Consider the following 115,343-nt stretch of genomic DNA (forward strand, 5'->3'; position numbering starts at 1 on the left):
GGCGTGGGGCGTGGGGCGTGGAGCGTGCGGCCTGTAGCGCGCAGCCATGCATGGTTCCAGATTCGAGCCGTTCCGTGGAGCTAACAATGGCGGCGCAATTTTCTTAAGCTGACGGTTTGATCGCCGACATAAACAAGGAGCCTCTGCATGTCCGACACAGTTCACATCCGCCCCGTGAAGCACGCCGATTTCGACGCATGGCTGCCGCTCTGGGACGGCTACAACGCGTTCTATGGCCGCTCGGGCGAAACCGCCTTGCCGCGGGAGATCACGCAGCTCACGTGGAGCCGCTTTTTCGACGTGTATGAGCCAATGCACGCAATGGTTGCCGAACGCGCCGGCCAGTTGCTGGGCCTCGTCCATTTCCTGTATCACCGCCACACGACGCTCGCGGGGCCGATCTGCTATCTGCAGGACCTGTACACGCTTCAAACCGAGCGCGGCAAAGGCGTGGGCCGCGCGTTGATCGAAGCGGTGTATGCGCGCGCGAAAGCAGATGGCTCGCAGCGAGTCTATTGGCAGACGCATGAGACGAACCAGACGGCGATGAAACTGTACGACACGGTGGCAGACAAGTCGGGGTTCGTGGTCTACAGGAAGCAGCTTTGAGCTGAAGTCTCAAAACGCGAGGCGGGAGGTGGCAGCGGCGTTTCTTATGCAGTTCGCAACGCCACGATCCGGTAGAGCGGAAAGCGTTTGCCGGAGCGCGTTGCCTCGCCACAGTATTTTGCAATTCATCAATTTGGGACCAACGCGATAACGCTTCGCGGTGCTATGCTTTGATCCGGTCCGCTGCGCGAGGCCTCGCTGCCACGCCTTCGTTCCGATCAAGCGTCCGGAGGCCACGCTCATGTCCAATGCCGTGCAGATTCAGGTTGCCGCTTCGCATCTCTACCCCGGTTGCGCCGTGCATATCGCGCACTTGCCGGAACCGGCGCGGGCAGCGGACGCCACCGTCGAATTCGCCGACGGATCCGGCGCCCACGCCACCTGCCATCTGCGGGCGCACGACGAACTCGAACTGACCGTAGACGGTTACGCAACGCAACAGCGTCACCCGGTCAACGCCCGACACTGGCTGCTGCTTGCCGTCGATGCAACGCACAACAGTTGGCGCGTCAAGCGCCGCTTGCCCTAGCTGCGCAAGCGCCGCATTGCATCGCAACAGCAGGCCGGTGCATTCTTGCGCCGGCAGTCCCAACAGAATCCCGTAACTTCAGCCGGCGTCTCGTGCGCCGCCCGAGCCGCATGTCACGCTCGCCACGCCTACTCGGAACCAACCGATGACAGACCACGACTCCTCCCTGCCGCCCGGCGCCGACCGCGCCGATCAAGCCGCCAGTGCTGCGGGCGATCCCCACAATCCCGAGCGCCGCCGTGTGCTCACGGGCCTGGCAGCGGTCGGCCTGGGACTCGCGCTGAGCGGTTGCAAGACCGACGAACTCGCAGGCGGCGGCGCACCGCGCAGCGCGGCGGATCTGCGGCTCGACGCCGCGCTGCGCGATCAGGTCAAGCAGATCGTGGTGATCTACGCGGAAAACCGCAGTTTTACGAACCTGTTCGGCAATTTTCCGGGGCTTCAATATCCGCTGGATTCGGTCAGCGCAGAGCGCTATCTGCAACTCGACCGCGACGGCAAGACGCCGCTGCCGCGCTTGCCGGCAATCTGGGGGGGCCTCGTGCCGCAAGCGCAGGAAGTGGATGGCAAGCGCTACATGATCGGCCAGAAGGACCTCGGCAATCTGCGTAACGGGCCTTTTCATCTCACCGACGCGCACGGCGCGCCGCTGCCCACCGGCGTCATCACACGCGACCTCGTGCATCGCTTCTATCAGAACCAGATGCAGATCAACGCGGGGCGCAACAACCAGTTTGCCGCGTGGGGCGATTCGGGCGGCCTCGTCATGGGCCATTACCGCAATTCCGCCGACACGCTCAAGCTCTGGAGCCTCGCGCAGCAATACACGCTGTGCGACAACTTCTTCATGTCCGCGTTCGGCGGCTCGTGGCTGAACCACATCTTTCTGATTTCGGCGCAGGCGCCGTTCTATCCCGACATTCACAACAGCCCGGCGAGAAAGCTGGTGTCGGTGGTGGAAGGCGACGATCCGACGGGCGCCCGGCTGAAGCTCGCAGCAGACTCGCCGGCCTCGGCACTCGACGGCCCGCCGAAGTTCGTCAACGACGGCGCCTTCACTGCCGACGGCTACGCGGTGAACACCATGGCGGCGCCGTATCAGCCGAGCAACGTGCGCCCGGTCGAAGGCGGCAACCCTGCATTCGCGGATGCGTCGAATCCGCGCGTGTTGCCGCCGCAAACCTACGCGACCATCGGCGACCGTCTCTCGGACAAAGGTGTGGACTGGGCCTGGTACAGCGGCGGGTGGCAATACGCACTGGAGCATCAGGACACGGGCGCGGTGCCCGACTTCCAGTATCACCACCAGCCGTTCAACTACTTCGCCAACTACGCGCCCGGCACTGCTGCGCGGCGCAAATATCTGCGCGACGCCGGGCTTGGCGAAGACGCTTCGACCAACCATCTGCTTGCCGACATCGACGCGGGGCGCCTGCCCGCCGTCACCTTCTACAAGCCACAGGGCAACCTGAACATGCACGCCGGCTATGCGGACGTCGAATCGGGCGACCGGCATATCGCACGCGTAATCGAGCATATTCAGCGCGGCCCGCAGTGGGCCAATACGGTGGTGATTGTCACCGTGGACGAAAACGGCGGCTGGTGGGATCCGGTCGCGCCGCCGCTTGGCGACCGTTGGGGTCCGGGCTCGCGCATTCCCGCGCTGGTCATTTCGCCGCTCGCCAAAAAGGGCTTCGTGGATCACACCGTGTACGACACCAATTCGATTCTTCGCCTGATCAGCCGTGTGCACGGGCTTGCGCCGCTTCCCGGCGTGGTGGCGCGCGACCGCGCGTTCGCCCGCAACGGTCTGGCGCCGCTCGGTGATTTGACTGCGCCGTTGGACCTCGCGTGAAGCTATTCGAAGAGCGCGACGAACAATGGTCGGGAGAACGTGCCGGCCAGCGGTGCGCTCGCAACAAAAGCCCGCGGCTTCGCGTGGACTATTGCAGCGCGAAAACTCATACCTTGGTCTTGATTAACCGGTGCTGCGACATAGACTGATAAGGCAATTCTTCGCACTTCGCACGGAACTGATATGCGCCTGACTATCCTTATTAACGGTTCCGATCCCACCGTCAGTCATGACTACGCTGTGCTGTGGCTCGACACCGACGAACATCGGTGGTCGAGAGAAGCGCACCAGGGGATCGATCTGCCTCCTTGGGGCGAACTACGCGACGACAATGGCGTGACGACGTTGTGCGGGCCCAGTAACGAAGCGCCGTTGTGCACGCTGCGCGGCCTGCATGTGGATCGCAAACAGCGCGTAAGCGCGGCACAGGGTGACGCTGCCTGGACCACGCTGCGCACTCATGCGCCCACCAGCGGTTTCTGGCGTTTGCAAGCGGTCGATCGTCAAAAAGTGCACGCGGAAAACAGCGTGTTCGGCAATTAATTCCAATTAGTTCCCGCCTTTGTCCCAGTCGGTCGGAAATTCTCACGCGCGGTGATCGGTCCGCGCGTGGGCGTCCTTTTGTCGGGCGAGTGCTTGCGGGTGTCATACCTGCGAGCGCCGACCGTTCCACTTTCGTCGTCTCACTTCCTTCGCGCGCGCTTTAAGCCGGTCTTAAGTTTGCGTGCGTACAGTAGGACTTCCACGCATTCGGGTCGCTGCAAGGCGGCCCATTTTTTTGCCCGCAAGATTCCGCACCGGTCGCCTCGTCGTCATGCCGGGTCGTGCCTGGTCATGGCAAGCAAGCTTTCCCGCGTCCGCGAATCGCCACTTTTTGTCGAGCATCGACGCTATACTTTGCGCCCTTTTCCAGCCCTCACGTCCGACACATGAAGAAGTGGCTTTTCTGCCTGCTCGCTGCGTTTGCTGCCACCGCCAGCGCGGCGCCTTCCTGCACCCAGTTCACGCCCAATGCGCAATGGCCGGTTCTGACCAACCAGAAGATGACGCCGAAAACGCGCATGCTCTGCTACAGCGATTTCGCCGTCCTGCACTCCGGCATCACGCACGGTCCGTTGTGGTCTGCCGAGCATCTGACCCGCGACCATATCGAAGCAGCAAAGGACATGGTGCGCACCAACAAGTTTTTCGAAGACGCGCGTCTGCCTGAGGGCGAAGGCGCGACGCTCGCCGACTACAAGCGCAGCGGCTTCGACCGCGGGCACATGAGTCCCGCCGGCAATCGCTGGAATGCCCAGGCGATGGCACAATCGTTTTCGCTTGCCAATGTCGTGCCGCAGAATCGCGAGAACAATCAGCGCTTGTGGTCGCGCATTGAAACGTCGGTGCGCAAAATCGCCATGACGTACGACGATACGTATGTCGTCACCGGCCCGATGTTCAGCGGACAGCAACTGCAGACAATCGGAGCGACGCGCGTGTTCGTGCCGACACAACTGTTCAAGGCGGTTTATGTGCCTGCGCGGCAACTGGCGTTCGCAGTGATAGTCGACAACGTATCGACGAACCGCTATGAAATCCGGACGATTCACGAACTCGAGGCAGCCTCGGGCATCCGCTTTCCGGGCATTCCGGAAAACCTCAAAGATCAGCGACCAGGAGGACTCAAAGGTGTTTAAACCTTACTCGAACGACGACGACGTGCTGAACATCCAGGGCGACGCTATGACCGTGAGCAACGGCACGACGCGCGTGGTCCTGAACGGCACGCTGGAAATCACCCAGGACCAGCGCGGGCTGAAGGCCGCACTCGCATTGAAGGAAGCCTTGGACGCCGTGGTGGCGGCATTGCAGGCGCACCCGGCACTGCCCGCAAAAGCGAAGGACGAGCCGGATGAAAAGCCAGGCGTCGTGCAAAATCCGTTTCAGTGATGCACAACGATCGTTAGACGGTTGCGCGCCAGGACGGCGCGCGTATTCAGCACCCTGATATGTTTCTGCGGCTGCGCTGTAGTTACGTTTTGTCACCAGAGCATCGTCAACTGCTGTCTTCCAGGCCGCGTTAAACCGGCAGCGCTGAACGATTCGGCGCTCACGAATCCACTCATACGGATTCAACGGTTAAACAAGGAGTCAAACCATGAAGACGCTTTTCGCCGCTCTCGCTTCCGCACTGCTCGTGTCGACCGCTTTCGCACAAACGGCGGCACCGGCACCGTCGCAATCCTCGCAATCCGCACAAGCGCAGCCCGCCGGCCAGGCGAATCTGAAGGCAAGCACCGACGTGCAAACCGGCGCATCGGACCAAAGCGCGGCTACGGCCAAAGCGCCGGCCAAAACAACGGACAAAGCGACTGCCAAACCGCATGTGAAAACGTCTTCGAAGCACGTCGCAAAGAAGCATAAAGCCGTGAAGAAAACGTCGACCGATTCCAGCGCGGCAAAAGCGAAAACGGACGACGCGCAAGAGACCAGCAATGCGCCAATGAACCCCGACGGCGCGAAGACCGGCACCACCAAAACGCAATAACACGTGCACGGTTGCGGCGCGCACCGGCCACGCGGGCATTAAAACTCACAACGCAGATAATCGGAGCCGGGCCAAGCCGTTCAGGGAGGGGGCGAGTCGCATGACTCGCCTTTTTTACGTGGACATGAGCGCGAAAAAATGCAAGGCAGCATCTGCACCGACAGCGCTGCACATTCTGTCAATCTCGAGCCGTGTGCAACTGCGCGAACTCTGCAAGCCTGCGCGCATCGACGATCTCGATCTCCGCGTAACCAAGCTTTAATGCACCCTGCGTTTCCAGCTGCTTCAGCACCTGGTTGATGGTTTGCCGCGACAGCGCCAGCATCATCGCAAGATCTTCCTGTGGCACGTTGATGACGCGGCGCAGGGCCCCCGCCTCACCATAGCCGCCCGCCATCAGCAGCAACCTGCGCGCGATGCGTTGCGCGGCCGGCAGCAACGCGGCTTCTTCTATCGCCTCGAAGGCGAGACGCAGCTTGTGCGTGAGCAACAAGCCGAAGCTGTGCCAATACGCCGGCGTGCGTTCGAGCAGCGCAGCGAGTGTCGCGCGCGGCACATGAAACAGTTCGGTGTCGCGTTCCGCATAAGCGTCGTGGGTTCGCGGGCGATTATCAAACAGCGCGATTTCGCCGAACCAGTTCACCGGTTCGATGACGGCCAGCAGCGCCTCCTTGCCGCTTACACTCGCCGCGCCGATGCGCATCAGGCCGCCAAGCACGCAATAGAGACCGTCGTCGGCGTCGCCGCGCGAGAAGAGACGCTCGCCAGCAGCAAGACGCGTTATTCGTCCCGCCTCGGTCAGTTGTGCCTGCAACGCCGCCGGCGCCGCGCGGAACCACACGCTGCCTGCAAGCCGCGCGGCAAGCTCTGTCGACGGAATACTTGCGGTCATGGAGTCGCGCCTGTGCCGATTGTCGGCTACCCGATGGTTTGAAATTGCGATCGCCGCGATTATGCTGACTTTAACCGAGGAGCGGCATCCATGAGAACGCTGACACAGCAGCTTGCGCAGTATGCGGCTTACCATCGCGACCGGCGCAACATCGCCACGCATTTCGTCGGCATTCCGCTCATCGTGCTGGCGTTGGCGGTTCTGCTGAGTCGTCCGTCTTTCGCGCTCGTTGCGCCTTCATTGACGTTGTCGCCGGCGTGTCTGCTGTTCGTTGCCGCCACGCTCTACTACCTTGTGCTCGACGTGGCGCTCGGTTCGATAATGGCGGTCGTCTCTGCGCTGTGCGTCGCATTCGGCCAGTGGACAGCAGCGCTGTCCACCCCGCTGTGGCTGGCCACGGGCCTTGCGCTCTTCGTGACGGGCTGGGTTTTTCAGTTCATCGGCCACGTTGCATACGAGCATCGCAAACCGGCTTTTGTCGACGATGTGATCGGCCTGCTGATCGGCCCGCTTTTCGTCCTGGCCGAAGCGTTGTTCGGCATAGGCTGGCGACCCGCATTGCACGACGCGATAGAGCGCGAGGCGGGGCCCACGCGCGTGAACGAGCGCAATGCCGCCGCGCACAGACAATAGCGACACTAGATTCGGCCCCCAAGGGCGTGCCGCCCCAGCGGCCGATCGCGCTCCACCGAACTGCGCAGCTCCTGCCGCGTCACCCGAAGCGCACGAACCTCATGCTATGCAGCGCCGTGAGTGCGACCGCGATCCAGATGGGAACATAGGTCGCCAATAGCGCGGCGCTCAGCGTCTCGCCAAGCAGCGTGACCGACACCAGCACCAGCAAAACCGGCTCGACGTAGCCGAGAATGCCAAACAATGCGACCGGCAACAGGCGGCTCGCAGTCAGGTAGGAAGCGAGCGCGAGCGTGCTCAATGCGCCAAGACCCGGCAACAGCAGCAGCCACATGTCGAGGCGCCCGGCAATGAGCGGAAGCGATCCGCCGCTCAAAACGAACGCGACGGCTGCGGGCAGCAACAGAATCATTTCGACGGTGAAGACCGCGAGCGAATCGAACTGTATTTTGCGCCGCAACACGAAGTAAGGCGGATAACCGAGCGCAACCAGCAGCGTGGGCCAGGAGAATGCGCCGGTCGACCACAATTCATGCGCGACGCCCACCGCCGCGCACAGCACCGCGGCCCACTGCAACGGTTCGAGGCGCTCACGATAGTAAAAGCGCCCCACCAGCACCATGACGAGCGGCAGCAGGAAATAGCCAAGCGACACTTCGAGCATGCGCCCGTGCAGCGGCGCCCAAAGAAAGACCCACAATTGCGCGCCGAGCAACGCGGCGGCCGTGACTGTCGCAACGCCTAGCAGGGGCTGCGTCACCATTCGGTAAACAAGCTGCCGCAAAATCGGCATGCGTTTGCGCAACGCGACAAGCAGCAGCGCGCCTGGCACGGTCCAGATAATGCGCCAGGCGAAGATGTCGAGGCCGCTAAGCGGTGCGAGCAGCGTCGCGTAGGCTGAGAGCAGCGCAAACATCGCACACGCACTAACCGATAACGCAATGCCGCGCCGCGGCGAATACTGGTTCATTGTGCGGTCTGCTGCGCTGTGTTGTGACGCATCGCGAGAGCTGTGGTCATTGAGAGGTGCAGGTAGTGAGCCGCGCTTACGCGCCGCTGTCCGTCGTTTCATCTGACGATGCAAGCCGCGCATTCTAGCCGGTTTGAGCATGCGGCAGACGCGTGCAACGTTTTTCCATGAGGCGCAAGGGCAGCACTGCAACTGCACTTCAGCGGCGATGCAAACGTGGCAACGGCACGACAACGGCACGGCAAAGGAAGGCAGCGGCCCTGAAACGACGGCGAATTAATTCGTGCACATCTCGCGTCGATGAACTAGAACGTAACTTCACGCGCGCGACACGAGCCGCGCGCCTTCATCGCCACACGGCACTCCGTAGTCAAGCGCGAATCTTGCTTCGGAATCTGCCGCAGCGTTTGCAATATCAACGAGCCGGGCCGGACTGCCGGACCCGCTTTCCTTGCGGCACGCAACGATCTTTACGTGCGCCGCGCCCCGACACCACCCCGCTCACCGAAGTGACTACTGGAGACAGCATGACCCAGCCAGCCCTCTCGCACGACGCATCACCCGACTTACGCTCGGCTTTCGCCGCCGACGTCCGCGCCGGCCTCACGCACGCGCCGCAGAAAGAGCTGCCGTCCAAGTACCTGTACGACGAAGTCGGTTCGGCGTTGTTCGAAGTAATCACGGTGCTGCCCGAGTACGGCGTGACGCGCGCTGAAGAGCGGCTGCTCGCAAAGCACGCTGTCGACATAGTCGAGCACCTGCCGCACGATGTGACGGTCGCCGAACTCGGCAGCGGCAGTGGGCGGAAAACCCGCCGCATTCTCGAAGCACTGTGTAAAAAGCGCCCCACTTCTTACTGCCCGATTGAAATTTCGCGCACCGCGTTGCAGTTGTGCAGGCGCGAGCTGGGCGACATCGAGCGCATTTCGATTGTGGGTTACGAGCGCGACTATCTGGCCGGTCTCGCCGAGGTCAGCAAGAAACGCGCTGCGGGCGAGCGCCTGCTCGTGCTGTTCCTCGGCAGTACGATCGGCAATTTCGGCAGACTGGCGGCCACGCGCTTTCTACGCGACATCCGCAACATGCTCGCGCCCGGCGACGCGCTGCTGCTCGGCACCGATCTCATCAAGCCGACGCCGGTCCTGATCGCCGCTTACGACGACGCCGTGGGCGTGACGGCATCGTTCAACCTGAACCTGCTTGCGCGCATCAATCGCGAACTGGGCGGGGACTTCCCGCTCGACGCATTCGAGCATGTCGCACGCTTCAATCCGGATGCCCGCAGCATCGAGATGCATTTGCGCGCGAAGCGCGACGTCACCGCGCATGTGGCAGCCGCGAAACTGACCGTAACGCTGAAGGCCGGCGAGACGATCTGGACCGAGAGCAGCCATAAATACCGCGCGGACGAAATGCCGGCCATTGCCGACGACGCTGGGTTCGCGTGCAGCCATCAGTGGGTGGAAAACGAGTGGGGATTTGCTGAAAGCCTGTTGGTGGCGCGCTAGGCGGCGGAGCGGAGGCTTGCGCACAGCGCGACGACTTTCGAAGTAGCGGTTTGCAGGTAGCGGAGCAAGGGGCGTCTGCGGCGTCGAGCGGCGCGCTCGCGCCCACGCTTTGCGCCGCTCCTTGCGTCAGATCGACCGCCGTTGTCGGATCGGCCAGGCTCAACGCAGTCTCGTCGGGCAACTGGCGCGGAGCCGCCGATTCACCGCCCTCGCGCACCGCTCAATGCTGCTCGAAACGCTCGTAGCGCTTTTCGGTCGCCCGCTCTTCGCCGCTCACCTCGGTCACGCGCGCAGCGGGCGGGCCATGACGCAGCCACGACAACATGCGGTCAACCTGATTGGCCGCGCCTTGCAACACCGCTTCGACAGAGCCGTCGTCCAGATTCGCCACCCATCCCTTGATGCCGAGCGCGTGCGCCTGGCGCACGGTCGCGTGACGAAAACCGACGCCCTGCACTGTGCCGCGCACGCGCACGTAATACGTTTCGATCCGTTCGTCCAGATCCGGGGACATGCCGTTTTCTCCTCACAATCTTTCAAGCCGGAATTCTAGTCGGGTCGCGGCGAGCCTGCATGGCAGGGTTGGGCGTTAGCGTTTTTGCGGCGCCTGACGGAGCGCGGCGTCGGCCACGCCGGCCGGTGCTGTTGGCGGGAACCGCGAGATGCACGACATCGGCCCCGCGTGCCACGTACAATCCCCCGACTGTCACGCAGGAAACGGAAACAGAATGACCGAACAGAATCGCGATCTCGTGCTCGTGACCGGCGCATCCGGCTTCGTCGGCTCGTCGGTCGCGCGCATCGCGCAACAGAAGGGCTTCAAGGTGCGGGTGCTGGTGCGCGCCACCAGTCCACGGCAGAACGTCGAGTCGCTCGACGCCGAAATCGTGATCGGCGACATGCGCGACGAAGCGTCGATGCGCAACGCGCTGCGCGGCGTGCGCTATCTGCTGCACGTCGCCGCCGACTACCGGCTGTGGGCGCCCGACCCAGGCGAGATAGAGCGCTCGAACCTCGAAGGCACCGAGGCGACCATGCGCGCCGCGTTGAAGGAAGGCGTCGAGCGGATCGTGTACACCAGCAGCGTGGCCACGCTCAAGGTCACGAGCTCCGGCAACTCGGCCGACGAGACATCGCCGCTGAAGGCCGATCAGGCCATCGGCGTATACAAGCGCAGCAAGGTGCTGGCCGAGCGCGCGGTGGAACGCATGATCGCGCAGGACGGCCTGCCGGCGGTGATCGTCAATCCGTCCACGCCGATCGGTCCGCGCGACGTCAAGCCGACGCCGACCGGGCGCATCATCGTCGAGGCGGCGCTCGGCAAGATTCCCGCCTTCGTCGACACGGGGCTGAACCTCGTGCATGTAGACGACGTCGCCGCCGGGCATTTTCTCGCGCTCGAGCGCGGCAAGATCGGCGAACGCTATATTCTCGGCGGCGAAAACCTGCCGCTGCAGCAAATGCTCGCGGATATCGCCGCGCTCACCGGCCGCAAGGCGCCGACCATCAGCCTGCCGCGCTGGCCGCTATACCCGCTCGCCATGGGCGCGGAAGCGCTCGCCAAGTTCACGAAGCGCGAACCGTTCGTAACCGTGGACGGTCTGAAGATGTCGAAGAACAAGATGTACTTCAGTTCGGCCAAAGCCGAGCGCGAGTTGGGCTACCGCGCGCGTCCGTATCGCGAGGGTTTGAGCGATGCGCTCGAATGGTTCCGGCAGGCAGGCTATCTGAAGCCTTAGCGCACGCATTTTGTTACAACGTGGCTGTGATTGCGAAAGGTAAAAGCCTACGCGCAGCAGTTAAAATCGTGGGTCTTACCAGAGAAACCTCGCATGAATCTTCACGAACAGCTCGGCGCGCTGGAAGTGGGCGTCGATCAGCTCATTCAGGCTGTCGTGGCCCCGCAGGCCCAGAACATCCCCGAGACACGCAACGCAAACACCGCGCAAGGCGCGTCGGCGCCAGCCGCTGCGGGCGCGGAAGAAAAAGCGCAAGCGACCGTTGGAGCCGCCACGCAAACGCAAGGCGCAGCCGTCGAAGCGCAAGCCGAAACCGCGCAGAACCAGGCCGCGGCAGAGCCGGACGAACCGGCGGCGAAGCCTGTTGAAGCCGCAGCCCTGCCCACGCTCGAAATCAATCGTCCGGCGCAGAACGAAATCACCATGACGATCGGCGGTCAGACCGTCGCGCTGCGGCCGGAGCAGATTAGCCAACTGATCGAAGAACTGTCCAACGCGCGCGCCTCCATGACGCCGGAGCCGCCGCCGGGCATCCCGCCGGGCTGGCGTTTCGTGTCGACGAAGAACCCCGTCATGGCCGTGCAGAAGCAGTCGAACGGCGACCGTCTGCTGGTCATGCGGCATACGGGCCACGGCTGGGTGCCGTTCACCTTTTCGCCGGATATGGTCATTCAGCTTTACATGATGCTCACGCAGCGCTAAACGAAAAAGCGGCGCACATGCGCCGCTTTTTCTTTAACGTTCCTGCACAGGCGCCTGGACCCGCGCCTTCCACTGCCCGCCCTTGCCGCGCCAGTAACGCAGCGCCGAAGCGAACGTCGCGCCGACATAAAACAGCGCGACGAGCGGCAGAAACGGCGCCCACAGCGGCGAGCGGCGGTAATAGCTGAGCATCGGCGCATACGCACAGCACATGGCCGCCCACGCAAGCCACGCCGGCCAGCCCGTCGGTCCGAGCACCAGCGCGGCCACCGGCGGCACGAGGTAGATGATGGCCATGCCGGCGAGCGTACCCGCGAGCAGCATCGGCGAATAATGCAGTTGCGTGAAGGCCGTGCGCGCAATCATGTTCCAGATGTCGCGCCAGCTGTCGTAAGGGCGCAGCGAGACGCTGCGCGCGGCCACGTCAAGCCGGATTGCATGCCGGCCAGTGCCGCGATGCTTGATGCGCGCCGCAAGACTGCAGTCGTCGATCAGTTCCGCGCGGATCGATTCGATCCCACCCGCTTCCTCCAGCGCGCTGCGGCGCACCAGCATGCAGCCGCCGGCCGCAGCCGCCGTGCGGTTGCGCGGGTTGTTGACCCACGCGAACGGGTACAGCTTCGCAAAAAAGAACACGAACGCCGGGATCAGCGCCTTTTCCCAGAACGAGTCGCAGCGCAGGCGCACCATTAGAGAGACGAGATCGCGTTTTTCGGCGTCGGCGCGAACGACCAGCTGCGTGACGGCGTCCGGCGGATGGCCGATGTCGGCGTCCGTCAGCAACAGAAAGTCAGCTGGCAAACCGAGCGTGCGCACGGCCTCGATGCCCTGCGACTGCGCCCACACCTTGCCGGACCATCCGGGCGGCAGCGGCTTCGCGCTCAGCACGGTGAGCCGGTCGGGACATTGCAGCTGCAAGGCGGCTGCGCGAGCAGCGTCGGCGGTGCCGTCCGTGCTGTGATCGTCTACCACGATCACGTGAAACTCGCCGCGATAGTGCTGCTCGAGCAGCGTCGTGACGGCTTGGGCGATTACATCCACTTCATTGCGGGCCGGCACGACCGCGGCTACCGCCGGCCACGCGGCGCGCGGCGCGAGCGCCAGTGGCTCGGCCGGGCGGGCGCGCCAGAAACCGCCGCGCGCGAACAGCAGCACGGCCCAGATCAGCAGAGATAAACAGGAAAGAAAAAACAGAATTACCGACGCCAAGCCCATTAATCGTCACCCTTCATTTCCGGCTAGCGCCGGAATTATTTTCGACGTGGGGCGAAGCGCTCCACGGGACGCCGTAGTTTAAGGGTTCCGCCAAAGCGGTGCAGCGTGCAATTATTGCCGCCCGAATTGCCGGGGCGCCTGCGGCGAGTGCCGCGTGCGCCCAACACTGTATTGGCGCGCCAAAGCAAAGCTGGCCCGATAGCGTTAGAATGCGCGTTTGGTTTTCCTTACCGGCACGCCGCCGGAGCTCAAGACGTTAATTAATTAGATCGTCGCGGCGATAAAGTCAGAATTTCCGGCTTCCTCGAAACCCGCGTCAGTCGGAGTCCGCCAACTTATGCGAGTCATCCTTGCCCAACCCCGCGGCTTTTGTGCGGGTGTTGTCCGTGCAATCGAGATTGTTGATCGGGCGCTGCAGCAGCACGGCGCGCCCGTGTATGTGCGCCACGAAATTGTCCACAATCGCCACGTGGTCGACAATCTGCGCCAGAAAGGCGCGCGTTTCGTCGAGGAACTCGATGAAGTGCCGCAAGGCGCCGTGGCGATTTTCAGCGCGCATGGCGTCGCTCAAAAGGTCGAGCGCGATGCGCAGGCGCGCGGGCTCGACGTGCTCGACGCAACCTGCCCGCTCGTCACGAAAGTGCACGTGCAGGGGCGCCAGTATGTGGCAGCCGGGCGCACGCTGATTCTGATCGGCCACGCCGGCCACCCGGAAGTGGAAGGCACGATCGGCCAGATTCCGGGCAAAGTGCTGCTGGTGCAAAGCGAAGCCGAAGTCGAGCATCTGGATCTGCCGGTCGACACGCCGCTCGCCTATGTCACGCAAACAACCCTTTCCGTCGACGACACGCGCGGCATCATCGACGCGCTGCTGCGCCGCTTCACCGACATCGTCGGGCCGGATACGCGCGACATCTGCTATGCGACGCAAAACCGTCAGGCCGCGGTGCGCGAGTTGAGCAAGCAGGTCGACGTGCTGCTCGTGGTCGGCGCAACCAATAGCTCGAACTCCAACCGGCTGCGCGAAATAGGCAGCGAAAGCGGCGTGGCGAGCTATCTCGTCGCCGATGGTTCGGAAGTGAGGCCGGAGTGGTTCGCCAATGCGCAAACCATCGGTATCACAGCGGGTGCTTCGGCTCCCGAAGAAATGGTCAAAAACGTAATTGATGCGCTGAGCGCAATGGGACCCGTCGACGTCACGACGATGGCGGGCCGTGAAGAGAAAGTCGAATTCAAGTTGCCATCGAAGCTGATGCAACCACTCGCCGCACGCGAAGTTTAAGGAGGACGTCTTGTCTATTCCGCTGCTACAGAAAGTCCGGGTCGGCGCATACATCATGCGTCAGCACCTGTCCGGCAACAAACGCTACCCGCTCGCCCTGATGCTGGAGCCGCTGTTTCGCTGCAATCTCGCCTGCAATGGCTGCGGCAAGATCGACTATCCGGACCCCATCCTGAATCAGCGCCTGTCGCTGGAAGAATGCCTCGGCGCTGTCGACGAATGCGGCGCACCGGTGGTCTCGATTGCAGGCGGCGAGCCGCTGCTGCATAAGGAAATGCCGCAAATCGTCAAAGGCATCATCGCGCGCAAGAAGTTCGTGTACCTGTGCACGAATGCGCTGCTGATGGAAAAGAAAATGGACGACTACGAGCCGAATCCGTACTTTGTCTGGTCTGTTCACCTGGACGGCGACCAGCAGATGCACGACCACTCGGTCTCGCAAGACGGCGTGTACGACAAGGCGGTCGCAGCCATCAAGGAAGCGAAGCGCCGCGGGTTCCGCGTGAACATCAACTGCACGCTGTTCAACGACGCTGTGCCGGAGCGCGTGGCCGCGTTCTTCGACACGGTCGGGCCGATGGGCGTTGACGGCATCACCGTCTCGCCGGGCTATGCGTATGAGCGTGCGCCGGATCAGCAGCACTTCCTGAACCGCGAGAAGACCAAGCACCTGTTTCGCGAGATTTTCAAGCGCGGCAACAATGGCAAGAAATGGTCGTTCAGCCAGTCGGCCATGTTCCTCGACTTCCTCGCCGGCAACCAGACCTACGAATGCACGCCGTGGGGCAACCCGGCGCGCACGGTGTTCGGCTGGCAAAAGCCGTGCTATCTGGTCGGCGAAGGTTACGTGAAGACCTTCAAGGAACTGATGGAAACCACCGACTGGGACAAGTACGGAACCGGTAACTACGAAAAATGCGCGGACTGCATGGTCCATTGCGGCTTTGAAGCAACGGCCGTGATGGATACGGTTGCGCATCCGCTGAAGGCCCTGAAGGTGAGCATGCGCGGCCCGAAGACCACGGGTGCTTTCGCCAAAGACATTCCGCTGGACAAGCAGCGCCCGGCTGAGTATGTGTTCTCGCGCCACGTCGAGATCAAGCTGGAAGAGATCAAGATGAGCGGAAAGGGCAAGAAGGTGCAAACGGCTACGGCCGCGCACTGAGCATCCAGCCGGCGCGGTCAGCGTGTATGCATGACCGCCGCTCGCAGGCTCGCATTGCAAGATCGACAAAAAAGCGCGGTGGCCTCACGGGCCACCGCGCTTTTTTTGCGCTTCGGTCTGGCAGCGCGGGAGGCCGACGCACGAGCCTCCCGCCTTGGATCAGCCCGCGCTGCGTGCGTTATGCGCGGTGAGGAACTTGATCAGACCGTCGACCCCGCCCTTGGAAAGCTGATCGGCAAATTGCGTTTGATAGACCTGGATCAGCCACGCGCCCATCATGTTGATGTCGTAGATCTTCCAGCCGGACGGTCCCTTGGTGAGCCGGTAGTCGATGGCGTCGTCGCCGCCATTGCTGATGACGTGCGACTGCACCACGACGTCTTTCGCGCCGCCAGGCACGTTGGCCGGCAGAAACTTGAACTTCACGTCCTGATCGCGCAGTTGCGAAAGCGACGAGGCATAAGTACGCACGAGCAGCAGCGTGAACTGGTCGTACAGCTGCTTCTGCTGTTCGGGAGTGGCGGTGCTCCATGCCTTGCCCACCGCGATGCGGGTGGTGCGCTGAAAGTCCGTTGCCGGAACGAAGCGCGTCTCGACCAGTTGCGTGATCTTCGACATATCGCCGCCCCGCGCTTGCGGATCGGCCTTCATGGCCGAGACCGTACCTTCCACGGCAGTTTTTACGACCGCGTCGGGCGCGCTTTGCGCAAACGCAGCCGTTGAGACAAAAGCCGCGGCCAGAAAAGCAGACAGATAACGTTTCATACGCTCAGGTAACCTGAAAAAAGTGTGCACCACCGGCCAACGATCATAAGGCAGCAGCAAAGCTCGCGCCGCTGCCGGGAAACAAGCCAGGCAAGCCGGCGGCCAAAGCTGGATAGACCAGTATACCGGCATTGCGTTCCCGCTCCACCGCACCGTGCCGGGCAACCGCCTGTCCGGGAGCCGGATTTGCTAGGGGCTTGGTCGGCCCTGCCTCGTCAGTCCGCAAAAGTGTCCGCAAAAGTAAGTGCGCGCGGGCTGCGCGGATTGCCGTCGAATGCAGTCCGGTTTGCTCCGGCTCTGTATACTTGTGCACTTTCGTCAAAATGCCACCCGTGATAAGGCCAGTTCCGCCTACATGCTGAAGTCATCTATTGTTCGCCTCGTCGCCTATTCGGTGCGCCATCCATTACGGATCATCGCACTGTCTATCGTGCTCGCCGTTCTGAGCGTGATCTATGTCGCGCACCACTTCAAGATCAACACGGACATCAGCCGTCTCATCGAAACCGACAAGGAGTGGTCCACACTCCAGCATGCGATGGACCAGGCCTTTCCCGACCGCGGCGACACGGTGCTGGTGGTCGTCGAGGCACGCGCGCCGGAATTCGCCGACGCCGCCGCAAGTGCGCTGACGGCCGCGCTCAAGGCCGAGCCCAAGGAGTTCGTTGCGGTCTCGCAGCCAGCCGGCGGACCGTTCTTCGAACACAACGGCCTGCTGTTCCCGTCGACAGAAGAAGTCATGTCCACCACCTCGCAGCTCGTGCAGTCGCGGCCGCTGGTGAACACGCTCGCGCACGACCCGAGCCTCACCGGACTTGCGGGCACGCTCACCACGAGCCTGTTGCTGCCGCTGCAGATCGGTCAGGTGAAGCTCTCGGACATGAGCCGCCTGTTGTCGCAAAGCGCGAACACGCTCGATCTGGTGCTGGCCGGCAAGCCCGCGGCTTTCTCGTGGCGCGCGTTCGTCGACAAGAGCGCGTCCACGAATCCGGCGCGCGCGTTCGTGGTAGTGCAGCCCGTGGTGAACTACGACGCGCTCGAGCCGGGCGCGGCGGCATCGCAGCGCATCCGCGACACGGCCGCTTCGCTGCATCTGGACTCGCGCTATGGCGCAACGGTCCGCCTGACCGGCGAACAGCCGCTTGCCGACGAAGAATTCGCGTCGGTCAAGGACGGCGCGGTGCTCAACGGCATCGGCACGTTTATCGTCGTGCTGGTGATCCTGTGGCTCGCGCTGCGCTCCGGGCGCATGATCGCCGCGGTGTTCATCACGCTGTTCGTGGGACTGGCGATTACCGCGGCGCTCGGCCTGATGATGGTGGGCGCACTGAACATGATCTCGGTCGCGTTCATGGTGCTGTTCGTCGGGCTCGGCGTCGATTTCGGCGTGCAGTTCGGCGTGAAGTATCGCGAGGAACGCAATCGCGACGACCGTCTGTCCGCCGCGCTCGCCCATACCGCGCATAGCATCGGCGTGCCGTTGACCCTTGCCGCGGTCGCCGTTGCGCTGAGCTTCTTCTCGTTCTTGCCGACCGCGTATCGCGGCGTGTCCGAGTTGGGCGAGATCGCCGGCGTCGGCATGTTCGTCGCGTATCTGACCAACATGACGCTGCTGCCGGCCTTGCTGAAGATCTTCAACCCGCCGGGCGAACCCGCTTCGCCGGGCTTCAGGCAGCTTGCCCCGGTCGACGATTTCCTCGCCCGCAACCGTAAGCCGGTGCTCATCGGGACGTTGATCGTCGTGATCGGCGCCACGCCTCTGCTCACGCGTTTGCACTTCGACTTCAACCCGCTGCATCTGAAAGATCCGCATACCGAGTCGATGGCCACGCTGCTCTCGCTGAAGGACTCGCCCGAGGCCGCGGTGAACAACGTGCATGCGCTCGCGCCCTCGCTGGCGGACGCCGACCGCATGGCCGAACGCCTGCGCGCGTTGCCCGAAGTGGGCCGCGTCACCACCCTCGACACCTTTGTCCCGCAACAGCAGCAACAGAAAATGATGCTGATCGCGAGTGCCGCGCAGCAACTGCTGCCCGCGCTGCAACAGCAGCCCGCGCCGCAGGCCACGGACGCGGTGCGCGTCGCGGCGCTCAAGCGCGCGTCGAACCAGCTCTCGCTCGCCGCCGACGACCACCCAGGCCCAGGCGCGGCCGAAGCAAAGCACCTCTCCGCCACGCTGCAAAAGCTGGCGGCCGCGGACGCCGCCACGCGCGACCGCGCGGAAACGGCGATGTCGGAGCCGCTGCGCATCGCGCTCAAACAACTGGAAAACCTGCTGCAGCCCACCGAAATCACGCGCGACAACCTGCCGAAGGAAATCTCCAAAGACTGGATCTCGAAAGACGGCCGCGCGCTCGTCGACATCTCGCCGAAAATCAAGCCCGGTGCCGATCCGAACGACGACGTCGCGCTCGCACGCTTCGCGCACGCCGTGAAGAAGGCCGAGCCGGGCGCGATCGGCGGACCCATTTCGATCCTTCATTCTGCGCAGACCATCATCAAGGCGTTCCTGCAGGCGGCCTGCTGGTCGCTGCTGTCCATCGCGATCCTGTTGTGGGTCGCGCTGCGGCGCCTCGGCGACATGCTGCGCACGCTGGTTCCGCTGCTGGTGTCGGCGCTCGTCACGCTGGAGCTATGCGTGGTTTTCGGCATGCCGCTGAACTTCGCGAATATCATCGCGTTGCCGCTGATGCTGGGCGTCGGGGTGGCCTTCAAGATCTACTTCGTGATGGCGTGGCGCAATGGACAGACCGGTCTGTTGCAGTCGAGCCTGACGCACGCTGTGCTGTTCAGCGCGGCCACCACCGCGACGGCATTCGGCAGCCTCTGGCTATCGCATCATCCGGGGACGTCCAGCATGGGCCGTCTGCTGGCGCTATCGCTCTTTTGCACGCTCATCGGCGCAGTGGTTTTCCAACCCGTGTTGATGGGCAAGCCGCGCCCACGTCGCGCGAAGTACAAGGGAATATAAGCATGAAACTGCGTACCACTGTGCTGGCGGTTGCCGCCGCCGGCCTGATAACCGGCTGCGCGACCGGTCCAGACCGCAAGCCCGGCGACCCATTCGAGCCGATGAACCGGGCGGTCTTCACGTTCAACGACGGCCTCGACCGCTACGTCGCCGTACCGGTTGCGAAGGGCTACCAGAAGGTCACGCCGCAGCCGCTGCGCACGGCCGTGAGCAACTTCTTCTCGAATCTCGGCGACCTGAGCAATGCCGCGAACGCGCTGCTGCAACTGAAGATCACCGACGCCACCGAGGACATTGTCCGCTTCGCGCTGAACTCGACATTTGGGCTCGGCGGCCTGCTCGATTGGGCAACGCCCGCCGGCCTGCCCAAGCACCATCAGGATTTCGGGCTGACGCTCGGGCACTGGGGCATTCCGTCGGGGCCATACCTCGTGCTGCCGCTGTTCGGCCCGAGCACCGTGCGCGACAGCATGGGGCTCGTGGTGGACGTCAAGTTCAATCCGTTGAACTACGTGGAGCCCGCCGTGCGCAATCCGCTGTACGTGCTGCAGTTCGTGAGCGTGCGCTCCGATCTGCTTGGCGCGACGGACCTCTTGCAACAGGCGGCGTTGGACAAATACTCGTTCGTGCGCGATGCCTATACGCAGCAACGGCGCGCCCGTCTGCGCGGCACGGGCGACAACGCCGCGCCGCTGCCGGAATACGACGATCAGGGCGATTCCGGTGCTGTACCGTCGCCGGCCAAGGGCAGCGCCGCAGGCGCGCCCGCAGCGTTGCCGAATTATGCCGACCCGGGCGATACGGCCGAGACGCCTGAGACGGCTTCCGGAGCGGCCGCCGGCGCGCCGGCTGGCGTGCCCAATTACACCGACCCCGGCGACGTGCCGGCGAGCGGGGCGGCGGGTTCGGCGCCGGGCGGGTCGACGGCAGCGCCGGCTGCACCGGCTTCATCGGCTGCACCGGCTTCGTCAGTTGCCCCGGCTGACGCCCCGGCCTCAGGCCCGGCGACCACGTCAGCTCCTCGGCCCGCGCCCGCCGGGACCGCGCAGACCGCCTCAGCGCCGGCAGCGCAATAACGCTCGCGGGGATTCAGACCAGGAAAGGCGTGCGCCGAGAAGGATGACCAGCCAGGCCGACCTCCGCTGGGCTACGCCGCGAGCAGGCGGCTGCCGCTCGGCCTTGCAGGCGTCAGGCAACGCCCATATTCAGCGCTCGCGCGGCGCCCAATGCCTGGCGCGCCTGCACCAGCGAAAGACGCGCCGCACGGGCGTCGAGGGCCACCTGAATCAGCGCGCCGATCTGCGACGGCTGCCGCAGCAACTCACGCAGAATGGGCGCAAGCGCGGTGCTGCCGTCGTCGCGTAATCCGGCGGTCGCGGCGGACGGCAGCGTGCGCCACGCCGGGTCCACAATCGCGCGGCACACGGCGAACGGCAAGCCGCGCGCCGCCGCCATCGCGCCCGCCAGATGCGACTCCATATCCACCGCCAGCGCACCCGTCGAACGATGCAGCGCGCGCTTCTCATCCGCGGACATGAGCGGGGCGGCGACCGCGGCCACTGGCCCGCGTTGCAGGCGCGATGCGAGCGGCCCTTCGGAGAGCGCGGCGGCGAGCCGGTCGGCCCAGCCCGCATCGGTCGGAATGAGACCGAATGGACCGGCAACCGCATCCGCCACGATCAGCGCGCCTGGCTGCAGATCCGGCGCGAGGCCGCCCGCCGTCCCAAAGCTGACAATGCCCGAGCAACCGCGCGCGACCGCCGCGCTCAACGCGCGTTCGAGCAAATCGGCCCGTGCCGCATAGACCACCTCGACGCCCTCGCCGCGCGCGATGCGCGCTTCGAAGGCCATGCCCGTCACGACGATCACCGGCGGGTTGCCGGAGCCGGCAGCAACGTACGGGTCGTTTGAACGCGACATCCGTTACATCCCGACCGCGACGCGCGTCAGCCCATTGCGCTTCAAATGACGGAAGCGTGCCAACGCCCACAGCGGGAAGAACTTGCGATAGCCGTGGTAACGCAGATAGAACACGCGCGGAAAGCCGGTGGCCGTAAAGCGCGTTTCGTCCCACAAGCCGTGCTCGCGTTGTTCACGCTGCAAATAGCCGATGCCGCGCGCGACCGCCTCGTTATCGACTTCGCCGGCCGCCATCAGGCCCAGCAGCGCCCATGCGGTTTGCGAGGCGGTGCTCGGGGCACGCTCGTAGCCGTGATAGTCCAGCTTGTAGCTTTCGCCGCCCTCGCCCCAGCCGCCGTCTTCGTTCTGAATCGACAGAAGCCATTGGGCGGCGCGCCGGATACGCGGATCGTCATGCGGCATGCCGGCGGCGTTCAGCGAACAGAGCGCGGTCCACGTGCCGTAGATGTAGTTCAGGCCCCACCGGCCGTACCAGCTGCCGTCCGGTTCCTGCTCCTTGAGCATGTAGTCGAGCGCGCGTTGCGCCGGTTCGCTGTTCTGCGGCAGTTCCCCGAGTTGCGCGAGCATCGACAGGCAACGGCCCGACACGTCCGCGGTAGGCGGATCGAGCAACGCGCCGTGGTCCGAGAACGGAATGTTGTTCAGGTAGTACTGCGTGTTTTCCGGTTCGAACGCGCCCCAGCCGCCATCGCTGCTCTGCATGCCGACAACCCATTCGCGCGCCCGCGCGATCGCGTCGCGATCCACGTCCGACTGCGTGAGCGCCCCCGAGCGATGCATCGCCATTGCGACCACCGCCGTATCGTCGACATCGGGGTAAAACGCGTTGTTGTACTGGAAGGCCCAGCCGCCCGGACGCACGTTCGGCCGGCGCGAAATCCAGTCGCCGCGCACGTCGAGAATCTGCAGCGGACGCAGCCACGCAAGACCGCGTTCCGCCGCCTGCTCCGCACGCGGCTCGCCGGTTTCGAGCAGCGCATGCGCGGCAAGCGACGTGTCCCACACCGGCGACAGACACGGCTGGCAATACGCTTCGTCGTCCTTGATGACGAGCAGCTTTTCAATCGACCGGCGCGCGATCGCCCGGTTCGGATGATCGGCTGGATAGCCGAGCACGTCGTACATCATGACCGAGTTGGCCATAGCGGGGAAGATCGCACCGAGGCCGTCTTCGCCGTTCAGCCGTTCGTCGACGAACGCCACCGCCTGCCGCACGGCGCGCTCGCGCGTGGCCTTCGGGAAAAGGCCGTCGACCGCGCGCAGCACCGTGTCGACCACACGGAAAAAGCGGAACCAGCCGACGTGCTGATGCGGCGCACGCGCCGGCATGCCGGTGTTCACCGGCGCGCCGCGGAACAGTTCGTCGATGCGCACGCGGCGCGGATTGCGCGCGAGCGGGCGCTTCGCGTTGAGCACGAGCAGCGGCACGATCACGGTGCGCGCCCAGTACGACACCTTCGACAGATGGAACGGGAACCACATGGGCAGCAATGTGATTTCAACCGGCATCATCGGCACCGCGCGCCACGACACCACGCCGAAAAGCGCAAGCAGAATGCGCGTGAAAACATTCACGGCCTCCGCGCCGCCGTGCGCGAGTATCGCCTCGCGCGCGCGGACCATGTGCTCGGCGTCCGCCGAGTCGCCGATCATCTTCAGCGCGAAGTACGCCTTCACGCTTGCGCTGACGTCGAGCGCGCCGTCGGTGAAAAGCGGCCAGCCGCCGTCCGGCAACTGGATGCGGCGCAGGTAGTGCGCGATCTTCTGCTCCAGTTCGAGGTTCGGCGTCTCGCCGAGGTAATGCACCAGCAGCACGTATTCGGCGGGAATCGTTGCGTCCGCTTCGAGTTCGTAGACCCAGTGGCCGTCCGCATTCTGCGCAGCAAGAATCGCATCGGTCGCGCGCGCGATGGCGGCGTCGAGCGCAGGCGCAGACCCGGCGGAGGCGGCGGTCGCCGTTGCGGTTGCGGAGGCAGGCGCGGTTGCCGTTGCAGTGCTCGCCGTAGCCGGCGCAGTCCCGGTTTCGCCGGCGTTTTCGGGCCCGGCGGCGGCCAGCACATGAGCTTGAGATAGGTCGTTCATCAGCGTTCCATCGGTTGATTCAGCAGCGTATCCGCGGCCTTCTGGCCGGAGCGGATCGCGCCTTCAATCGTCGCGGGCAGGCCGGTAGCCGTCCAGTCGCCCGCGAGCATCAGATTGTTCCAGCGAGTCCGCGTGCCGGGACGCAGCGTTTCCTGGTCCGGCAGCGCGGCGAATGTCGCGTTTCGGTCGATCACGACCTGGTAGGCCGGCATTCCCGCGGCGGGCAGATTGGCCGCCTGAGCGACCTCGGCCCATACGCGTGCGGCGAGATCTTCGGCCGGCGTGTCGATCAGTTCCTGGGCGCCGTAGACCGTCGCCGCAAGGCGCCCGTCGAACGCAAACAGCCATTGCGCCGTACCGTTGACGAGTCCCGTGACCGGCGCGAGCTTGAACGGCGGCTCGATGCCGAAATGCACGCTGACGGTCGCGGCATAGCGGGTCGGCGCACGCAGGCCTGGAACGAGCGTCTGCGCGACGTCCGGCGAAACCGCGAGGATCACGGCATGGTTCCTGTCGAGCGCAATGCTGCCTGCCGCGAAATTCAGCGCCTCGACGCGGCTGGACATTGCGCGGGTATTGGCTTGCTGACGAGCGGCAAACACTAGTTGCTCCAGCCGCGAACCCAGTTCGATAGTCGCGCCGCCGTGCTGCAGCAGCCGCAACGCCGGGTCGACGAACGCGCTGCTCAGGCCGTGGCGGGCGACCAGCGCCCTCGTGGCGAGACCGCCCGAGATCAGCGTCTCGCGCACCGCCGCCGCAGTCAGTTCCGCCGACGCCTCGCGCGGCTCCACATTGAGCAGGGCGCGAAACAGCGGCGCGAGCAGGCGGTCCCACAGCGGGCCGTTGCTGCGCATGGTCTGCGCGACACTGCGGCCTGGCTTCGCGAAAAGCAGCGGCGCCACGCTCAGATAATCGCTCGGACCGGTGTTCGGCACGCGCATGTTCGGATCGAAGATCCACCACGGCAGGCGGCCAGGCGACATGCGCACGGTCCAGCGCGCGCGGCTGGCCAGATCGACGAAAGGGAATTCCGGCAGCGCCGGTCCGGTCAATTCGTCCGCGGAGCCAATCGCCCGCAGATAGTTCAGCGTGGCGGCATTGCCCGACATGATCAGGTGATTGCCGCTGTCGATGGTCGCGCCGAGCTTCGCGTCGTAGAACGATCGGCAACGGCCGCCGGCCTGCGCGGCCGCCTCGTGCAACACGACTCGCGCGCCGCGCCGCTGCAATTGCACCGCGGCGGCGAGGCCGGCGAGGCCCGCGCCGACCACATGTACGAGCCTCGACATGAGCTCAGAAAAGCGCGTAGCGCGCGACGATCCACAGCAAGCGCAGCTTCGGCTTGCTGACCTTCGTGCGCGGAATGTCGAAGCCGCGCTCGAGCGTGCGCTCGAGCAGCACACGGTAGACGCCCGACATGATGCGCGGCGCGCGCACCTGGCTGCGCGGCTCGCGGTCCATGATCGCGTCGGACGCGGCAAAGTGTTCCTGCGCGCGCGCGGCGAGCGTCGCGCACACGCGCGGCAACGACGGGTCGTCGGCGATCTGTGCCGGGTTCGTGATTGCGATGCCTTCGCGCGCCAGCAGCTCGCGCGGCAGATAGCACCGGTTGATGCCGGCGTCTTCGTCGATATCGCGCAGAATGTTCGTGAGCTGCAGCGCGCGGCCCAGGTGGTGCGCGAGCAACCGGCCCGGCTCCTCCTGCATCCCGAATATTCTCACCGAGAGGCGGCCCGCCGCGCTCGCGACGCGGTCGCAGTACAGGTCGAGCGTGGCTTCGTCGGGCGCGCAAATGTCGGCGGCGGCGTCCATTGCCATGCCGTCGATCATTGCGTGGAAATCTTCGCGCTGCAGATGGAACGTGTGAATGTGCCGCGTCAACGCGCGCAACGAAGCGCGCGGCGCGCCGGCATAGCACGCGTCGATGTCGGCGCGCCAGCGCTCCAGCGCGGCGGCGCGGTCGGCGCGCGGCAAGTCGCTGTCGGCAATGTCGTCGACAGCGCGGCAGAAAGCGTAGACCTGATACATCGCATCGCGTTGCGCGGCCGGCAGGATGCGCATTGCGAGATAAAACGAGCTGCCGGACGTGGCGGCAGCGGCGTCAATTTCAGTATCGTCCACGACAGGATTGGAAACAGCCAAGACGATCTCCGCAGGAGGGCGCCCGCTGAAAGGCGTTCAGTAATTGTTATGCCTCGCCCCAGGGCGGGCGGCCCGCGCGCGCGGACACGCGCGAAACAGACGGCTGGGATGCCGGAAACGGCGAAAAGTATATCAACGTTTGTGAGACGACGCAGTTTTGCCAGCCGAAACGTGGGCAAAGCGGTGGACAAAGCAGCAGGTACAGCGGCGGGCACGGCGTGTCAGATCGCGCCGCCGCGCGTCTCATGTCAGTGCGACGCAGCGGTTGCGACCCTGGCGCTTGGCGCTGTAGAGCGCCGCGTCAGCCTCGTTGATCAACACATCGTAGGCGGGCAAACCGGCCCGCGCCGCCGCGCCGCCCACACTGGCGGTCACCGGCACGCTGGTGCCCTGCACTTCCACCGGCGTGTCCGCGATCGTGCGGCGGATTTTTTCGGCGACGCGCATTGCGTCCTCGAGCGGCGTGCATGGCAGCAGCAGCGCGAATTCCTCGCCGCCGAAGCGGCCGAAGGTGTCCTGTGCCCGCACGACGCCGGCCACGCGCTGCGCCATCACGCGCAGCACCGTGTCGCCGACGCCATGGCCAAACTGGTCGTTGATCTTCTTGAAGTGGTCGAGATCGAACAGCAGCACCGACATATCGCCGCCATAGCGCTGCCAGCGCGTGTATTCGTCGAGCAGCCGCGCCTCGAAATAGCGGCGGTTGGCAATGCCTGTCAGCCCGTCGCGGTCCGCGTATTCCTGCAGCTTGGCCACAGCCTCTTCGCGCTCGCGCTGCACGATGCTCACATGCGTGACATCCGAGATCGTCACGCAAACAGCCACCACTTCCCGATCGCGCGTGAGCGGCATGAAGGTGCAGTCCTGCTGCATGTAGTCCACGCCGCCGGTGATTGGCCGGTCGTGATCGAACTTGAACAGATACGGGCGCTGCTCCCATGAGCTGAATGCAAAACTGCCGAGTTGAAACACGCTTTCTATCTTGCGTGACAACCACACGCGCGGCAGTTCCGGGAAATGCGCGAACAGCGATTTGCCGACCACCTGCTCCGCCGACAACCCGCTGTGGTCCTGCATGAAGCGATTCCACATCAGCACGTTCATGTCGCGGTCGAGCACGAAGATGCCGAAGCCGACCCGCTCCACCACCATATCGCTCAACGACTGCACGGGCGAATTCATAGGCTGGACAGCAGCGCGTCGAGCGCGTCGTTCATGTGGCGGATAGACTCTTCCGCCATCAGCATCACGAGGTGCGCGCGGAAGCTTTGATCTTCCAGCGTGAAGTTGACTTCGACGAGCAGCGCGACTTCCCATTGCAGCACGCCGGGCTGGAACACTTCGTCGAGCGTGAGCGCGTCGCCGAGCAGGCCCGGCGCGGAGAACACCGGGGTGCGGCCGAGTTGGTCCAGGATGCACGACACGCACGCGCCGGTCAGCACGTTTGCGACGTCGAACATCAGTTCCTTCTGACTCACCGATTCATATGCCGAGCGCGAGTAAGGATCGCTTACCAGCGCGCACAGGTCGTCCACGCTGTCGCTGCGGCAGATCACCAGCGCCTCGCCCTTGATGTCCGAGCGAAAGCCCTGGCGCACGGCGCTCACCGGGTCCTGGATGCCGGTCATCTCCCTCAGCGTCTGCGCAGCCTCTGTTACCGCCACCACCCTGACGCGCGGCACGGATAATTCGATGAACGAATCGAGCAGCCGCGCGAGACGCGTCGCGGCTTGACCCATCGCCAGATTGGCGACCTCTTGCAGCGCGTCGCGCTGATCTTCGTTGAGGACTGGCTCAGACATACAACCCGTACTCCTTGAGGATGGGCAGTACCGCCTCCGGCGTCACGGGCTTGGCGACGAACGCCGCGGCGCCGAGCGCGCGCACGCGCGCCTGCGCCATCGGCTGGATATCGGCTGAGACGACGATGACGAACGTGTTCAGGTCCTCATGCTGCAACGCCTCGAGCACCTGATAGCCGTTCATGTCCGGCATGGTCAGGTCGAGGAACATCACCGAGGCTTTCCCTTGACGATATAAAGCGAGCGCTTCACGTCCGTTCGACGCGTACGACACGTCGACGTCCCAATCCGGCGGCAATGCCTTGGTGAGCACCTTGCGGGCAAGCAACGAATCATCGGCGATCACGATAGGCAAAGACATGGCGTTCTACAGACGGAATAAGCTCGTGCGTGTTAACGGCTAATAGCCCGAACTCTTTAGGGTGACGTTCGACGGCGCGCGTCGCGATGCGCGTGTGCCTGCTGGGAGGCGGCGTGCGGACAGGCGGGGATGAGGCGCGGCAAGGCGCGCCTAGCGCAGGCTTTGCTCGCGCGAGAACGCGCGTACGTGCGGCGGACGACGGTTATGACCGACATGTTGAGCCTACCCCGTATAGAATCGGCGCGGCTCGCTGGAACCTGGCTGATCCCCGTGCCGCGCGCGCGTGGTTTCCGCGAACGCCGGCACTCACGCGCGTACGCATGATCCGGTGCCCTCGCGGCGCGTGCGTTCGAACATGGCGGACGCACTTTTTGTCGTGGGATCGATTCTCAAAGCAATACCGCCGAAAAGCAATACGCGGTATTTTTCACCGGCTAACAATATCTTCCTCGGTTAGCCCATTTTTGAAAACATACGTGCCGCATAATTACACGTTTTATACCGTTTATACTTTTGTGTACGTTTGCGCTTGTCAGTTTGTCACTGTTTTAAAAGGCTGATGAATTGCGCCCAAAAATTCCCAGCACCGGCCATTACGGTAACTTCTACCGCCATTCAGCGACTATGCTTCACGTATCATTCCCGTGTCTTTACGTTTTTGAAAGCCCGAGCGTTTAACAATGACAGCTGACCGGTTCGATCCGCACCGAGCGAGCCGCCTTTCCGCGGATGGGCAGGGCGACGCGGTGTTTCCCAGCGTGCCGGAGCAGAACTTTCACGTGCGGCGCATGACGTTGATCGCGCTGCTGGTCGCCGCCGTCGTGCTGCCGTGTCTTTACGTTGCGGCCATGGCCTTCAACGACATGCGCAGCCGCGAAGCCGACGCCACCGACATGACGCTGCGCACCGTGCGCATCGCCGAGGAACACGCGCTCAAAGTGTTCGACATGAACGAAACGCTCGACACGCGCATCGTCGATCTGACGGAGGGGCTTGACGACGCGGGCATACGCGCACGCGAGGCCGCCATTCACCACAAAGTCCGCACGATGGGCGGCGGCTATCCGCAGGTCGCCGCGGTGTCCATTTTCGGCCGCGACGGCACGTTGCTTGTGAGCAGCCGGTTCTATCCGGCGCCGCCGGTGTCGATCGGCGACCGCGAAGACTTCGTCGGCCTGCGCGAAGGCCGCGACCTCGAACATGTGTCGAAAGTCATGTCGGGGCACGTGGCCGGCGAGCAGGTGTTCAATTCGGGCATCGAACGGCGCGCGCCGGACGGCACGTTTGCCGGCGTGGTGTCGGTCGCCCTGCGTCCGAGCTATTTCGACGCGTTCTACCGCGAGCTGCTGGGTGGCAACGACGGCGTGCCCATGAGCATGAGCCTCGTGCGCGCCGACGGCGCAGTCCTCGCTCACTACCCGCGCCGCCCGGGCGAACCGACCGCCGTCGCTGCGGACTCGCCGTTCGCCGAAGCCATGAAAGAGGGACGGCGCGCCGGCGTGACGCGCATGCGCTCCAATATCGACGGCGACAACATGATCGTCGCGTTCCGGCATGTCGGCTCGTATCCCGTGTATGTAATGTGCGGCTATCGCGCGTCGGCCATGTGGGCCGCGTGGTATCGGCACCTTGCGGTGCTGATTCTGTCGATATTCACGCCGTCCGTCGCCCTGTGGTGCGTGATCTGGCTTTCGCTGCGGCGGCTCGGCGCCGAGGAAGAAGCGTGGGAGCGTTGGCAGGCGGAAGCCTCCATGCGCCGGTCCATCGAATCGGCGTACCGGCAGTCGCGCAAAATGGAAGCGCTCGGCACGCTGGTGGGCAGCGTCGCGCACGACTTCAACAATCTGTTGATGATCCTTTCGGCGAACGTGCAGATTGCGCGCCGGCGCGGCGCAAGCGGACTCGACCGCGAGCTGTCCGCCATGGAGCGGGCGCTCAAGAGCGGGCAATCGCTCACGCGGCAGTTGCTGGGTGTGGCACGCAAGCAGCCGCTGCGTAACGAAACCGTCGCGCTCGACCGCTGGCTGCCTGCGTGCCGCGACCTGTTGCGCGCGTCGCTTGGGGCCAAGGTTTCGCTGGTTATCGATATCGGAGTCGGCATCTGGCCAATGCGGGTGGACGTTGCGGAGCTGGAGCTCGCGCTCATCAATATCGCCGTGAACGCGCGCGACGCCATGCCCAACGGCGGACGCTTCACGGTGCGCGCGACCAACATCACGTTCCGTCACGAGGACGGCTTTCCGCTGACCGGCGACTTCGTCCAGGTGTCGCTGGAGGACACCGGTGTCGGCATGGCGCCCGAGGTGCTCGCGCGCGCCTTCGAACCGCTTTTCACGACCAAGGCAAAGGGCATGGGCACGGGGCTCGGTCTGCCGCAGGTGTTTGCCTTCTGCGAGCGCTCGGGCGGGCTGGCCGCGATCGACAGCGCCGTCGGCGCGGGTACCTCGGTGCGGCTCTATCTGCCGCGCGCGACGGAAGAGCCCATCGCGGACGGGCCGGCCGAAACAGGCACGGAAGACCCTGGCGCATCGCACGGACTGCGCGTGCTGCTCGTCGAGGACAACGAAGAAGTGGCCGCGGGCACCGAAGCGCTGCTGCAGATGATGGGCCACCACGTCACGTGCGTGCTGAATGCGGACATGGCTCTGAGTCTCCTGGAGCAAGCGCGTGCGCAGCACACCCGCAGCGGCGAGCCGTTGCCGTTCGACGTGGTGCTGTCGGACATCCATATGCCGGGCGCGCTGAACGGCATCGACCTGGCGGAGGCCATCCGGGCGTTCGATATCAAGCTGCCGGTGATTCTCGTGACCGGCTACGCGGAAGAGCTCGACCGCGCGCGGCAAGTCAATGTGCGGGTGCTCTCCAAGCCCTTCGACATCGCTCTGCTGGAAAGCCTGTTGCAGGGCATTCAGCGCGAACTCGCGCACGGCGGGCTGGATCCCGCGACGCATCAGGCGCTGTAGCGGGGCGTCTGCGGACCGATTTGCCGTTTCCTTCGCCATTACGCCAGATTGTAAAAATGCGCGACCTCCGGGCCGTCATACGCGCCGGGCCGGCGCTTTTTAGCGCAAGCCCACGGCGGCGGGCGCCGCGCGCGCCGCCTGTCCGGCATGAAGGTTGCGGCGTTCCTTGGGAATGAGGACGGCGCGCCACGCGCTGTCCTACCCCAAAGGGAGACAGCCATGCGACATACCGTGATTGGTCTATTCAACACTTATGTAGATGCCGAATCCGCGCGCGAGACCCTCGTGCAAACCGGTTTCGCTCGCGACACCATCGATTTGCAGGCGAACGCGGAGCCGTCGGTCGGCTCGGCGACTGAAGAAGTGGCCGGTTCCGGCGTGCTTGCCAACATCGAACGCTTTCTCGCAAGTTTGTTTGCTAGTGGCCCGCGCGCGCCGGAGACCGCCCGTTATACGGAAGCGGTGCGCCGCGGCGCGGTGCTCGTGGTGATAGACGCCGCCAGCGAATCGCACGCAGAACTCGCGCGCAACACGCTGACGCGGCTTGGCGCAACGGACATCGGCGAACGCCCGGCCGATTGGAACACGCACACGGCCAGCGAAAGCGCGCGCGAGCATTCGTTGCTGGACGAGCTCGGAATCGGCACCGTCACCACAGCCGCGCCGCGCAGCGCAGAGAGCGGATTCACCGGCGCTGAAGGCCGCGACACGACGACGTCGGCGGGAACGGGAATGGGCGCGACCATGGGTACCGGCGGGCCAGGCACCGCGACCTGGACGTCGCCTCCGGGGGCGGCTGGGACGCCAATGGGAACGGGTGCGAGTACGGGTGCGAGTACTTCTACGTCCGCCGGCACCAGCGCGGCGGCAATGACAAGCGGGACGCCGTCAGCGCCTGCCAGCGGCGTCAGCCCGCCTGCCGCTCCCGGCTCCGGCGCGGCCACGCACGCGGCCGCTGCGGCTGACCCGCTGTACACGGCGCCCCCGCGCAGCACCGACGCCGAACCGTTCGTGCCGCCGCCCATCAGCGAGCGTCCGGCCACCGATCCGCTGAACGAACCCATGCCCGACCCACTAGCCGACGACGCCGGGCGCAGCGCCATTGCCGCAGGTTCGGTGCCGGGATCGGGCGCGGTCATGCAGCCGTCGGAAGTGGTCTCTAGCGCCGCGCAGCCTACGTCCGGCTTGAGCGGGCAGATTCCGAACGAATATCTCGAGTACGAGGAAGACTTCCGCACGCATTACGACGAGCAGTATTCGGCTGACGACTCGCGCTACGAGGACTATGTGCCGGCTTACCGCTACGGTGCCGAGATCGGCCAGGACGTGCGCTACCGCGACAGGGCGTGGGACGACGTTGAACCGGAGGCGCGGCGTCATTGGGAATCGACGGCGGCGGACAGCAGCACGTGGGAGCGCTTCAAGCTCGCCGTGCGCCACGGCTGGGAACGCGTGACGGGACATCATCACGTGTAGAAGCTGGAACAGCCAAGCAGAGCGGCGGCGCGCCGCGACACTTCGCGCCGCGCCGCCGTATTCAACACACCGGTCGGGTGGCGACCGCCGCTGCGGGCAACGGTTAGCCACCGCGCTACCGAGCTGCCGGCCAACCTTCAGGCCGCGGTATGCCGCTTGACCCACGCGACGTAGCGGTCGACGAAACCTTGCAGGAACTTGCGCGTGCCGTCGTTGAGAATTTCGCCCTTCTCGTTGATGACCGCCGGATCGTGCTTGATGAATACCTCGGGCTGGCCTAGCGTCGCGACGTCCAGATAGGCCAGCACATTGCGCAGATGCTGCTGCGCGAGCGCCGAGCCCGTCGCACCGACCGAGGTGCCGATCACCGCGCCCGGCTTGTTGCCCCACGAATTCGCGCCCCACGGACGCGAGCCCCAGTCGAGCGCGTTCTTCAGCACGCCAGGTATCGAGCGGTTGTATTCGGGCGTGACGAACAGCAGACCGTCGGCGGCTTCCACGCGCTGTTTCAGTTGTCTCGCCGGCTCAGGGAAATCGGCGTCGTACTCCTGGCTGTAGAGGGGCAATGAGCCGATATCGATGAACTCGAACGTGAGATCAGGCGGCGCGAGCGATATGACGGCTTGGGCCAATTGACGGTTGAACGACTCGCGGCGCAGGCTGCCGACGACGACTGCGATATGTAGGGCCATGATTCGCTTCCTCGGTGTTAGGCGCTCTAGGCGCGAAGGGTACGAACTGCCCATCATAAGCAAAAGCGCGGCTCCGGTGCTTACCCAGGCGCATCCCTTCGCGCAGAAGTCGATCGCACCGCGGTTCCCACCCGACGCGGTGGATAAATCTCGTCACCGCAAAATTATCCACAGAATTACTGAATAACCTTGTGGATAAGTTGTACTTTTGCCTTGTCAATCAAGCCTGCCGCCGGGCTGTCCCGATTGGAGGCAGCCGGGATTTTGTCTGCGGCTGCCGCCCACCTGGTTTGACGCAAAAATATCGTCCAGATGTGGCAAGGGCGCCGCTGTGGGCGCCCTTGCTGGCTGGCTAACGGCAACGATGGCCAGTTAGTTGCCGAAGAACACGTTGCAGTACGACGCCGGCCCATTGCACTCCGAAGGCGCTGCGGCGTGGGCGGCGCCCGAAGCGGCGGCGAACAGGGCGACGGAAGCGATCAGGACAGAGAGAATGCGTTTCATGGTGCTACTCCTATTCATTGTGGCTGGCGATCGGTTGATCGATGGCCGAAGAATAGCGATTCAGCGTTCCCCTAAAAACAGCCGAGACCGGAAGACTTCTTTTCAGTTTCTGAAATGATGGGGAGGTAGTCGGTGGCGACCAAACGCCTGCGCCGCTGCTGGCGTGCCTTTGCGGGCCGGTGGTTGGCCCGACGCAGCGAGCCACGGTGCGTTTTCAAAGTGCGCAATAATCCATTTCTGTCGGCATGACCTGCTGTCGCTGGGACACGTGCCAAATAGAGCCGGATCTGCCTGAGCCGGGCACGGACAACGGCACCCTTTCTTCTTGAAGAAAAGGTGCCGTACTGTGCGTGGAGCGGAAGCCGTGCCTGCGGAGTTGCGGGCACTGAGGGCGAGGAAGTGTCCGGGCGGACAACTAGCTTAACGCCTGAGGAATGCGCAGCCGCTCTGCAAAGAGCGGCGCTGGGATGTTTGGTGGGCCTCCCGTGAGTCGAACACGGCACCAACGGATTATGCTAACCAGCTACGGCTTTCGCCGCCCCTTTCGGGTTTGTGGTCTGGACTGTCTCTTGTCTTTACGACCTGCCCGTTCAGTCTCTACACGTTCTCTCAAAGAGAGCTTCGCTCGGGATTGCCACGCTGCAAGAACAGCAGAGGTTTCCCCGAATTTGAGCAGTTCTACCAGGGGGCAGAGCTAACTTACCCCAAGGCAACCCATTCACGACTCACCATGCCGAACCGCAAGGTTTAGGTGAGTCTTTGCTAAGTCCGCTGCTCTAACCAAGCATGAGCTAGAGGCCCCGAGAACTCGAAATTCTACCGTATCGACGACGAACAACGAAAGGACCTTTGCAGTCCGCGCCTGTCCGCCGATTGGCCGCCATACTACACGAAAAAGGGGCCTCCGCAATCGCTTCACTGGGGGTGAAACGACCGGGAGGCCCCTTTGGATCGGCTACTGGCAGACGCTAGCTCTCGCAGCGCTGCGAACCGCAACGGGAAACGCGCCGATCAGTTGCCTTCAAGGAAAGACTTCAGCTTGTCCGAACGGCTCGGGTGACGCAGCTTGCGCAACGCCTTCGCCTCGATCTGACGGATCCGCTCGCGCGTCACGTCGAACTGCTTGCCGACTTCCTCGAGTGTGTGATCGGTGCTCATCTCGATACCGAAGCGCATGCGCAAGACCTTCGCCTCACGCGGCGTCAGCGAATCCAGCACGTCCTTCACGACATCGCGCATGCTCGCGTGCAGCGCGGCGTCCGCCGGCGCGACCGTATTCGTGTCTTCGATGAAGTCGCCGAGATGCGAATCGTCGTCGTCGCCGATCGGCGTTTCCATGGAAATCGGCTCTTTCGCGATTTTCATGATCTTGCGGATCTTGTCTTCCGGCATTTCCATCTTCTCGGCCAGCGTTGCCGGATCCGGCTCGAGTCCGGTTTCCTGCAGAATCTGACGCGAGATGCGGTTCATCTTGTTGATCGTCTCGATCATGTGAACCGGAATACGGATCGTGCGCGCCTGGTCCGCGATCGAACGTGTAATGGCCTGGCGAATCCACCACGTGGCGTACGTGGAGAACTTGTAGCCCCGGCGATATTCGAACTTGTCCACCGCCTTCATCAGGCCAATGTTGCCTTCCTGAATCAGGTCGAGGAACTGCAGACCCCGGTTCGTGTACTTCTTCGCGATCGAGATCACAAGACGCAAGTTCGCCTCGGTCATTTCGCGCTTGGCCTGCCGCGCCTTCAGTTCGCCGGCCGCCATCTGACGGTTGGTTTCCTTCAGGTCTTTCAGCGGCAGCACCACACGCGCCTGCAAGTCCAGCAGACGCTGTTGCTGCTCGCGAATGGCCGGAATGTTGCGCGTGAGAATCGCGCTATACGAATGACCTTCGCTGACGATCTTGTCGGCCCATTCGAGGTCGGTTTCGCTGCCCGGGAAACGCGCGATGAATTCCGCACGCGGCATGCCGCACTTGTCGACCACCGTATGCAGAATCTGACGCTCGACCTGGCGCACCTCGTCGACCTGCGCGCGCAACGTGTCGCACAGCCGCTCGACGGTACGCGCGGTGAAGCGAATGGTCATCAGCTCGTTCTGAATGGTTTCCTGCGCCTTCAGGTAGGACTTGGACTTGTAGCCTTCCTTCTCGAACGCGCGGCGCATCTTGTCGAACCACTCGCTGATGAGGGCGAACTTCTCGAGCGACGCACGCTTGAGCGCTTCCATTTGCGCTGCGTTGGCCGTGGCCTGCGCCGTGCCGTCGTCTTCTTCCTCGTCGCCTTCTTCCTCTTCCTCTTCTTCCTCGTCTTCGCTCTCGATGGCTTCCGCCTCCTGCACCGAGAAGCCGTCCGCGTCTTCCGCGTCGGCGTCGATCAGGCCGTCGACCAGTTCGTCGATGCGGACTTCCTCGTTGGCGACGCGCTCGGCCATGGCCAGAATGTCGGCGATCGTGGTCGGACACGCCGAGATGGCCATCACCATGTGCTTCAGACCGTCTTCGATCCGCTTGGCGATTTCGATTTCGCCTTCGCGCGTGAGCAGCTCGACCGTGCCCATTTCACGCATGTACATGCGCACCGGGTCGGTCGTGCGACCGAATTCGGAGTCGACCGTGGACAGCGCGACTTCGGCTTCCTCTTCCACTTCGTCGTCGGACGAAGCGGCGGGCGCGTTGTCGTTCAGCAGCAGCGTTTCCGCGTCGGGCGCCTGCTCGTACACAGCCACGCCCATGTCGTTGAACGTGCTGATAATGCCTTCGATCGCCTCGGTCTCGGTGAAATTGTCCGGCAGGTGATCGTTGATTTCAGCGTACGTGAGGAAGCCGCGCTCCTTGCCGAGCTTGATGAGCGCGCGCAGTTTCGAGCGGCGCTCTTCGAGTTCCTCGACCGTGCCGGGCTGCGACGACGAAAACGCGTCTTTCAGCAGCGCCTTTTCCTTGGCGCGACGGTCGCGAGCCCTGGCCTTTTCCACTTTGCCGGAAGCGGCCACAGGGGTTTCTTCGCTCTGGGTTGCGTCGTCATCGACGGGTACTTCATTCAGCTTTTTCGTCATGGAGTTCGCCGTACCGGCTGTAGTCTCGACTCGCGGCTGGTGGACAACAGCCGGTTGAACCGTGGATACTGGAGTCTCGCGCACTGCCGCATCGTCCTGCGCGACAGCCGCTTCCCTTGCGCTTCTGACACCCGGCCGCCTCTCAGCCGGAGGTGGCACGGCTTGCGCCGACTTCGCCACCGCCTTTGCCACTCCTGTTGACTCCGCTCGCGCGGCCGAAGTGGTCGAGGACTTTCTCCCGGCTGCGGGTGTAACGCTGGCAGAAGACGCTTTTCTGGTGGAAGAAACTAGCTTGGCCGAAGTGACCTTGGCGGTCTGCTCCGTAGAGCGTGGGCCAGTTCTGCTCTTTCCACCTGTCGTCTTTGCCATCGCATCGCCTTTCGCCTTTGCTAGGAAAACCCTTGAAAAACAAACTGCTGGAAACCTTTTATTATACCACCCAGGTTTCCGCCCTTCCGCCTACAAGCCCAGCTGACGCTTCATGTCAGCCCGCTTCCGGTTGAGCTCGGCAAGTTCAGCGAACTCCTCCGGCGTGTGCCGGGATTGCCGCGAAAGCTGCTCGAGACGCTCGCAATAAGCGTCATAACGCATCTTAAGAATTGCCGCTTTCAGTTCCTCTCCGACAATTCGTTCCTGCTCGCGCCGCTCTTCGATAACGGTCGCATCTTCCGGGTCCTTCAGCAACAAATCCCGGACATTTTCATCATAGTCCAGAATTTTGCGAAAGATTTCCTCGAAAGTTGGGGCGTTTGCCCCGTTTCGCAATAGGTCGGAGAGCAACTGGAACTCTGCCGAATCCCCGAGCGCGCGCGCGTGGGTCGTCACTTCCTCGAACAGTTCGCCGTGCCGCGTCACAGTGAGAAGCGCCTGCTCGGCTTCCTCGTCGAGCACCGCGACGGTGCGCGGATACATCACAAGATTGCGCAACGTCTTTTCTTCGATGCCTGTCACGCTGCGCCGGTCCTTGCGCGCGGGCGCCGAGCGCGCGGCCGCCGCGATGCGCGAGTCGACCTCGCAGAGCGCGGCTACCTCGTCGAACGGCACGTCGAGCCGGTCGGCGAACATATGCATGATCTGCGCGCGCAGCGCGTTGGCGGGCAGCGCCTGCAACAGCGGCTTTGCGTCGAAGAGCGCGCGCGCCTTGCCTTCCGGCTGGTCGAGTTCCTTGCCGGCAAGCACTTCGTTCAGCATGAACTGTGACAGCGGCATGGCCCGTTCGACCTGCTCGGCGAACGCCGCGGTGCCGAACTCGCGCACGTAGCTGTCCGGGTCGTGCTCCGCGGGCAGGAACAGGAAGCGGATGGTCCGGTTGTCCGCCGCGTGCGGCAAACAGGCGTCCAGCGCGCGGCGCGCCGCGCGCCGGCCTGCTGAGTCGCCGTCGAAACTGAAGATGACCGTGTCGGTCTGGCGCATCAGTTTCTGCACATGCACCGGCGTGCAGGCCGTGCCGAGCGTGGCGACAGCGTTCTGAAAGCCCAACTGGGCCAGTGCGACCACATCCATATAGCCTTCGACGACCAGCACGTAATGCTGTTCCCGAATCGCGAGGCGCGCCTCGAAAAGGCCGTACAGCTCGCTGCCCTTGTTAAATAGCGGCGTTTCCGGCGAATTCAAATACTTTGGCTCGCCGCCGTCCAGCACACGGCCGCCGAAGCCGATCACCTGCCCCTTCACATTGCGTATGGGGAACATGATCCGCTCGCGAAAGCGGTCGTAGCGGCGGTTCTGACCCTGTCCGTCCGATTTTTCGCTGACGATCACAAGTCCGGATTCGACCAGCGCGTCGTCGCGATAGTTCGGGAAAGCGGCCTCGAGGTTTTGCCAGCCGTCCGGTGCGTAGCCGAGCCCGAAACGCGCCGCGATCTCGCCAGTCAAGCCGCGCTTTTTCAGGTACTGGATGGCCGCGGGCGCGCCGCGCAGTTGCTTGCGGTAGTAGTCGCAGGCTGTCTGCATGACGTCGGAAAGCGCCGTGGTGACAGCCTTGGAAGCCGCCGGTGAATAGCCGCCCGACGCGCCCCCGCCGCCATAGCCGGGCGAAGGCTCGTTGGGCACCGTCAGGCCGACGGACTGCGCGAGCTCGTTGACGGCCTCCGGAAACGAGGCGCCCACGTACTCCATCAGGAAACCGATTGCCGTTCCATGCGCGCCGCAGCCGAAGCAGTGATAGAACTGCTTGGTGGGGCTCACCGTGAACGACGGGCTTTTCTCGTTATGGAACGGGCACAGTCCCATGAAGTTCGCGCCGCCCTTTTTCAACTGCACATACCGACCCACCACGTCGACGATATCGACGCGGTTCAGCAGGTCCTGCAGGAATGACGGAGGAATCACGGTGAATGGCGCTGCCGGTAAGACTCAATTCGCTCAATAGGACTCGGTGGGCTCAACGGCCTCAACGAGGCTCCACGACGCTCGATGCTCGGGGCACGAGCCACAGCGCCGTGCGCTGCCCCCTGCGGCGGCACTCCCATCACAAAGAGCACACACAAGGAGCACACGCTGGCCCGAGCACACGCGTTACTTTGCCAGCGCTGCCTTGACCTGAACGGAAACCGCCGTCATGTCCGCACGGCCGGCGAGCTTCGGTTTCAGCACGCCCATCACCTTGCCCATGTCCTGCGGACCGGCAGCACCGGTTTGCGCGACCGCGGCCTGCACTTCGGCAGCGATTTCCGCGTCCGTCATCTGCTCGGGCATATACGCGGCAAGAATGGCCAGCTCGGCCTTTTCCTTGTCGGCGAGGTCGGTGCGGCCTGCGCTTTCGAACTGGCTGATCGAGTCCTTGCGCTGCTTGATCATCTTGTCGACGACAGCGGTCACCGCGGCGTCGTCGAGAGTCACTCGCTCGTCCACTTCGCGCTGCTTGATCGCGGCGAGCAGCAGCCGGATCGTGCCAAGGCGCTCAGTCTCGCGTGCCCGCATGGCGGCTTTCATGTCGTCGTTGATCCGGTCTTTGAGGCTCATCACTCACCCTGAATGCGTTGAAAGTTGAGAACCGGCCGCGTCGACACACGCATAAGTACACGCAAGAACACGAACACCCGCTTGGGACTGCTTCCTCAAGCGGGTTGGCGCAATGTGCGTAGTGGATGCGACCCTGCCGGCTGGTCTGAAAAGACCTGTTAGGACGGCGGCACGCGTTCTGTGTGCCTTCGCCCGTTGGATGTCGCCGCTCCGTTTGCCCGGAACAGCGGCAACACCAGAATCAGTAGAACTTTTTTGGCAGCATCTGGCTGCGCAGACGCTTGAAATGACGCTTCACCGCGGCCGCCTTCTTGCGCTTGCGCTCAGCCGTAGGCTTTTCGTAAAACTCGCGCGCACGAAGTTCCGTCAGCAAGCCGTTTTTCTCCATGGTGCGCTTGAACCGGCGCATGGCGACTTCAAACGGCTCGTTGTCTTTTACGCGGATGGTCGTCATTTTTCAATAACGGAACTTTGTAAAGGTTCAGGAGTATAGCAGAGCTTTTACACAAAGCCACTGGCCCGTCAAGCCCCACGAACGTACTCGGCGGCCGCCTGGCCGGCCGCCACGCCCGACGCCCAGGCCCACTGGAAATTGTAGCCGCCAAGCCAGCCGGTCACGTCCACTGCCTCGCCGATGAAGTACAGGCCGGGGGCGCGTGCGCTCATCATCGTGGTCGACGAAAGATCGCGCGTGTCCACACCGCCGCGCGTCACTTCGGCCTTGCGATAGCCTTCGGTGCCGTTGGGCGTGAGCGTCCAGCGCGACAGCGCTTCGCCGATGCGCCGCAGCGCCTTGTCCGGCAGATCGGCCACGCGGGCTTCCGCAGGGATCTGGTGGGTTTCCAGCCAGACGTGGGCGAGCCGCTGCGGCACCCATTCCGACAACAGATTCGCAATCTGCCGGCGGGTTCCGCTCTTCGCTTCGAGTAGCGCGGCAACAGCGTCCTGGTTCGGCAGCAGGTTAATGTGGATCGGCTCGCCGGGCTGCCAGTAGCTCGAAATTTGCAGCACGCCCGGTCCGGAAAGGCCGCGGTGCGTGAGCAGCAGGTCTTCTTCGAATTGCGCGCCGGTTTTCTTGTTGCCGGTCGCGAGCCGCACTTCCAGCGACACCCCCGAGAGCGCCGCAAACGGCGCCCAGTCCGCTGCGGCGAAGGTGAGCGGCACCAGTGCCGGGCGCGTGTCGATCAGCTTGTGGCCAAACTGCTTGGCTAGACGAAAGGCAAAGTCAGTGGCGCCAATTTTCGGAATCGACAGGCCGCCGGTCGCTATCACCAGCGCCCGCGCCGTAATTGGCCCGCCATTCGTGTCGAGCATGAAGCGGCCTTCGGCGTCCTGCCTCACCTGCTCCACCGACAGCGGCGTGCGCCAGGCGACGCGCCCCGCGTCGCACTCGCTTTTCAGCACGTTGATGACGGCGTCGCTCGACTCGTTGCAAAAGAGCTGCCCCTTGTGCTTCTCGTGCCAGGTCACGTGATGGCGCCTGAGCAAGGCCATGAAATCGCGCGGCGTGTAGCGCGCCAGCGCCGAGCGGCAAAAATGCGGATTCGCCGACAGATAATTCGCCGGACCCGCATACAGATTCGTGAAGTTGCAGCGCCCGCCGCCCGAGATGCGGATCTTTTCGGCAAGACGCTGCGAGTGATCGATCAGCACCACGTGCCGGCCCAATTGCCCGGCCACGGCCGCGCACATCATGCCGGCCGCGCCTGCGCCGATTACCGCGATATCGAAGGATTCCATGGGGCCGCATTGTACCTGCGCGTCTGCGGCGGCTTGCCTGCGCTGCTATACTTTCAGGCTTACCTTTTCGCGTTTCGGGCTTCTTTGCGAGGCCCGGCAAGCTCACCTCCCATGCTCGTTCTCGGCATCGAAAGCTCCTGTGACGAAACCGGCCTCGCGCTCTACGACACCGAGCGCGGCCTGCTTGCGCACGCGCTTCATTCGCAGATCGCGATGCACCGCGAGTATGGCGGCGTGGTGCCGGAGCTGGCTTCGCGCGACCATATCCGGCGCGCGCTGCCGTTGCTGGAAGAAGTAATGGCGCGTGCGGGCGCGGCGCGCGGCGATATCGACGCCATTGCCTACACGCAAGGCCCCGGGCTCGCGGGCGCGCTGCTGGTGGGCGCGAGCGTCGCGAATTCGCTTGCGATGGCGTGGGACAAGCCGACCATCGGCATTCATCATCTGGAAGGGCACTTGCTCTCGCCGCTGCTCGTCGACGAGCCGCCGCCCTTTCCGTTCGTCGCGTTGCTCGTGTCGGGCGGCCACACGCAACTGATGCGCGTGACCGACGTGGGCGTCTACGAAACGCTCGGCGAAACGCTTGATGATGCCGCCGGCGAAGCCTTCGACAAAACCGCCAAACTGCTGGGCCTCGGCTACCCGGGCGGACCAGAAGTCTCGCGCATGGCCGAGTTCGGCACGCCCGGCGCGGTGGTGCTGCCGCGTCCCATGCTGCACTCCGGCGACCTGGATTTCAGCTTCAGCGGCCTGAAGACCGCGGTGCTGACGCACGCAAAGAAACTCGGCGGCGCGAACATCTGCGAGCAGGCGAAAGCAGACCTCGCGCGGGGTTTCGTCGACGCAGCCGTGGAAGTCCTCGCCACCAAATCGCTTGCGGCGCTCAAGCGTACCGGGCTCAACCGCCTCGTCGTGGCGGGCGGCGTGGGCGCAAACCGGCAGTTGCGCGAGGCGCTTTCCGCAGCGGCCCAGAAGCGCAACTTCTATGTGCATTACCCGGATCTGTCGCTTTGCACGGACAACGGCGCGATGATCGCGCTCGCCGGTGCTTTACGTTTGAAGCGCTGGCCGGAGCAGTCGGGCAAGGATTACGCGTTTACCGTAAAGCCGCGCTGGGATCTGACGTCGCTCGCACGCTGAAGCCTCGCATTGCGCGACGCGCGTTAGGCCGACAAAAAAACCGCTCCTGGAGAGCGGTTTTTTTCGGGGCGTTTGTGACTTACTGCAGATAGGGCAAGCCGAGAAGCCGGATCACAGCACCCGTTTGTCGCGCTCGATCAACGCATACGCGCTGTGGTTGTGAATCGACTCGAAGTTTTCCGCCTCGAGCACATAAGCGACGATGCGTTCGTCCGCATTCAGACGCTGCGCGACATCGCGCACCAGGTCTTCTACAAACTTCGGATTTTCATACGCGCGCTCGGTCACGAATTTCTCGTCGGGCCGCTTAAGCAGGCCCCACAGTTCGCAGGACGCCTCTTCTTCGGCAATGCGAATCAGGTCTTCCACCGAGACTTCGCCGGCCAGTTCGGCATTGATCGTCACATGGGAGCGCTGGTTGTGCGCGCCATATTGCGAGATTTTCTTCGAACACGGGCAGAGGCTCGTGACCGGCACCAGCACTTTAAGGTAAAGACGCGTCGCGCCGTTGCGGGTGTCGCCGGTCAGCGTCACTTCGTAGTCCAGCAGACTTTGCACGCCCGACACCGGCGCGGTCTTGTTCACGAAGTAGGGAAACGACACTTCGATGCGCCCCGCTTCTGCCTCGAGCTTCTCGAGCATAGCGGCGAGCATCGTGCGAAACGTTGCGGCTTCGAGCGGCGCCTTGTGCTCCTCGAGCAGCGCGACAAAGCGCGACATGTGCGTGCCCTTCTGGTCGGCGGGCAGGTGGACATCCAGATTCCAGGTGCCGACCGTCGGCTGCACCTCACCGCTTGCGGTGCGTACCGTCAGCGGATGGCGCACCGCCTTGACGCCCACCCGCTGAATCGGAATCTGGCGGGTATCGGGCGTGCTTTGCACGTCGGGCATCACAAAGGCGGGATTCATCTGATTCATGTTGTTGTCCTTTCAGGAAGACGCTGACGCGCTCCCATGTTCCGCTTCGCAGGCATTCTGGCTGCGGGAAAAACTTGCCCTGATGAACGATCGCACCGCTGCGCGTTCTGGAAGCAAAAGGTTCGGGAGTGCTCTGCGGCTGCGCGAAGCAGAATCCGCAAAGGCAAACGCCGGCCCCTGCCGGCGTTCGATAATGAGCATCAGCCCATCGACTCATGTTCAAGCATTCCGTCGGCCGCCTGGTTCGTCGCGAGACCGGCGCACCGCATACGATCCGCTCACCGGGTTGCCGGAGTAACGTGCCTCATCACCCCGTTCAAGCAACGCAGTTATGCGCCCGGTTGCAACTTGCTCAGGCGACGCGCTTGACCGACGATTGCCCCCCCAGCGCGCCGCTCGACACAAAGCGCTCGCGAATTGACTTCGCGATGCCCGCGGCGTCCAGCCCGCACGCGGCAAGCAGCTTGGCGGGGTCGCCATGATCGATGAAGCGGTCAGGGAGGCCCAATTGTAGTACGGGCCGCATAACCCCACTCTCGAGCAGGGCTTCGACGCATGCCGAGCCCGCGCCGCCCATCACGCAGCCTTCTTCGACGGTGACAATCGCGTCGTGCGTTTCGGCCAGTCGGCGCACGAGGTCTGCATCGAGCGGCTTCACGAAGCGCATGTTCGCCACCGTCGCATCCAGCTCCTCAGCAGCAGCAAGCGACGGCGCGACCATCGTGCCGAACGCGAGAATTGCAATGCGCTTGCCCGCCGGTTGCGAGGTCTCGCGACGCACTTCGCCTTTGCCGATCGGCAGTGCCGCCATTTGCTTGACTGTTGCCACGCCTGTGCCGGCGCCGCGCGGATAGCGCACCGCCGTCGGACAGGACTGCTGCAACGCGGTGTACAGCATCTGACGGCATTCGTTTTCGTCCGACGCGGCCATCACCATCATGTTCGGAATGCAGCGCAGGAACGCGAGGTCATAAGCGCCCGCGTGCGTCGCACCGTCCGCACCGACGAGACCTGCACGGTCGATCGCGAACACCACCGGCAAATTCTGCAGCGCGACGTCGTGAATCAACTGGTCGTAGGCGCGTTGCAGGAACGTCGAGTAGATCGCGACGACCGGCTTCATGCCCTCGGCGGCAAGGCCGCCGGCAAACGTGACCGCGTGCTGCTCGGCAATGCCGACGTCGAAGTAACGGTCCGGAAAGCGCTTCTCGAACTCCACCATGCCCGAGCCTTCGCGCATGGCCGGCGTAATGCCGACTACGCGCGCGTCGAGTTCGGCGGCGTCGCACAGCCACTCGCCGAACACTTGCGTGTAGGTTTTCTTCGACGGCGACACGGCCGGCTTGATGCCTTCAGCCGGATTGAACTTGCCCGGCCCGTGGTACAGCACCGGATCGGCCTCGGCGAGCTTGTAGCCCTGGCCTTTCTTGGTCACCACGTGCAGGAACTGCGGGCCGCGCAGTTCCTTGATGTTTTGCAGCGTGGGAATCAGCGAATCCAGATCGTGGCCGTCTATCGGGCCGATGTAGTTGAAGCCGAATTCCTCGAACAGCGTAGCCGGCACGATCATGCCCTTCGCGTGCTCTTCCAGCTTGCGCGCCAGATCGAGCATGGGCGGCGCGACGCGCAGCACACGCTCCACGCCCGCGCGCGCGGCGGCGTAGAAGCGGCCCGACATCAAACGCGCGAGATGGCGGTTAAGCGCGCCGACCGGCGGCGAGATCGACATGTCGTTGTCGTTCAGGATGACGAGCAGCGGCACGTCGTCTTCAACGCCCGCGTTGTTCATTGCTTCGAACGCCATGCCCGCGGTCATTGCGCCGTCGCCGATAACGGCGATGCCCATGCGGTTGTCGCCCTGCAGCTTGCTCGCGATGGCCATGCCGAGCGCCGCCGAAATCGACGTACTCGAATGCGCGGTGCCGAACGTGTCGTACTCGGATTCGTCGCGCTTCGGGAAGCCCGAGATGCCGCCCAACTGGCGCAGCGTGTGCATCTTGTCGCGGCGGCCCGTCAGGATTTTGTGCGGATACGTCTGATGGCCGACGTCCCACACGATGCGGTCGTGCGGCGTGTCGAACACATAATGCAGAGCAATGGTCAACTCGACCGTGCCGAGGTTGGACGAGAGATGGCCGCCCGTCTGCGACACGCTGTCGAGCACAAAGGCGCGCAACTCGTCGGCAAGCGGTTGCAATTGGCGGCGATCGAGGCGGCGCAGAGCTGCCGGGTCGTCGATGGTTTTCAGCAAGTCGTACATCGTCGTTCCATTGTAGGAAAACTTACGCGCCCGCACTTCATACATGCACCTTGTGGGGACGGTGCGCGGCGGCGGGCTTTCGCGTTCAGCTGACCCGGTTCACCACCAGGTCGGCCAATTCGGCAAGACGCTGCGCGCGCGCACCGAACGGCGCCAGTGCGGCGTGCGCGTCGCTGCGCAACTGCGCGGCGAGCGCGCGCGATGCGTCGAGCCCAATAATCGACACGTAGGTCGGCTTGCCGTCCTTCGCATCTTTACCTGCTGTTTTGCCGAGCGTCGCGGAGTCGGTCGTGACGTCGAGAATATCGTCGACAACCTGAAACGCGAGGCCGACCGCGGCCGAGTACGCGTCGAGCGAACGCATGGCGTTCGCGTCGGGCGCCTCGCCCGCCAGCGCGCCCATGCGCACCGCGGCGCGCAGCAACGCGCCGGTCTTCATGCGGTGCATGGTTTCGAGCTGCGCGCGCGTGAGCGTGTGACCGACGCTCGCCAGGTCGATAGCCTGACCGCCGCACATGCCGACCGACCCGCTCGCGAGCGCCAGCTCGCGAACCAGCGCGGCCTGCTGCGCGGGCGCGAGAACATCCGAAGTCAACGACACGAACGCCTGCGATTGCAACGCGTCGCCGACCAGCAGTGCCGTGGCTTCGTCATACTTGACGTGTACCGTGGGCTTGCCGCGACGCAGTGCGTCGTCGTCCATGCAAGGCATGTCGTCGTGCACGAGCGAATAGACGTGGATCATTTCCAGCGCTGCCGCAGCCGCGTCGAGGCACTCGGCGCGCGCCCCGGTCAGTTCGCCTGCCGCGTGGCACAACAGCGGGCGCACCCGCTTGCCGCCGCCCAGCACCGCGTAACGCATGGCCTCGTGCAACTTCGCCGGCTCCGTGCTTTGAGCGGGCAGATAGTGTTCTAGTGCCGCTTCGACGCGCTCGAGTACCCCGCGCGTCCATTGTTCGAATGTCATAGGTCGTCCCCGCTCTCAGTAGCGGCTGTTCCTGCTGTATTCACGGGCAATGGCCTGAGCGTCTCGCCGTCGAGCACGCGCACCTGCTGCTCGACCTTCTCGAGCTGCTGCTGGCAGAACGCCACCAGAGCCGCGCCGCGCCGATAGGCGCTGAGCGACTCCTCGAGGCTCAGGTTGCCGCTTTCCATGCGCGCAACGAGCCCTTCCAGCTCCGCCTGCGCCGCCTCGTAGTTCTCGGGCAGCGGCGTATTGTCGACGCCCTCGGCCGACGCCGCAGCGGTATCGTTCGACGCGGTCTTCGCCATGAATAGTCGCAAAAATTAAAACAAGTCGGACATTCTACGGCAAAAGCGCCAAATCCGATCTGTCAACCCACCTTCGAACCCCACTGCCCTATGCGGGCGCCCTGTCAGTCTCGCAGAAAAAAATTGATCGGTCTGTGCCGAAAAGACCGAACTTTCCCGACAATTTTGACCCAAATCAGTGACTTAACTGTCCCAAGGAGGGGGAAACAGGTATAATCTCGGGCTCCCTAAATCGAATCTTCGATGGTTGGGTTGTTCACTGCTTTCACGTCTTCATCGGGAGTGGGAATGTCCAATCTGAGCAATGCATTGCAGTTGCGCTCCGTTCACAGCCAACTGCCAGTCACGGCTTACTTTGACGATGCGCTTCTAACGCGCGAAATCGAAACCCTTTTCAAGAAAGGTCCTCGCTACGTCGGGCACGATCTCATGGTGCCGGAAGTGGGGAATTATTTTGCCTTGCCCAGCGAACGCGAGGGGCGGGTACTCGTGCGTAACCAGCAATCGCAAGTCGAACTGCTGTCCAACGTGTGCCGCCATCGTCAGGCCATCATGCTGAACGGCCGCGGCCACACGGAGAACATCGTGTGTCCGCTGCACCGCTGGACATACGACCTCAAAGGTGAATTGCTCGGCGCTCCGCATTTTGCGGACAACCCTTGCCTGAACCTCGGCGCCACCGCACTGCAGAACTGGCAGGGGCTGCTGTTCGAGGCGCAGGGCCGCAACGTCGCGCGCGATCTGGCCAACCTCGGCACCAGGCAACACTTCGACTTCTCGGGCTTCATGTTCGATCATGTCGAGGTGCACGAGTGCAACTACAACTGGAAGACCTTCATCGAGGTCTATCTGGAGGACTACCACGTCGCGCCGTTCCATCCGGGCCTTGGCAGCTTCGTCAATTGCGACGACCTCACGTGGGAGTTCGGCGAGTGGTACAGCGTACAAACGGTCGGCGTGCACAAAGACCTCGAACAGCCGGGCAGCCCCACGTACCGTAAATGGCACGACGAAGTGCTGCGTTTTCGCGGCGGCAATCCGCCCGAGTTCGGCGCTATCTGGATGGTGTACTACCCGGGCATCATGATCGAGTGGTATCCGCACGTGCTGGTCGTGTCATGGCTGATTCCGCGCGGTCCGCAGAAAACCACCAACGTCGTCGAGTTCTATTACCCTGAGGAAATCGCGCTGTTTGAACGCGAGTTCGTCGAAGCGGAGCGTGCCGCCTACATGGAAACGGCTCGCGAAGACGACGAAATTGCAGAGCGCATGGACGCCGGCCGCCGCGCGCTGATGGAACGCGGCGAATCGCAGGTGGGCCCGTACCAGAGCCCCATGGAAGACGGTATGCAGCACTTCCATGAGTTCCTGCGGCGCGAGCTCGGCACCATCTGACCCACAGGTCTCGGGCCGACCTCCGCTGCCCGGCGTCGAACACCGGCGCCGACATGGAAAGACGCGCTTCGGCCGAATGCCGTTCAGTTAAACGACTGAACGGCATTTTTGTTTAGACTAACGAGGTAGCCCGGCCATCCTGCCGCGTCATAAGGCCGCCGGCAACGAAAGCCGCCAATGCCTGCATCGAGGAGACGTCATGCCCCACACTCACTACACCACTTTGATCTCCGCGACCAACCTCGCGGAACGGCTAGCCGATGCGCCGGGCAGCGTGTTCGTGATCGACTGCCGCTTCGATCTGGCCGACCCGGAAGCCGGCGAAAAGGCGTATCTCGCCGGACATCTGCCGGGCGCGCATTATCTGCATCTGGACCGCGATCTGTCGGGGCCGAAGAACGGTACGAACGGGCGCCATCCGTTGCCGGATCGTGCGCGGCTTGTCGAAACGCTCGAATCGCGCGGGCTGAAGCAAGGCCAGCAGGTTGTCGCCTACGACGCGCAAGGCGGCATGTACGCCGCGCGTGCATGGTGGCTGCTGCGCTGGCTCGGCCATGATGCCGTCGCGCTGCTCGACGGCGGACTGCAGGCGTGGGAAGCCGCGCATCAGCCGCTCACGCAGGACGTGCCCCCGCAAAACACCGGCGACTTCAAAGCGGGCGCGCCGCTTTCCGTTACCGTGGACGCGCAGATGGTGGAACGCAATCTCGGCTCGAAGGAACGCGTGGTGGTCGACGCGCGCGCGGCCGACCGCTATCGCGGCGAAAACGAGACGCTGGACCGCGTGGGCGGCCATATTCCGGGCGCACTGAATCGCTTCTTCAAGGACAACCTCACCACCGAAGGCCGCTTCAAGCCGGCCCACACGCTGCGCGAGGAATTTCATGCGCTGCTGGGCGACACCCCGCCCGAACATGTCGTTCTGCAATGCGGCTCCGGCGTGACAGCGTGCGTCAATGCACTGGCAATGGAAGTAGCCGGCCTGCACGGCGCGGCGCTTTACGCGGGCTCATGGAGCGAGTGGAGTTCCGATCCGAAGCGGCCCGTCGCGACCGGACCGAACCCCTAGTCCAACGCCCGGCATTGCCAAAAAGCGCAAGGCCGTTGCCGCCAGCAAGCGGCAACGGCCTTTTCCATGCGGCCACCGCGGCGCATTTCGGCAACTCGCGGTGAAGCGTCAAGCCACTCCATGCTGCTTGAACCAGGCGAGCGTGCGACGCCAACCGTCCTCGGCATCCGCCTTCTTGTAGCTCGGCCGGTAGTCCGCGAAAAACGCATGGCCCGCATCGTCGTACACGACGAATTGCGAGCCGCGTGCGACCTGCGGACCTTGCGCGATTGCCTGCTTCATCTGTTCGAGCGAGTCCTGCGGAATGCTCTGGTCCTGCAAGCCGTACAGGCCTAGCACCGGCGCGCGAAGATCGGCCACGCGGTCGAGCGGATTGGCCGGATTGGTGGGCGTGCGCTCGCCGACCACACGCCCATACCATGCAACCGCTGCTTTCAGCCGGGGCTCGTGTTCGGCATACAGCCAGGCCATGCGGCCGCCCCAGCAGAAACCCGTCACGCCCAGACGCTTCAGATCGCCCCCGTGCTCGCCGGCCCACGCCACGGTCGCATCGAGGTCGGCCAGCGCCTGCTCGTCCGGCACCTTGTTGAGAATCTGCTGGCTGATCTGCTGGATGGTGGGAAGCGCCATCGGGTCGCCCTCGCGAACGAACAGATCCGGCGCGATCGCGAGATAGCCGAGCTTGGCAAAGCGCCGGCAAACGTCGGCGATATGCTCGTGCACGCCGAACGCCTCATGAATCACGATGATCACCGGCAAATGCGTCTTGCCCATAGGCTGTGCGCGGTACGCGGGCACCAGCGTGCCGCCCGAGCGCACCGCAATCTCGCCGGCTTCGAGTCCCTCGGTATCCGTATGGATGGTTTGCGCCGACACCGGCAACACGGCAGCCGCAAAGCCGGTGCCGAGCGCGGCCTTGATGAAGGTGCGTCGATTGAAGGGAACGTGCGGGACCAGGCTGTCGACATCGGGATTCAACATGCGGGCGCTCCTCATGAACGGTGGAGGCAACAGGATACGCCTCGTGCGCGTCCTGTTGCAGAAGCGGGCTGCGCAGGCAGGTGCGGCGCCGTCAGTGCAGCTTGACGCGCGGCAACGTGGTGCGCCGCAGCCAGTGCGCGAAGGTGTCCAGCACCATCCGCGCATAGCCGTGCAGCGCCGCAATATGCAGCCGATACAGCGACATATACATGAAACGTGCGAAGAGACCCTCGATCAGCATGTTGCCGCCGATCACCCCGCCCATCAGATTGCCCACCGCGCTAAAGTGCCCGAGCGACACGAGCGAGCCGAAGTCGCGATACGTGAATTCCGGCAGCGGCCGGTTGTCGAGCCGCGCCGCGAGCGCCTTCAGCAGAAAAGTGGCCTGTTGATGGGCCGCCTGCGCGCGCGGCGGCACGTTCTTCTCGTTGCCCGGCCAGGGGCAAGCGGCGCAATCGCCGAGCGCGAACACGTTGTCGTCAATTTCCGTTTGCAGCGTGCGGCGCACGTTGAGCTGGCCGAGCCGGTTGACCGGCAGGCCGTCCAGTTGGCCGAGAATGGCCGGCGCCCTGATGCCCGCCGCCCACACCGTCAGGTCGGCGCGCACGGTCTTGCCGCTCGCCGTGCGAATGATGCCGGGCGCGACTTCCGCCACTGTCTCGCCCGTCATCAGCTTCACGCCGAGCTTGCCGAGCAGCTCTGCGGTGGCCGTCGAGACGCGCTCCTGCAAAGCCGGCAGAATGCGCGGTCCCGCTTCGATCAGCACAATGCCCACGTCATGCCGCGGATCGAGCTTATGCAATCCATACGCGGACAACACCTGCGCCGTATTGCGCAGTTCCGCTGACAGCTCCACGCCCGTCGCGCCGCCGCCGACAATCGCGACCTGAATGCGCGGCTCGGAAGAAGGCGACGTGCCCGGCCCTGACTCTACCGGCTCGTGCGCCTGATGCTCAGCCCGCATGCAAGCCGCGATCAGGCGCTTGCGAAAACGCTCGGCCTGGCTGACTGTGTCGAGTGCAAGGGAAAATTCCGGCGCGCCTTTCACGCCGAAGAATGCCGTCGTACTGCCGATCGCAATGACCAGCGTGTCGTACTCGAGCACGCGCACGGGCAGCAGTTCGGCGCCGTCGTCGTCCACTACGGGAGCGAGCGTGAGGCGCCTGTTCGCGCGGTCGAGACCCGTGAGTTCACCCTGCTGAAACTCGAAACCATGCCAGCGGGCTTGTGCCGCGTATTCGAGCTCCTGCGTGAACGGGTCCATGCTGCCGGCCGCCACTTCGTGCAACAACGGCTTCCAGATATGAGTCGGATTGCGGTCGACGAGCGTGACCTGCGCCCGCGTTGCGCCCCGGCTCTTGTGACCATAGCGATCGCCCAGCCGGGTTGCCAGTTCCAGCCCGCCCGCACCTCCGCCGACGACGATAAAACGATGCATTGAACTCTCCGTGTTTGCCGATGGGTTGTGCGTCGTAAGCACGCGCGAGCGCGTGCTTCTTTACCGATTGTCCGCGAGTCGCGCGGTTTGTCACAAGCCGCCACAACGCATGTGTGACATGCACACGACGATATCGCGCGCCGTCACACGGCGGTCAATGCGCCTCTTCCCAGTTGAGCCCCGCGCCGACTTCGGCGACGAGCGGCACTTTCAGCGCGGCGACACCGCACATCAACTCGGGCAGACGCTTGCGGACCTCGGGCAATTCTTCGTCGGGTACTTCGAGAATGAGTTCGTCGTGCACCTGCATGATCATGCGCGTGCCGATATTGGAGTCTTCGATCCACTTCTGCACCGCGATCATGGAGAGCTTGATGAGGTCAGCGGCCGTGCCTTGCATTGGCGCGTTGATGGCCGCGCGCTCCGCGGCCTGGCGTCGCGGACCGTTGCCGCCGTTGATTTCGGGCAACCACAGTCGGCGGCCGAACACCGTTTCGACATAGCCTTTGGCTTTCGCGCTCAAACGCGTCTCGTCCATATAGCGGGCGACGCCTGGATAGCGCGCGAAGTAGCGGTCGATATACAGCTTCGCGGCGTCGCGCGTAATGCCGAGATTCGACGCGAGGCCGAACGAGCTCATGCCGTAGATCAGCCCGAAGTTGATGACCTTCGCCACACGCCGTTGGTCGTTCGACACCTCGAGCGGCGTCACGCTGAAAATTTCCGCAGCGGTTGCGCGGTGAATGTCCTCACCCTGCGAGAAGGCGCGCAACAACGATTCGTCGCCGGAAATATGCGCCATGATGCGCAGTTCGATTTGCGAGTAATCCGCGGAGACCAGCTTGTGGCCCGGCGGCGCAATGAAGGCTTCGCGAATGCGGCGCCCCTCGCCCGTGCGCACCGGAATGTTCTGCAGGTTTGGATCGTTCGAAGCAAGACGCCCCGTGACCGCGACGGCCTGCGCGTAGTTGGTGTGCACGCGCCCCGTGCTTACGTTGACCATGCGCGGCAGCTTGTCGGTATAGGTCGACTTCAGCTTGGACAGCCCGCGATGTTCCAGCAGGATCTTGGGCAACGGGTAATCTTCGGCGAGCTTTTGCAGCACTTCTTCGTCGGTGGACGGTGCGCCGCTCGGGGTCTTTTTCACCACAGGCAACTCGAGCTTCTCGAAGAAGATCTGGCCGATCTGTTTCGGAGAACCGAGATTGAATTCGCCACCGGCCAGTTCGTATGCCTTGCTTTCGAGTTCGATCAGCCGCGTGGCGATCTCGTTGCTTTGCTGACGCAGCTTCTCCGCGTCGATCAGCACGCCAGTGCGCTCCATCTTGCGCAGCACGCGCGAGGTCGGCACTTCGATGTCGCGGTAAACATTCTCGAGCGTTTTTTCGGCAGCGAGTTGCGGGTACATCGTTTGATGCAAACGCAACGTGATGTCCGCGTCTTCCGCCGCGTATTCGGCAGCCTTCTCCAGCGCGACTTCGTCGAAGCCGATTTGCTGCGCGCCCTTGCCCGCCACGTCTTCGTACTTGATCGTCTTGACGCCCAGATGGCGCAACGCAAGGTTGTCCATGTCGTGCGGGCGGTGCGATTCGAGCACGTACGATTGCAGCAGCGTGTCGTGCTCGATGCCGCGCATTTCAATGCCGTAATTCGCGAGCACCTGCTCGTCGTACTTCAGATGCTGGCCGACTTTCTTGTGCTGCGGGCTTTCAAGCCACGGCTTGAGCTTCGCGAGCACTTCTTCGCGCGGCAATTGCACGGGCGCGTCGGGACCGCGATGGGCAACCGGCACATAAGCGGCACGCCCCGCTTCAACGGAGAACGACAGACCCACGATCTGCGCGGTCATGGGATCGAGCGAAGTGGTTTCCGTGTCGAACGAAGTCAGCTCAGCCGCGTTGATCCGTTGCAGCCACGCGTCGAATTGTTCCCATGTCTGCACGGTTTCATAGTGACGTTCATGGTCGACGGTGAGCGCCGGCGGCACGTCGGTTTCCGGACCTTCTACCGCGTCGGCAATTTCGACCTCGCGCAGCCAGGTCTTGAAGCCGTGGCGCGTGAACACGTCGCGCAGCTCCTCCCGCGATTCCGGGCGGCTCTGCAAATTCTCCTCGATCGACGTGATGTGTCCGGTCAGATCGCAATTGCGTTCCACCGTAACGAGCTTGCGCGCCATGGGCAGGAAGTCGAGCGCACGTCGCAGATTGTCTCCTACCGCACCTTTGATCTCGCCTGCATGTGCGACGATTCCATCCAGCGACTCGTACTGCGTGAGCCATTTGAGCGCGGTCTTGGGCCCGCATTTCTCGACACCCGGCACGTTGTCGACGGTATCGCCAATCAGCGACAGGTAGTCGACAATGCGCTCCGGGGGCACGCCGAACTTGGCAAGCACGCCGGCACGGTCGAGTTTTTCGTTGGTCATCGTATTGATGAGGGTGACATGATCCGACACGAGCTGCGCCAGATCCTTGTCCCCGGTCGACACGATCACGTTCATGCCACGATTTTCCGCCTCGGTGCTGAGCGTGCCGATCACATCGTCGGCTTCCACGCCGTCGATCATCAGAAGCGGCCAGCCGAGCGCGCGCACGGCCACGTGAATCGGTTCGATCTGCCGCGAGAGGTCGTCCGGCATGGAAGGACGATTCGCCTTGTACTCGGGATACCAGTCATCGCGAAACGTTTTGCCCTTGGCGTCGAACACGCACGCGCTATACTCTGCTGTGACTTCCTTGCGCATGCGCCGCAGCATGTTGATCATCCCGTAGAGCGCACCCGTGGGGCCACCATCGGGCCCGCGCAGATCAGGCATCGCATGGTAGGCCCGGTACAGATAACTCGAACCGTCGACCAATAGCAGGGTCTTACCTTCAAGGCTTCGTTCTTCAGGCATTATGACTAAGAGAAAAGTGATTCCGAGTCTGCGATCACTCGCAGATCAAGAGCGCGCAACGGCAAAAAAAGCCCGCGCATCGTGGCAGATGTTCACGATTATGGCAGAGTTTATCGAGGCGACCGAGTACCTCTCGGAGATTCGCCCGGCTGTCAGCATCTACGGTTCAGCGCGTCTGAAACCGAACTCGCCGTATTACAAACTAGCCACGCAGATTGCGCGCAAGCTCTCGGATGCGGGCTTCGCCGTGATCTCCGGCGGCGGCCCCGGCATCATGGAAGCCGCCAACAAAGGCGCGCATGCAGGCAAGGCGCCTTCGGTCGGGCTGAACATCGAATTGCCGCATGAGCAGTCCGGCAACCAGTGGCAGGACATCTCGCTGCGTTTTCGGCACTTCTTCACGCGCAAGGTTACGTTCGTCAAGAACTCCGACGCCGTGATCGTCATGCCCGGCGGTTTCGGCACGCTCGACGAACTCGCCGAAGTGCTCACGCTGATTCAAACCAAGAAGTCGCGCCACGTGCCGATCATTCTGGTGGGCGCCGAGTTCTGGGAAGGGCTGCTCGCGTGGTTCAAGAATTCGCTCACGCCCATGGGCCTCATCAATCCGACCGACATCGACCTGATGCAGGTGATCGACGATCCGGACCAGGTTCTGGAAGCGGTGCTCAAGTTCTACGAAGACCGCGAAGGTGCGGAGCCGCAGCCCACCAAGTCGGAAGAAGACCGGATGTTCTACCTGTAACGTCCGGGCTGAGCGGCCCTTTTGCTTTCGCGCGCGGCACGGCCAGCACGACCGCGCGAAGTCTCTAGCCGAACGGGCAGCCTTGTGCTGCCCGTTTGCGTTCATACCGGCGCTTGCGTTTGCACGTCGTCGTGCTGATCGCCTTGCGCCTGCAGCCACGCGCAGAATTGCGCGACCAGCGGCGCGCTCGCCACCTCGCGGCGCGCGACCCACCAATAGCCGCGCGCGTCGAGACGCGGCCCGGCAAGCGGCATGACGAGCCGGCCCGACGCAAGCTCATCGGCGACCAGCGGTAGCGGGCCTAGCGCTACGCCGAGCCCATCCACGGCAGCCTGCAAGGCCAGATAGAAGTGATCGAACGACTGCTTTTTGCGGCATTTCGCTGTCACGCCCGCGGCGGATAACCAGTTGCTCCACGCATCCGGCCGCGTGTCCGAATGCAGCAGCACGTGCCGCGCGAGATCGTCCGCGCTTCTGATTGGCGAGCGTTGCAGCAACGCAGGACTGCAGACCGGCACCTCGCTTTCGCCGAGGAAATGGCCGCTCACGCAATTGGGCCAATGTGCGGGGCCGCGCCGCACGGCGACGTCGAAACTGTCCAAGGTCTCGACGGGCGCATTCGAGGTGGCAAGCCGCAGTTCCACATTGGGCACTTTGCGCTGGAATTGATGCAGGCGCGGCAGCAGCCACTTCATCGCGAAAGTGGGCAGCGCATTCACACGCAGCACGTGCACCACGCCCGAGTCGCGCAACTGGTCCGTGGCGTGCGCGATGCTGTCGAACGCAGCCTGTACCGTGGACAGATAGCGGCGGCCGTCGGCCGTCAGCCGCACACGCTTGCCGTGACGCTGGAACACCTGCACGCCGAGCCACGCCTCGAACGCCGCGACCTGCCGGCTGATTGCACCATGAGTCACATGCAGCTCGTTGGCGGCGGCGCTGAAGCTTTCATGACGCGCCGCGGCTTCAAAGGCGCGTAGCGCGGGAAACGGAGGAAGATTGCGAGCCATGCTTGTGATTGTAAGTCACAAAGCCGGGCGCAAAAATCGTTTTGCCGCGCGGCGGTTCGGCGCTAACCTCCTGAGCTTCAATTGGAAGCAAAGCATATGGACCACAACCTCACCTCATTCGACCCGACCGCGGCGCCGAAACCCACGTTACGGGAAATTTTCGGCGGCTTTCTCGGCCTCGGGCTCATTTCGTTTGGCGGCGCATTGCCGCTCGCGCGTCGCGCGCTCGTCGAGCAGCGCCGCTGGCTGAGCGCCGAGGACTTCACCGATCTGCTCGGCCTTTGCCAATTCCTGCCAGGCGGCAATGTGATCAATCTGTCGGTTGCAGTCGGCATGCGTTTTCGCGGCGTGCCGGGCGCGCTTGCCGGCTTGCTCGGGTTGATCGCCGGGCCTTCGCTGGTGGTCATCGGACTGGGCGTCCTGTACGAACGCACGCAGGACGACCCGCATGTGCGTCATCTGTTCGCGGGGCTTGCGGCGGCCGCGGCGGGCCTTCTCATTTCCATGGCGGTGAAGATCGTGCTGCCGCTGCGCAACAAACCCATGGCCGCGCTCATTGCCGCGCTTGGCTTCGTCGCGATTGCGGTCATGCGGTTGCCGCTTTTGCCCACCATGCTGGTACTGACGCCGCTCAGCATCTATCTTGCATCGAGGAGCGCACGATGAACGACACGCTCGTTTCCCTCGCCATCATTTTCAGCCAGCTTTCGCTGCTTGCGTTCGGCGGCGGCAACACGATTCTTCCGGAAATGCAGCGTCAGGTCGTGGAGGTGCATCACTGGATGCCCGCGAGCGAGTTCAGCGCGCTCTTCGCGCTCGCGCAAGCCGCGCCCGGACCCAACCTGATGATCGTGACGCTGATCGGGTGGCACGTGGCCGGCTGGTCTGGCATGCTGGTTACGTCGATTGCGAAGTTCGGACCGTCGTCGATCGTGACGATACTCGCACTGCACGCGTGGGACCGCTTCAAGGACCGGCCGTGGCGACGCTACGCACAATTGGGACTCGTGCCCGTGACGGCGGGCATCGTCGCGGCAAGCGCGGCGTTGATTGCGCAGGCGTCGGATTCAACGGCAATCGCATGGGCGATCACCGCGTTCACAGCAGCTATCGCGTTGAAGACGCGCATTCACCCGCTATGGTTGCTGGCCGCGGGCAGCCTCATCGGGTTGACGGGTTTCGGGCAGTAAGCGAACGGCTCCTGGCGAGCGGCGTCGCGCACTCGTCATCAACGCTTTCGCGGCAGCAGCGCGCGGACCGCGCGCCGCTGCAACCACCGGCTTACTGAAACGCCACTTCAGCGAAACTGCGCAGTTTGCGGCTATGCAACCGATGCAGCCCGTTCTCGCGCAAAAGCTCCATGGCTTTCACGCCGATCTGCAAGTGCTGGTCGACCTGCGCGCGATAGAACTGATCGGCCATGCCCGGCAGTTTCAACTCGCCGTGCAGCGGTTTGTCGGATACGCACAGCAAGGTTCCGTAGGGCACGCGGAAGCGGAATCCGTTTGCGGCAATGGTCGCGCTTTCCATGTCCAGCGCAATCGCGCGGCTTTGCGACAGCCGTTGCACCGGTTCGCGATGATCGCGCAGCTCCCAGTTGCGGTTGTCGACACTGGCCACCGTGCCTGTGCGCATCACGCGTTTCAGTTCGACGCCGTCCAGTTGCGTGACCTGCGCAACCGCGCGCTCCAACGCGACCTGCACTTCGGCGAGCGCCGGAATCGGCACCCACAGCGGCAAATCCGCATCGAGCACGTGATCCTCGCGCACGTAGCCGTGCGCGAGCACATAGTCGCCGAGGCGCTGCGTATTGCGCAACCCTGCGCAGTGGCCGAGCATGATCCACGCATGCGGACGCAGCACGGCGATGTGATCGGTAATGGTCTTCGCGTTGGAGGGCCCCACGCCGATGTTGATCATCGTGATGCCGTTGCCGTCCGCGCGCTTCAGGTGATACGCCGGCATTTGCGGCAGGCGCGGCGGCGCGGTGCCTTCCTGCGCCTGCTCGCCGAGATTCTCGTTGTAGGTCACCACGTCGCCGGGTTCGACAAACGAGGTGTATTCGCTGCGGTAGGCGCGCAGTTCTTCGTCGTCGGTACGGGCCATCATCGTGCGGCCCAGTTTGACGAACTCGTCGATATAGAACTGATAGTTCGTGTACAACACGTAGTTCTGGCAATGCGTGGGCGAGGTCGCCGTGTAGTGCTTCAGCCGATGCAGCGAAAAGTCCACCCGCGCCGCCGTGAACAACGCAAGCGGATGCGGCTCGCCGGCGAGCGGCTCATACGTGCCGTTGACGATGCGGTCGTCGAGCAGCGCGAGGTCCGGCGTGTCGAACACGTCGCGCATCAGGAAGAGGCGCTCGCGATCCAGGTCGCCTTCCAGGTGAATGCCCTCTGCAAACGCAAAGTGAATGGGAATGGGGTGCGTGGAAACGCCGACTTCGATCTTCACATGATGGTTTTTCGCAAGGAGCCGCAACTGCTCGCGATAGTAGTTGCCGAACAGATCGGGCCGCGTGACCGTGGTCTCGAACACGCCGGGCCCTGCGACAAAACCATACGAGCGGCGCGAATCGATATGCGTGTTCACTTCGGTGCACACGCGCACGAACGGATAGCAGGCGCGCACACGGCGCTCGAATAGTTCATTGCGGCGATAGCGTGCAAAGGCGTCGCGCAAAAAGGAGGTGTTCGCTTCGTAAATCGCCGATAGTCGGGTCACGGCTTCGGCGGCGTCGTCGAACGATTCGGTCGGGAAGCTGTTGGCGGGAGTTTGCACCGCGCGTTGATTGGTATCGTTGTTCATCTTCGTTCGCCTCTATTAATGAGACGACATTACCACGGAAGCCGTGATAGCAAAATGACCTTGCCGCGCTCCCCGGCATGCGCCGGCGGGAGGTTCGCACGATGGCGGACGCGTCGCGCGAAAGCAGCGCAAAATAAGGTGATCGCGCCCGTGCCAGAGGTTGGATTTGCTAGAATCGGGGCACCATTCTGGAGAATCACCATGAAGCCGCTCCTTCCCGTCGCCGTTGCACTGGCCCTTGCCTGCGGCAACGCCGCGATGGCTGCCCAGCCTGTCGACGACACGCCGCCCCCGGGCGCACCGCAGTCCGCCAACGAACGCGCCGGGCTGCCCGATCTGGAAAAGATCAACCGGCCGGCCGCGCAGGTCAGCTCGAAGGTCGAGATCAATGTCCCGCGCACGCCGAGCTTCTATGAGCGCAGCGCGAACGGCACTGAAATCACCGAATACCGCGACAAAGGCAAGCCTGTCGAAATCAACGTGCGTTCCAACCTCGGCACGCGCTATCACATGAGCGCGCCGCTCGACACGTCGCCAGCCGTGCGCGATAACGGCCGCGCGAGCACCCGTTTGCCGTCCGTCAATCTGACCTATTGATGCATGGCGGGGCAGGCGCAGCGCCGCTTCGCCGACACGCCCCGCCCCTCGCGTCGCGGGGTGAGCCGCTGTAACCGTTAGAACATCGCTGTTGCCGTGCATCCCGCTGCCGTTTGCGAACCCGCCTGTTCGCGCGTTCGCCGCTGCCTCGACCACCGCACGTATGCTGCTGGCCGCACCGCGCCAGCCCGACGAACCTGATCCGACTTTTCCGCATGGCTGTCTTCACCGCTGTTACCGAATCCCAACTCGCAGACTGGATGCGCCATTACGATCTCGGCGAGGTCGTCGAATTTCGCGGCATTACATCCGGCATCGAGAACAGCAATTTTTTTCTGACGACGACGCGCGGCGAATACGTCCTCACCATTTTTGAAAAGCTCACAGCGGAGCAGCTGCCGTTCTACCTGGATCTGATGCGGCATCTCGCAGCGCACCGCGTGCCGGTGCCCGACCCCATGCCGCGCGAGGACGGCTCGCTGTTCGGCATGCTGCTCGGCAAGCCCGCGGCTATCGTGACGAAACTGGAAGGCGCGCCGGAACTCGCGCCGGGCGTCGAGCACTGTGTCGAAGTCGGGCAAATGCTTGCGCGCATGCACCTGGCCGGGCGCGATTACACGGGCTACCAGCCGAATTTGCGCAGCCTGCCGTGGTGGAAGGAGACGGTGCCGACCATCCTGCCGTTTCTCGAAGGCGAGCAGCGCGAGTTGCTGTCGTCGGAACTTGCGTATCAGGAGGCGTTTTTCGCATCCGCGGATTACGCCGCGCTGCCCGGCGGCCCGTGCCATGCCGACCTGTTCCGCGACAACGCGATGTTCGCGCACGCCGCGCCCGGAACAGGCCACGAAGTGCGCCTCGGCGGCTTCTTCGACTTTTACTTCGCCGGCTGCGACAAGTGGCTGTTCGACGTCGCGGTGACCGTCAACGACTGGTGCGTGGACCTCGCGAGCGGCAAGCTCGATCAGGCGCGCACCGAGGCCATGCTGCGCGCGTATCAGACCGTGCGTCCTTTTACCGTCGAGGAAAATCGCCATTGGGGCGATATGCTGCGGGCGGGCGCATACCGTTTCTGGGTGTCGCGGCTGTATGATTTTCATCTGCCGCGCGCGGCCGAACTGCTCAAACCGCACGATCCCGGCCATTTCGAGCGCATTCTGCGCGAGCGCCTGTCCGGCGTAGCACTTCCAGGCATCCATACCTCATGCAACTGATCGAAGTTCCCGCGAAAGCCGGCTACGTCTGGTTCCGGCAAGGCATCTGGCTGTTCCGCAAGAATCCGCTCGCGTTCCTGACGCTGTTCTTCACCTACCTGCTGGTGATGACGCTGGTCGCGCAAATCCCGTTGATCGGCAGCGTGCTGCCGCTCGCGTTCATTCCGGGCGTCGCCGTCGGCTTCATGGCTGCGTGCCGCGATACGATCGCCGGCAAGCCGGTGTTTCCGACCATCCTCGCAGACGGTTTTCGGTCCTACGGGCCGATGGTCGCGCGCCGGCTTATCGTGCTCGGCGTGTTCTATGTAGTCGCAATGGCGCTGGTGCTGGCGGGCTCCGCGCTCGCCGACGGCGGCATGTTGCTCAAGGTGATGCTGGGCGCGGGCGGCCCGATGGACCCCGAGGCAGTTGCCAACAGCAACATGCCGCTCGGCGTGATCACTGCTTTTGCGTTCTACGTTCCGGTCGCCATGCTGTTCTGGTTCTCGCCCATCCTTGCCGCGTGGCATGACGTGCCGCCTGTCAAGGCGATGTTCTTCAGCATCGTCAGTTGCTGGCGCAATCGCGGCGCGTTTATCGTATTCGGCGCACTGTGGTTTGCCGTGGCAATGACCGTCTCGCTCGGCTTGTCCGCGTTGATGCAGGCGCTTGGCGCCGGCGACTTCGCCTTTGCCGTGCTGATGCCCGCCACGATGATCGTCACGACCATGCTGTATTGCTCGTTCTACGCGACGTACCGCGGCTGCTACGGTGTGCAGACGCCGCAAACGCCCGACCTGCCGACCACGCCCGCGGCCTGATCAGCGTTGTTCGTCGCTCGCTGCATGCGTCGAGCCGGGCGCCTTTCCGTTGCCTGAGTGCGCTGGTGCGCTGAATATCGCGAGCTGGCGCACAGCCATTTGCCGCTCCACCTGCCGATGACACGCGTCCCACATTCGACCGACACCTTCGACACCGGCCTCGTCTGGTTCCGCCGCGACCTGCGCCATACCGACAACGCCGCGCTGTACTACGCGCTCAAGCACTGCGAGCGCGTGTGGTGCGTGTTCGTGTTCGATACCACGATCCTGCAGCCGCTCATCGATAAATGGCAGTCGCGCCATCCCGGCACGCAGGCGCAAGACCGGCGAGTCGAGTTCATTCTTGCTTCGCTGCACGAACTGGACGAAGCGCTGCGCGCGCGAGGCGGTGGCCTCGTCGTCCTGCACGGCGATCCGGTGGACCTCGTGCCGAAACTGGCCGCCGAACTCGAGGTGGATGCGGTGTTCGCAAACCATGACTACGAGCCAGCCGCGATTGAACGCGACGAAGCGGTACGCGAGCGTCTGTCAGGCGCAGGACGCGCCCTCCAGACCTTCAAGGATCAGGTGATTTTCGAGCGCGCGGAACTGCTGACCGGGCAGAACAAGCCGTTTACGGTCTTCACGCCGTACAAGAATGCGTGGCTCAAGCAGTTGACGAGCTTCGATCTGAAGCCGTACCCGGTCGAGACTTACGCTAACCGCCTGGCCCCGTTGCCGCCCCGCCTGAACCGGCAGCTACCCACGCTCGAACAACTCGGCTTCGCGCCGGGCAACCTTGGGGAGTTGGAACTGCCGACCGGCATGAGCGGCGCAAAGCGTCTGCTCGACGACTTTCTGTTGCGAATCGACAGCTACGCCGAGCGGCGCGACTTTCCGGCGGCCAAAGGACCGAGCTACCTGTCGGTGCATTTGCGCTTCGGCACGGTGTCGATCCGCACGCTGGCGCGGCTCGCGCATGAGATGTCGCTGCAGCCGGATGGCCGGGGCGCGGCTACCTGGCTGTCGGAACTTGTGTGGCGGGATTTTTACTTCATGATCCTCGCGCATCACCCGAGGCTCGCAGCCGGCGCCTCGTTCAGGGCAGACTACGACCGGTTGCGCTGGGAGCAAGGGCCAGAGGCGGAGGCCGCGTTTGCGGCCTGGTGCGAAGGCCGCACGGGCTACCCGCTGATCGACGCAGCGATGCTGCAGCTCAATCGCACCGGGTACATGCACAACCGTCTGCGAATGGTGACAGCGAGTTTTCTGGTCAAGGACCTGGGCGTCGACTGGCGGCTCGGCGAACGCTATTTCGCCGAGCAACTGAACGACTACGACTTCGCAGCCAATAACGGCGGCTGGCAATGGGCAGCGTCGACGGGGTGCGATGCGCAGCCTTATTTCCGGATCTTCAATCCCGTCACGCAGTCCGAAAAGTTCGATGCCGAAGGGCGGTTCATCAAACGCTATCTGCCTCAGCTCGCAAAGCTGCCTGCGAAGTGGATTCATGCGCCGTGGCTGGCGGGCGCTCAACGGCTGGCAGAGTACGGGGTGGTGCTAGGCGAAGACTACCCGGCGCCGATTGTGGACCACGCGCAAGCAAGAGCGCGAACATTGGCCCGATTCGGCAAGTGAGCACACGCTCACGTCGATCTTGACAGGCCCGAAGCGCATGCGGCTTCTGAACCCAAGAGCGATAGACGAAAACGCTATCGCCTCGCACCGGCGTCTTTCACTACCGCCGATGCATTAACTGACGCGCAGCTTAGTGCTGGCTCATCCACGACGGCTGACGGAAGTTCGCCTCGCGATCCAGCTTGCGCATGCGGAATTCCAGGTCGTACAGGTCAGTCGCTTCGGCGAGGAACGCGTCAGCGCGTTCTTTGGCGAGTTGCTCCGGCGACTTCGTCAGAAAGAGAAACAGGCGGGTGAGCAAGTACATGGCGAAACCTCGGCAATGAGTTTAGGCGTTAACGCCTAAGGGATAACCCGTATTATAGGGAAAACCCTAGGGCCGCGCCAGCGTTCAATTTAGAGGTGTTGCACAAATGTCACCCGCCGCTCGCGCCCCACGTCACCGCGCGTGCGCGGCGGCTTCGGCCGCGGCGCCTTCGTGCAGGCCCGCGCCCACTCGCCGCTGATGCTTGAAGAACTCCCACACCATTGCGGTGGCGTCGGGGCCCTTCGCGGAGTGGAATGGCACTGCATCGTCGCCGCCGGCCCACGCGTGCGCGAGTCCTTGCACCCGGCAGACGCGCACCACGCGTCGTCCGCCGCGGAAATAATCCCGCATCGTCACGCCGCCTTTGCGTTCCTCGCGCAACTCGCCGGCTTTGCGCGCGCCTTTTGGATCGATCATTCGGTTAAGCCGTAGAAACTGCGTGGCGAGCTGGTCGGCATTGACCGGCGCGACCACATGATCCGCGTCGCCGTGAATGATGATTGCCGGCATCCCCGGATGATGCGCAACGTCGGTCGCCTCGTCGACGAGTTGCACCGGATCGCGCCGCGCGCCGCGTCGCATCACGTCCATCGCGGTAATACCCGAATGGGCTTCGCCAATAGCAGGACCGGAATGCAGCGCGACCGCCGCGAAGCGCTCCGGGAAATGCAGCGCCAGCAACGCCGTCAACCCGGCGCCAGCCGAAATTCCGGCGACATACACGCGCTCGCTGTCAAAACCATGCTGGGCAACGAGCGCATCCACCAGAGAGGCCACCGCGCGCGCCTCCGCGCCGCCGGCGCTTTCGCCCGAGTCGTACCAATGCCAGCAGCGGTGCGAATGCGCGTGCTTGGACTGCTCCGGATAAACGACGGCGAAGCCGTACCGATCCGCCAGCACGTTCATGCGCGTGCCTTGTGCAAATTCGTCGATGGACTGCGTGCAGCCGTGCAGCATCACGACGAGAGGCATGTTTTGCAGTGCATGGCCCGACGGTACGTACAGCGCATAGTGAAGATGGTTGACGAGCCGCCCGGGCGCGGCGGGCGCCGAATGGAACGAGCGCGTCCACGAACCGCTCGCCCACGCCGCCGCCCGTGGACGCACCCGCGATTCCCGCGCCGCCGGGCGCGGCGCCTCGCGCTTGGCCGGAGCACGGACCAAGGCGGACTTCACCGGACGAACCTTGGTGGACGGCTTGCTGGCCGCCGGGCGTACCGGACGCGCGGCGACCCGTTTGGCGGTCTTGTGGGCGTGCTCGGTCTGAATGGCGAGCAGGCGCTTCAGACCGCGAAGCCAGATTTTGGAGAGACTTTTTGCCATCGGCGCAAAAACCTCGCAAAAAGGGACAGGATGGGTGAAAGCGCAGACGCTTCTTGTGCAATGCACAATAACACCATTCCTAACGCTATGCAGAACGCGTCAATCTGCCCCTATTGGCGGGCGTTCGACCTCGTCGCCTGGTCTCGATCCGCTCCAGTTTCACTCGTGAGCGCGCTGTTGCCGACCTAACGCTGCGAATCGAAAAGCTTTTTTATCCGGCGCGAGCGGGCAGCAGGTGCCGTTTATACTGGCGGTTATTCCAGTGCGTCGGCGGATGGCCCCGCTCGCGCGTTGTGATTGCTATCCACAATTCTATGCAGCCCTGAGCGCTTGTCCCGATGCCCGAATTGTCCGACCACCTGTGGTACTCCATCACCAGCCTCGGCGGCGCCGGCATGACGCTGCCGCTCGCGTTCGCCATTGCGCTGTGGCTGGCGGTCGGCTACACGTCGCGCATGGCGGCGGGCTGGCTGCTGCTGCTTGGCGCAGCGATCGGCGTGGTGACGGTAACCAAGCTGGCGTTCCTAGGCTGGGGCGTCGGGGTGCGCGAGCTCGACTTTACGGGCGTCAGCGGCCACGCGATGCTCTCCACGGCGGTCTATCCGGTCGCCCTGTTCCTCATGCTGCTGCGAGCGCATCCAGCCGTTCGCGTGCTGGGCGTCCTGCTCGGCCTCGCCGCCGGCATGGCGGTGGGCGTGTCGCGCGTCGTGCTGAGCGCGCATTCACCGTCAGAAGCCGTCACCGGCTGCCTGGTCGGCGCGCTTGCCGCGCTGCTGTTCGTCCGGATGGCGTGGAAGGCCCAGCCCGAGCGGCTTTCTGTCCTTCCGGTTGCGGTGAGCCTGATGCTGCTCGCGGTGCTCATGCACGGCGTGCACGTGCCGACCCAGCGCTGGGTGACGCATATCGCGCTGAAAGTGTCCGGCCATGACCGGCCGTTCATTCGCGCGAAATGGAAGGCAATCCGCAACGTTCCGCCAGCCACGGCACCTGTCGCGCAGACGCACAACCTGCTCGCACCGCCCGCCTCGTTTCACGCCTGAACCCTTCCCCTGCAACCGGCTGCGTTGTTCGACCAGCGTAATGTCGGTCATGCGAGCGCTATTACCTCGTGTATATTACGATATGCGCTTTGACCACTATTGCGGCACACGCCGCAGTCCACACTTTCATGAAACTGTCCCGCCGTCTGCTGAAACGCACGCTGTTCGTCGCCAGCGCGATTTCCATTGCCTTTAGCGGCCAGGCGCGCGCCGACGAGCTGGTAGTGTCGGCCGCCGCGAGCCTGACCAATGCGTTCAACGCAGTGAGCGAAGCGTTCGAAAAACAGCACGCCGGCACCAAGGTGCTGCTGAACTTCGGCGCGTCGGACGTACTGATGCAGCAGATCGCGAAAGGCGCCCCCGCTGACGTGTTCGCCTCCGCGGACCAGAAAGCGATGGACAAGGCCGTGGCCGAAAAAGTCATCGCGCCGGCCACGCGCAAGGATTTCGCCGCCAACTCGCTGGTGCTGATCGTGCCGGCGGACAGCCGTTTCGCGCCGTCGAGCCTCGCGGACCTGACGTCGTCGAACGTGAAACGGATCGCCTATGGCGATCCTGCCTCGGTGCCGGTCGGCCGCTACACCCAAGGCGCGCTGAAGGCCGCCGGGGTGTGGGATGCCGTCAGCGCGAAAGCGGTACTTGCGGCGAACGTGCGGCAAAGTCTCGACTATGTGTCGCGTGGCGAAGTAGATGCCGGCTTCGTGTTCGGCACCGACGCCGCGATACTTCCGGGGAAGGTGAAAGTGGCGCTCAGTGTGCCGACGCAGGCGCCGATCACCTATCCCATCGCGCAAGTAGAAGGCAGCCGCCACGCGGCCCAGGCGCGGGCGTTTGTGGACTTCGTGCTGTCGCCGGCCGGTCAGGCGGTGCTCGCGAAGTACGGCTTCAAGCCGGCGCACTGAGCCCTCGAATCGATACGACACGATAGGGACTGCGCAACATCATGCAACAAGCCTGGATTCCGCTGATGCTGTCATTGAAGGTGGCGGGCTGGGCGACCGCGCTCAACCTGGTGTTCGGCGTCGCGGCCGGTTTTGGCTTGTCGCGCTGGCGCTCGGGCGCACGCGACGTCGTCGATTCGTTGCTGACGCTGCCGCTCGTCATGCCGCCCACGGTGCTCGGCTACTACCTGCTGGTCCTGCTCGGGCGCCGCGGCGTGATCGGCGCCTGGCTGGACCGCTTCGACATTCAATTGGTGTTCACGTGGCAAGGCGCGGTGATCGCGTCGACGGTGGTCGCTTTCCCGCTTGTGCTGAAGTCCGCCCGCGCCGCCTTCGAAGCCGTCGATCCGCAGCTCGAGCGCGCCGCGCGCACGCTCGGCGTCAGCGAGACAGCGGTGTTCTTTCGCGTGAGCCTGCCGCTGGCCGCGCGCGGCATTCTGGCGGGCGGCCTGTTGGCGTTCGCGCGGGCGCTCGGCGAGTTCGGCGCCACGCTGATGATCGCGGGCAATTTGCCGGGCCGCACGCAGACGCTCTCGGTGGCCGTCTACGCAGCCGTGCAAGCCGGCGACGACAGCACCGCGAACTTCCTCGTGATCGTGACTTCCGTGACGTGCGTCGTCATTCTGCTGCTCGCCGGCCGGCTCGTGCCGCAGCGCACGCTTCTGGTGCCCCGCTGACATGCCGCTTGCCGTCGACATTCGCAAAACCTTCGTGAGCGCCGAGCGCCGCTTCACGCTCGACGTCGCCTTTAACGCGACCAGCCAGCGGGTGGTGCTGTTCGGCCCGTCGGGCGCGGGCAAGAGCCTGACGCTGCAGGCGATTGCCGGCCTGTTGCGCCCCGACGAAGGCACGATCGCGCTGCACGGCAATGCGCTCTTCGACAGCGCGCGCCATGTCGATCTGAAGCCGCAGGCGCGCCAGGTCGCGTATCTGTTCCAGGACTATGCGCTGTTTCCGCATCTGAACGTGCGGCAGAACATCGGCTTCGGTCTGCAGCGCGGCTGGCTGAATCCGCGCGCGCGCCACAGCTCGGCGCAGGTGGATTACTGGCTCGACGCGCTCGAGTTGCGCAATGTCGCGAGCAATTATCCGGTGCAGCTTTCCGGCGGGCAGAAGCAGCGGGTGGCGCTGGCGCGCGCGCTGGTCGCCAGACCGCGACTGCTGTTGCTGGATGAGCCGTTTTCCGCGTTGGACAGCAACTTGCGCCAGCGCATGCGGGCGGAACTCTCGGAGCTGCAAACCCGGCTGGATATCCCGATGGTTTTGATCACGCACGACCCCGACGACGTCGCTGCCTTCGGCGATCAGGTCGTGCAGATCAGCGACGGACGCGTTCGCGAGCATCAGACGTTCAGCGGTTATGTGCGCAGCGCGACCTGATTCGCGCTTTTGTGGGCCTTTATGTCCTCGCGCCCTAGCGCGTTCAGGCTCTCAGCCCCTCACGCCGTCACGGCCTCAAGCCTGACGCCCTCACACCGTCACGCCCTCACGCCCTCACGCCCTCACGTCCTCACGTCCTCACGTCCTCACGTCCTCACGTCCTCACGTCCTCACGTCCTCACGCCCTCAGTCTTTCACACCGAGTATCACGCTCGATGCCTTAAAAACCGCGACAGCGCTCGCGCCTTCCGCAAGCGCGAGCGCATCGGCGCTCTGGTTGGTGATCACCGCAGTGATCACCGCGCCGCCTTCAAGCGCAAGCGACACCTCCGCATTGACCGCGCCGCGCTTCGCGCTTTGCACTGTGCCGCGCAATTGATTGCGGGCCGACAGGTGCAAGGGCGCGCCGCTTTCGCCGGCCACCACCAACACCACCCACGACGCCTTGATCAACGCGAACGCCGCCGCGCCCTCGGCAAGACCGAGCGCCTCGGTGCTCTCGTGCGTGAGCACGGCGACGATCGTATGGCCGCCTGGCAGCGTCAGCGAGACTTCGTCGTTGATAGCGCCCCGCGTGATGCGCGAGACCGTGCCGTAAAGCTGATTGCGCGCGCTAGTCTTCACACCGATGCGGCCGATCAGATCCCAGTCGGTCGCGAAACCCTCGATTGCCGCGCCCGCACGCTCCAGAAAGCGCCGATGCTCGCGCTCCACCGCGCGAAACGTTTCGATCAGCTTGAGCGCGCGCGGCGTCAGCGTGGTGCCGCCGCCGCCCTTGCCGCCGGTCAGCCGCACGACGAGCGGCTCGCCGGCAAGATTGTTCATCGCGTCGACGGCGTCCCACGCACCCTTGTAGCTCATGCCGACCGCCTTGGCCGCGCTGGTGATGGAACCGGTCTCGCCGATGGCGGCAAGCAGCGCGATCCGCGACGCGCCGCCGAGCGTGTTGTTGCCCGCCTGGAACCACACGGACCCGCCGATTTCGAGCGGCTCGTGCGAAGAATCGTTGCTGTCTGAAGCCATGACGCGCGCGCTCGGCTAATGAAGGATCGAGGAGAGCGAACCATTATAGCGACCGGCCCCCGGCCCACGGAAAGGCAGGCTGGCGGTCGCTCGCCGGGGCTATGACTGGAAGACGAAGCGCCGCTCAGAGCGCGTAGTGCGCGATCCCATTGCCGAACGACCAGTTCTCCTTAAGCACCTCGACAAGATTGATGAGCACGTCCTCCCGTCGCAAGCCGGGCGACGCGTGCAACTCGTCCACCATGCGTTGGTAGAGCGCCTTCTTCTGCTCGAGCGTGCGCGTGTTGCTCACGGTGATTTGAATCATGACGAGATCGTCGGTCCGCGCTACGTTCAGGTACTGGCTGTCGTACACGAAATTGGCGGCGTCGTGCTCGGTGATCAGCATGAAAACGTCGTCCTTAGGCACATTGAAGGTGGCGACTAGAGCGCGCTGAAGGCTGTCCGTGAGCGCCTTGCGGTATTCGACGGGTTTGCCGGCGCGTAAAGCGATGCGAGTCATTGGCATGAGGTTTCTCCTGAAGGGGTGAATGCATGCACACAGCGTAGGCGCCCTCAGCCATAATGAACAGACATGTCTCGCTATTTCATCTATGTTGGATTGAAATGAAAGTTCTTGATCTCGATGCCGTCCGCGCGTTCGTGCTGGTTGCGGACCTGTGCAGCTTCACGCGTGCAGCCGACGCGCTGGACACCACACAATCGGCCGTCAGCCTGAAACTCAAGCGGCTGGAAGCGCACCTCGGCAAGCAGTTGCTGGAACGCACGCCGCGGGTGGTGCGCCTTTCCGTCGACGGCAAGGCGTTTCTCGGCGCCGCGCGTGAGCTGCTGACTGCGCACGAGCGGGCTCTGGGAGCGCTGTCGGTGGAACGTCGGAAACTGGCGCTCGGCCTGAGCGAGCACGTCGCCGGACCCGAGCTGCCGCACTTGCTGGCGCGCCTGGGTGCACACGATCCGGCGCTGGTGGTTGAACTGCACCTGGGCACGTCCGCCGCATTGCTGGCTCAATTCGACGAACGCCGGCTGGACGCAGCAATCGTGCGCGACAGTGCGGACGCGCCCCCGCGCGCGGACGCCCAGGTGCTGTTTACCGAACCGCTCGGCTGGCTCGCAACGCCGACGTGGCTGCCGCGTGTCGGCGAACCGCTGGCGCTCGCGTTGTTGAGTCCGCCGTGCAATGTGCGCGACACGGCTTTGCGGACACTGGCCGATGCGTCGATAGCATGGCAGGAGGTATTTGTCGGCGGCGGGGTAGCGGCCGTGGGCGCCGCGACAGCGGCCGGGCTCGCGGTGTCGCCGCTCGCGCGCAGAGTGGCGCCACGCGGTTTGATCGATGTCGGCGCGCGGTTGGGCTTGCCGTCGTTGCCGGAATCACGGGTGACGCTGCACTCGCGCGTGCGCGACGAGCGTTCGAAGGAGACGCTGCGGCTGGTGGCCAACGGGTTGGCGGGTGGATGACTGGGGGCGAATGCGCCTGGTGACGCCGGTGTGCCGCTGACGCTCGCCGCAACACTCACCGCTACACCTCACCGCCCGCGTTGGCCGTCCGCCCTCGCTCAGTGCAGGATTGGCGGCAGCGATCCGCTGCGCGCGGTCGCCGGATCTGCCGCGGCGTCCGTCTGATCCGCACCGGCGCTGACCGGTTGCGGGTGCGGCTTCGGCTGCGCGGCAGCCGGTTGCGCAACTTGTGACTCGCGCGCCGGGCCCTTCGCCGTCGCGGCGCCCTTCGGTGCGTCACGATGCACCGCATGACCTCGCGCAGTATCGGCATGCACGGCCCTGGCCTCGCCCGACTTCGTCCGGACGATCTGCGCGTGGGGTTTCCTGGCCGGCTCAACTCGCGCACCGTCTCGCTTCGCATGACCGCCGACTATGGCCGCCGTCCTTTTAACGCTCGCCCCCGCGCCGTGCCGCACGCCATCGTGCGCGGCCGGCGTCGCCTTGGCGACATCACCGGCATGCTTGCCGGACTTCCTCGTTGCCGGCTTTATCGTCGGCTTGGTTGGCGGCTTTCCCGCCTGATGCTTCGTCGCGCCGTGCCTGGCATGCGTGCCGGCCTCGGGCGGATTCCACACTTCGGCGTAACCGTTTGCCACGGCCGCGCCGGCTACGCACCACGCCCCTATCGCCGTTGCTACTGCTCGAAACCACATCTGCTGCACTCCCAAAATCGCTGCCTGCTGGCGAGCCGGGATTATATTCCCTTGCAAAAATCCGAAATTGGACTAGCATAGGCAATAAGTACATATCAGGACTTACCCCATCATGGCTCCCGCCGCCCGCGCCGCCCAAGCTGAAGCGCCGATTCGTCGACCGTCTTCAGAGCCCTCGTTTGCGGAAATGTCCGCAGCGGGTTTGCGCGCATTCTTCAATATCGCGCGAGACTGGGACTTGAGCGCGGACGAGCAGATCGTCCTGCTCGGCTCGCCCGGCCGCTCCACTTACTTCAAATGGAAGTCGGCGCCGGAAACGGCACGCCTTGGCCGCGACACGCTGGAGCGTCTGTCGCTGCTGCTCGGCATCTACAAGGCGCTGCAAATTCTCCTGCCGCAACCCAGCGCCGCGGACAGCTGGATCAAACGTCCCAACAGCGCGCCGCCGTTCGGCGGCCGGCGCGCATTGGACCGCATGCTGGCCGGCAACATTAGCGATCTGGTCGCGGTGCGCCAGTATCTCGACGCAATGCGGGGCGGCTGGGCGTGACACAACCGCATTGGCAGGACCGCTGGCGCAGCGCGCCGCTGGACTGGTCGCCCGCGTACCGCGTCATTCCCACGCGCTTTCCGGCCGTCAATCTGTTCGATCGGGTTGCCTCGGCGGAAGATTTCGACGCGCTCTACGCGCTCGAAGCCATGACCAACGACAGGCTGCGCACCGAAGTCGGCGACCTCGATCTCGTGCCGCGCGAAGAACGCCGCTTCGGGCCAGGCTATGGGCCGATCATGGCCGCGCTCACGCATCTGAATCCGCTTGGCAGCCGCTTTTCCGACGGCACCTACGGCGTGTTCTATTGCGCCCGTTCGCGCGCAACGGCCATCGCCGAAACGCGCTATCACACGGGCAAGTTCATGGAAGCCACAGCCGAGCCGCCCATGCGACAGCAAATGCGTCTGTACACGGTGGTGGCGCAAGGAGAGGTGGTAGACCTGCGCGGCGATCAGCAACTGGACCTCGCAGTGCTTTCGCCGGACGACTATCTCGCCGGCCAGTCGCTCGGACGGGCGGTGCGCGAAGCCGGGGCGCCAGGCATTGCGTATCCGTCGGTGCGCGACCCCGAGGGCGAATGCCTCGCGGCATTCAGGACCACGCTGCTGCGCGACTGCCATCACGCGGCGTACCTCGAGTACAACTGGAACGGCACGAGTGTGGACATGGTGTTCGAACTGAGCCAGGTCGGCTGACAGCGCGTCGAACAGCGCGCATCGACGCCGCGCGCAATCGGTCTGGCGCCGCTCAGGGCAGCGCCAGTGCTGCCGCGCCTTCCGCGCGCGCTTCTTCGACGGAAATGGACCAGCGCCGCAGCGCCCTCGGTTCGACGAGAGTGAGTCTGCCGCCAGGCCCGAACGCGCCGGTGTCGATGAACACCTGCGAGCCGACCTGCTTGATGTCGCGCATCGGCGTATGGCCGCAGTAAGTGAGCGACAAACCGCGTTGCCGTTGCGGGTCGCCATTACCCATTGCCAGTTCGCGTCCCCACAGCATTTGCTGACGCGTTTCGGCGGAGAAATTGCCGGCGTCGAGTTCAGCATCTGTACCGAAGAATTCGGCGTGCAGAACATTGAAGCGCTCCTGCCCACTGCCCACTACGCGCGCAAGCGGCAACGTGCGCAGCCGCTCCGCGTAGCGGCGCAGGCTCTCGTCGGGCAAGTTGGCCGCCCAAGCGCCGCCAATGCCATACCACCACTGACGCCGCAAGCGGCCCTCCGCAACCGCGCACAGCGCGTCTTCATGATTGCCGAGCACCGCGAAAAACCACGGCTTGTCGAGCAGCGCGAGCGCCTGCTCGGAGTGCTCGCCACGATCCACCAGATCGCCGACTGAAAACAGCCGGTCGCAAGCCGGGTCGAACGAAACGAGGCGCAGCAGGTAGCGCAATGCATCGACACAACCGTGCAAGTCGCCGACTACGAAGTCGCGGCCGCTCCGGTTGGCCGGGTGATGTTGAACAGAGGTATCGAGTACGGAAGCCATAAGCTCATCATAATGCGCAATGCGGGATGCGTATGCGCGCTGCCTCTCGTAGCGCGGCAACAGAAGGCGAAAAGTTGACATGGAATCACGCGAAAAACCCATGTTTGCGGGCAAATCTTGCCGCAAACCGTCACCGTGAAGGCGCGTCCTTGCTGGCTTCGCGGGTCTGCCAAGCCAGCGTTCCTGCGGATGCGCCGCCTGTGCGTGCACGCACCGATAAGCGGATTCGACGTAGAAACGCCACCGAAAGTTGCGCCGGCGAACACGTGCGCCTGCAATCGACCTTCAATTGAAAGGCATTGGCAAGGCCATTGCGGAACACTGTGCGTGTGCTGCGCCGCTCGAAGATAGTGCACCGCGGGTGCGTCCCGGGTGCGCCCTAAGTGCGCCTCAAGTGCGCCGCGCACCCATAAAATCTGCGACACCTCGGCGTCTCATCTATTTCATGTTCACAAAATACTATCCGCAAACGCTTCGCAACCGTCCACGCATGCTGATCGCGCTTGCTCTGGGCGTCGTCGCCGCGGTGTTGATGCCGCAGCACATGCGGCCGATGGTCCGTGTACTGGTCGGCTGGGACACCGCGGTGTGGAGTTATCTGGTGTTGATCTGGGCGCACATGGTCGCCGCGGACGAACACCGCGTGCGCGATTCGGCGCGCCGCGACGACGAGAACGCGGGCGTCGTGCTGTTCGTGATCTGCGTCGCCACGATCGCGAGCATTGCCGCGATCGTGCTCGAACTTGCGTCGGCCAAGGGCACGGCAGGGGCCTCGACCGTGTGGCATTACACGCTGACCGGACTGACGCTGATCGGCGCGTGGTTCATGATTCCCACCATTTTCACGTTGCACTACGCGCGGCTCTACTACGACACCGGCGTGCAGGAAACGCCGCTGCTCTTTCCCGATCAATCGCTGACGCCGGACTATTGGGACTTTCTGTACTTCTCGTTCACGATAGCTGTCGCGTCGCAGACGTCCGATGTGGTGCTGCGCTCGCGCACCATTCGCCGCGCCGCGCTCGCACAATCCATTCTTTCCTTTTATTTCAACGTCGCGGTGCTCGGCTTGTGCGTGAACATCGCGGCCGGCCTGCTCGGCTCGTAATGTCGTATCGTTGCGCGGCCCGCATGCAGCGCCGCGCTCTCTGACAACGGCCCCTCGTCCCGCCGCGTCGCGTGTAAAACGCGGACCAACGCCGCCCGTTTTACACGGGCTCGGGCCCTCCAGCGGCTGCCCACGCCGCCGCGCGCCACAACGCTTCCTTGAGAACACTCGCTGCTCCGAGCGCCGCCGCGCCCGCCTCACGGGCACAGCCTTTGCTGACTTCCGCAAACGTTCTGACCGGCTCGTGCCGCGACGCCTGGCGGCGAGGCACCCGTAACTGGCCAGCGGCGTGACGATCTTTGCACTACATTGACCAAGTACGCGCCGTCAGTCTACGGATCGCGCGGCAGCCGGCTCTGGAAGCCCAATGAGCGCTGTGATCGCATGCCAATTGCATCCACACCGCAGCAGGACAAATCTGGAAACGACCGATGGAACCTCCAAACGGGTACGCGCCGCGGATCTATTTTTTTCATTCACCTCTGGTCGGTCCGCTTGACGCGTGGCCTGCGCAGTTCGCTCACGCGGCCGCGCTCGGCTTCGATCACGCGCTGATCGGCAGCCTTTTCGAGCCAGGCCGGGCAAGCCACGGCCAGGTCGTCGGCAACCACGCGCGCCTGCACCCGGCGTTCGAAGCGCAAGGTTCCGGCGGCGACGCAATCCGCACACTCGCGGACGAGGCGCGTCGACATGGCCTGACCTTGTTGGCCGATCTGGTGATCGACCGCGTCGCCGCCGACGGTGCGCTCTACGCCGAACACGCAGACTGGTTTCATCCGCTGGAGCGGGAAGAGGCACGTCTCGACCCGCGTCATGTCCATCGCGAGGACAACGTCGCTTACGCGAACTTCACCGATGCGGGTACGTGTGCCGCGCTCGCCGACTGGTGGACGCGCCAGCTTCTCGCGCTCGCCGAGGCCGGCATTGGCGGCTTCCGTTTCGATTCGCCGCATCGTGTGCCCGCAGAAGTCTGGCGGCAGTTGCGCGACGCCGTGCGCGCTGCTCATCCCGACGTGCGCTTTCTCGCCGCAACGCCTGGCCTCGCGCGCGGCGATCTGTCCGGGCTCGAAGGCGCGGGCTTCGACAGCGTGTTCTCGTCGGTGCGCTGGTGGGACTATCGCGCAAGCTGGATGGTCGAAGAGCACGCCGCGCTCGCGCGCATAGGCGGACCGATTGCATTTCCCGAAGCGCCGTACGGTACGCGGCTCGCCGCCGAGTTGAGCGACCCGCATGATGCGAGCGTGGTTGAGCGCGCTTATCGGCGCGCACTGTTCACGGCGGCCGCCGTCGGCACCGGCTGGATGATGCCGATGGGTTTCGAATACGGCGTGAGCGAACCCATGTCGCAAACGCGAGGCGACGCGTCGCAATTCGCGCTCGCTTGCCAGGCGAAGCGCTTCGACCTGTCGCAATCCATCTCCCTCGCCAACGACCTCGCGCGCCACACGAAGGCGCTGCAGGTGAACGGCGAGCTGCGTCCGTTGAGCGGGCCAGGTGCGCCGGCCGCTGTGCTGCTGCGCGCCGACCAACCCGACATGCGGGACGCCGGCCAGGCGGTGCTGATCGCCATCAATCCCGAACTCAGTGCGGCGGTTCGTGTGGATCCGGCGCGCTTTCTTGCCGGCGTGCCCGGCAATTTCACGCGCTTCATTCCGCTCGACGCACGCGGCGGTGCGTCGCCCGCGGCATTGGAACCGTTCACGCTCGCCCCCGGCGCCGTGCGTCTCTTCCAGGCCGTCACGGAAAAGCCGATTTGTCTCGCACCGCCCATCGACAAAGCGAACAGCAAGCGCAGCGGCCGCAAGACAGTGCTCGAAGCGATCAACGCGCCGCGCGTCGCGATTGAAAGCGTCATGCCTTCCGTGGACAACGGCCGCTTCGCCGCTAAGCGCAGCGTCGGCGAACGCGCGGAGATCAGCGCCGCGATTTTCGCCGAGGGTCACGACAAGATTGCAGCCGCGGTGCTGTGGCGCGCCGCGGACGAGAACACCTGGCACGAAGTACTGATGAGCCCGGCACAACCGGCCGGCCTCGACATCTGGAAGGCGCGCATTCCGCTCGAACGCATGGGCCGTCACGAGTTCACGGTGATCGCCTGGCGCGACGACTTTGCTTCGCTCGTCGAGCACGTCGAGAAGAAGCTGAAGGCCGGGCAGACAGTCGAGATCGAACTCGACGAAGCCGCGCACCTGTTCGCGCTCGTGCTCGCCGAAGTGGAAACAGCGGAAGGCGCGGACAAAGAGCCGCTCGAACACATCGTCACGCAGTTCAAGAAGGCCGACGACGACCAAGCCAGGCTCAAGCTGCTGCTCGACCCGGCCACCGCGAAGGCGATGACCGCCGCGCGACATCGTCCGTTCCTGAGCCGCGATCCGGTGACCTACAAGATTGACGCCGAACGCACTGCCGCGCGTTTTGCGAGTTGGTACGAGATCTTCCCGCGTTCCATGAGCGACGACGAATCGCGCCACGGCACCTTCGCCGACGTCACCAGGAAGCTGCCGCGCATTCGCGACATGGGCTTCGACGTGCTGTACTTTCCGCCGATTCATCCGATCGGCCTGAGCAATCGCAAGGGGCGCAACAACACGCTCAATGCGCAGCCCGGCGACGTCGGCAGCCCGTATGCGATCGGCGCGGCCGAAGGCGGCCATACGGCCGTGCATCCGCAACTGGGCACGCTCGATGACTTCAAGGCGATGCTCGCCGCCGCGCATGCGCACGGCCTTGAAATCGCGCTGGACTTCGCAATTCAATGTTCGCCGGATCATCCGTGGTTGAAGGAGCATCCGACATGGTTCGCCTGGCGCCCCGACGGCACCTTGCGTTACGCGGAAAACCCGCCCAAGAAGTACCAGGACATCGTCAACCCTGACTTCTACGCGCACGACGCAAAGCCCGACTTGTGGCTCGCGTTGCGCGACGTGATCCTGTTCTGGATCGAGGCGGGCGTGCATATCTTCCGCGTCGACAATCCGCACACGAAGCCTTTGCCGTTCTGGGAGTGGATGATCAACGACGTGCGCTCGCGCTATCCGGACACCATCTTCCTTGCCGAGGCATTCACCCGGCCGCGCATGATGAACCGACTCGGCAAGATCGGCTTCTCGCAGTCGTACACATACTTCACGTGGCGCGAGTCGAAGCGCGATTTCATCGAGTATCTGACCGACCTCACGCAGACCGGCGCACGCGATTTCTACCGGCCGAACTTCTTCGTGAATACGCCGGACATCAATCCGCGCCATCTGCAATCGCAGGGACGTACCGGCTTTCTGATTCGCGCGGCGCTCGCTTCCACGCTCGCCGGCCTGTGGGGCGTGTATAGCGGCTTCGAGCTTTGCGAGGCTGCGGCGTTGCCGAACAGCGAGGAATACCTCGACTCCGAGAAGTATCAGTTGCGCGCGTGGGACTGGAACCGGCCCGGCAACATCATGGCCGAGATCACCGCGTTGAATCGCATTCGCCGCGCGAATCCCGCGCTGCAAACGCACCTCGGTCTCACGTTCCTGCCTGCACACAACGAGAACATTCTGTTCTTCGAGAAGGCGACCGAAGCGCGCGACAACGTGATTCTGGTCGCCGTCAATCTCGACCCGTTCAACGAGCAAGGCGCGGATATCGAGTTGTCGTGGGAGACCTTCCAGAAATGGAGTCTGCACGATCACGGCGTACTCGAAGTCACCGACCAGATGACCGGCGCGCGTTTTGACTGGCACGGCCGCTGGCAGCATGTGCGGCTCGGGCCGGGCCAGCCGTTTTCGATCTGGCGCATTGCGCCGCTCGGCGGCCTGCCCGCCGAGCGCCCCGACGAAGCCGACAGCGATTCGACCAGCGCCCTTCACGCAGACGCTGGCAACCCTACCCCGACGGAAGGTGCGATATGAAGCGTGACGATCCCTCCCAGACCACGACGCAAGCGCCGGTGGGCAACGCCCCCGGCAACACGGCGAAGCCGCGCACGAAGCGGCGCGGCAAGCCCACGGCGCTCGCCGACGATCCGCTCTGGTACAAAGACGCGATCATCTATCAGGTGCACATCAAGTCGTTCTTCGATGCGAATAACGACGGCGTAGGCGACTTTCCCGGCCTCATCGCGAAGCTCGACTACATTGCCGAACTCGGCGTGAACGCGATCTGGCTGCTGCCGTTCTATCCGTCGCCGCGCCGCGACGACGGCTACGACATTGCCGACTACCGCAACGTGCACCCGGACTACGGTCAGCTTTCCGACGTCAAACGCTTCATTCAGGAAGCGCACGCGCGCGGCATTCGCGTGATTACCGAACTGGTGATCAACCACACGTCGGATCAACACCCGTGGTTCCAGCGCGCGCGCCGCGCAAAGCCCGGGTCCAATCACCGCAACTTCTATGTGTGGTCCGACACGGATCAGAAGTACCCGGAAACGCGCATTATCTTTATCGACTCCGAGCCGTCGAACTGGACGCACGATCCGGTGGCGGGCGCGTACTACTGGCACCGCTTCTATTCGCACCAGCCCGACCTGAACTTCGACAATCCCGCGGTGCTGCGCGAAGTGCTGCAAATCATGCGCTTCTGGCTCGACATGGGCATTGACGGGCTGCGGCTCGACGCGGTGCCGTATCTGGTCGAACGCGAAGGCACCAACAACGAAAATCTGCCGGAAACGCACGCCATCCTGAAGAAGATCCGCGCGACCATCGACGCCGAGTACCCGAACCGCATGCTGCTCGCCGAGGCGAACCAGTGGCCGGAAGACGTGAAGGAATACTTCGGCGACGAAGACGAATGCCACATGGCATTTCACTTTCCGCTGATGCCGCGCATCTACATGTCGATTGCAAGCGAGGACCGCTTTCCGATTACCGACATCATGCGGCAAACGCCGGACCTGGCGGCGTCGAATCAATGGGCGATCTTCCTGCGCAACCACGACGAGCTCACGCTCGAAATGGTCACGGACTCCGAGCGCGATTACTTGTGGAACACCTACGCGAGCGACCGCCGCGCGCGCCTGAATCTCGGCATTCGCCGTCGTCTCGCGCCGCTCATGGAGCGCGACCGCCGCCGTATCGAGTTGATCAATTCGCTGCTGCTGTCGATGCCGGGCACGCCCGTGATCTATTACGGCGACGAACTCGGCATGGGCGACAACATTCACCTGGGCGACCGCGACGGCGTGCGCACGCCAATGCAGTGGTCGTCGGATAGAAACGGTGGTTTCTCGCGCGCCGATCCTGAGCAACTGGTGCTGCCGCCGGTCATGGGATCGCTTTACGGATTCGACGCGGTCAACGTCGAAGCGCAGAGCCGCGATCCGCATTCGCTGCTCAACTGGACCCGGCGCATGCTGGCCACGCGCCGCGCGAAACAAACCTTCGGGCGCGGCACCATCCGTTTCCTGAAACCGGAAAACCGCAAGATTCTCGCGTATCTGCGCGAGATGCCCGGCGAGCCGCCCATTCTGTGCGTGGCCAATCTGTCGCGCGCGCCGCAGGCGGTGGAGCTCGACCTGTCCGAATTCAACGGCGCGGTGCCGATTGAAATGACCGCCGATTCGGTATTCCCCGCCATCGGTCAATTGACGTATCTGCTGACGTTCCCGCCGTATGGCTTCCTGTGGTTCCTTCTGTGCGAAGGCGGTCAGCGTCCGACGTGGGCACAGGCGCATCCCGAGCCATTGCCCGAGTTCGTCACCATCGTGATTCGTGAAGGCCAGGCCGGACCGACGCCGGAAAACGTGCGGCTGCTCGAATCCGAAGTGCTGCCTTCGTGGCTGAGCCGGCGCCGCTGGTTTGCGTCGAAGGATCAGAAGATGCACGCCGTGCGGCTCGCCGCGTTGACCACGATCCCCAACGGCGGCTTCGCGTTCACCGAGATCGAAGCAGACGTCGGCGATCACACCGAACGCTACGTGGTGCCGATTGCGATTACCTGGGGCGGCGAGACGACCACCCCGCTCTTTCTCCAGCTTGCGCTCGCACGCGTACGGCGAGGCCGCAATGTCGGGCATCTGACCGACGCGTTCGCACTGCCGATCTTCGCGCACGGCGTGCTGCGCAAACTGCGTGAACGCGCAGTCGTGCCCACCGTGCAGAAGAGCGAGATCCGCTTTATTCCAACCGACCGTTTCGCGGAACTGGACAACCTCGGCGAGCGCCCGGAAGTGCGCTGGCTCGCGGCCGAGCAAAGCAACAGTTCGCTGATCGTCGCGGATGCAGCGGTGCTCAAGCTCGTGCGGCGTCTTGTGAGCGGCATTCATCCGGAAGCGGAAATCAGCCGCTACCTGACGCAACTCGGCTATGCCAACACGGCTCCGCTGTTCGGCGAAGTGGTGCGCGTGGACCCGGAAGGCGTGCCGCACACGCTCGCGATCCTGCAAGGCTTCGTCGACAACCAGGGCGATGCATGGAACTGGTCGCTCGATTATCTGCGCCGCTCGGTCGACGAACTGGCAATCACCGTCGACACGGAAGCCACCGCCCCGCCGGATCGCGACAACGAGGCGATTCTGCTGGAAGGCTACTCTGCGTTGGCCGGCATCATCGGCAGGCGGCTTGGCGAATTGCATGTCGCGCTCTCCTCGCCGACCGACGACCCCGCGTTCTCACCGGAGCCCGCGAGCGCGGAACAGGTGAAGGCATGGGTGGACGGCACGCAGTCGATGCTCGCAAGCGCGCTCGATCTGCTCGCGCCACGCGTCGAACAGCTGCTCGATGCCGACACGAAGGCGCTCGCGCAAAGTCTGATCGACCGGCGCGCCGCGCTCGTGGAAGCGGTGAACCAACTCGTTGCCCCCGACGTCCAGGCGCTGCGCATCCGCATTCACGGCGACTTCCACTTGGGCCAGGTGCTGGTTGCACAGGGCGACGCGTATCTGATCGACTTCGAAGGCGAGCCCGCGCGTTCGCTCGAAGAGCGTCGGCAGAAATCCAGCCCGCTGCGCGATGTGGCGGGCCTGATGCGCTCGCTGTCCTATGCGAGCGCCGCGGCGCAGTCCACGACGGAAGCGGCGCCGCAACAGACGGCGGATCGCAAGCGCGTGTTGTTCGACCGTTTCCGCGCGCACGCCACCGACACGTTCCTGAGGGAATACCGCGCGGCCACCGCCGAAGCGCCGACTCCGCTCGTTGCACCCGAGGCGGAACAGGCGCTGCTCGATCTGTTCCTGATCGAGAAGGCCGCGTATGAAATCCGCTACGAGGCAGCCAACCGCCCGACGTGGCTGAGCTTGCCGGTGCGCGGCCTCGCGGCGCTCGCAAGCCGGCTGCTCGGCGATACCGGCGCGCCGCATGCTGCGCATGATTCGTCAACCCAGGCGCCAGACGCCGCCACCCCGCCTCATCCGGCCGAGGGCGACTATGAGTGAACACGATCCGGCCGCGGGCCTTCAGCCGCTCGAGATAGACGCGCTCGTCGAGGCGCGCCATCCCGATCCTTTCTCGCAACTCGGCATGCATCACACGGACGCCGGTCCGGTCGTGCGCGCGCTGTTGCCGAATGCCGCGCACGTCAGCGTGATTGCGCGCGCCGACGGCGCGCTGCTCGGCGAGCTTCAGCAGTTGCGCCCCGGGCTCTTTGCGGGGCGCGTGAGTTCTGCCGCGCCGTACCGGTTGCGCATCGACTGGCATGGCGTGGTGCAGGAAATCGAGGACACCTACTCGTTCGGCCCCGTTCTCGGCGACGAACCGCTCGGCCGTCTTGCGAACGGCGATCCGTATGCGGTGCTCGAATGTCTCGGCTCGCGTCCCATGGAAGTCGACGGCGTGCCCGGCGTGCGCTTTGCGGTGTGGGCGCCCAATGCACGGCGCGTCTCGGTGGTGGGCGACTTCAATGCGTGGGACGGGCGCCGTCATCCGATGCGTTTGCGCCACCAGGCGGGCGTGTGGGAACTGTTCGTGCCGCGAGTCGGGCCGGGCACGCGCTACAAGTACGAACTGCTTGCGCGCGAGGGGCATCCGCTGCCGTTGAAGGCCGATCCTTGCGCGATGCAAACCGAAAAGCCGCCAGGCACGGCGTCGGTGGTCGCGCATGTCGACGAGATCGAGCAGTTTCCGTGGACCGATCACGAATGGATTCAGTCACGCGGGGCGAAGCAGACGCCGCGCTCTCCGATTTCAATCTACGAGGTACATGCGGAGTCGTGGCTGCGCATCGCTGAAGAAGGTCAACGCGGTCTCGACTGGGCGGAGCTCGCCGAGCGCCTGATTCCATATGCGAAGACCATGGGCTTCACGCATGTCGAGTTCATGCCGGTCGCGGAGCATCCGTTTGGCGGATCGTGGGGCTATCAGCCGCTCGGGCAATTCGCGCCGTCGGCGCGCTTTGGCAAGCCGGAGCAGTTCGCGCTGTTCGTGAACAAGGCGCACGAGGCCGGGCTAGGCGTGATTCTCGACTGGGTGCCCGCGCACTTTCCGAACGACGCGCACGGCCTCGTGCAGTTCGACGGCACACCGCTTTACGAGCATGCCGATCCGCGCGAGGGCTACCACCAGGACTGGAACACGATGATCTACAACCTCGGCCGCAACGAGGTGAGTGCGTTCCTGATCGCGTCGGGGCTTGCATGGCTCAAGCGCTATCACGTTGACGGCCTGCGCGTGGACGCCGTGGCGTCCATGCTCTATCGCGACTATTCGCGCGCCGCCGGCGAGTGGGTGCCGAACATCTATGGCGGGCGCGAGAACCTCGAGTCGATCGCGTTCCTCAAGCGCCTGAATCACGAAGTCGGTTATGTGCCCGGCGCGCCGGGCGCAATCACCATCGCCGAGGAATCGACCGCCTGGCCCGGCGTGACGGCGCGCGTGGAAGACGGCGGGCTCGGCTTCCATTTCAAGTGGAACATGGGCTGGATGCACGACACGCTGCACTACATGCACGAAGATCCGGTGTACCGCCAGTACCATCACCACAACATGACGTTCGGAATGGTGTACGCGTATTCGGAGCGCTTCGTGCTGCCCCTTTCGCACGACGAAGTGGTGCACGGCAAGGGCTCGCTGCTTGGCAAAATGCCCGGCGACACCTGGCAGAAGTTTGCGAATCTGCGCGCGTATTTCGGCTTCATGTGGACCCACCCCGGCAAGAAACTGCTGTTCATGGGCGGGGAATTCGGCCAGCTCGCGGAGTTCGATCACGACACGTCGCCGCACTGGCATCTGCTCGACGATGCCCATCATCACGGCGTGCAATTGCTGGTGCGCGATCTGAACCGTCTGTACCACGAGGAGCCCGCGCTGCATCTGCTCGACAGCGAACCAGGCGGCTTTGACTGGCTGATCGGCGACGACAACGCCAACAGCGTCTTCGCGTATCGCCGCACCGACGGCGCGGGCCGCGAACTTGTCGTGGTCTGCAACATGACGCCGGTGCCGCGCGTCGGCTATCGCATCGGCATGCCGCGCGAAGGACGCTGGTCGGAGGTACTCAACACGGATGCAGGCGTGTATGGCGGCTCGAACATGGGCAACGGCGGCGTGATTCATACCGACGCAATGCCGAGCCACGGCTGGCCGCATTCGGCGTCCCTGACCCTGCCGCCGCTCGCGACAATCGTGCTGAGGGCCGATTGAGGCCAACTGAAGGCCAACTGAAGGCCAACTGAAGGCCAACTGAAGGCCGACTGACGCCCACGCCGCAAGCGAGCGCGCGGCCCGCATCACGACGGGGCCGCGCGCTCGTTGCATGAACAGGCATTAGCGCTTCACCAGAACAGAACAAGGAAGGGGAACCATGTCGCATGCAATGCCGGACCGGCTTCTGCCCGGCTCGCCCTATCCGCTTGGCGCCAGTTGGGACGGCCTTGGTGTCAACTTTGCGGTGTTCTCCGCGAACGCGCAGAAAATCGAGCTATGCCTGTTCGATCCCACGGGCCGCAAGGAGATCAAGCGCTACCCGCTGCCCGAATGCACCGACGAGGTCTGGCACGGCTATCTGCCCAACGCGCATCCGGGCACCGCTTACGGCTTTCGCGCTCACGGGCCGTATCAGCCTCAGCAGGGGCATCGCTTCAATCCGCACAAACTGCTGCTCGATCCGTACGCGCGCAAGCTCGTCGGGCACTTCCGCTGGTCCGATGCATTGTTCGGCTACCGCGTGCATTCGAATCGCGCGGACCTTTCCATCGACCGGCGCGATTCCGCGCCTGCCATGCCGAAATGCGTCGTGATCGACGAAGCGTTCGACTGGTCGCACGACAAGCGCCCGAACGTGCCGTGGGGCGAAACCGTCATCTACGAAACGCATGTGCGCGGCGCCTCGATGCTGCGCAGCGACCTGCGCCAGCATGAGCGCGGCACGTTTGCGGCGCTGGCTTCGCCGGAATTTATCGAGCACCTGCTGAAGCTCGGCGTGACGGCCGTCGAACTGCTGCCGGTCCACGCGTTTCTCAACGACCGCTTTCTCGTGGAGCGCGGCCTGCGCAACTACTGGGGCTACAACACCGCGGCGTTCTTCGCGCCGGAGCCGTCGTATCTGAGCACGCACCGGCTCGACGAAATGCGCATTGCCGTGCGCCAGTTGCACGCGGCCGGCATCGAAGTGATTCTGGACGTGGTCTACAACCACACTTGCGAAGGCAACGAAATGGGCCCAACCGTCTCGTGGCGCGGCCTCGACAACGCGAGCTATTACCGCCTGATTCCCGGCGACGAGCGGCATCACATCAACGACACCGGCTGCGGCAATACGGTGAACGTGCTGCATCCTCGCGTGCTGCAAATGGTCATGGATTCGCTGCGCTACTGGTCGACCGCGTTCAACATAGACGGCTTTCGTTTCGACCTTGGCGTGACGCTCGGGCGCGAGCCGCATGGCTTCGACCCGGGCTCCGGGTTTTTCGACGCGCTGCGCCAGGACCCGATCCTGTCGCAACGCAAGCTGATTTCCGAGCCATGGGACATTGGTCCGGGCGGCTATCAGCTTGGCAATCATCCACCGGGTTTTGGCGAATGGAATGACCGCTTCCGCGATACCGTGCGGCGGTTCTGGCGTGGCGACGCGGGTCTGCGCCCCGACCTCGCCGCGCGCCTGACCGGTTCCGCCGACCTGTTCAACCGGCGCTTTCGCAAGCCGTGGGCGTCGATCAATTTCGTCGCCTCACATGACGGTTTTACGCTCGCCGACATTACCGCCTACGAGCACAAGCACAACGAGGCCAACCGCGAAGGCAACCGCGACGGCCACAACGAAAACTGCAGCAGCAACTGGGGCGTCGAAGGGCCGACCGACGACGCCGCGATTCTGGAAACGCGCCGACGCGTGGCGCGCTCGATGATCGCGACGCTGTTCATCGCGCTCGGCACGCCGATGATGCTCGCCGGCGACGAATCGTTGCGCACGCAAGACGGCAACAACAATGCGTACTGCCAGGATAACGAAATATCCTGGCTCGACTGGGAAAGAGCCGAATCTCCGGACGGCCGCGAGATGACAGACTTCGTGGCACGGGTGGCTGCGCTGCGCAAACAGCATCCGCTGCTGCGCGAAACACGCTTTCTGTTTGGCGACCGTGAAGTATTGCCGGGCCTTTTCGACATTGGCTGGTTCGACGAGAACGGCGATCCGCTGACAATCGAGGCGTGGGAGGACCCGGAGGGCCGCGCGTTCACGTTGCGTCGCGCGGGACCGGGTGTGAACGGCGAAACGGAAGTATTGTTGATGATGCTCAATGCGAGCGCGGAAACGCTGCGTTTTACGCCCCCCGCGCCGCACCTGGAATGGCACGTGCTGTTAGACACTGCTGATACTGCCAGCGCGCCGCACCGGCTCGCCGCGACGGACCTCGAAGTAGCCGCGCATGGCCTCGTGATACTCGCCGCGCAACCGGTCGGCGAGGCCGACTGGCAAGCGGGTTGGAAGGCCGGCGCGCGGCACGGGTCACGGCTTTTGACGGCGTTGCCACCGGAGCCGGGCGAGCATCCGCCGGCCGGCGACGCGTCGCCGGCTGCGTAGGTCGCGGCGTTCATGCGCAAACGGCGTGTGAGCGGCCCCGCATCGAAAACCGAATGGTGAAGAGTCATGTCCGAACATCCGATCGATCCTAACGCGCGTCATTTCGCGCATTGCCTGCCGTTCGGCGCGCAATTGCTGGGGCCCCAGGGCGCCCATCCGCGCACGCGTTTCCGTTTCTGGGCACCGTCGTGCAAGAGCGTGCAGGTGGAAATCGAGAATGGCGCCGCGCAAGGCTCGCACGACATGACGCCGGCCGGCAACGGCTGGTTTGAGGCGTCCATTGCGAGCGGCGCGGGCACGCTATACCGCTTTCGTCTCGACGACGGCAACGCGGTGCCCGACCCCGCGTCGCGCTTTCAGCCGCAAGACGTGCACGGCCCGAGCGAAGTCATCGACCCGCGCGCATACCGTTGGCAACATGCCGACTGGCACGGCCGGCCTTGGGAAGAGACCGTGCTGTACGAACTGCACGTGGGCGCGATGGGCGGCTATCGGGGCGTTAAGGAGCGTTTGCCGGCGCTGGCGGCGCTCGGTGTGACCGCCATCGAACTGATGCCGCTGAACGATTTTCCCGGTCGGCACAATTGGGGCTATGACGGCGTGCTGCCATATGCGCCCGATTCCGCGTATGGCCGGCCCGAAGATCTCAAGGCTCTGGTCGACGCGGCGCACGGCCTCGGCCTCATGGTGTTTCTCGACGTGGTCTACAACCACTTTGGCCCGGACGGCAACTATCTGCACGAATACGCGCGTTCGTTTTTCCGCGAGGGCACGCATACCCCTTGGGGCCCCGCCATCGACTTCGAGCGCAGTGAAGTCAGCGACTTCTTCATGGACAACGCGGTCTACTGGATCAACGAATACCGGATAGACGGTCTGCGCTTTGACGCCGTGCACGCCATCGACAACCATGCGTGGCTGCGCGAGCTGGCCGACCATATTCGAGCCAATGTGCAACATGGTCGACATGTGCATCTCGTGCTGGAAAACGAGCACAACAGCGCAAGCCTGCTCGAGCATCACTTCGACGCGCAATGGAACGACGACGCGCACAACACGCTGCACGTGCTGCTCACGGGCGAAACCGAAGGCTATTACCACGCTTATGAGGACCAGCCCATCCGCCGTCTCGCCCGCGTGCTTTCCGAGGGCTTCGCGTATCAGGGCGATCCGTCGCCGCTGCACGACGGCGCGCCGCGCGGCGAACCGAGCGGGCATTTGTCGCCCACCTCGTTCGTGATGTTTCTGCAGAACCACGATCAGATCGGCAATCGCGCATTCGGCGAGCGTCTGCGCAAGCTGACCTCGGACGAAGCATTGCGCGCGGCCACCGGCTTGCTGCTGCTGTCGCCGCAAATTCCGCTGCTGTTCATGGACGAGGAATACGGCTCGACGCAGCCGTTCCTGTTCTTCACCGACTACACCGGCGATCTCGCCGACGCCGTGCGCGAAGGACGCCGCCGCGAGTTCGCGCGGTTCTCCTCGTTCAGCGACGAAAAGCGGCGCGCGCAGATTCCCGATCCGAACGACGAGAAGACGTTTGCCGCTTCGTCGCCGCCCGCGCCGGTGACGGCAACGGCGTCCGCTTCGCAACATGACGACGAAACCAGGGAGCGGCTCGACTGGATGCATTTCTACAAATCCGCGCTGACGGTGCGCGCAAAACTGATCACGCCGCGTCTGAAACACGGCAAGGCGCTGAACGCAACAGTGTTGACCGACACGAACGGCGCGGACGCAAATGCGCTCGTCGCACGCTGGAAGCTGGGCGATGGCGAGACGCTGTCGCTCGCGCTGAATCTGTCGAAGGACAGTGTGCCGTTTAACGACGTGCCCGCGGGCAAGGTCATTTTCGAAACGCCGCCGCGCGTGCGCGAGCAGATCGACGCGAAGGTGCTGCCGGCGCATGCGTTCGTTGCGTGGCTGACCGGCGACATCAACGACTACGCGACCGGTCACGACGCACGCATTGTCGGCAAAGAGGAGCGCCGCTCGTGAGTACCCGACGTTCCGGCGACACGATCGCCACGCTGGCAACACGCGCCGGTTTCGAGGTGGAGTGGGAAGACGCGCATCGCAAGGTGCATCGCGTGCCCGAGAAAACCCTCTCGATTCTGCTCGAACGAATGGGTCTGCCATGCGGTAACGCCACGCAAATCCGTCAAAGTGCGGCCGCGCTCGACGCGGAATTGTCCGGTCGCAAGCTGCCGCCGCTGATGACCGCACAGGTCGGGCGCGGCATTGCGTTGCCCGCCGCGGCGCTGAAGTCGGGCAGCCATTACCGGATCGAGCTGGAGAGCGGCTCGATTATCGACGGGCGCTTTACGGCGCCCAAAGGCGAAGAGGCGTTGCTCGCGCCCATCGACGAACCCGGCTATCACACGCTCGTAATTCATGAGCAGCGCGTGACGCTCGCGGTTGCGCCGTCACGTTGCTACACCGTGGCCGACGCGTGGCGCAGTCTGCGCGACGACGAGCGCGCCGTGGCTCCGCCGTTGTGGGGCGTGGCCACGCAGCTTTACGGCTTGCGCCGGGTGGGCGATGGCGGCATTGGCGATTATTCGGCGCTCGCACAAATCGCAGCGGAAAGCGCGAAGCGCGGCGCGCATGCGCTGGCCGTCAGTCCGACCCACGCCATGTTCAGCGCGGAGCCAAACCGCTTTAGTCCCTATTCGCCGTCTTCGCGCTTGTGGTTGAACGTCACGCATATCGACCCGGCTGCCGTGTTCGGCAAAGCAGCGGCGCGCGCCGCAATGCAGTCCGCCGACGCCGTGGACGCATGGTCCGAGCTGGAAGGCTTGCCGCTCATCGACTGGCCGAAGGCCGTCGTGCTCAAACTGAAAGTCTTGCGCGCGCTCTTTGAAAATTTCTGCACCGACGAGCGCGCCCGCGAGGGCACGGAAGACACCCCGCGCGCGCTGGAATTTCACGGCTTCTGCGAGCGCGCGGGGCGCGCCCTGGAAGATCATGCGCGTTTCGAAGCGCTGCAAGCCGCGCAACTCGCGCAAGGCGGCAATGGTCACTGGCGCAACTGGCCTGAAGCATTGCGCGATCCGCGCAGCCCGGAGGTGGAGGCATTCGCGCAAGCACATCGTCACGAAGTCGACTTTCATCTCTTTCTGCAATGGCTTGCCGCGAAAGGTCTGTCGCATGCGCAATATGCGGCGCACGAAGCGGGCATGGCCGTGGGCCTGATTGCCGACCTCGCGGTGGGATGCGACAGCGCCGGCAGCCACGCATGGTCCTATCGCGACGACATGCTGCAAGGCGTGTCCGTCGGCGCGCCGCCCGACCTCTTCAACCAGGCGGGACAAAGCTGGGGTCTCACCACGTTCTCGCCGCGCGCAATGCGCACTCAAGGATTTTCCGCGTTCATCGACATGCTGCGCGCCGCGTTCGCGCATGCGGGCGGCATCCGCATCGATCACATTCTCGGCTTGCGGCGCCTGTGGCTCGTGCCGGAAGGCGAAAGCGCGAGCAACGGCGCATATCTGCGCTATCCGCTCGAAGACCTGTTGCGGCTCATCGCGCTCGAATCGTGGCGGCATCGCGCGATTGTGATCGGCGAGGACCTCGGCACGGTGCCGCCAGGTTTTCGCGAGCGGCTCGACGAGCACGGCATTGCCGGCATCCGCGTGCTGTGGTTCGAGCGCGGCGAGGACGGCACTGGCTTCAAGCCACCGCAAGCATGGGACCGCAATGCGGTCGGCACGACCACGACGCACGATCTGCCGACCGTCGCCGGCTGGTGGGCGGGCAGCGACATTACATGGCGCAACCGGATCGGCCAGACGATGGCCCGGCCCGATGGCCGCGATCCCGAAGAAGCCGCCCAGGAAGAACGTGCGAGCGACCGCGCCGAGCTATGGCAGTCATTCCAGCAAGCCGGCGTGGCTGCACCCGACGTCGAGGCGCCGCCCACCGACAACCCGCCGGTGGACGAAGCGCTCGCCTTCGTCGCGGCAACGCCCGGGCCGCTCGTTACCTTTCCGCTCGAAGATCTGCTCGCGCAGAGCGACCAGCCGAACCTGCCGGGCTCGATCGACGAGCATCCGAACTGGCGCCGCCGCATGAACCTGCCCATCGACGAAATGTTTCTCGACGACACCTTTTGCGACCGACTGCTCGCCGTTGACCGCGCGCGCAGCGCCGCGACCGTTTCCACTCCTTCAGCCAATCCTGCTTCGGAGCCTGATACGCCATGACCGTCCCGCGCTCCACTCTTCGGCTCCAGTTTCACCGGGGCTTTACTTTCGACGATGCCGCGAAGCACGTCGACTACTTTGCCGCGCTCGGCATCAGCCACGTGTACGCGTCGCCCATCACGACCGCGGAGCCCGGCTCGATGCACGGCTACGACACCGTCGACTACACCCAGGTGAGCGCCGAATGCGGCGGCGAGGCGGGCTTGAAGCGCCTCGTCGAAAAGCTGCACGCGCATGGCATGGGGCTGATCGTCGACATGGTGCCGAACCACATGGGCGTAGGCGGCTCCAGCAATGCGTGGTGGCTCGACATTCTCGAATGGGGACGCCATAGCGCCTATGCGCGCCACTTTGACGTTGACTGGCATTCGCCCGATCCGGCCTTGCGCGGCAAGGTGCTGCTGCCGACCCTCGGCGCGCCGTATGGCGACGAACTCCTCTCGGGCCGCATTGCATTGCATTTCGCCGCGGACAGTGGCCGCTTTTATGTCGGCTACGGCCCACACGTGTTTCCGGTTTGCCCGGTCGATTATGCGTCGATCCTCAATAGCGCCGACCGCGCGGATCTCAGCGCGCTCGCCGAACGCTTCCAGGGACTGACGACACAGCCTCCCGACCAGCCGCGCGCCGCCGAAAGCCGCGAAATGCTGCGCGAGTTCGTCGCGCAAAACGGCACCTCGGCCATTGAATTCGTGCTGCAAAGCTATGCGCCGGGCGATCCGCTCACGCGCGACCGTCTGCATCGGCTGCTGGAGCGCCAGCACTTCCGGCTCGCGTGGTGGCGCACTGCTGCAGACGAAGTGAACTGGCGGCGCTTCTTCGACATTTCGACGCTCGCCGCAGTGCGTGCGGAGCGGCCCGAAGTGTTCGAGGCGACGCATGCGCTGATATTCCGTCTGTACCAGGAAGGCGTGATCGACGGGCTGCGGATCGATCACGTCGACGGCCTGGCGGAGCCGCGCGAGTACTGTCAGCGGCTGCGGCAACGCTTGAGCGAATTGCGTGAGACGACGCCGTACGTGATCGTCGAAAAAATTCTCGCGCGCGGCGAACCGCTGCGCGACGACTGGCCGGTGGACGGCACCACGGGTTACGACTTCATGAACGACGTGGGCGCGCTGCTGCACGACCCGGCGGGCGCCGAGCCGCTAGCCCAGGCATGGGCCGAACTAACCGGCCGCAGCCCGGATTTCGCAGACGAAGCACTGGCCGCGCGGCGCAAGATCGTCGCGGAGAACCTGTCCGCGGAGCTCGACCGCGCGGCGCGGGCGCTGCATCGTATCGCGCGCGACTCGCTGGCCACGCGCGATTACACGTTCACCAGCTTGCGACGCGTGCTGACCGAGCTGGTCGTGCATTTTCCGGTGTACCGCATCTATCCGCAAAACGGCTTGCGCAGCGCCGCGGACAACGTGTACTTCGAACAGGCGCTGGCCGGGGCGCGCGCCACGCTTTCGCGCGCCGATCACGGTGTGCTCGACCGCGTGAACACATGGCTTGGTGCAAGCGCGGACGACTCGCCTGGCGCGCGCCCCGCTCAGCCGCAGCAAGGGCAGAACGGCGCGCCGCCGAGCCACGTCAGTTCGGCGCGGCGCACCGCGCAAACGCTCTTCTCGCAACTGACAGCGCCGGTCGCCGCCAAGGCTGTGGAAGACACCGCCTGTTATCGCTACGGCCGGCTCCTGTCGCGCAACGAAGTGGGCGCCGATCCGGGAGAATTCGCGTTGTCGGTCGAACAGTTTCATGCGGGCAACGTCGAGCGCTCGCAGCGCTTTCCGCACGCAATGCTGAGCACCGCGACGCACGACCACAAACGCGGTGAAGATGTGCGCGCGCGGCTGGCAGTGCTAAGCGAGATTCCGCATGAATGGAGCGCGACCCTGCGCGCATGGTCCACGTTGAACGCGCCGCAGCGCCGTTCACTGGACGGCAAACCAATCAGCAGCGTGAGCCAGGACACGAGTTACGACTGGGCGCCCGGCCCCGCAGCCGAAGCGATGCTGTATCAGACGCTGGTGGGTTGCTGGCCGCCCGAGCTTCAGCCGGACGACGAAGCGGGCGTCAAGGCATTGGCCGAACGCGTCGCGCAATGGCAGTTGAAGGCGCTGCGCGAGGCGAAGCTGCAAACCAACTGGTTCACGCCCGACGAAGCCTACGAAGCCGGTTGTCGCGACTTCCTGTTCGACATTCTCGCGCCGCAGCGGCGCGACGGCTTTCTCAGGGAACTGGCCGCGTTCGTCGCACGCATTGCGCGCGCGGGCGCGCTCAATAGCCTGCAGCAGACCGTGTTGCGGCTCGCATCGCCTGGCATTCCCGATCTTTATCAAGGCACCGAGTTGTGGGACTTCAGTCTCGTCGATCCGGACAACCGCAGGCCGGTCGACTTCGAACAGCGCGCCGCGTTGCTTGCGCAAACCCCGCCATCCGAATTTTTGCCGACGTGGCGCGACGGACGTGTGAAGCTCGCGGTCGTGCAGCGTGTGCTCGCGCTACGCGCGCATTTGCCGGAGTTGCTCTGCCAGGGCACTTATCTGCCGCTCACGATACGCGGCGCGCATGCTTCGAACGTGATTGCGTTTGCGCGGCGACACGGCAATGCGTGGGCCGTCGTCGTGTCGAGCCGGCTCGCGGCTGGCCTGCTCGGCGAACAGGGCGATCTGCCGATGGTCGCCCCGGAAGCGTGGCAAGACACCGCCGTCGAGATGCCGACGGATCTGTCCTCGCGTGCGTTGTTCGACTGGCTCAGTCCGGCCGCGCCGAAGGTCGATGAAAACGGCTCGCTGTATTTGCGCGACGCGCTGGCGGCCATGCCGATTGCGGTGCTTGTGGAAGACGGGGTGCCGCGCAGTTGACGGCACACTGAACATGGAATGGTGAGCTGCCTGGGCGGCGGAAGATACGAAGGCGCGTTGTGGCGCGTCATGGCGCGTTGTAGCGCGTTGTGGCGCGTGGCGAGCGTCATTGCGCGTTGTCGCGTGACGAGGGCGCGCTGTGACGCGCTGTGACACGTCGTTGCGCGAGAAAGGCGCTAGCCGCCTTCGTCGTCGAAAACTTTGGGGTACACGCGCACGAGCACGATGCGCGGGCCCTTCATCTTTTTCACGACGACATCGAATCGGTCGAATTCCACGCGCTGGCCTTCGGCAGGCAGATCGTTGAGGGCCTGGATCACAAGGCCGCCGACGGACTCTGCTTTGCCCTCGTCGATGTCGATACCCAATGCGCGTTCGAGCGACACCACCGGCAAGCTGCCCTTGCCGATCAGCGTGCCGTCGTCCATGCGCGTCCAGTCGGCGTCGCCCTGACGGAATTCGTCGTGAATCTGGCCGACAAGCGCGCCCAGCAGATTGTCGAGGGTGAGAAAACCGATAGGCTTCGCATTCTTGCGACCCACCAGCGCGAAATGCGGCGCGCCCTTGCGAAAGCGGCGAAACAGTTCGAGCGCCGGCATGTCTGGCTTGACGTACTGAACTGGCCGCGCGTAGTGCGAGAGATCGTCGAGCGTGCTGCCAGCATGCCGCGCGAGCAGCAGGTCCTTCAGGTGGATCATGCCTGCAACGCGCTCGCCGGATGCATCTTCAAAGAGCGGGTAACGGCTGAAGCGATGCCGCGCCACCATCAGCATGTTTTCGCGCAACGGCAAATCGAGCCTCAAGCCAACCATTTCATACGCGGGGCGCATCAGATCCGACACGGTCATGCGCGAAAAATCCAGCGAATGCGCGATGGTGTTCCACTCGTCCTGGCTATACGCGTCTTCGGGCGAGCCGCGCTCCGAGGCCACATTGGTACGGCGGCTGCGCAGAATGAGCTTGAGCTCGTCGGTCGAATAATGCGAGTCGTGCGCGTGCTCCGCGTGGAGCCCGGCGAGCTTGAGCACCGCGTTTGCGCTGGTGTTGAGCAACCAGATAGCCGGATACATCGCCCAATAAAAGCCGTACAGCGGCATGGCGGTCCACAGCGAGATCTTCTCCGCCTGGCGAATGGCGAGCGACTTGGGCGCGAGTTCGCCCACCACGATATGCAGGAACGAGATACATGAAAACGCGAAGAACAGCGAAATGCCGTGAATCAGTTGCTCTGACTGCACGCCGGCCAGGCTGAATAGCGGCGTGAGCAGGTCCGCGAATGCAGGCTCGCCGATCCAGCCCAGGCCGAGCGAGGCGAGCGTAATACCAAGCTGACACGCAGACAGATAGGCGTCCAGGCGGGCATGTACCTTGGCGAGCAGGCGACCCTGCAATCCGTGCTTTTCCGCGAGGCTTTGCACGCGCGTCTGCCGTAGTTTGACGAGGCCGAATTCGGCGGCAACAAAAAAACCGTTCAGGGCGACGAGTAGCAATGCGCCGATAAGGGCGACAACCTGGATCAAAGCGGAGGCTCCGGCAACAAAAGTTGTCAGTATAGAGGGCGAAAGGTGATCGAAAAGTTTATTGCGGACGGCGCCTCATCCGCGTCACCGCTCATCGGGCCGGCGGAGCGCTCAGCGGAATGCGCAGCATAAGTGTGGCCGGCGTGCTTTCCGTCGCGTCCTGTTGTTCGAAACCACCGCCATGCGCTTCTGCCACGCGCTTGCATAGCGCGAGCACCCATGCAATGCGATTGGCTTCGCGCGGTTCGCGAGCCTGCTTGCGCGCGAACGCTTCGAGCACGTGCGGCAACGAAGCATCGACCAGTGCGGCGCTCGTTTCGTAGGTGACTGCGGCGTGCCAACTGGTTGCGTCCGCACGCGATTCGAGCGTGACAGCCGCGCCTTGCGCGCTCGATTCGACGGCGAAAGTCAGCATGACCCACAGAGCCGCCGCCAGACGCTCGCGGTCGCCATTCAGTTGCTCCGTGGCAAGTTGGGAGTTGATCACGAGCTCCACGCCGCGTGTACGCGCGAGCGCGGAGCGCACCTCGTCAACGGTTTCATCGAGCAATGGATGCAGCGGGAACGGCGCATAGTTGAGCGCAAGCGATTTGGTTTCGGCGCGCGTGGCGTCGACAATCGTCTCGAGCAGCTTCACCTGTTGATCCACGCCGTTGCGAATGCCCGTGACCGCGCGCTGCGAGTTCGGATCGTTCGGGTCAAGCTTGCGCTCGAGCACATACGCCCAGCTATGGATAGCGTTCAACGGACCACGCAGGTCGTGCGACACCAGAGAAAGCACGTGGTCGCGCATGAAAAGCGCGGATTCGGCCCGCAGATGCGCGGTGCGTTCGGATACGACGAACCCGGAACCCGCCGTTTGCGCGCCGGCTGCTCCGGTTGAAGACGTTGTCACGATCGACCTCTCAGGCAATGCATGATGATTGGGAAAGTCCCATTATAGGCATGGCAACGGGCACCACCAGCCTGGCCAGATGGCTAATGGAGATTGCAATCCCTGTGCCACGCCGCATTCTTCGACCGCCCTGCTGGAACGCGCCTACAATGTCGGTTTTACGTTATGAACCGAGGAGCGACACATGTCCACTGTGACTACCGAGTCCGGCTTGAAGTACGAAGATATTGTTGAGGGAACGGGCGCGGAAGCGGTTGCCGGCAAGACCGTCAGCGTGCACTACACCGGCTGGCTGACCGACGGTCAGAAGTTCGACTCCAGCAAAGACCGCAACAGCCCGTTCGACTTCGTGCTGGGCGGCGGCATGGTCATCAAGGGCTGGGACGAAGGTGTGCAAGGCATGAAGGTTGGCGGCACGCGCAAGCTCACCATTCCGCCGCAACTCGGCTACGGCGTGCGTGGCGCGGGCGGCGTGATTCCGCCGAATGCAACGCTCGTTTTCGAAGTTGAGTTGCTCGACGTCTGAAGCTTCGCCCCGCTTGCTTTGTCTGTCTGCTGATCAGTCCAATGACGCACGCCGCCGTGACCGCTCCTAGCGTTTCGCTGCGCCGCTTCGGCGCGCAGGAGGCGTCGGACGTGCACGACTTTCACCAGGTCGTGCTTGGACTGGACGGTGCGATGGTGATGGCCGTGAACGGCATCGAGCAACAGATCGACGCGCGTTGCGCGTGGCTCGTTCCCGCGGGCGCGCGGCACGACTATGCGGGGCTCGGCGAAAACCGCCAGTTGGTGCTGGATTTGCCGGCCGCGACGCTGGCCGTGCCGGAGCGGCTCTTCGACCGGGCGCGGGCCATTACTGTCGATGCCCCGTTCACCGCGCTCGTGCAGCGCATTGCTTTACGCGCCGCGCAGGGCGCAGCGGAGGGCGCTGTCGCGGCTCGTCGCTTTCACTGGGACGCGGCGGCTCGTCTCGGCGCGGCGCTGGTGGCAGGCGCGGGCACGCAGGCCAAAGACGCGCCCGCTACCGGGCTCGACTTCGCGCGCATCGACGCCTGGTTGCGCGCGCATCTGTCCGAGCCGCTGCGTATCGCCGACCTCGCCGCGCATTGCGGCTTCGGCATGCGGCGCTTTCATCAACTTTTTCTCGAAGCGTTCGGCGAGACGCCGCATCGCTATTTGCAGCGGCTGCGGCTCGATACGTCGCTCACACTGCTCGCCGATCCGCGGCGTTCGCTCACTGACATTGCGTTTGATACGGGCTTTGGCGATCAGAGCGCTTATACGCATGCATTTACGCGCCGGTTCGGGCTCGCGCCGGGTCAGTGGCGCGCGTTGCGGCACTGAGCGGGCTTTTCTCAACGGCGCCGCAGCGGGCGCTACCTTTATTGGCGGATCAATCACTGGCGCAAAAAAAGCGCGCCGGCCAATTGGCCCAGCGCGCCGCGTATCGACTTATTCACTGTTGAATGCCGGAAAGCGCGTTGCTTCTGCGCGGCGCCTGGCCGCGGCCAGCGGCCAGGCGCCAGTGGCCATACGTCGGCCTATGAAGAAGTGCCCGGCGCCGACGCGGACGCCGACCACGACAGGCTCGGCACGCTCACGGCGGCGCAGTGCGGCGCAGTGCGGCGTAGCGCGCGGCGCACAGGCGGCCGCGCCGTGCCGCGCCTGTCGGGGCTTAGCCTACCGACAACTGCAAATGCAACTGCGAGCGCGCGGGGCCGCCACCGTCGATTGCTTCGCTGGCCGCATCGCGGTCCGATTGCGACGACGGCGCAAGACGCGCGGTTTCGATGCGGTCGAGGTACTCGGTGGTTACGTCGCCCGTCACGTAGTTGCCGTCGAAGCACGACGCCTCGAACTCCTTGAGCGCCGGGTTGATGTCGCGCACGGCCTGCTTGAGCGCTTCGACGTCCTGATACACGAGATGGTCGGCGCCGATCATGCGCGCCACTTCCTCGTCCGAGCGGCCGTGAGCGACGAGCTCGCCGCGCGTGGGCATGTCGATACCGTAGACGTTCGGGAACTTCACCGGCGGCGCGGCCGAAGCGAAGATCACCTTATTCGCGCCGGCGTCGCGCGCCATCTGGACGATCTCGTGCGACGTGGTGCCGCGCACGATCGAGTCGTCGACGATCAGCACGTTCTTGCCCTTGAACTCGATGCCCATTGCGTTGAGCTTCTGACGCACCGACTTCTTGCGCACCGCCTGCCCCGGCATGATGAACGTGCGGCCGACATAGCGATTCTTGAAAAAGCCCTCGCGATATTCGACGCCCAGCTTCTTCGCGACCTGCATGGCGGCCGGACGGGACGAATCGGGAATCGGCATGACCACGTCGATTGCAACGTCGGGCAATTCGCGCTTGATCTTCTCGGCGAGGTAATCGCCCATGCGCAGACGCACGTTATAGACAGGCACGCCGTCCAGCACCGAGTCCGGACGCGCGAGATACACGAGCTCGAAAATGCAGGGGTTCAGGCTCGGACTGGTCGCGCATTGCTGCGAATGCACGTTGCCGTCGAGGTCGATGAACACCGCTTCGCCCGGCGCCACGTCGCGCACGAACTCAAAGCCAATGCCTTCTATCGCCACCGATTCCGACGCCAGCATCCACTCCACGCCTTCCGGCGTTTCGAGCTTGCCGAGGCACAGCGGACGAATGCCGAACGGGTCGCGAAAACCGAGCAGTCCGTAACCGGCGATCAGCGAGACGATCGCATACGAACCGCGCACCCGGCGATGCACGCCCGACACTGCCTTGAAGAGCGCCGCCGGGTCCAGTTGCAAGCCCGAGCTCGAAAGCTGCAATTCGTGCGCGAGCACGTTGAGCATGACTTCCGTGTCGGAATTGGTGTTGATGTGGCGGCGGTCGATGCGGAACATCTCGTCTTTCAACTGCTGCCAGTTGGTCAGATTGCCGTTATGCGCGAGGATGATGCCGAACGGCGCGTTCACGTAGAACGGCTGCGCTTCTTCCTCGCTCGACGCCGAGCCGGCCGTCGGGTAACGCACCTGGCCGATGCCGGTGTTGCCAGGCAGGCTGCGCATGTTGCGCGTGCGGAACACGTCGCGCACCATGCCGTTGGCCTTGTGCATGTGGAAATTGCTGCCGTTCGCCGTCGCGATGCCGGCGGCGTCCTGACCGCGGTGCTGCAGCAGCAGCAGGCTGTCATAGATCAGCTGGTTGACCGGAGAATGGGAAACTACGCCTACGATGCCGCACATGGCATGTCCTTCAAAGGTACGAAATTCGTCAGAGCGGCCGGTGCCTCGCGAGAGCGCGATATGACGCGACAGTTCGCGACATGATGCCAAGGCAACCGGTTTGCGCCGGAGTGCTGCCGCGTTCCTTGGCCACTCACCTGATCGTCACACGCGGACGTAGGCAGCGAGCGTTTCCGGAAGCAGCGGTTTCATTACGTGCACGCCCTCGACCGCATAGGGCCGCAGCAAGGCGTTGCGCCAGAATTCCTGTTGGGGCAGTTCGGTCAGGCCGGCAAGGGCGACCAGAATCAGCACCAGAACGACCCCGCGCACGAGGCCGAACATCAAACCGAGCGAGCGGTCCACGCCGCTCAGGCCGGTAGCCTGCACGATGCGGGAAAGCAGCGCATTCAGGACGCTTGCCACCAGCACCACGCCGATCGCCACCAACGCAAAGGCCAACAGCCACTGGGTCAACGCGCCGCCCGGCCACGTGGACGGGATATACGGCACGACATAACCAACGAAGCGGCAAGCAATGAAAAACGCCGCAATCCAGCCGATGAGCCCAAACACTTCGGACAGAAACCCGCGCCATGTGCCGCGCAAGGCCGACAAACCGATGACCGCCATTACAGCGTAGTCGAAGGCAGTGAACATCGCTCGCTTTACTGTGCGGAGCCGTTGTTCGCGCCCGACCCCAAGCCGGCCTCGCGAACCTTCGCAATGGCGGCGCTTGCCGCTGCGCGATCCGCGAAGGGTCCGGCGCGCAGCAACGTAAGCGTCGAGCCGTCTGCCTGCTTCCGATGTTCGGTATATGCGGGTACGCCCGCCGCTTTCAACCTGGTTGCCCAATTACGCGCGTTCGCTTCGTTTGCAAAGGCGCCTAGTTGGACCGCGAAACGGCTGCCCGCCGGCGAGGACGGCGTGCCGGAATTCGCGTCCGCGTTCGCTGCGGCATTGGTTTCGTCCGCGGACGGCGCGGCGGCCGTCGTATTGCTGCGGGTTGCCGGCTTGTTGGCTGCAGTGTTAGCCGCGCTATTAGCCGCGCTCCTGGTGGGATTGTTGGCCAGTTTCGACGCCTGTGGCGCGGATGCCTGTGCCGTCGCAGTATTGGCTGCAACCGCGGGCGCTTGCGCCCTCGCAGCAGGCTTCGCGGCGGGAGCGGGATCGGCGTTCGCCTCGGCGTGCGTAGTTTCTTTGCCGGCCTGCTGGCTCGTGTCTTTCCTCGCGGTGCCCGCTTGCCCTTGTGCAACCGACGGCGCGGCCGACGTGGCCGGCGCGAGACTTGATGCCGCGAGTGCGGCGTCCGGCGTGGGGTTATCCGGTGCGACGCCGGCCTGCGTGTCTACCTCGTGCCTGGCGGCCCGGGGCGCGGGGCGGCTGGGAATGTCGATGGAGATGTCGTCGGTAACCGGCTTCGGGTGCGAGTCGAGCACCATGGGCAGCACGACCACCGCTGCCACAACCATCGCAATCGCGCCGACCAGCCGGCGCCGCGCACGTTGTTTTTCCGGCAGCGTGGGGTCGAGCAGCATCGCATCGGCATCGACGGTGCGCTCCGTGCGGCGGGTCCGCCGCTCCACGCGCTCGCTACGGGCGGCCCGGGTGGAACTGGTGTTTGCGCCGCGCCGGCTGGGCGCGTCGTCTTTCTTGCCGAACGAGAAAATTCCCATGAATCGCTTGGTTCGAGCGTGGCGCCCGTTCAGTGTTGCTGCGATTTACGGTAGGCCATAACGCCCGCTACCGTATAGAAACTGCCGAAAACCACAATTCTATCATTCTCTGACGCCCGCTTTAGCGCATCTTGGTACGCCTCTGCGGGCGTCGCGTGACGCGTTACGCTGCTGTCGCCGCTGTCCTGCACGCCCTGATCGCGCAGCGCGTCTTCAAGCTGTTGCGCCGATGCCGCTCGCGGCGTCGGCAGGTCGGTGACGCACCAGTGATCGATTTCGCCCTTCAGATGCGCGAGCACGCCGGCAATGTCCTTATCGGCCATCATGCCGAACACGCCGTAGGTGTAGGGGAAGAAGCCCATGTTGCCGAGGTTCTGGCCGAGCACCGCGGCCGCGTGCGGATTATGGCCGACGTCCAGCACGATGGCCGGCTTGCCCGGCAATACCTGAAAACGTCCGGGCAACTCGACGTTCGCGAGGCCGAGGCGGATGTCCTGGGCCGAAACCGGCAGACGGTCGCGCAGCGCTTCCAGGCCGGCCAATGCGGCGGACGTGTTGATCAACTGATTGGCGCCGCGCAGCGCCGGATAGGCGAGCGCGGAGCGCCGCAGCGTCGGGCCCACGTAGCTCCATTGCTGCCGCTCGCTGCCGGCCTGCCCTTCGTAGCGGAAATCACGGCCAAATAGCCACAGTTCGGCGCCGATCTGCTCGGCATGGTCGATCAGCGTTTGCGGTGCAACCGGGTCGGCGCAGATAGCGGGCTTGCCGGGGCGGAAAATGCCGGCCTTTTCCAGCGCGATTTTCTCTCGCGTGTCGCCCAGGTATTCCGTGTGGTCGATGTCGATGCTGGTGATGATCGCGCAGTCGGTGTCGAGAATATTCACAGCGTCGAGGCGGCCGCCCAGGCCCACTTCGAAAATCACCGCGTCCAGCCCGCGCGACGCGAACAGGCTCATGATCGCCAGGGTCGTGAACTCGAAATATGTCAGCGAAACGGGTTGCCCGAGGCTCATGCGCGCCGCCTCGACTTTTTCGAAGTGCGGCAGCAGATCGGCGTCGCTCGCCATTTGCCCGTTGATCCGCGCGCGCTCGTTGAACGACAGCAAATGCGGCGAAGTATGACACCCCACAGTGAAACCGGCGCGCAGCAGGATCGATTCGAGGATCGCGCACGTCGAACCCTTGCCGTTCGTTCCACCCACCGTGATGACCGGGCAGGCAAACGACAGTTGCATCGCGTCGCGCACCTGGCTGATGCGGGCGAGACCCATGTCGATGCCGACCGGATGCGCGGATTCGAGATGCGTGAGCCACGCGTCGAGGGTGGGGAATGTGGTCATCGGGTGAATCGCGAGAAAATCATTGAGCGGTGTGACAAACATGCGCGGCAAGGCGCCTCGCGCAGTATGTGAGACCGTGATTATCCCGGAAATGACAGCGCGCCGCTTGACTGCCCATGCGGCGCGCTATGTTTTGCAGAATTTTCGCGGACGGTGCCGCGCGGGCTGGATGCCGAGGCACCGTGACTGCGGCCGGGAAGCCGGCCTCGGGGCCCGTGCGCTTCGCCGAACTTACGCGACGGCGTCCGCCGGCTGGTGGCTCAGGAGCGCCATCAGTTGTGCGAGCTCTTCGCGCAGCTTGCGACGGTCCACGATCATGTCGATCGCGCCCTTCGTCAACAGGAACTCGGCGCGCTGGAAGCCTTCCGGCAGCTTTTCACGCACGGTCTGTTCGATCACGCGCGGGCCGGCAAAGCCGATCAGCGCCTTGGGTTCCGCGATCACCACGTCGCCGAGGAACGCGAAACTCGCCGACACGCCGCCCATGGTCGGATCGGTCAGCACGGAAATGAACGGCAGCTTGGCTTCGGCCAGCTTTGTCAGCATGGCGGTGGTTTTCGCCATCTGCATTAGCGAAAGCAGGCTTTCCTGCATGCGCGCGCCGCCCGACGCGGTAAAGCAGATGAACGGCACTTTCTGCTCAAGTGCATTCTGCGCGCCGCGGGCAAAACGCTCGCCGACCACGGAGCCCATCGAGCCGCCCATGAACGAAAACTCGAAACAGGCCACCACGACCGGCAAAGTGTGAATCGCGCCGCCCATGACCACCATAGCGTCGGTCTCGTCGGTCTCGTCCATGGCCTCTTTCAGGCGGTCCGGGTACTTGCGGCTGTCCTTGAACTTGAGGGCGTCGACCGGCACGATTTCCTGGCCGATTTCATAGCGGCCTTCCGGGTCCAGCAGGCTGTCGAGCCGCTCGCGCGCGCCGATGCGCATGTGGTGGTCGCACTTCGGGCACACGTGCAGATTGGCCTCCACGTCGTTGCGATACAGCACGGCTTCGCACGACGGGCACTTGATCCACAGGCCTTCCGGAATCCCCTTGCGGTTCTTCGGATCGGTTTGTTTGATTTTCGGCGGCAGCAGCTTATCGAGCCAGCTCATATTGAATCCTTCTGGGGTCAACGGTTGCGCAAACGGCGGGGCCAACCCACCGCTCGCACTACAGACGACAAAATGACTGTTATCGGGCAGTCGCGACGCTATCGAGCGCCTCGCGCACCTCGGCGACGAAACGCGTGAGCGTCTCAGCGGCAGTTTCCGGGGCGGCCTGCTCGAGCAATTGCACGATACGGCTGCCGATCACCACGGCGTCGGAAACTTCGGCCACGAGGCGGGCCGTTTCGGCGTCACGAATGCCAAAACCGACGCCCACCGGCAGGGGCACGCGCGACTTGATCGCCGGGATTTTACTCGCGATGCTGGAAACGTCCAGATTTGCCGCTCCGGTCACCCCTTTTAGCGACACGTAATACACGTAACCACTCGCGATCTTGCCGACTTCGGCAATACGCTCGTCGGTGGACGTGGGCGCGAGCAGGAAGATCGGGTCGATGCCGGCTGCACGCATCTTTTCGGCGAAATTCGCGCATTCTTCCGGCGGGTAGTCGACCACGAGCACGCCGTCCACGCCGGCTTCCTTCGCCGCCTGCGCGAAGGCTTCGGTGCCCATGCGCTCGATCGGGTTGGCGTAGCCCATGAGCACGACAGGCGTCGTGTCGTTGGTTTCGCGGAACCGCTTGACGTCCGCCATCACGTGACGCAACGACACGCCGTGTGCCAACGCCCGCTCGGACGATTGCTGGATGACCGGGCCGTCGGCCATCGGGTCGGAAAACGGCACGCCGAGTTCAATGACGTCGGCGCCGCCCGCAGCCAGCGCGTGCATGAATTCGACCGTGCGGGCCGGGTCGGGGTCGCCGGCCGTCATGAAAGGAACCAGGCCTTTTTTGCCCTGCTCGGACAGCGCAGCGAATGTGTTTTTGATACGGGACATGGAGTTATTCTCGATTGAGCTACTGCGCGTGGCGCGAAGCTTCATTGCACTTCGGGCTGCCGCTGCGCTCGCGCCTTGACGGGCGCGCGCCCGGCGGGTGCGGCAGCGGCGGCGCTGACGCGCTCGCGCGCTATTGCGCAGTAACTTTCATTGATCTCATAGCCGACGAATTCGCGCTGCTGACGGGCGCAAGCGACTGCGGTGGTGCCGCTGCCCATGAAAGGGTCCAGCACGCGGCCGCCCTTCGGACAACTTGCCAGCACCATGCGCTCGACAATCTCCAAAGGCTTTTGCGTGGGATGATCGACGCGCTCGGCGTGTTGCCGGTGCAGCCTCGATACAGACCAGACGTCCTTCGGATTATAGCCAAGCTCCAGCCACTTGCTCCCTTCGAACAATTTACGCGAACGCGCCTTCTTCGTGGCGGCATCGTACGGAATGCGGACGGGATCGAGGTCGAAATAATAGTCTTTCGACACCGCGAAAAAACCGATGTTGTCGTGCACCGACGTGAAACGGCGCGTCGTTCCACCCATGCTCGGCACCCGCCGGTCCCAGATGATCTCGTTGATCATCACGAGTTTTGTCTTCAGGAAGCTGAAGATTTCCGGCGCGTACTGCCATGTGCAGAAGATATAGAGCGAGCCCGACGGCTTGAGCTTCGGAATGGCAAGCTCGAGCCAACCGCGCGTCCAGGCGAGAAAGTCGTCGCCGCTGCGCATGTCCGAGTCGTTGCCATAATCCTTTCCGAGCCCGTACGGCGGGTCGCAAAGGATCAGGTCGATCGACCCGTCGGGAATATTCGCCACATCGGTCAGAAAATCGCGGTTCAACAACTGGATGCCCGCGGGCACCTGCGGCAACAACACCGCAGGCGCCTCGGACGCCAGAAGTTCCTCAGCCGGCGCCGTTTCGCTGGCGGTCGGCTGCGGTTCGTCGAACTCGTCGCGCATCGCGGGCGCGCTCAGAACTGAATGCCCGATCGCTCGGCGACCGTATGCATGTCCTTGTCGCCGCGGCCTGACAGGTTCACCAGCAGGTGCTTGTCCTTCGCGAGCGTCGGCGCGAGCTTCGTCGCGTAAGCCAGTGCGTGGCTCGACTCCAGCGCCGGAATGATGCCTTCGATACGGCAGCAGTCATGGAACGCCTTCAGCGCTTCTTCGTCCGTAATGCCGACGTATTGGGCGCGGTTAGACTCTTTTAGCCACGCATGTTCCGGGCCGACGCCGGGATAGTCGAGACCGGCGGAGACCGAGTGCGTTTCGATGATCTGCCCGTTCTCGTCTTGCAGCAGGTAAGTGCGATTGCCGTGCAGCACGCCGGGGCTGCCGCCAATGAGCGACGCCGCATGCCGGCCCGACTCGATGCCGTCGCCAGCCGCTTCCACGCCGATCAACTGCACGGAAGTATCGTCGATATAGGGATAAAAGATGCCCATTGCGTTCGAACCGCCGCCAACGCACGCGATCACCGCGTCAGGCTGACGCCCGATCAGTTCGGGCATTTGCACCTTGCACTCGTCGCCGATCACGCGCTGGAAGTCGCGCACCATCATCGGATAAGGGTGCGGTCCCGCGACCGTGCCGATAATGTAGAACGTGTTCTCGACGTTCGTGACCCAGTCGCGCATGGCTTCGTTCAGCGCGTCTTTCAGCGTGCGCGAGCCCGACTCGACCGGCACCACCGTCGCACCGAGCAGTTTCATCCGGTACACGTTCGCAGCCTGGCGGCGCACGTCTTCCGCGCCCATGTAGACCACGCATTCCATGCCGAAGCGGGCCGCGATCGTTGCAGTCGCCACGCCATGTTGTCCGGCGCCGGTTTCCGCAATCACGCGCGGTTTGCCCATGCGCTTGGCCAGCAAGGCCTGACCAATCACGTTATTGATCTTGTGCGCGCCGGTGTGATTCAGGTCTTCACGCTTGAGGAAGATCTGCGCGCCGCCGAGCAGTTCGCTCCAGCGCTGTGCGTGATAAATCGGCGAAGGCCGGCCCACGAAGTACTTCAGCTCGCGCTCGTACTCCGCGATAAAGCTCGGGTCCTTCTGGAATTTCTCGTAGGAGGTACGCAGCTCGTCGAGTGCGTGAACCAGCGTTTCAGCGACGAACACGCCGCCAAACTGGCCGAAATGGCCTCTTTCGTCAGGCAAGTTATACATGAGGATCACTCTTTCGTGGCGTGCGGCGCGCTCCAAAGGCGCCGCACCGCGGAATCACCCGGCGTCCGCCGCGCGCACTGCGCGTACGAACGCCGCCATCCGGGCGTGATCTTTCACGCCCTTGGCGCCCGGCACTTCGATGCCGCTCGAGACATCGACCGCGTACGGGCGCACGCGATGGATCGCATCACTGACGTTTTGCGCGTTCAACCCACCACTCAAAACGGCCCGACGCGCGAGCTCTGCTGGAATAAGTGACCAATCGAAAACCTTCCCGCCGCCGCCATAGCCTTCGACATGAGTGTCGAACAGAAAGCCATTGGCGCCTGAATAGTTGAGAGCCGATTTTACCAAATCGGCCGACTGAGTATCCGACGCAACGCGCAACGCACGCAACCAAGGCAAACCCGCAATGCCGGCAAGCGATTCGCACTGGTCCGCCGTCTCGTCGCCGTGAAACTGCAAGAGCGAGAGCCCGACATTGCTCACCACTTCGCGCAACCAGTCCGGCGTGGGGTTCACGAACAGGCCAACCACCGAAACGAAGGGCGGCACGTCCCGCACCAGCTCGACAGCCTGCGCGACGCTTACCGTGCGCGGGCTCGGCGGATAGAACACGAGGCCGATGGCGTCGGCGCCCAGGTCGACGGCATGGCTGACGTCGGCCGCTTTCGAGAGGCCGCACAGCTTGATGCGCGTGCGCCGGGGCACGGCTTGCTGCCCGCCGCGGGCATCTGATGCCGCCGCGGCGTTGTCTGCGGCGAGAATGTCAGTCGAACTCATGTTTGTGCCTGCTCGTTCCATACGGTGCTCCACGGCACGCTGCCGGTCTGCGGCGCGGGCACGGCGAAGTGCTCAGGATAGCCCACCTGCGCGAGGTACAGGCCGTCGGGCATGAAAGTCGGCGCAGCCCATTCGCGGTCGCGGCCCGCGAGGACCTCCGCCATCCATTGAACCGGACGACGCCCTTTGCCGATATAAACCAGGCATCCCATCACATTGCGCACCATGTGATGCAGGAATGCGTTTGCCCTGAAGCGAAAATGCACGAAGTCGCCGTGCTGCTGAATGTCGATCTGATACAAATGTTTGACCGGCGTCTTCGACTGGCATTGCGACGAGCGGAACGCCGAAAAGTCGTGTTCGCCGATCAAATGCGCGGCTGCTGCACGCATCGCGTCGATATCCAGCGCCGCATGGACCCAACCCGCGCGCCCCGCGAGCATCGGCGAACGGACCGGGTGCACGTACAGCACATAGTAATAAGTGCGCTCGAACGCGGAAAACCGCGCGTGGAACGCTTCGGGCATCGGCTTGGCCCACTGCACCGAAATGGTCTTCGGCAGAAACGAGTTCGTGCCTCTAACCCACGACACATCGGCGCGCTCCAGTTCGGTGTCGAAATGGACGACCTGACCCAAGCCGTGCACGCCCGTGTCCGTCCGCCCCGCGACGACAGTGTGCACAGGCGTCTGCGCGAATTCGCGCAGCGCCCGTTCCAGCTCGTCCTGAACCGTGTTGCCATGCGGCTGCGACTGCCAACCGCAGAACGCCGTGCCATCGTACTGAACGCCTAGCGCAATCCGCTTCACGACAACGGAGCGAGCGTCGAGAGCAGCGCGCGGGCGTCGTTGCGCGTGGCCGGATCGTTGGCTTCGATCACTTCGTTGATCAGCGTGCGCGCGCCGGCCAGATCGCCGAGTTCGATGTACTCGGCGGCCAGCTCCAGCTTGTTCCGCGCAATGCGGGCAAGATCCGCGGGCGTGAACGCGGGCAGCGGCTGCGTCGGGCTGGGCGGCAGTTCAAGGTCGAAGTCGAGTTTGAGCGCGCCGAAACCCGCCGTGCCCAGACTACCGGCGCCCAAGCCTGCCACCGCGCCGCGGCCCGCTGTGCCCGCAGCGATCTCGTCGGCGGCGTGCGGCGCCTCATCTGCGTCAGGAGGCGGCGGAACGGCTTGCCGCGCCGTCGTTTCGGGCGACGCAACGGGTTGACTGCTCAGCGATTCCGGGGCGTGCATGGGTTCGGCGCCCGAGCCGACGCGCGGCGGCAACGGCATGTCCAGGCTACCGAAAGCATCGACGGCGTCGCGCGGGAATTCTGTCGACGCTGCCACGCGAGGCTCCGTGGGCGTGCCCAGTTCGTCGTCGTGCACTTGCGGGGCTGCTGCGGAAGTCTGCGGGAGCGACGGCTCCATCGGCTCGGGCGGCAGCGGTTCGTCGTCCCATTCCAGACGATGCGACAGCGGTTCCGGTTCCCACGCCTCATTCAACGGTTCGAGCGGCGCTCGCGGCAGAGCGTCGGCGCCCAGTTCGGCTGCAGCGCCGAGGCTTGCCGCTGTGGTCGCATTCTGCAGGTTCTCGTCGTCTTGCTCCGAGCGCGGTTCGGCGGGCAGTTCCGCATGGGGCACCACCGAAGCCGCCGGAGGTTCATGAGATTCGGGCTGTCGTGCTGTGGCCAGCTCGTCAGTTGCCTCGCGCGGCATATCTCGAGTTGCATCTTCTGGTGACCGGTCGTGCGATGCCACGTCTTCCGCCATGCGCTCCCGTTCCGACGCGAGTTCAGCTTGACGCAATGCCGCCTGATCTTGTGCTGCGGCATGCTGGGCGGCGGCTTGAGCCTCCGCTTCGCGCGCCTGTGCGTCTCGTGCGGCCGCAGTGCGCATTTCCGCCTCGCGCTCGGCAGCGACGCGCTCCGACATTTCGCGTGCCGCGGCGTCGCCTTCAGCCGCTTCGCGCTCGGCAGCGGCTACCGCGGCGGCTGCCGCTGCCGTGGGTGCCTGCTGCGCAGCCGCGGTGCCAACGTCAGCGCCCTCATCTGCGTCGACCGTCTCGCCGCGTGCAGCAACCGAAGCCGCCAGTTCCGCGTCACCCGACGACTCGGCCTTCTCCGACGCTTCGGCTCGGCGCGCCTCGGCAAGGCGCTCACGCTTGCGCCGACCCATGCGCAAAGCAGCCAACAGTACAACCAGCGCCGCGCCGACCGCGGCGCCTACCGCGAGGTTCGTCTGCGAAATGCCGGGTTCGTTGGACGTCGACATAGCGGCGCCTGCATGCCCAGGCACGACAGCCGCAGTGGATGCCCCCGCCACCGATGCCGTACCGCTCCCCGAAGCAGTGGTCGGCGCCGCTGGCGCCCCGCCTATGCCATGCTTTTGCAATTCCATCAGCACGCGGTTCTTCAGCGCGAGCAGTTGCTGCAAGCTGGACACCTGGGCGCGCGGCTGTGAGGCGCCCGTGACAGCGGCGGCCCCGCTCGCCGACGGCTGAACCGATCCGGCCCACACATGCGTGCCGCTCGCAGCCGACGCCGCCTGCGAGCCCGCGGCCGGCGCCGACGAAACAGCGTCGCTGGAAGCCGCCGAGCTTGCGTCCGCCGCAGCGCTGGCCGCTGCAGTTGGCGCGGCAGCGGTAGGCGGGGTTGTCGTGGCCGCTTGCGTGGCGGGACTTTCCGCGCCGGTCGCGCTCGCCGCCGCGGCACTGCCTTGCGCGGCGCCGCTCGCGGCCGCCGCGACGGAAGCATTCGACGCCGAACCACTGCCAGCCGTCGGCGCGGAGGCCGCCGCTGCGGTCGCCGCCACTGCGCCCGACGCGTCGAGCGGCGGCACAGTCAACACCGAGCCAAGACGCATGCGGCTCGGATCGTGGCCCATGAACGCGTTCGGGTTCGCATCGAACAAAGCGCGGGCCGCGCGTGCGAGCGTGGCCCGATCGCGCGATTGGGTGACCGCGATCGCCACGTCGTTCAGCGACTGGCCCGGCTTGACCGTATATTGCCCGCCGCCCGCGTAAGACCCAGACGCCGCCGCGGGCGCAGATGCCGCGGCGCCGTCCGGCGTGCTCGCGGCATCAAGTGGCACGGCCAATGCGCTGCCGAGGCTCGCGCCCGTCAGCAGGAACGCCAACGCGGCTGTGGCCGCGAGGCGGCAGGTATCTGGGCGCGCAAACATGGCCCGAAGGGAAGCGAGTCGAAGATTCATCGGGACTCCTGGCGCGTCAGCGCGCGGCCCTTTTTTGCGGTTATAAAGAGACAAGATAATCGGAGCACACAAATGAAAAAAGCGCCGCGCAAGCGCGACGCTTCTTGAGTTTTCTACGCGTCGTGACCGCGTAGTTTACTTTACTTGTCGAGCACAATGCGAAGCATGCGGCGCAGCGGCTCAGCCGCGCCCCACAGCAACTGATCGCCGACCGTGAATGCCGACAGATATTCACCGCCCATGGCCAGCTTGCGGACGCGGCCGACCGGCACCGTCAGCGTGCCCGTGACGACTGCCGGCGACAGGTCGCGCATTGAAGCTTCACGCTCGTTCGGCACGACCTTGACCCAGTCGTTGCCCGAAGCGAGGATGCTGTTGACTTCGTCCAGCGGCACGTCCCTGTTCAGCTTGATGGTGAGCGCCTGCGAGTGGCAGCGCATTGCGCCGATGCGCACACACAGGCCGTCCACCGGAATGGAGCCGGGGGTGCCCATGGCCGGCTTGCCGAGAATCTTGTTGGTTTCAGCGCCGCCCTTCCATTCTTCCTTCGACATGCCGTTGCCGAGGTCCTTGTCGATCCACGGAATCAGCGAACCGGCGAGCGGCACGCCGAAGTGGTCGGTCGGCATGCTGTCGCTGTTCATTGCTTCAAGCACGCGGCGGTCGATATCGAGAATCGCCGAAGCGGGGTCCGCGAGTTCGTTCTTCACCGCGCCATGCAGCGTGCCCATTTGCGAGAGCAACTCGCGCATGTTCTGCGCGCCCGCGCCCGACGCGGCCTGGTACGTCATGGCCGTCATCCAGTCGACGAGGTTTTCGCGGAACAGGCCGCCGAGCGCCATCAGCATCAGGCTGACCGTACAGTTGCCGCCGATGAAATTCTTCTGGCCCTTGACCAGCGCGTTCTTGATCACGTCCAGGTTGACAGGATCGAGAATGATGACCGCGTCGTCCTTCATGCGGAGCGCGGAAGCCGCGTCGATCCAGTAGCCGTTCCAGCCCGCTGCGCGCAGCTTCGGGAACACTTCGTTCGTGTAGTCCCCGCCCTGGCAGGAGATGATTGCTTCGCACTTCTTCAGGTCTTCGATGCTTGTCGCATCTTTGAGCTTGGTCTCGTTCTTGGCGAACGACGGCGCGTTGCCGCCCGCGTTGCTGGTGCTGAAAAACACCGGTTCGATCAAGTCGAAATCGCCTTCCTGCTGCATACGCTGCATCAGGACGCTGCCGACCATGCCGCGCCAACCTACGAGACCTACGTTCATGACTTCATACCCTTCGAATGGAAACTTCCCCGCATCTTTGCCCGCAGTGACCGCGCGGGGAAGATGAGCGGGCACGACGGACGATCAGCGTTTCGTGATCGTTTTCGGGGTAATCGTTTTAATCAGCGCTTGAGTGGAAATGGCGAGCTCAACCACACGGGCCGTTTTGCCGTGCAGTTTCGAAATCTTGGAGATTTGAGCCATTTGTGCCATCGCTACAATATACACGAAAACCGGAATCCGGCGACGTCGTTGTCCGTCGCTATCGTCCTTTGTCGTCTCTTGTCGTCTCTTTCAGGCGCGAATCGGCTTTGATTTGGGCCGATTCGCGGGTTAAAGACCGATTTAACGACTCGCGCGGCAGGCCTTGGAGCGCGCCGCGCATGAGCGCGGCTTGGCAGCCGCGCGCCAGCCGCTTTTACAGTGCGGCGACCACTGCGTCGCCCATGGCGACCGTGCCCACCTGCTTGCAGCCGGGCGTCAGGATGTCGCCGGTGCGAAAGCCTTGCTCCAGCACCTTTTTCACAGCGTTTTCAATGCGGTCCGCCTGCTCGGCCTTGTTCAGCGAATAGCGCAGCATCATGGCGGCCGACAGAATAGTCGCGAGCGGATTGGCCACGCCTTTGCCGGCGATGTCCGGCGCGGAGCCGTGCGAGGGCTCGTACAAGCCCTTGTTGTTCTTGTCGAGCGAGGCCGAAGGCAGCATGCCGATGGAGCCCGTGAGCATGGCAGCCTCGTCGGACAGAATGTCGCCGAACATGTTGCCGGTCACGATCACGTCGAACGACTTGGGTGCCTTCACCAGTTGCATGGCGGCGTTGTCGACATACATGTGCGACAACTCCACGTCCGGGTATTCCTTCGAAACGTCGATCATCACGTCTTTCCAGAACTGCGAAGTTTCGAGCACGTTCGCCTTGTCCACCGAAGTGAGCTTCTTGCCGCGCTTTTGCGCCGCCTGGAAGGCGACGTGCGCGATACGGCGCACTTCGGGCTCCGAATAACGCATGGTGTCGAAACCTTCCTTCGAACCGGCGAACAGGCCGTCCGGCGCTTCGCGCACGCCGCGCGGCGCGCCAAAGTAGATGTCGCCGTTCAGTTCGCGCACGATCAGAATGTCGAGGCCCGAAACGATTTCTTCCTTCAGTGACGAAGCGCCGGTGAGTTGCGGATAGCAGATTGCCGGGCGGAAGTTCGCAAACAACTGCAGATGCTTGCGCAGCCCGAGAATGGCCTGCTCGGGGCGCAGCGCGCGTTCGAGCTTGTCGTACTTCCAGTCGCCCACAGCGCCGAACAGGATTGCGTCGGCTTCCTTCGCGAGCGCGAGCGTGGAATCAGGCAGCGGATGGCCCTTCGCCTCGTAGCCCGCGCCGCCAACCGGCGCTTCTTCCAGTTCGAATTGTTCGCCGAGCACGTTCAGGACCTTGACGGCCTCCTTGACGATTTCGGGGCCAATGCCGTCGCCCGGCAACACTGCGATCTTCATGCGAATTCCTTAATGATTTTCTTCGAGACTTTCAGCCTGTGCAGCCAATGCAACGCGCGCAGAGCCGCAGCGCGCGCAAGCTTTACCCGACGATGCGATGACCCAGCCACGGCTGCTTCGCCATGCGCTCGGCTTCGAACTGGCGAATCTTGTCCGCGTGACGCAGCGTGAGGCCGATGTCGTCGAAACCGTTCAGCAGGCAGTACTTGCGGAAAGGCGCGACTTCGAACGGATACTCCGTCGCGCCGTCCGACGTGCGCACGACTTGCGCCTCGAGGTCGATGGTCAGCTGGAAACCGTTGAATGCGTACGTTTCGTTGAACAGATGATCGACCTGCTGTTCGCTCAGCACGATCGGCAGCAACCCGTTCTTGAAGCAGTTGTTATAGAAAATGTCCGCGAAGCTCGGCGCGATGATCGCGCGAAAGCCGTACTGCTGAAGCGCCCACGGCGCATGTTCGCGCGAGCTGCCGCAGCCGAAATTCTTGCGCGCGAGCAGCACGGAAGCGCCCTGATAGCGCGGCTGGTTCAGCACGAAGTCCGGGTTCAGCGGACGCTTCGAGTTGTCTTGACCCGGCTCGCCGTGGTCGAGATAACGCCACTCGTCGAAAGCGTTCGGACCAAAACCCGTGCGCTTGATCGACTTCAGGAATTGCTTGGGAATAATCGCGTCCGTGTCGACGTTCTCGCGATCGAGCGGCGCCACGACGCCGGTGTGTACGATGAATTTATCCATGACGCTTGCGCCTGTTTCAGGACCGGGCGATGCGTGTGTGGCGGCATGAAGGCCGCGCGCCACATCGCCGGCAAAAATCAAAAACCGGTTATTTCTCAGCGTGATTGCTGATCGAATTGCCGAGGTGCGACATGTCCTGCCCAAATCCGTGCACCGTGTTGCAGCCGGTCAGACCGAGCAGCAACCCAGCCAGAGCACCGAGCGCGAAGCGACGCAGTAGAGTAGTGCGATTCATGTTGTTCATCATGCGATTTATCCCAGCTTGCGAATATCGACGAAATGCCCTTCGATGGCTGCGGCTGCGGCCATGGCGGGGCTCACGAGATGGGTACGGCCACCGGCGCCCTGACGACCTTCGAAATTGCGATTCGAGGTGGACGCGCAACGCTCGCCCGGCTCCAGCCGGTCGGCGTTCATCGCGAGACACATCGAGCAGCCCGGCTCACGCCATTCGAAACCGGCCTCCGTAAACACCTTGTCGAGGCCTTCGCGCTCGGCCTGCGCTTTCACGAGACCCGAGCCCGGCACGACCATGGCAAGGCGAATATTCGGCGCGACGCGGCGGCCCAGTTTCTTCACGACGTATGCCGCGGCGCGAATGTCTTCAATGCGCGCGTTGGTACACGACCCAATGAAGATTTTATCCGGCTTGATCGACTCGATCGGCGCATTCGGTTCCAGCGCCATGTATTTGAGCGCGCGCTCCATGGCGTCGCGCTTGACCGGATCTTTCTCGCGCTCCGGATCGGGCACGCGGCCGTCCACGGCGGTGACCATTTCCGGCGACGTGCCCCACGTGACTTGCGGCACGATTTCCGCTGCGTTCAACTCGACCACGCGGTCGAAATGCGCGCCTTCGTCGGACTTGAACTGCTTCCAGTATTCCACGGCCACGTCCCACTCCGCGCCTTCCGGCGAGAACGGACGGCCCTTCAGATAGTCGATCGTGGTGTCGTCCACGGCGACCATGCCGGCGCGCGCGCCCGCTTCGATCGCCATGTTGCACACGGTCATGCGGCCTTCCATGGAGAGCGCGCGAATCGTCGAACCGCCGAATTCTATGGCATAGCCCGTGCCGCCCGCCGTGCCGATCTTGCCGATGATCGCAAGCACGATGTCTTTCGCGGTACAGCCGCGCGGCAGTTGGCCTTCCACCTTCACCAGCATGTTCTTGCTCTTCTTCTGCAAGAGCGTTTGCGTGGCCAGCACGTGCTCCACTTCCGAAGTGCCGATGCCGTGCGCGAGCGCGCCGAACGCCCCGTGCGTGGACGTATGCGAGTCGCCGCAGACGATCGTCATGCCAGGCAGCGTGGCGCCCTGCTCGGGCCCGATGATATGCACGATGCCCTGGCGCAGGTCGTTCATCTTGAACTGCGTGATGCCGAAGGCGTCGCAGTTCGAGTCCAGCGTGTCGACCTGCAGCTTCGAAACCGGATCGGCAATGCCGTGGCTGCGGTCCGTGGTCGGCACGTTATGGTCCGACACAGCCAGGTTCGCGCTGATGCGCCACACCGGACGCTCGGCCAGCTTCAGCCCTTCGAACGCCTGGGGGCTGGTCACTTCG

96 protein-coding genes (1 of these 96 running past the window's edge) are annotated in these 115,343 nt (G+C 64.1%); 45 read left to right on the top strand and 51 right to left on the bottom strand.

Annotated elements, in window-relative coordinates; translation table 11 throughout:
• Positions 1-147: 147 nt before the first annotated feature.
• The 7 genes from JNB89_RS20965 to JNB89_RS20995 all read left to right on the top strand — a co-directional run bounded on the left by JNB89_RS20965 (position 148) and on the right by JNB89_RS20995 (position 5,523).
• A complete protein-coding gene (locus JNB89_RS20965; RefSeq protein WP_220363474.1) occupies positions 148-609 on the top strand; it encodes a GNAT family N-acetyltransferase in 462 nt (153 codons plus the stop codon).
• Between the two features lie 241 nt (positions 610-850).
• On the top strand, positions 851-1,138 hold the full coding sequence (locus JNB89_RS20970; protein ID WP_013341968.1) for a hypothetical protein: 288 nt from the start codon (positions 851-853) through the stop codon (positions 1,136-1,138).
• Positions 1,139-1,283: 145 nt separating this feature from the next.
• The gene (locus JNB89_RS20975; protein WP_220363475.1) at positions 1,284-2,993 is read left to right on the top strand and encodes an acid phosphatase; all 1,710 of its coding nucleotides are present in this window, start codon (positions 1,284-1,286) and stop codon (positions 2,991-2,993) included.
• Between the two features lie 183 nt (positions 2,994-3,176).
• The gene (locus JNB89_RS20980; protein ID WP_220363476.1) at positions 3,177-3,536 is read left to right on the top strand and encodes a DUF3564 domain-containing protein; all 360 of its coding nucleotides are present in this window, start codon (positions 3,177-3,179) and stop codon (positions 3,534-3,536) included.
• 386 nt (positions 3,537-3,922) lie between these two features.
• Positions 3,923-4,672, top strand: a complete 750-nt coding sequence (locus JNB89_RS20985; protein ID WP_220363477.1) for a DNA/RNA non-specific endonuclease — start codon at positions 3,923-3,925, stop codon at positions 4,670-4,672.
• Positions 4,665-4,925, top strand: a complete 261-nt coding sequence (locus tag JNB89_RS20990) for a hypothetical protein (protein ID WP_220363478.1) — start codon at positions 4,665-4,667, stop codon at positions 4,923-4,925. Before JNB89_RS20985 ends, JNB89_RS20990 begins: the two co-directional genes overlap by 8 nt.
• A gap of 208 nt (positions 4,926-5,133) precedes the next feature.
• A complete protein-coding gene (locus tag JNB89_RS20995) occupies positions 5,134-5,523 on the top strand; it encodes a hypothetical protein (RefSeq protein WP_220363479.1) in 390 nt (129 codons plus the stop codon).
• A gap of 178 nt (positions 5,524-5,701) precedes the next feature.
• Here JNB89_RS20995 and JNB89_RS21000 read toward each other — a convergent pair whose 3' ends face one another.
• Positions 5,702-6,415 carry a Crp/Fnr family transcriptional regulator gene (locus tag JNB89_RS21000; protein ID WP_220363480.1) on the bottom strand — a complete coding sequence of 238 codons (714 nt, stop codon included), beginning with the start codon at positions 6,413-6,415 and terminating at the stop codon, positions 5,702-5,704.
• A 90-nt stretch (positions 6,416-6,505) separates the two neighbouring features.
• On the opposite strand from JNB89_RS21000, the gene JNB89_RS21005 reads away from it, so the two are divergent.
• Entirely contained in the window at positions 6,506-7,048 is a 543-nt protein-coding gene (locus tag JNB89_RS21005; protein ID WP_220363481.1) for a DUF962 domain-containing protein, read from the top strand.
• Positions 7,049-7,127: 79 nt separating this feature from the next.
• Here the strand turns inward: JNB89_RS21005 and rarD are convergent, their stop codons facing one another.
• The gene (gene rarD, locus JNB89_RS21010; protein ID WP_220363482.1) at positions 7,128-8,018 is read right to left on the bottom strand and encodes an EamA family transporter RarD; all 891 of its coding nucleotides are present in this window, start codon (positions 8,016-8,018) and stop codon (positions 7,128-7,130) included.
• Between the two features lie 527 nt (positions 8,019-8,545).
• Between rarD and egtD the strand changes: the two genes are divergently transcribed.
• The gene (egtD, locus tag JNB89_RS21015) at positions 8,546-9,526 is read left to right on the top strand and encodes an L-histidine N(alpha)-methyltransferase (protein ID WP_013341977.1); all 981 of its coding nucleotides are present in this window, start codon (positions 8,546-8,548) and stop codon (positions 9,524-9,526) included.
• Positions 9,527-9,746: 220 nt separating this feature from the next.
• Here egtD and JNB89_RS21020 read toward each other — a convergent pair whose 3' ends face one another.
• Positions 9,747-10,040 carry an acylphosphatase gene (locus JNB89_RS21020; protein ID WP_013341978.1) on the bottom strand — a complete coding sequence of 98 codons (294 nt, stop codon included), beginning with the start codon at positions 10,038-10,040 and terminating at the stop codon, positions 9,747-9,749.
• Positions 10,041-10,254: 214 nt separating this feature from the next.
• Between JNB89_RS21020 and hpnA the strand changes: the two genes are divergently transcribed.
• Both hpnA and JNB89_RS21030 read left to right on the top strand, forming a co-directional pair.
• On the top strand, positions 10,255-11,265 hold the full coding sequence (gene hpnA, locus JNB89_RS21025; protein WP_013341979.1) for a hopanoid-associated sugar epimerase: 1,011 nt from the start codon (positions 10,255-10,257) through the stop codon (positions 11,263-11,265).
• Between the two features lie 93 nt (positions 11,266-11,358).
• Positions 11,359-11,967: a hypothetical protein gene (locus tag JNB89_RS21030; RefSeq protein ID WP_220363483.1), complete on the top strand. Its 609-nt coding sequence runs from the start codon at positions 11,359-11,361 to the stop codon at positions 11,965-11,967.
• 33 nt (positions 11,968-12,000) lie between these two features.
• Here the strand turns inward: JNB89_RS21030 and JNB89_RS21035 are convergent, their stop codons facing one another.
• Positions 12,001-13,182, bottom strand: coding sequence for a glycosyltransferase (locus tag JNB89_RS21035; RefSeq protein ID WP_220363484.1), 1,182 nt, complete (start codon positions 13,180-13,182; stop codon positions 12,001-12,003).
• Between the two features lie 337 nt (positions 13,183-13,519).
• Between JNB89_RS21035 and ispH the strand changes: the two genes are divergently transcribed.
• Positions 13,520-14,464 carry a 4-hydroxy-3-methylbut-2-enyl diphosphate reductase gene (ispH, locus tag JNB89_RS21040; RefSeq protein ID WP_220363485.1) on the top strand — a complete coding sequence of 315 codons (945 nt, stop codon included), beginning with the start codon at positions 13,520-13,522 and terminating at the stop codon, positions 14,462-14,464.
• A 10-nt stretch (positions 14,465-14,474) separates the two neighbouring features.
• The gene (gene hpnH / locus JNB89_RS21045) at positions 14,475-15,629 is read left to right on the top strand and encodes an adenosyl-hopene transferase HpnH (RefSeq protein ID WP_135895242.1); all 1,155 of its coding nucleotides are present in this window, start codon (positions 14,475-14,477) and stop codon (positions 15,627-15,629) included.
• 159 nt (positions 15,630-15,788) lie between these two features.
• On the opposite strand, the gene JNB89_RS21050 is transcribed toward hpnH, so the two are convergent.
• Positions 15,789-16,394: an MlaC/ttg2D family ABC transporter substrate-binding protein gene (locus JNB89_RS21050; protein ID WP_041729292.1), complete on the bottom strand. Its 606-nt coding sequence runs from the start codon at positions 16,392-16,394 to the stop codon at positions 15,789-15,791.
• Between the two features lie 355 nt (positions 16,395-16,749).
• On the opposite strand from JNB89_RS21050, the gene JNB89_RS21055 reads away from it, so the two are divergent.
• Together JNB89_RS21055 and JNB89_RS21060 are read left to right on the top strand one after the other, a co-directional pair.
• Positions 16,750-19,365: an MMPL family transporter gene (locus JNB89_RS21055; protein ID WP_220363486.1), complete on the top strand. Its 2,616-nt coding sequence runs from the start codon at positions 16,750-16,752 to the stop codon at positions 19,363-19,365.
• A gap of 2 nt (positions 19,366-19,367) precedes the next feature.
• Positions 19,368-20,441: an MlaA family lipoprotein gene (locus tag JNB89_RS21060; protein WP_220363487.1), complete on the top strand. Its 1,074-nt coding sequence runs from the start codon at positions 19,368-19,370 to the stop codon at positions 20,439-20,441.
• Between the two features lie 112 nt (positions 20,442-20,553).
• Here the strand turns inward: JNB89_RS21060 and JNB89_RS21065 are convergent, their stop codons facing one another.
• The 7 genes from JNB89_RS21065 to JNB89_RS21095 form a co-directional block, all read right to left on the bottom strand.
• The gene (locus tag JNB89_RS21065; RefSeq protein WP_220363488.1) at positions 20,554-21,285 is read right to left on the bottom strand and encodes a phosphorylase; all 732 of its coding nucleotides are present in this window, start codon (positions 21,283-21,285) and stop codon (positions 20,554-20,556) included.
• A 3-nt stretch (positions 21,286-21,288) separates the two neighbouring features.
• Positions 21,289-23,367 carry a squalene--hopene cyclase gene (shc, locus tag JNB89_RS21070; protein ID WP_220363489.1) on the bottom strand — a complete coding sequence of 693 codons (2,079 nt, stop codon included), beginning with the start codon at positions 23,365-23,367 and terminating at the stop codon, positions 21,289-21,291.
• Positions 23,367-24,656 (bottom strand): hydroxysqualene dehydroxylase HpnE, encoded by a 1,290-nt coding sequence (gene hpnE, locus JNB89_RS21075; RefSeq protein ID WP_220363490.1) that lies wholly within the window; start codon positions 24,654-24,656, stop codon positions 23,367-23,369. The genes shc and hpnE overlap by 1 nt, the downstream gene beginning before the upstream one ends.
• A gap of 4 nt (positions 24,657-24,660) precedes the next feature.
• Positions 24,661-25,509 carry a presqualene diphosphate synthase HpnD gene (gene hpnD / locus JNB89_RS21080; protein ID WP_013341990.1) on the bottom strand — a complete coding sequence of 283 codons (849 nt, stop codon included), beginning with the start codon at positions 25,507-25,509 and terminating at the stop codon, positions 24,661-24,663.
• A 243-nt stretch (positions 25,510-25,752) separates the two neighbouring features.
• Complete coding sequence (locus JNB89_RS21085; RefSeq protein ID WP_013341991.1) at positions 25,753-26,691, bottom strand: sensor domain-containing diguanylate cyclase; 939 nt, start codon at positions 26,689-26,691, stop codon at positions 25,753-25,755.
• Positions 26,688-27,311, bottom strand: a complete 624-nt coding sequence (locus tag JNB89_RS21090; protein ID WP_013341992.1) for a chemotaxis protein CheC — start codon at positions 27,309-27,311, stop codon at positions 26,688-26,690. Before JNB89_RS21090 ends, JNB89_RS21085 begins: the two co-directional genes overlap by 4 nt.
• A complete protein-coding gene (locus JNB89_RS21095) occupies positions 27,304-27,672 on the bottom strand; it encodes a response regulator (RefSeq protein WP_013341993.1) in 369 nt (122 codons plus the stop codon). The genes JNB89_RS21090 and JNB89_RS21095 overlap by 8 nt, the downstream gene beginning before the upstream one ends.
• A 680-nt stretch (positions 27,673-28,352) precedes the next feature.
• Between JNB89_RS21095 and JNB89_RS21100 the strand changes: the two genes are divergently transcribed.
• The gene (locus tag JNB89_RS21100) at positions 28,353-30,635 is read left to right on the top strand and encodes a hybrid sensor histidine kinase/response regulator (RefSeq protein ID WP_220363491.1); all 2,283 of its coding nucleotides are present in this window, start codon (positions 28,353-28,355) and stop codon (positions 30,633-30,635) included.
• 219 nt (positions 30,636-30,854) lie between these two features.
• Positions 30,855-32,111 (top strand): hypothetical protein, encoded by a 1,257-nt coding sequence (locus JNB89_RS21105; protein WP_220363492.1) that lies wholly within the window; start codon positions 30,855-30,857, stop codon positions 32,109-32,111.
• Between the two features lie 137 nt (positions 32,112-32,248).
• On the opposite strand, the gene JNB89_RS21110 is transcribed toward JNB89_RS21105, so the two are convergent.
• The 7 genes from JNB89_RS21110 to JNB89_RS21135 form a co-directional block, all read right to left on the bottom strand.
• The gene (locus JNB89_RS21110; protein WP_135895251.1) at positions 32,249-32,803 is read right to left on the bottom strand and encodes an NADPH-dependent FMN reductase; all 555 of its coding nucleotides are present in this window, start codon (positions 32,801-32,803) and stop codon (positions 32,249-32,251) included.
• 372 nt (positions 32,804-33,175) lie between these two features.
• A complete protein-coding gene (locus JNB89_RS31250; protein ID WP_262928132.1) occupies positions 33,176-33,307 on the bottom strand; it encodes a hypothetical protein in 132 nt (43 codons plus the stop codon).
• 1,011 nt (positions 33,308-34,318) lie between these two features.
• The gene (gene rpoD / locus JNB89_RS21115) at positions 34,319-36,730 is read right to left on the bottom strand and encodes an RNA polymerase sigma factor RpoD (RefSeq protein WP_013341998.1); all 2,412 of its coding nucleotides are present in this window, start codon (positions 36,728-36,730) and stop codon (positions 34,319-34,321) included.
• Between the two features lie 90 nt (positions 36,731-36,820).
• On the bottom strand, positions 36,821-38,692 hold the full coding sequence (gene dnaG / locus JNB89_RS21120; protein ID WP_220363493.1) for a DNA primase: 1,872 nt from the start codon (positions 38,690-38,692) through the stop codon (positions 36,821-36,823).
• A 186-nt stretch (positions 38,693-38,878) separates the two neighbouring features.
• Positions 38,879-39,325: a GatB/YqeY domain-containing protein gene (locus JNB89_RS21125; protein ID WP_220363494.1), complete on the bottom strand. Its 447-nt coding sequence runs from the start codon at positions 39,323-39,325 to the stop codon at positions 38,879-38,881.
• 241 nt (positions 39,326-39,566) lie between these two features.
• Positions 39,567-39,779 carry a 30S ribosomal protein S21 gene (gene rpsU / locus JNB89_RS21130; RefSeq protein ID WP_013342001.1) on the bottom strand — a complete coding sequence of 71 codons (213 nt, stop codon included), beginning with the start codon at positions 39,777-39,779 and terminating at the stop codon, positions 39,567-39,569.
• 68 nt (positions 39,780-39,847) lie between these two features.
• A complete protein-coding gene (locus JNB89_RS21135; RefSeq protein ID WP_220363495.1) occupies positions 39,848-41,065 on the bottom strand; it encodes an NAD(P)/FAD-dependent oxidoreductase in 1,218 nt (405 codons plus the stop codon).
• 111 nt (positions 41,066-41,176) lie between these two features.
• On the opposite strand from JNB89_RS21135, the gene tsaD reads away from it, so the two are divergent.
• Positions 41,177-42,205, top strand: coding sequence for a tRNA (adenosine(37)-N6)-threonylcarbamoyltransferase complex transferase subunit TsaD (tsaD, locus tag JNB89_RS21140; RefSeq protein WP_013342003.1), 1,029 nt, complete (start codon positions 41,177-41,179; stop codon positions 42,203-42,205).
• Positions 42,206-42,316: 111 nt separating this feature from the next.
• Here tsaD and folE2 read toward each other — a convergent pair whose 3' ends face one another.
• The 4 genes from folE2 to JNB89_RS21160 form a co-directional block, all read right to left on the bottom strand.
• On the bottom strand, positions 42,317-43,123 hold the full coding sequence (folE2, locus tag JNB89_RS21145; RefSeq protein ID WP_220363496.1) for a GTP cyclohydrolase FolE2: 807 nt from the start codon (positions 43,121-43,123) through the stop codon (positions 42,317-42,319).
• A 352-nt stretch (positions 43,124-43,475) separates the two neighbouring features.
• Positions 43,476-45,383, bottom strand: a complete 1,908-nt coding sequence (gene dxs / locus JNB89_RS21150; protein WP_013342005.1) for a 1-deoxy-D-xylulose-5-phosphate synthase — start codon at positions 45,381-45,383, stop codon at positions 43,476-43,478.
• Positions 45,384-45,468: 85 nt separating this feature from the next.
• Positions 45,469-46,350: a polyprenyl synthetase family protein gene (locus JNB89_RS21155; protein ID WP_220363497.1), complete on the bottom strand. Its 882-nt coding sequence runs from the start codon at positions 46,348-46,350 to the stop codon at positions 45,469-45,471.
• Positions 46,347-46,655, bottom strand: a complete 309-nt coding sequence (locus JNB89_RS21160) for an exodeoxyribonuclease VII small subunit (RefSeq protein WP_013342007.1) — start codon at positions 46,653-46,655, stop codon at positions 46,347-46,349. The genes JNB89_RS21155 and JNB89_RS21160 overlap by 4 nt, the downstream gene beginning before the upstream one ends.
• A 288-nt stretch (positions 46,656-46,943) precedes the next feature.
• Here JNB89_RS21160 and JNB89_RS21165 point away from each other — a divergent pair, with 288 nt between their 5' ends.
• Both JNB89_RS21165 and JNB89_RS21170 read left to right on the top strand, forming a co-directional pair.
• Complete coding sequence (locus tag JNB89_RS21165; RefSeq protein ID WP_013342008.1) at positions 46,944-48,050, top strand: aromatic ring-hydroxylating oxygenase subunit alpha; 1,107 nt, start codon at positions 46,944-46,946, stop codon at positions 48,048-48,050.
• A gap of 199 nt (positions 48,051-48,249) precedes the next feature.
• Complete coding sequence (locus tag JNB89_RS21170; protein WP_220363498.1) at positions 48,250-49,119, top strand: sulfurtransferase; 870 nt, start codon at positions 48,250-48,252, stop codon at positions 49,117-49,119.
• Between the two features lie 108 nt (positions 49,120-49,227).
• Here JNB89_RS21170 and JNB89_RS21175 read toward each other — a convergent pair whose 3' ends face one another.
• The 3 genes from JNB89_RS21175 to polA form a co-directional block, all read right to left on the bottom strand.
• Entirely contained in the window at positions 49,228-50,100 is an 873-nt protein-coding gene (locus JNB89_RS21175) for a dienelactone hydrolase family protein (protein WP_220363499.1), read from the bottom strand.
• 91 nt (positions 50,101-50,191) lie between these two features.
• A complete protein-coding gene (locus JNB89_RS21180; RefSeq protein WP_013342011.1) occupies positions 50,192-51,538 on the bottom strand; it encodes an NAD(P)/FAD-dependent oxidoreductase in 1,347 nt (448 codons plus the stop codon).
• A gap of 154 nt (positions 51,539-51,692) precedes the next feature.
• On the bottom strand, positions 51,693-54,434 hold the full coding sequence (polA, locus tag JNB89_RS21185) for a DNA polymerase I (protein WP_220363500.1): 2,742 nt from the start codon (positions 54,432-54,434) through the stop codon (positions 51,693-51,695).
• A gap of 1 nt (position 54,435) precedes the next feature.
• On the opposite strand from polA, the gene JNB89_RS21190 reads away from it, so the two are divergent.
• A complete protein-coding gene (locus tag JNB89_RS21190; RefSeq protein ID WP_013342013.1) occupies positions 54,436-55,179 on the top strand; it encodes a TIGR00730 family Rossman fold protein in 744 nt (247 codons plus the stop codon).
• A gap of 101 nt (positions 55,180-55,280) precedes the next feature.
• Here the strand turns inward: JNB89_RS21190 and JNB89_RS21195 are convergent, their stop codons facing one another.
• On the bottom strand, positions 55,281-56,189 hold the full coding sequence (locus JNB89_RS21195; RefSeq protein ID WP_135895266.1) for a transcriptional regulator GcvA: 909 nt from the start codon (positions 56,187-56,189) through the stop codon (positions 55,281-55,283).
• Positions 56,190-56,285: 96 nt separating this feature from the next.
• Here JNB89_RS21195 and JNB89_RS21200 point away from each other — a divergent pair, with 96 nt between their 5' ends.
• Positions 56,286-56,855, top strand: a complete 570-nt coding sequence (locus JNB89_RS21200) for a chromate transporter (RefSeq protein ID WP_013342015.1) — start codon at positions 56,286-56,288, stop codon at positions 56,853-56,855.
• Positions 56,852-57,379 (top strand): chromate transporter, encoded by a 528-nt coding sequence (locus JNB89_RS21205; RefSeq protein ID WP_220363501.1) that lies wholly within the window; start codon positions 56,852-56,854, stop codon positions 57,377-57,379. The genes JNB89_RS21200 and JNB89_RS21205 overlap by 4 nt, the downstream gene beginning before the upstream one ends.
• 91 nt (positions 57,380-57,470) lie before the next feature.
• On the opposite strand, the gene JNB89_RS21210 is transcribed toward JNB89_RS21205, so the two are convergent.
• On the bottom strand, positions 57,471-58,997 hold the full coding sequence (locus tag JNB89_RS21210) for an AMP nucleosidase (protein WP_220363502.1): 1,527 nt from the start codon (positions 58,995-58,997) through the stop codon (positions 57,471-57,473).
• 201 nt (positions 58,998-59,198) lie between these two features.
• Here JNB89_RS21210 and JNB89_RS21215 point away from each other — a divergent pair, with 201 nt between their 5' ends.
• From JNB89_RS21215 to JNB89_RS21230, 4 genes are all read left to right on the top strand, one after another.
• A complete protein-coding gene (locus JNB89_RS21215; protein ID WP_013342018.1) occupies positions 59,199-59,594 on the top strand; it encodes a hypothetical protein in 396 nt (131 codons plus the stop codon).
• Between the two features lie 215 nt (positions 59,595-59,809).
• On the top strand, positions 59,810-60,805 hold the full coding sequence (locus JNB89_RS21220; protein WP_013342019.1) for a homoserine kinase: 996 nt from the start codon (positions 59,810-59,812) through the stop codon (positions 60,803-60,805).
• Positions 60,796-61,605: a BPSS1780 family membrane protein gene (locus tag JNB89_RS21225; protein WP_013342020.1), complete on the top strand. Its 810-nt coding sequence runs from the start codon at positions 60,796-60,798 to the stop codon at positions 61,603-61,605. Before JNB89_RS21220 ends, JNB89_RS21225 begins: the two co-directional genes overlap by 10 nt.
• Positions 61,606-61,722: 117 nt before the next feature.
• Positions 61,723-63,222, top strand: coding sequence for a cryptochrome/photolyase family protein (locus tag JNB89_RS21230; protein ID WP_220363503.1), 1,500 nt, complete (start codon positions 61,723-61,725; stop codon positions 63,220-63,222).
• Positions 63,223-63,352: 130 nt separating this feature from the next.
• Here JNB89_RS21230 and JNB89_RS21235 read toward each other — a convergent pair whose 3' ends face one another.
• Positions 63,353-63,529 (bottom strand): DUF3563 family protein, encoded by a 177-nt coding sequence (locus tag JNB89_RS21235; RefSeq protein WP_013342022.1) that lies wholly within the window; start codon positions 63,527-63,529, stop codon positions 63,353-63,355.
• 132 nt (positions 63,530-63,661) lie between these two features.
• The gene (locus JNB89_RS21240) at positions 63,662-64,852 is read right to left on the bottom strand and encodes an extracellular catalytic domain type 1 short-chain-length polyhydroxyalkanoate depolymerase (protein WP_220363504.1); all 1,191 of its coding nucleotides are present in this window, start codon (positions 64,850-64,852) and stop codon (positions 63,662-63,664) included.
• 338 nt (positions 64,853-65,190) lie between these two features.
• Here JNB89_RS21240 and JNB89_RS21245 point away from each other — a divergent pair, with 338 nt between their 5' ends.
• The 4 genes from JNB89_RS21245 to JNB89_RS21260 all read left to right on the top strand — a co-directional run bounded on the left by JNB89_RS21245 (position 65,191) and on the right by JNB89_RS21260 (position 68,213).
• Positions 65,191-65,892: a phosphatase PAP2 family protein gene (locus JNB89_RS21245; RefSeq protein WP_220363505.1), complete on the top strand. Its 702-nt coding sequence runs from the start codon at positions 65,191-65,193 to the stop codon at positions 65,890-65,892.
• Between the two features lie 128 nt (positions 65,893-66,020).
• Complete coding sequence (gene modA, locus JNB89_RS21250; RefSeq protein WP_220363506.1) at positions 66,021-66,794, top strand: molybdate ABC transporter substrate-binding protein; 774 nt, start codon at positions 66,021-66,023, stop codon at positions 66,792-66,794.
• Between the two features lie 41 nt (positions 66,795-66,835).
• Positions 66,836-67,510, top strand: coding sequence for a molybdate ABC transporter permease subunit (gene modB / locus JNB89_RS21255; protein ID WP_220363507.1), 675 nt, complete (start codon positions 66,836-66,838; stop codon positions 67,508-67,510).
• Between the two features lies 1 nt (position 67,511).
• Positions 67,512-68,213: an ABC transporter ATP-binding protein gene (locus JNB89_RS21260; protein WP_220363508.1), complete on the top strand. Its 702-nt coding sequence runs from the start codon at positions 67,512-67,514 to the stop codon at positions 68,211-68,213.
• A gap of 186 nt (positions 68,214-68,399) precedes the next feature.
• Here the strand turns inward: JNB89_RS21260 and JNB89_RS21265 are convergent, their stop codons facing one another.
• Both JNB89_RS21265 and JNB89_RS21270 read right to left on the bottom strand, forming a co-directional pair.
• Positions 68,400-69,236 carry a TOBE domain-containing protein gene (locus JNB89_RS21265; RefSeq protein ID WP_220363509.1) on the bottom strand — a complete coding sequence of 279 codons (837 nt, stop codon included), beginning with the start codon at positions 69,234-69,236 and terminating at the stop codon, positions 68,400-68,402.
• Between the two features lie 124 nt (positions 69,237-69,360).
• Complete coding sequence (locus tag JNB89_RS21270) at positions 69,361-69,744, bottom strand: tautomerase family protein (RefSeq protein ID WP_220363510.1); 384 nt, start codon at positions 69,742-69,744, stop codon at positions 69,361-69,363.
• A gap of 98 nt (positions 69,745-69,842) precedes the next feature.
• Here JNB89_RS21270 and JNB89_RS21275 point away from each other — a divergent pair, with 98 nt between their 5' ends.
• The 4 genes from JNB89_RS21275 (at position 69,843) to JNB89_RS21290 (ending at position 72,637) form a co-directional block, all read left to right on the top strand.
• Positions 69,843-70,694: a LysR family transcriptional regulator gene (locus tag JNB89_RS21275; protein ID WP_220363511.1), complete on the top strand. Its 852-nt coding sequence runs from the start codon at positions 69,843-69,845 to the stop codon at positions 70,692-70,694.
• A 290-nt stretch (positions 70,695-70,984) separates the two neighbouring features.
• The gene (locus JNB89_RS21280; RefSeq protein WP_220363512.1) at positions 70,985-71,470 is read left to right on the top strand and encodes a hypothetical protein; all 486 of its coding nucleotides are present in this window, start codon (positions 70,985-70,987) and stop codon (positions 71,468-71,470) included.
• Between the two features lie 31 nt (positions 71,471-71,501).
• Entirely contained in the window at positions 71,502-71,939 is a 438-nt protein-coding gene (locus JNB89_RS21285; RefSeq protein WP_013342032.1) for an MbcA/ParS/Xre antitoxin family protein, read from the top strand.
• Complete coding sequence (locus JNB89_RS21290; RefSeq protein ID WP_135895280.1) at positions 71,936-72,637, top strand: RES family NAD+ phosphorylase; 702 nt, start codon at positions 71,936-71,938, stop codon at positions 72,635-72,637. The genes JNB89_RS21285 and JNB89_RS21290 overlap by 4 nt, the downstream gene beginning before the upstream one ends.
• Positions 72,638-72,689: 52 nt before the next feature.
• Here JNB89_RS21290 and JNB89_RS21295 read toward each other — a convergent pair whose 3' ends face one another.
• Complete coding sequence (locus tag JNB89_RS21295; protein ID WP_083788097.1) at positions 72,690-73,427, bottom strand: metallophosphoesterase; 738 nt, start codon at positions 73,425-73,427, stop codon at positions 72,690-72,692.
• 445 nt (positions 73,428-73,872) lie between these two features.
• Between JNB89_RS21295 and JNB89_RS21300 the strand changes: the two genes are divergently transcribed.
• From JNB89_RS21300 to treY, 8 genes are all read left to right on the top strand, one after another.
• Positions 73,873-74,535 (top strand): DUF1345 domain-containing protein, encoded by a 663-nt coding sequence (locus tag JNB89_RS21300; RefSeq protein WP_013342035.1) that lies wholly within the window; start codon positions 73,873-73,875, stop codon positions 74,533-74,535.
• A 431-nt stretch (positions 74,536-74,966) separates the two neighbouring features.
• Positions 74,967-78,422: a maltotransferase domain-containing protein gene (locus tag JNB89_RS21305; RefSeq protein WP_220363513.1), complete on the top strand. Its 3,456-nt coding sequence runs from the start codon at positions 74,967-74,969 to the stop codon at positions 78,420-78,422.
• Entirely contained in the window at positions 78,419-81,889 is a 3,471-nt protein-coding gene (treS, locus tag JNB89_RS21310) for a maltose alpha-D-glucosyltransferase (protein ID WP_220363514.1), read from the top strand. Before JNB89_RS21305 ends, treS begins: the two co-directional genes overlap by 4 nt.
• The gene (glgB, locus tag JNB89_RS21315) at positions 81,882-84,092 is read left to right on the top strand and encodes a 1,4-alpha-glucan branching protein GlgB (RefSeq protein WP_220363515.1); all 2,211 of its coding nucleotides are present in this window, start codon (positions 81,882-81,884) and stop codon (positions 84,090-84,092) included. The genes treS and glgB overlap by 8 nt, the downstream gene beginning before the upstream one ends.
• Positions 84,093-84,252: 160 nt before the next feature.
• Positions 84,253-86,472, top strand: a complete 2,220-nt coding sequence (gene glgX / locus JNB89_RS21320; RefSeq protein WP_220363516.1) for a glycogen debranching protein GlgX — start codon at positions 84,253-84,255, stop codon at positions 86,470-86,472.
• 66 nt (positions 86,473-86,538) lie between these two features.
• The gene (treZ, locus tag JNB89_RS21325) at positions 86,539-88,470 is read left to right on the top strand and encodes a malto-oligosyltrehalose trehalohydrolase (protein ID WP_220363517.1); all 1,932 of its coding nucleotides are present in this window, start codon (positions 86,539-86,541) and stop codon (positions 88,468-88,470) included.
• On the top strand, positions 88,467-90,677 hold the full coding sequence (gene malQ, locus JNB89_RS21330) for a 4-alpha-glucanotransferase (RefSeq protein WP_220363518.1): 2,211 nt from the start codon (positions 88,467-88,469) through the stop codon (positions 90,675-90,677). The genes treZ and malQ overlap by 4 nt, the downstream gene beginning before the upstream one ends.
• A complete protein-coding gene (gene treY / locus JNB89_RS21335) occupies positions 90,674-93,529 on the top strand; it encodes a malto-oligosyltrehalose synthase (protein ID WP_220363519.1) in 2,856 nt (951 codons plus the stop codon). The genes malQ and treY overlap by 4 nt, the downstream gene beginning before the upstream one ends.
• A 176-nt stretch (positions 93,530-93,705) precedes the next feature.
• On the opposite strand, the gene JNB89_RS21340 is transcribed toward treY, so the two are convergent.
• Entirely contained in the window at positions 93,706-95,049 is a 1,344-nt protein-coding gene (locus tag JNB89_RS21340) for a hemolysin family protein (RefSeq protein ID WP_220363520.1), read from the bottom strand.
• Positions 95,050-95,140: 91 nt separating this feature from the next.
• Positions 95,141-95,944 carry a sensor histidine kinase gene (locus tag JNB89_RS21345; RefSeq protein WP_220363521.1) on the bottom strand — a complete coding sequence of 268 codons (804 nt, stop codon included), beginning with the start codon at positions 95,942-95,944 and terminating at the stop codon, positions 95,141-95,143.
• Between the two features lie 184 nt (positions 95,945-96,128).
• Between JNB89_RS21345 and JNB89_RS21350 the strand changes: the two genes are divergently transcribed.
• On the top strand, positions 96,129-96,470 hold the full coding sequence (locus tag JNB89_RS21350; protein WP_220363522.1) for an FKBP-type peptidyl-prolyl cis-trans isomerase: 342 nt from the start codon (positions 96,129-96,131) through the stop codon (positions 96,468-96,470).
• Positions 96,471-96,511: 41 nt separating this feature from the next.
• Complete coding sequence (locus JNB89_RS21355) at positions 96,512-97,288, top strand: AraC family transcriptional regulator (RefSeq protein ID WP_220363523.1); 777 nt, start codon at positions 96,512-96,514, stop codon at positions 97,286-97,288.
• A gap of 331 nt (positions 97,289-97,619) precedes the next feature.
• Here the strand turns inward: JNB89_RS21355 and purF are convergent, their stop codons facing one another.
• The 16 genes from purF to leuC all read right to left on the bottom strand — a co-directional run.
• Positions 97,620-99,170: an amidophosphoribosyltransferase gene (gene purF / locus JNB89_RS21360; protein ID WP_013342047.1), complete on the bottom strand. Its 1,551-nt coding sequence runs from the start codon at positions 99,168-99,170 to the stop codon at positions 97,620-97,622.
• A gap of 144 nt (positions 99,171-99,314) precedes the next feature.
• The gene (locus tag JNB89_RS21365) at positions 99,315-99,809 is read right to left on the bottom strand and encodes a CvpA family protein (protein WP_013342048.1); all 495 of its coding nucleotides are present in this window, start codon (positions 99,807-99,809) and stop codon (positions 99,315-99,317) included.
• An 8-nt stretch (positions 99,810-99,817) separates the two neighbouring features.
• Positions 99,818-100,825: an SPOR domain-containing protein gene (locus JNB89_RS21370; RefSeq protein ID WP_220363524.1), complete on the bottom strand. Its 1,008-nt coding sequence runs from the start codon at positions 100,823-100,825 to the stop codon at positions 99,818-99,820.
• A gap of 29 nt (positions 100,826-100,854) precedes the next feature.
• On the bottom strand, positions 100,855-102,165 hold the full coding sequence (folC, locus tag JNB89_RS21375; protein ID WP_220363525.1) for a bifunctional tetrahydrofolate synthase/dihydrofolate synthase: 1,311 nt from the start codon (positions 102,163-102,165) through the stop codon (positions 100,855-100,857).
• A 231-nt stretch (positions 102,166-102,396) separates the two neighbouring features.
• On the bottom strand, positions 102,397-103,269 hold the full coding sequence (gene accD / locus JNB89_RS21380; protein ID WP_013342051.1) for an acetyl-CoA carboxylase, carboxyltransferase subunit beta: 873 nt from the start codon (positions 103,267-103,269) through the stop codon (positions 102,397-102,399).
• Between the two features lie 79 nt (positions 103,270-103,348).
• The gene (gene trpA / locus JNB89_RS21385; RefSeq protein WP_220363526.1) at positions 103,349-104,161 is read right to left on the bottom strand and encodes a tryptophan synthase subunit alpha; all 813 of its coding nucleotides are present in this window, start codon (positions 104,159-104,161) and stop codon (positions 103,349-103,351) included.
• A 41-nt stretch (positions 104,162-104,202) separates the two neighbouring features.
• On the bottom strand, positions 104,203-105,114 hold the full coding sequence (locus tag JNB89_RS21390; protein ID WP_220363527.1) for a DNA-methyltransferase: 912 nt from the start codon (positions 105,112-105,114) through the stop codon (positions 104,203-104,205).
• 11 nt (positions 105,115-105,125) lie between these two features.
• Positions 105,126-106,319 (bottom strand): tryptophan synthase subunit beta, encoded by a 1,194-nt coding sequence (gene trpB / locus JNB89_RS21395; protein WP_135895293.1) that lies wholly within the window; start codon positions 106,317-106,319, stop codon positions 105,126-105,128.
• Between the two features lie 54 nt (positions 106,320-106,373).
• Positions 106,374-107,102 carry a phosphoribosylanthranilate isomerase gene (locus JNB89_RS21400; RefSeq protein WP_223216824.1) on the bottom strand — a complete coding sequence of 243 codons (729 nt, stop codon included), beginning with the start codon at positions 107,100-107,102 and terminating at the stop codon, positions 106,374-106,376.
• The gene (truA, locus tag JNB89_RS21405) at positions 107,099-107,911 is read right to left on the bottom strand and encodes a tRNA pseudouridine(38-40) synthase TruA (protein WP_135895294.1); all 813 of its coding nucleotides are present in this window, start codon (positions 107,909-107,911) and stop codon (positions 107,099-107,101) included. The genes JNB89_RS21400 and truA overlap by 4 nt, the downstream gene beginning before the upstream one ends.
• Complete coding sequence (locus JNB89_RS21410) at positions 107,908-110,295, bottom strand: FimV/HubP family polar landmark protein (RefSeq protein WP_013342057.1); 2,388 nt, start codon at positions 110,293-110,295, stop codon at positions 107,908-107,910. The genes truA and JNB89_RS21410 overlap by 4 nt, the downstream gene beginning before the upstream one ends.
• Positions 110,296-110,435: 140 nt before the next feature.
• Positions 110,436-111,557 (bottom strand): aspartate-semialdehyde dehydrogenase, encoded by a 1,122-nt coding sequence (gene asd, locus JNB89_RS21415; RefSeq protein WP_220363529.1) that lies wholly within the window; start codon positions 111,555-111,557, stop codon positions 110,436-110,438.
• A 418-nt stretch (positions 111,558-111,975) separates the two neighbouring features.
• On the bottom strand, positions 111,976-113,043 hold the full coding sequence (gene leuB, locus JNB89_RS21420) for a 3-isopropylmalate dehydrogenase (protein ID WP_013342059.1): 1,068 nt from the start codon (positions 113,041-113,043) through the stop codon (positions 111,976-111,978).
• Positions 113,044-113,125: 82 nt separating this feature from the next.
• Positions 113,126-113,779, bottom strand: a complete 654-nt coding sequence (gene leuD / locus JNB89_RS21425) for a 3-isopropylmalate dehydratase small subunit (RefSeq protein ID WP_013342060.1) — start codon at positions 113,777-113,779, stop codon at positions 113,126-113,128.
• Between the two features lie 88 nt (positions 113,780-113,867).
• A complete protein-coding gene (locus JNB89_RS21430; protein ID WP_013342061.1) occupies positions 113,868-114,026 on the bottom strand; it encodes an entericidin A/B family lipoprotein in 159 nt (52 codons plus the stop codon).
• Positions 114,027-114,031: 5 nt separating this feature from the next.
• On the bottom strand, positions 114,032-115,343 hold the 3' portion of the coding sequence (gene leuC / locus JNB89_RS21435) for a 3-isopropylmalate dehydratase large subunit (protein ID WP_013342062.1). The gene runs 98 nt beyond the window's last position; the window shows 1,312 of its 1,410 coding nt (coding positions 99-1,410); its start codon lies off the right edge, out of view; it ends in the stop codon at positions 114,032-114,034.

It is taken from the genome of Paraburkholderia phenoliruptrix, assembly GCF_019511605.1.
Taxonomy (GTDB): domain Bacteria; phylum Pseudomonadota; class Gammaproteobacteria; order Burkholderiales; family Burkholderiaceae; genus Paraburkholderia; species Paraburkholderia phenoliruptrix_A.

Excerpts from the sequence above, each read along its gene's own strand:
- JNB89_RS20965 (WP_220363474.1), top strand. The coding sequence starts at position 148 with ATGTCCGACACAGTTCACATCCGCCCCGTGAAGCACGCCGATTTCGAC.
- JNB89_RS20970 (WP_013341968.1), top strand. The coding sequence starts at position 851 with ATGTCCAATGCCGTGCAGATTCAGGTTGCCGCTTCGCATCTCTACCCC.
- JNB89_RS20975 (WP_220363475.1), top strand. The coding sequence starts at position 1,284 with ATGACAGACCACGACTCCTCCCTGCCGCCCGGCGCCGACCGCGCCGAT.
- JNB89_RS20980 (WP_220363476.1), top strand. The coding sequence starts at position 3,177 with ATGCGCCTGACTATCCTTATTAACGGTTCCGATCCCACCGTCAGTCAT.
- JNB89_RS20985 (WP_220363477.1), top strand. The coding sequence starts at position 3,923 with ATGAAGAAGTGGCTTTTCTGCCTGCTCGCTGCGTTTGCTGCCACCGCC.
- JNB89_RS20995 (WP_220363479.1), top strand. The coding sequence starts at position 5,134 with ATGAAGACGCTTTTCGCCGCTCTCGCTTCCGCACTGCTCGTGTCGACC.
- JNB89_RS21000 (WP_220363480.1), bottom strand. The coding sequence starts at position 6,415 with ATGACCGCAAGTATTCCGTCGACAGAGCTTGCCGCGCGGCTTGCAGGC.
- JNB89_RS21005 (WP_220363481.1), top strand. The coding sequence starts at position 6,506 with ATGAGAACGCTGACACAGCAGCTTGCGCAGTATGCGGCTTACCATCGC.
- rarD (WP_220363482.1), bottom strand. The coding sequence starts at position 8,018 with ATGAACCAGTATTCGCCGCGGCGCGGCATTGCGTTATCGGTTAGTGCG.
- egtD (WP_013341977.1), top strand. The coding sequence starts at position 8,546 with ATGACCCAGCCAGCCCTCTCGCACGACGCATCACCCGACTTACGCTCG.
- JNB89_RS21020 (WP_013341978.1), bottom strand. The coding sequence starts at position 10,040 with ATGTCCCCGGATCTGGACGAACGGATCGAAACGTATTACGTGCGCGTG.
- hpnA (WP_013341979.1), top strand. The coding sequence starts at position 10,255 with ATGACCGAACAGAATCGCGATCTCGTGCTCGTGACCGGCGCATCCGGC.
- JNB89_RS21030 (WP_220363483.1), top strand. The coding sequence starts at position 11,359 with ATGAATCTTCACGAACAGCTCGGCGCGCTGGAAGTGGGCGTCGATCAG.
- JNB89_RS21035 (WP_220363484.1), bottom strand. The coding sequence starts at position 13,182 with ATGGGCTTGGCGTCGGTAATTCTGTTTTTTCTTTCCTGTTTATCTCTG.
- ispH (WP_220363485.1), top strand. The coding sequence starts at position 13,520 with ATGCGAGTCATCCTTGCCCAACCCCGCGGCTTTTGTGCGGGTGTTGTC.
- JNB89_RS21050 (WP_041729292.1), bottom strand. The coding sequence starts at position 16,394 with ATGAAACGTTATCTGTCTGCTTTTCTGGCCGCGGCTTTTGTCTCAACG.
- JNB89_RS21055 (WP_220363486.1), top strand. The coding sequence starts at position 16,750 with ATGCTGAAGTCATCTATTGTTCGCCTCGTCGCCTATTCGGTGCGCCAT.
- JNB89_RS21060 (WP_220363487.1), top strand. The coding sequence starts at position 19,368 with ATGAAACTGCGTACCACTGTGCTGGCGGTTGCCGCCGCCGGCCTGATA.
- JNB89_RS21065 (WP_220363488.1), bottom strand. The coding sequence starts at position 21,285 with ATGTCGCGTTCAAACGACCCGTACGTTGCTGCCGGCTCCGGCAACCCG.
- shc (WP_220363489.1), bottom strand. The coding sequence starts at position 23,367 with ATGAACGACCTATCTCAAGCTCATGTGCTGGCCGCCGCCGGGCCCGAA.
- hpnE (WP_220363490.1), bottom strand. The coding sequence starts at position 24,656 with ATGTCGAGGCTCGTACATGTGGTCGGCGCGGGCCTCGCCGGCCTCGCC.
- JNB89_RS21085 (WP_013341991.1), bottom strand. The coding sequence starts at position 26,691 with ATGAATTCGCCCGTGCAGTCGTTGAGCGATATGGTGGTGGAGCGGGTC.
- JNB89_RS21090 (WP_013341992.1), bottom strand. The coding sequence starts at position 27,311 with ATGTCTGAGCCAGTCCTCAACGAAGATCAGCGCGACGCGCTGCAAGAG.
- JNB89_RS21095 (WP_013341993.1), bottom strand. The coding sequence starts at position 27,672 with ATGTCTTTGCCTATCGTGATCGCCGATGATTCGTTGCTTGCCCGCAAG.
- JNB89_RS21100 (WP_220363491.1), top strand. The coding sequence starts at position 28,353 with ATGACAGCTGACCGGTTCGATCCGCACCGAGCGAGCCGCCTTTCCGCG.
- JNB89_RS21105 (WP_220363492.1), top strand. The coding sequence starts at position 30,855 with ATGCGACATACCGTGATTGGTCTATTCAACACTTATGTAGATGCCGAA.
- JNB89_RS21110 (WP_135895251.1), bottom strand. The coding sequence starts at position 32,803 with ATGGCCCTACATATCGCAGTCGTCGTCGGCAGCCTGCGCCGCGAGTCG.
- JNB89_RS31250 (WP_262928132.1), bottom strand. The coding sequence starts at position 33,307 with ATGAAACGCATTCTCTCTGTCCTGATCGCTTCCGTCGCCCTGTTCGCC.
- rpoD (WP_013341998.1), bottom strand. The coding sequence starts at position 36,730 with ATGGCAAAGACGACAGGTGGAAAGAGCAGAACTGGCCCACGCTCTACG.
- JNB89_RS21125 (WP_220363494.1), bottom strand. The coding sequence starts at position 39,325 with ATGAGCCTCAAAGACCGGATCAACGACGACATGAAAGCCGCCATGCGG.
- rpsU (WP_013342001.1), bottom strand. The coding sequence starts at position 39,779 with ATGACGACCATCCGCGTAAAAGACAACGAGCCGTTTGAAGTCGCCATG.
- JNB89_RS21135 (WP_220363495.1), bottom strand. The coding sequence starts at position 41,065 with ATGGAATCCTTCGATATCGCGGTAATCGGCGCAGGCGCGGCCGGCATG.
- tsaD (WP_013342003.1), top strand. The coding sequence starts at position 41,177 with ATGCTCGTTCTCGGCATCGAAAGCTCCTGTGACGAAACCGGCCTCGCG.
- folE2 (WP_220363496.1), bottom strand. The coding sequence starts at position 43,123 with ATGAATCAGATGAATCCCGCCTTTGTGATGCCCGACGTGCAAAGCACG.
- dxs (WP_013342005.1), bottom strand. The coding sequence starts at position 45,383 with ATGTACGACTTGCTGAAAACCATCGACGACCCGGCAGCTCTGCGCCGC.
- JNB89_RS21155 (WP_220363497.1), bottom strand. The coding sequence starts at position 46,350 with ATGACATTCGAACAATGGACGCGCGGGGTACTCGAGCGCGTCGAAGCG.
- JNB89_RS21160 (WP_013342007.1), bottom strand. The coding sequence starts at position 46,655 with ATGGCGAAGACCGCGTCGAACGATACCGCTGCGGCGTCGGCCGAGGGC.
- JNB89_RS21165 (WP_013342008.1), top strand. The coding sequence starts at position 46,944 with ATGTCCAATCTGAGCAATGCATTGCAGTTGCGCTCCGTTCACAGCCAA.
- JNB89_RS21170 (WP_220363498.1), top strand. The coding sequence starts at position 48,250 with ATGCCCCACACTCACTACACCACTTTGATCTCCGCGACCAACCTCGCG.
- JNB89_RS21175 (WP_220363499.1), bottom strand. The coding sequence starts at position 50,100 with ATGTTGAATCCCGATGTCGACAGCCTGGTCCCGCACGTTCCCTTCAAT.
- JNB89_RS21180 (WP_013342011.1), bottom strand. The coding sequence starts at position 51,538 with ATGCATCGTTTTATCGTCGTCGGCGGAGGTGCGGGCGGGCTGGAACTG.
- polA (WP_220363500.1), bottom strand. The coding sequence starts at position 54,434 with ATGCCTGAAGAACGAAGCCTTGAAGGTAAGACCCTGCTATTGGTCGAC.
- JNB89_RS21190 (WP_013342013.1), top strand. The coding sequence starts at position 54,436 with ATGACTAAGAGAAAAGTGATTCCGAGTCTGCGATCACTCGCAGATCAA.
- JNB89_RS21195 (WP_135895266.1), bottom strand. The coding sequence starts at position 56,189 with ATGGCTCGCAATCTTCCTCCGTTTCCCGCGCTACGCGCCTTTGAAGCC.
- JNB89_RS21200 (WP_013342015.1), top strand. The coding sequence starts at position 56,286 with ATGGACCACAACCTCACCTCATTCGACCCGACCGCGGCGCCGAAACCC.
- JNB89_RS21205 (WP_220363501.1), top strand. The coding sequence starts at position 56,852 with ATGAACGACACGCTCGTTTCCCTCGCCATCATTTTCAGCCAGCTTTCG.
- JNB89_RS21210 (WP_220363502.1), bottom strand. The coding sequence starts at position 58,997 with ATGAACAACGATACCAATCAACGCGCGGTGCAAACTCCCGCCAACAGC.
- JNB89_RS21215 (WP_013342018.1), top strand. The coding sequence starts at position 59,199 with ATGAAGCCGCTCCTTCCCGTCGCCGTTGCACTGGCCCTTGCCTGCGGC.
- JNB89_RS21220 (WP_013342019.1), top strand. The coding sequence starts at position 59,810 with ATGGCTGTCTTCACCGCTGTTACCGAATCCCAACTCGCAGACTGGATG.
- JNB89_RS21225 (WP_013342020.1), top strand. The coding sequence starts at position 60,796 with ATGCAACTGATCGAAGTTCCCGCGAAAGCCGGCTACGTCTGGTTCCGG.
- JNB89_RS21230 (WP_220363503.1), top strand. The coding sequence starts at position 61,723 with ATGACACGCGTCCCACATTCGACCGACACCTTCGACACCGGCCTCGTC.
- JNB89_RS21235 (WP_013342022.1), bottom strand. The coding sequence starts at position 63,529 with ATGTACTTGCTCACCCGCCTGTTTCTCTTTCTGACGAAGTCGCCGGAG.
- JNB89_RS21240 (WP_220363504.1), bottom strand. The coding sequence starts at position 64,852 with ATGGCAAAAAGTCTCTCCAAAATCTGGCTTCGCGGTCTGAAGCGCCTG.
- JNB89_RS21245 (WP_220363505.1), top strand. The coding sequence starts at position 65,191 with ATGCCCGAATTGTCCGACCACCTGTGGTACTCCATCACCAGCCTCGGC.
- modA (WP_220363506.1), top strand. The coding sequence starts at position 66,021 with ATGAAACTGTCCCGCCGTCTGCTGAAACGCACGCTGTTCGTCGCCAGC.
- modB (WP_220363507.1), top strand. The coding sequence starts at position 66,836 with ATGCAACAAGCCTGGATTCCGCTGATGCTGTCATTGAAGGTGGCGGGC.
- JNB89_RS21260 (WP_220363508.1), top strand. The coding sequence starts at position 67,512 with ATGCCGCTTGCCGTCGACATTCGCAAAACCTTCGTGAGCGCCGAGCGC.
- JNB89_RS21265 (WP_220363509.1), bottom strand. The coding sequence starts at position 69,236 with ATGGCTTCAGACAGCAACGATTCTTCGCACGAGCCGCTCGAAATCGGC.
- JNB89_RS21270 (WP_220363510.1), bottom strand. The coding sequence starts at position 69,744 with ATGCCAATGACTCGCATCGCTTTACGCGCCGGCAAACCCGTCGAATAC.
- JNB89_RS21275 (WP_220363511.1), top strand. The coding sequence starts at position 69,843 with ATGAAAGTTCTTGATCTCGATGCCGTCCGCGCGTTCGTGCTGGTTGCG.
- JNB89_RS21280 (WP_220363512.1), top strand. The coding sequence starts at position 70,985 with ATGACCTCGCGCAGTATCGGCATGCACGGCCCTGGCCTCGCCCGACTT.
- JNB89_RS21285 (WP_013342032.1), top strand. The coding sequence starts at position 71,502 with ATGGCTCCCGCCGCCCGCGCCGCCCAAGCTGAAGCGCCGATTCGTCGA.
- JNB89_RS21295 (WP_083788097.1), bottom strand. The coding sequence starts at position 73,427 with ATGGCTTCCGTACTCGATACCTCTGTTCAACATCACCCGGCCAACCGG.
- JNB89_RS21300 (WP_013342035.1), top strand. The coding sequence starts at position 73,873 with ATGTTCACAAAATACTATCCGCAAACGCTTCGCAACCGTCCACGCATG.
- JNB89_RS21305 (WP_220363513.1), top strand. The coding sequence starts at position 74,967 with ATGGAACCTCCAAACGGGTACGCGCCGCGGATCTATTTTTTTCATTCA.
- treS (WP_220363514.1), top strand. The coding sequence starts at position 78,419 with ATGAAGCGTGACGATCCCTCCCAGACCACGACGCAAGCGCCGGTGGGC.
- glgB (WP_220363515.1), top strand. The coding sequence starts at position 81,882 with ATGAGTGAACACGATCCGGCCGCGGGCCTTCAGCCGCTCGAGATAGAC.
- glgX (WP_220363516.1), top strand. The coding sequence starts at position 84,253 with ATGTCGCATGCAATGCCGGACCGGCTTCTGCCCGGCTCGCCCTATCCG.
- treZ (WP_220363517.1), top strand. The coding sequence starts at position 86,539 with ATGTCCGAACATCCGATCGATCCTAACGCGCGTCATTTCGCGCATTGC.
- treY (WP_220363519.1), top strand. The coding sequence starts at position 90,674 with ATGACCGTCCCGCGCTCCACTCTTCGGCTCCAGTTTCACCGGGGCTTT.
- JNB89_RS21350 (WP_220363522.1), top strand. The coding sequence starts at position 96,129 with ATGTCCACTGTGACTACCGAGTCCGGCTTGAAGTACGAAGATATTGTT.
- JNB89_RS21355 (WP_220363523.1), top strand. The coding sequence starts at position 96,512 with ATGACGCACGCCGCCGTGACCGCTCCTAGCGTTTCGCTGCGCCGCTTC.
- purF (WP_013342047.1), bottom strand. The coding sequence starts at position 99,170 with ATGTGCGGCATCGTAGGCGTAGTTTCCCATTCTCCGGTCAACCAGCTG.
- JNB89_RS21365 (WP_013342048.1), bottom strand. The coding sequence starts at position 99,809 with ATGTTCACTGCCTTCGACTACGCTGTAATGGCGGTCATCGGTTTGTCG.
- JNB89_RS21370 (WP_220363524.1), bottom strand. The coding sequence starts at position 100,825 with ATGGGAATTTTCTCGTTCGGCAAGAAAGACGACGCGCCCAGCCGGCGC.
- folC (WP_220363525.1), bottom strand. The coding sequence starts at position 102,165 with ATGACCACATTCCCCACCCTCGACGCGTGGCTCACGCATCTCGAATCC.
- accD (WP_013342051.1), bottom strand. The coding sequence starts at position 103,269 with ATGAGCTGGCTCGATAAGCTGCTGCCGCCGAAAATCAAACAAACCGAT.
- trpA (WP_220363526.1), bottom strand. The coding sequence starts at position 104,161 with ATGTCCCGTATCAAAAACACATTCGCTGCGCTGTCCGAGCAGGGCAAA.
- JNB89_RS21390 (WP_220363527.1), bottom strand. The coding sequence starts at position 105,114 with ATGCGCGACGAGTTCGACGAACCGCAGCCGACCGCCAGCGAAACGGCG.
- trpB (WP_135895293.1), bottom strand. The coding sequence starts at position 106,319 with ATGTATAACTTGCCTGACGAAAGAGGCCATTTCGGCCAGTTTGGCGGC.
- JNB89_RS21400 (WP_223216824.1), bottom strand. The coding sequence starts at position 107,102 with ATGAGTTCGACTGACATTCTCGCCGCAGACAACGCCGCGGCGGCATCA.
- JNB89_RS21410 (WP_013342057.1), bottom strand. The coding sequence starts at position 110,295 with ATGAATCTTCGACTCGCTTCCCTTCGGGCCATGTTTGCGCGCCCAGAT.
- asd (WP_220363529.1), bottom strand. The coding sequence starts at position 111,557 with ATGAACGTAGGTCTCGTAGGTTGGCGCGGCATGGTCGGCAGCGTCCTG.
- leuB (WP_013342059.1), bottom strand. The coding sequence starts at position 113,043 with ATGAAGATCGCAGTGTTGCCGGGCGACGGCATTGGCCCCGAAATCGTC.
- leuD (WP_013342060.1), bottom strand. The coding sequence starts at position 113,779 with ATGGATAAATTCATCGTACACACCGGCGTCGTGGCGCCGCTCGATCGC.
- JNB89_RS21430 (WP_013342061.1), bottom strand. The coding sequence starts at position 114,026 with ATGATGAACAACATGAATCGCACTACTCTACTGCGTCGCTTCGCGCTC.